Raw genomic sequence first — 115343 nt, 5'->3', positions numbered from 1 at the left:
CCTTATTAACCAGGTCGATAGTAGTGGTGATATGACTTAATACACAGGATTGTGTGGGGATATCAAATTGCTGCCGCAAAGCATCTATCAGGTTCAACAGGTTTAAAACTGCAGCCGGGCTGTCTGTAGCCGGGTTAATACCTATGCACGCATCACCGCTGCCATAAAGCAAACCATCAATAATGCTGGCGGCAACACCTTTTGGGTCGTCAGTGGGGTGATTAGGCTGCAAACGGGTTGAAAAACAACCCTTTTGCCCAATAGTGTTACGGAATTTTGTAATAACCTCGCATTTTTTGGCCACTGCTATCAAATCCTGGTTCCGCATCAGCTTTGACACTGCTGCCGCCATCTCCGGCGTAATACCACCTTCAATAGCCTTTAAAATAGCTGTGTCTGTTTCATTGCTGAGTAACCAATCTCTGAACTCTCCTACCGTAAAGCTGCTTATCGCGCTAAACGATTCAGCATCATGATTGTCAATGATCAATCTTGTTATCTCATCCGCTTCATACGCTATGATCGCCTCGTTTAAAAATACTTTTAAAGGGACATCGGCAAGGGCTATTTGCGCGGCAACCCGCTCCTCGTAACTATCAGCACATACACCAGCCAGTACATCGCCGGTGCGGTATGGCGAAGCTTTGGCAAGTAAAATTTTCAGGTTATCAAACCTGTAAACTTTGTTTCTTATGGTGAAATGATAGGACACGCTTTATAATTTAATTTAGATTTGAAGGGTTAACACTATTACAAGTGCCTGCGTTATTTATTTGGCAGGCGAGATCATAAATTCCTCCACCAGCTTTAACTTATGTTTTCCCATTAATATGAATATCAAAACTGCTATAGCCAGCCCTCCAAAAAATATCAGGCTTAGCTTTGCATAAAACCAAATCATGGTAACCAATACAATTGCCGAGATAGCAAGAGCAATTGCCGGAAAAACAGGAAAAAATGGTGCTACAAAAGGCCGCTCCAGTTTGGGTTCCTTTTTGCGCAGTATAAACAGGCTTATCATACTCATCATATACATTACAATTGCACCCATTACCGAAATTATTACCACATCACCGGTGGTGCCGGTGTAAAGGGCTATAAAGCTGATAAAGCCCCCTGCTATGATAGCCCGGTGAGGCGTTTTAAATTTATGATTTATTGCCGATAGCCAGCCGGGCAAATATCCACTTCGGGCCATTGCAAATACCTGCCTTGACGAAGCAAGTATAGTTCCGTGAAAAGAAGCTATAAGGCCAAACAACCCAATACTTGCAAATATTTTGGTGAGGCTGCTTGCTTTACCCAGTACAATACTGATGGCTTCGGGTAAAGGGTAGTCAAGTTCACTCAGCTTACGCCAATCGGTAATACCGCCTGTGAATATCATTACTCCGAAGGCTAAAAATATTAAAGTTGCCAAACCGGAGATATAACCCCTCGGTATATTCCGTTTAGGATCTTTTACTTCCTCAGCAACCATTGCAACCCCCTCAATGGCAAGATAAAACCAAACGGCGTAGGGCAATGCCGGAAAAATACCCGTCCAGCCTGACGGCATTGGGTGATTTAAAAAGTTGGCGGCCTTAAAATGGGGAGCAACTATACCCAGGTAAATCAATAACTCGGCCACTGCAAGCAGGGTAATGATCAACGAAAACATCGCCGACTCCTTAACGCCTAAAATATTTATGATGATAAAAACCACGTTAAAAAAAAGTGCCGAATATAACACCGGGATCTCCGGATTCAAAAAATGAAGATATGCGCCAAGACCAAATGCTATTGCGGGCGTGGCAAACAGAAAATCTATCAGCGTAGCATAACCCGCCACAAGCCCGCCAAAAGGGCCCAATGCCCTATATGCATAAGCAAATGCGCCGCCTGCATGCGGAATGGATGTGGTTAATTCTGTGTAGCTAAAAATAAAGGTTATGTACATAACCGTAACAACCACCGAAGCGATAAAAAAACCAATTGTGCCTGCATATTTCCAGCCCAGGTTCCATCCAAAATATTCTCCCGAAATAACTAAACTTACGGCAATGGCCCAAAGGTGAATTGGTTTTAATACTCTTTTTAATTGTTCTTTTTGGGTAGCTGTCATTTAAATAAGGGAGTGTTTTTATGCCGCCTTAAAATAGTAAATGCCTGTGTTATTTCAAAATGACTAATGTTATGTGTTTGTTAGGTAAATATGGCAGAAAAGGCAGTAAACTTAACAGTAACTAAATGTAAAATTATTAAAACACCTTTACCTTTATAGTGTTGAGTTATTAGAAAATAACACGTAATTTTACAACAACACTATGCTACTTATTAATATTTCAGCCAACAGCAGTTCAAACCTCAATTTCTCCAGCTTTGAGGAATTTGGTTTACCGGCACCTCCTAACGGAGTTGAAGCTGAGATAAATAATGATGTTATATTAAAGTTTGATGATGAAGAACAGGCTATAATTTATGCAGCGCAGTTGGAAAACTTATCTAACGATTTGCATGATAAACAGTCGCCACAATATATTGCTTTGAGCGATATTATTATGGCAATCCGAAATGATGACTTTATACAGAGTTACGAACGATAAACCAGGCACTAAAACAAACATTATGCTACGTATCAAATTTTCCACCGCCCCTAACAAATTAACCTCTGCTGATTTTAAATATTATCATCTGCCCATTCCATCAAAAGGGATTAAGGAAAAAAGAAATAGCGAGACCGAATTAATATTTGATAATGAATTTGAAGCTGTTGTATATGCTGATCAGCTTGAAGAAATTGTGACAACAGTAAGCAAAACATCCCCGTTACGAAATACGCTGAGAGATTTGGCTACCACTATCCGTAATGATGATTCGATCAGGAATTACCTGGAGTACTCAACCATTTATCAGTGGCTTAAAAACAAAGTAAGCAGCATCAGGTCTGTTATAAAACCGTCACCTATTTCATAGTACAGCAACAAAACAAACTGATTGCGACAATGATATTAACTATAAAAGCCGCCGGGAATTCCCCGGCGGCTTTTACTTTATTACCGGTTTATGCCTTCAGCGTACCGGAAATATAGCCATAGCTGCTTTTTATGCTTGCAAAAGCATCTTTAGGATTGTCGTGCTCCACAAAAAAGTGCTGCATTCCTGATGATGCGCTATTGGCAAAAATCCTTTTAAAATCAATGGTGCCACTGCCAACAGGTAATATATTAGTATGGGTAGCATCAAGGTCCTTAACATGCCATAAAGGGAACCGGCCCGGGTGGTCTTTAAACAATTTAACCGGATCCTGTCCACCTTTTACTGCCCAGGCCAGGTCAAGCTCCATTTTTACATTTTGGGCATCGGTTTCTGTAAGCAATAAATGATAAGGCACTTTTCCGTCAATTGCCTTAAATTCCATGTCATGATTGTGATAAGCAAAATGCAATCCTGCCTTTTTCGCAGCTTCGCCGGTTTTGTTCAATATTTCAATAGACGACTTTATTTCTTCAAGGGTGCTTGTTGGCGCGTTAGCACAAACAAGATATTGTACGCCACCTTCGGCAGCTTCATCAACCAGTTGCTGCATATTATCCCTGAGGTTCATCATCGGCGGTATCACCATAGGCTTACCATCCGCACCTAACGGCATTTTATATCCCTTTGGCAATTTAAATGGCGCACCTAAAACATGGTGTGATTTCCACGACATACCAAGGTCATTAACCATTGCCTTAAATCCTGCCGGTTTCATACCGTAATAGCCGCCTTTTTTACTAAAAGCCGATTCCATTTCCTTATAGCCTACTGAAGCTATTTTGGTTAATGTTCCTTTTACATCTTCATCAATTATTCCGAAAAAAGTAAAAAGCTGTAAGCCCACCGGATGCGGGGCCATATTTGATAAAAAAGAGCTGGCTTTTCCGGATAAAGCCATGCCGCCAAGTATCAGCGTGCCTGTACTTTGCAAAAACTTGCGCCTGTTGTAGTTCATGTTTAATTGGTAATTTAGTTTACGTGGTTTAAGTAAAACTAATTTAATAAAATTGAATAAAAAAATTATTGTGTCAGTTTAACACATTAAAATTTAGTTTTCTTTAGCTATCGGCTATAATTTACTTTTCCTGCCCCGCACTTCGTTAAAAACGGCTATATTCCGGCCTTAAAATTTAAACTTTTGCACTTGATACAAATGCGTAATAGTCGCTTACTTAAAAACCTCTTAGCCTTTTTTATATTAACAGCAATTGGCTGTAAGCAGCATGAACCACAGCAAACCGATGATAATAATATGGCGCTGGGCAACCCAAGTAATGCCAGCAGGAGCCTGTTGAACCCGGACAATTACCTGATTGACCATAAATATTATATTGAAAGCTATAACAGGGATAAAGGCGAACCAAACTGGGTAAGCTGGCACTTATGCAGCAAAGATATCGGCACCACAGACCGACTGGACAATTTCAGGCCTGACGAAACGCTGCCTGATGGCTGGTATGAAGCTGATAACACAAGTTACCGTAAATCGGGGTTTGACAAGGGCCATAATTGCCCAAGCGGCGACCGTACGAGCAGCGTAGATGCAAATTCCGCTACGTTTTTAATGGACAACATTGTTCCGCAGGCCCCCAATAATAACCAGCACACCTGGGAACACTTAGAAAGCTATTGCAGGAACAAGGTAAAAAGAGGCAATGAAGTGTACATTATTATGGGATGTTACGGCACCGGCGGCACCGGCCGAAAAGGCTTTGCTACCGCCATTGATCGCGGGCGCATAAACGTACCCGCGCACATCTGGAAAGTTGTTGTGGTTTTGCCCGACGGGAATGATGACTTAGGCCGGATTGATGAAAACACCCAGGTGATAGCCATTGATACCCCTAATGATAATAACCTCTCGAACAACTGGATGAACTATACCTGCACCGTTAAAAGTATAGAAGCAGCTACCGGTTATAATTTGTTAGCAGCCTTGCCACAAAATATCCAGGATGTTTTGGAAAATAAAAAGTTTACAGGAGGCAACTAACCATTCTTAAAAAATGGTTTATTCACTACATACAAACCGCTATTAACCCCGTCCACCCGGTTTGATGGGAAGCTCCGAGTCCGCGGCCTGTGTCGCCATCAAAATATTCATGAAATAAAATATAATCTTTAAATTCAGGATCATGCTGCATTTTGTTGCAATCGCCAAATACAGGTCTTTTCCCTTCTTCATTTCTTAAAAACAAGCCCGATACCCTGCTGTAAAGTTCATTTGCTACCTGTTGCAGGTTCATAAAATTCCCCGAATTGGTTGGGCACTCTATTTTAAAATCATCGCCGTAGTAAAGGAAGAATTTGTGAAGGGCCTCTATCAGCAAATAATTTATGGGCACCCAGATAGGGCCACGCCAGTTACTGTTACCCCCAAACAGCCCGCTATCACTTTCGGCAGGCGTGTATTTTATACTGAATTCCATACCATCTATCATAACCTGGTAAGGATGATCCAAATGATACCTTGATACCGACCTGATACCGTATTTACTTAAGAACTCATTTTCATCCAATAAATATTTAAGTAACGATTTCATACGATAGCCACGCAGTAAACTCACCAAGTGCTTTCCGGGGGCTTTAGTTTCGTTCCAGCGTGAAACCAGCGATGCCAGATCAGGCCGGTTTTCAGAAAACCACTTCATCCGGTTGCTGAATATGGGGTTGTTGGTGATGTCGTTCTCGTCCAGCAGTTCGGCAGCTATTAAGGGTATTAAGCCAACAATGCTCCGGATTTTCATTTTTTGCGTATTGTTATCGGGCAAGCGCAACTGATCGTAAAAAAAGCCATCCGTATCGTCCCAAAGACCCTCGTTATTATCGCCGATATTTGAAATAGCGCCCGCTATGTATATAAAATGCTCAAAAAACTTACTGGCAATATCATTGTACGCTTTATTGCTTTCGGCAAGCTCGGCTGCAATACGCAATAAGTTTAATGAATATATCGCCATCCAGCTTGTTCCGTCAGCCTGCTCGAGGTGTTCGCCCATTGGCAGGGTTGCATTCCTGTCAAAAACACCAATATTATCCAGCCCTAAAAATCCTCCCTCAAAAATATTATTTCCTGATTCGTCCTTCCTGTTTACCCACCACGTAAAGTTCAGCATCAACTTGTGGAAGATTCTCTCTAAAAAGAACGCATCCCCCTTGCCATCGTTTGCCGCTTTGTCCTGCTGGTATATTTTCCAGGTAACCATTGCATGCACGGGCGGGTTAGCATCGTTAAAATCCCATTCGTAAGCAGGCAGCTGGCCGTTCGGATGCATGTACCAGTCTTTTATAAGCAAACTGAGCTGATTCTTCGCAAACACCATATCTACTTTTGCAAGCGGAATACAGTGAAAAGCCAAATCCCAGGCCGCAAACCATGGGTATTCCCATTTGTCGGGCATCGAAATAATATCCCTGGTATTAAAATGGGTCCACTTGCTATTTCGTGAATTTATGCGCCTGGCGGGTGGTTTGGGTTCTGCCGGATCGCCGTGCAGCCAGTGATTGATATCGTAGTAGTAAAACTGTTTGTTCCAGAGCATTCCGGCAAGCGCCTGCCGCTGCACCATCATTTTATCAATATCAGTTTGACCCTTACTCAAGTCCGCATAGAAAGCATCGGCTTCCTGTTTCCTGGCAGCAAATAGCTTATCAAAATCACCAAACCCGTTACTTGCGTTTTGCGATAACCTTAAACGCAGCGTAACACTTTGTTTTGCAGGAACATTTATATCAAAATTTACCGCTGCTTTTGTACCAATATTTTTAGGGTTTACGGTGTCGGCCCCATGAATAAGATGGTCATTTATGCCGTCCTTATGAAACTGCTTATCATCGCCGGTATTATATAATACCTGGTTATTGGTTTCATTATTGCAAAATAGCAAACCGGATGGCCCCTCTGCATTTAACCACATTTGCCCCAGGCTTTTATGGTAGATCTCTATAACGCCATGCGAATCGGCAGAAAGCTGTGGCTGATAATCATCATAACCCCAAGCCCATGTATTTCGAAACCAGATAGTTGGCAGTACATTTAAAGCGGCATCAGCGTTACCCCTGTTATGAACAGTTATTTTAATCAGCAGGTCTTGCTGCGTATTTTTGGCATACTCAATAAAAACATCAAAATAAGCATCCTGGTCAAACACACCTGTATCAATCAACTCAAACTCACGGTCGTTTCGGGTTCTCCGCTTATTTTCATCCACAAGCAGGTTATAGGGGTATTCCTGTTGCGGATATTTGTAAAGCATTTTTTGGTACGAATGGGTTGGTGTATTATCAAGGTAGTAATACAACTCCTTCACATCTTCGCCATGATTTCCTTCAGGATTACTTAACCCAAAATAGCGTTCCTTAATAATCGGATCTTTTTTATTCCATAAAGCTACAGCAAAGCAAAATAATTGTTCATTATCACAAATCCCCCCAATTCCCTCTTCTCCCCATCTATAGGTTTTGCTGCGGGCCATATCATGTGTAATATAGTTCCAGGCATCGCCATTGGCGCTATAATCCTCGCGTACCGTACCCCACTGCCGGTCGCTTACATACGGCCCCCATTTTTTCCATGACGCGTCTTTTAATCTCGCTTGTTCTGCATTCATATTGATGGGATAATTAAACCTATTATTTGATGTTATACCCAGGCGTTCCTTAAAAACCTGAGCCAATTGCCGTGCATCATATTTTCTACGTCGGCTTCGCTGTAGCCACGCTTTCTCAACAAATCCGGCACTTTTTGAAGATCTGCAATAGTTTCCAGGTCATACGGACACTGCTCGCGGCCAAATGCACCGTCAAGATCTGATCCGATCCCGACATGCAACGCGTTACCGGCAAGCTGGCAGATGTGATCAATATGATCCACCATCACCTCCAATCCGCAATTCATTTCTTTGGGGTATGATTTACCTTTTACCCAGCCCGGCACCATCATCCAGGCATCTAGCGCCGCTCCAATTACAGCACCGCGTTTTACCAGTTCTGTGATCTGTTCATCGCTATATTGCCTGTTATGGTTTACCAGGGCACGGCAATTGTTGTGGCTTGCCCAAACATGCCCGTTAAAATTATCCAGTGCTTCCCAAAAACTATCGTCGCATAAATGGGTGGCATCTAAAATTATATTCAGGCGGTCCATCTCCTTTAACAATTCATGCCCGGCCTGTCCCATAAAGCCGGTTGCATCTGTTCCCTGCGCATAGCGGCCGGGACCATAATGTGCAGGGCCCACAGCTCTAAGTCCGTAATCATAGGCTTTTTCCAGGTGTTTTAGGGTTACAATGGAGTCCGCACCCTCCAGGCTTAAAATATATCCTATGGGCTTAGCTTCATTGGGCTGGCCATTTTTCCACAGCGCAATATGGTTTTCAAGGCTTTCGAAATTATTTACCTGAACCATTTCACCGGCATCTTCCATCGCTTTGTACCAGGCCACTTGTCCCTGGGTTTGCGCCCATGCCTGTTCGGGCGAATGCCAGCCCGGTAAAGGATTACCGGGTGCAACATAACGGGCTATCTGCGTGCCCACTACCAGGCCAATATTACCCTTCCGCAATTCGGGCAGAGACACTACAGCATTCGCACGATCAGGCTTATCGGTCATTCCGGTTTCACGTTCATTAATTTCAGCAACAGGTTTTTGAAGGTCCCGGTTCCATTCAAGCGCGTTCATGCTTAAGTCTAAATGAGCATCAATGGTAAACATAAGTGTAGGTTGATGGTGTTATATTAATTTAATGAACGGTTATTTTTATGTAATTATTTTTCTGTCGCGGGCGATATTTTTCCATTCGCCGCTTACCTGGTTATCCTCAATGGTTATGGCTCTTTCATACAGAGCAACGGTTGGGCAAATATGATAGGGCATGCCGTAAATTACATCCCCAACTTTATAGTTGTGATGCGCAGCCACCTGAACCACCAAATGCTCCTCACTTTGGCTTAACACCTCCAATTCGGGAGCGTTTATTAAATAAACGCGACTTTTCAGTTCGCGCTCGGCAGCTATAGATTTGTGACCGAGATCCAAACAGAGGGTAGTCTCGTCGGGCAACGATATTACCCTGGTAATAACTAATGCAGCCGGTAAAAATTGCTGTTCCTTAAAAGCAGTTTGGTACCCCTTGTCCCAATATACAAAAGTACCGGGGCTGCATTCTACATCAGTACATTTGGCATGAATCGGAAAAGTTGGCGAGCCACCGGCAATAATTATGGGTTTAGCATATCCTTTTTTTTGCAGCCCGGCCTGTACCTTAAGTACAGGTTCAAAACTTGCATTGCATTGTACCATACGCGTGTTAAAGTCTGCATCATGGATATGCCCGTCATAGGCGTGCAGTCCCTTCATTTCTATTCCGCTTAACTTAGTGCAATCCATATAAAGCTGCAATGCTTCATTACCGGGTTTTATGCCCGTGCGGTTCTGCCCTACGTTTAAGTCAAGATATACCGCAATCGAAATGTTTGAATTTGTAGCTGCTTCGGATATTTCCCTCACGGCATTTAAATTATCAGCCAGGCAGGAGAATTTTGTTCCCGGGTATTCCTTTATAAGTGCTACAAAGCGTTTCAGTTTTGGTCCCACTGGTTGATAGGCAAGTAAAACATCGGGGGCATTGCACATGCCCAGCATTTCGGCCTCTGCAATTGTGGCACATTTAAACTTACCAATGCCCGCTTCAAGCATCAGCTTAGTTACCTCTTCGCTTTTATGAGTTTTTACGTGCGGCCTAAGCCTGTCGGTATTATCCAACATGCCTTTGAGGATATTGATATTTTCTTTTACCCTGTCAGGATAGACCACCAAGGCAGGCGTATCCAAATTTTCAATATCTTTTATAAAATACCAATCGAGTTCGTTCATTGGTTATTCTTTTATCGTTCCAAATTTGCATGCAGGTGCATTCACCTAAAACAGCTCAAATAAAGCTTCAATTTCTACCGGGATATTATCCGGCAGTGATCCCATTCCAACAGCGCTGCGCACTCCTATCCCGTTTTCATCACCCCAAACCTTTGCAAATAATTCGCTGCAACCATTTATAATGAAAGGATGTTTTTCAAAGTCAGGCTTGCAATTAACCATCCCCAATACTTTAATTACCCTTTTAACTTTATTTAAAGTGCCCAGGTTGGCTGTAATGGTAGCCAATATAGCTAACCCAACCTGTCTTGCGGCTAGTTTACCTTCTTCCGGGCTCAGGGCTTCTCCAATCCGCCCAATAATCAGGCTTCCATCGTCCTGCACTGTACCATGGCCTGATACATATAAGTATTTACCATCAATTAAACAGGGCTTATAAACCCCAAGTGGTTTTGGAGCCGGCGGAAGATTAAGACCCAGCGCGGCAAAATTCTGATCAGCTGTATTCATTTCTTAAAGGCGATTATTATAAAAACAAACATAAAAGAAAAAGCCGGGTATCTCACGCCCGGCTTTGATAAATCAAATAATCAACTAACTCTTAAAATTTGAATGTTATTCCAACATTAACAACGTAATCTGCAAACGCAGCATCCCCGTGTGTAAAAGTACCTGTTAACTGTGTTGCTCTTATATCTGGTACGCTTTGCGTACGATCCCGAATTATTGCTATAGGCGCATACCCGTATAGTGATACGCTTTTTCCGATCCTGTAAGTTACACCGGGCTCGGCGGCAATTATATAACCGGGCCTTCTGAAACCATCATTGCCACCAACTAAATCCTTAACAGGCAAACAATCATCACGTACTCCTAATGAAAAATCAAATTTATTTACTACTAAACTTGCACCAAACCTTATTAAAAACTGATCTGGTACACTAAGAACGTCTCCGGTTGTTGCAATAGCTGTTGCACTTGCCGGGTTTACGGATCTTGGAACACCGTTAACGTCTTTTGGACTAGCCAGGTAATACACATTCCCGTAGAAGCCAAAACGATGCGTAACATTGTAATAGGCATTTATTTCAGCAGTAATACCTGTACCACCATCGCCTAATTGTATAGACTGATCAACTGCACCGAGTGTTCTTACCCCGGTTGCTGCATTCAAAAAATAATCCTGGTAATTGTAGTTTCCGGTAGCAAATTTAATTCCTAAACCGGCCTGCACATTCCAATTTTTAGCTTTAGCCGGGTTAAACAACCAAACATAACCCGCCAAATGAATATCGCCGATACCAAACGAGTGCGTGCTGAAACGGGTTCCGCTGTTTACCTGCGAACGGCTATTATCCGCAACGGGTAATACTACTGATAATGACCAACGGTTATTTAGTACCCGGGTAAGTGTCAGATCCTGTGTATAGACTTTATTTATAACGTTGTTATGTAGGGTGATACGCTGAAATTGTTCCTGCTTACCTACAAAATGCCTAAAAGACTTGTAATAGCGGCTGTTGCTGTTAAACAACCAGTAGCCATTTGCATTGGTACTATCGGGGTGTTCATCCATGGTACAGATCCCGCCGGTGCTCCTGATGGCCACACAACCTTGTGCAAATGTGTTTGACCTTATAAAAAGTAAAAATATAGTGATTGTTAAAATAATTCTGACTGTAAATTTCATAATCTGGTATTTCGAACGTGGTTTTAATTGGTTAATAGTTTTTAATAAAATCGGTTAGTTTCCTGCGCCATCTGTCTTTCCACGCTGAACAGCGTATTGCCCAACTTTGGTTCCTGTAACCATCCCTGCATCAATGTCAGACCGGTAATGGATTGCTCCGTATAACCTGGAAATAGATGCCTGACTTGCCAAATCGTTAAATTTATTGCCCCGATCCGGAAGCAGGTAAGTTAATACCGTGGCTGCTGCCGAACTAAAATTGGAGTGGCCGGATGTGTAAGCAGGAAAATTGGGAATTCCGGTTAAGGTTTTGATTTTAGGATTAGCCTGTGTTGGCCGCTGGTTAAAGTAAAAATACTTGGTATCCCAGCACACAATTGCGGCATCCATTTCGGCCATATTTAATAGCGCAAAATTCCGTGCCCAGCGTACTTCGCTGTAATTTTGTTTTACAAATTCATCTGCCGCAATAGCATTCCAGTGTCCCGGCGGGGTGTAGGTTCCAACACCATCGGCCCAAAATTCAACTATCGCCTGGTGTTCGCGGGTGGGGTTTTGACTATAGTTAAGCACTTCTGCAACTTCTTTCTTAAATGCATCGGAGTTTGTTGGGTTGGGCGGCCCAGGCCTTAACGTTACTACTGTTGTGGTGTCAAACAAAAACGGGATCACTTTACCAAACAGCGGCAACATTGGCGGCCTTAGCGGCGATTCCTGGCTAATCCAGTACTGCTCGCCCTTGGCAGCAGTTTGTGTTTGCAATTGAGTCCATAATGCCTGTGTGCCAATTGCTTTTCCGGCGCGGTCAGTTTTGGCGCGGGCAACAAACACATCGGCAACTTTAACACCTAAAGCCTCGCCTGCGGTAACCTCACCCCGTACGTTGGCGCCGGCCATTATGCGGTACAGTTTTTCATCAGCCGCTTTCTGTGTAATGTAGTCAACGTCGGCCGGGAACAATAATTTCATTATCTCCACGGTGGCTCCGGCTACTACAGCATCTTCACTTGGATACGATGGCAATGCTGATTTGGGGATAAGCGGCGTTATGGTGGCGTCAAAATTATATGGCGCCGTCCGGTTATACATATTTTTGTAATGGTAAGCAGTTACCAGTGCGTCATATTGTGCGGCGCTCACATAAGCATAAGCACGTGCTGCATACGGCGGGTTTGAAAAAGGAAACTGCGGATAGGCAAAAGGATTAGCGGCACTCGGAAAAGGATAAGTACCATCAGCATTTTGATATGGAGGTAAATTGTGCTTTGCAACGAGGTCGCGCAAAATTTCGTTCCAGCGCAACACGGCTCCGGCACTCCAGTATTTAACTATCGCTTTTTGATCATCAGTTAATTTGCCCTGGTACGATTTTATTTCGCTGATATCTGCAGTATAAGCTGCCGAATTGGTCGCGTCCGGCGCAGGCACGTTAAACGCTGACGGATCTTTTGCAAGTATAGGTTTCCAGGTGTCTGCATTCAGGTCAATATTCACGGGCGCTAGCGCAGGGTATTGCGTAGTACGATCTGTTACTTCCTTTTTACACGAACCTAAAAAAACTATTGCTGTTAAAAATAACAGCTGCATTATATTTAGTACTTGTTTTTTCATGGCTTAGTTTTTTGTTTTTTTATTAAAATCAAGGATATAATATACTGCAGCAAACAGGCTAGTGCTCTGACCCACATTCCGGCCCCTTACAACGTAATTACCGCCAACGGTAAGTTCAAACCCTGTTAAATCCTGGAAGCTGTATTTTGCCAGCCCGCCAACTGTGGTCATGTTCATTTTATTGCCTGGGAAAGGCATATCGTTTTTTCGGATATCAAATCCGCCCTGCGTGGTGGTTTGGGAAACAATACCTTCGATATTTAGTTGCAGGCTGCGATACCCTGCACTAAACAAAAGATTAGATACATTGGGCATATTCACCTCGTTACTATAAATCAAATGATCTGTGTAATAAGAATTCCTGTCGATGGTTATATTGCTGCGTAAAACGTACTGACCTGCACCCGCAACAAAAAAGCGCCCTGTTTGATAGTTCAAAAGGCCGCGAAGCGATACCGACTTACTGTGTAAACCAATTGATACCGGTAAAAAATCAGGCTCATAATTGGTTAACGGAACGGACCCTTCGGCAATGGCATGGATACTGAAAATCCCCTTGCCAATTTCACTGGTAAAAGCCAGGTACTTTAAAGCCACGGTAAGATCCTGTACGCCACTTTGCCCCTTAAGCGTTCCCTGCGAAGCATTAGTTTTAACATAAGGCGCCATTGCCAGGATGTCAAGTTTGTTAGTCAGTCCATAATTACCTACAACCATAAATGAATTGGTTGATAAGGTGCCTATGTTGGCGTTGTCGCGTTTAAAAGTTCCCTCCCAATAGTTTTTCCAGTCGCTGTGGGTGTAAACAACACCTGTACAGAAGTAATTTTTGGGGATCATTAGTGCATCGGCATCTGTTTGTGCTTGAGCTGTTTCCGAAAGAAAAAACAAGCCGCAAGCCACCAAACAATACCTGTAAAAATACAGAGGTAAAGATTTAATCATGGTTATAGTTAAAGAATAAAGGTTGAAAATGTTAAAAGTGCCCTGACGGGTTAATTGCCTTAAAATATTAACATTAGAATGGCGAAAACCGCTGCAAACTCTGGTTCAAAAAGCTGTAGAAAATCATACGGTATGCCAAAGCACACGCAATGTTATTACCTATAAACAAATTGAATTAAAGGCCTTACTTTCAAAGACCGCACAAAGAATTATTATAAGCAGTTTTTTAACTGATAAAATTGGGTGGTTTACCCGGAGAGTCAATAAAGGGACTGTTTAATTGAACAGATACAGATTTGTCATTAGGTTTAAGTTGCGTTTCAAATTCATCGTAATGATATTTAAACGCCTGGATATTATAATCACTCAGGGTGTTAACTTTTTTGAAAGATGCATCGTGCCCTTTCTTTGTTAGCGGCACATCATTGATCTGGTTAGCAGTAATAACATTTGCTTTCACAAGATGCGTTTTAACAGTATTGGGGATACACACAAAATACATGGTATCGTGGGTCATTTTTAGCCTTACATAGTTATAGTAGGCATCCTTTAGCTGGATCTGGCCCTGGATTACTTCATATTCTGTCCAGTCCTGTACGGTAGGCATATTAACCGGGATCTTGATCTCAATAAGCTTTGCGTTGTTTATCTTATTATCAAAAATCTCTTTCACCATCTGTACATCTGATTTGTGAATATAATATTGAAACAGCAGCGAATATCCCCCTATGGTAAACAGGTGAACGCACAATAATGCTATGGCAACTATCCGTTTCAATTAATCAGGTATAATTATGGTTTATAATTCGCTACTAATGTATATAATTTTTTCTTTAAGAATGCAATATTTTTTTCAGGATATTACTATTATGGTTAATATTTAGAAATATTCTATTTAGCAATCATTTTTTTACAAGATAACGGTTGGTTTTAGTTATCGGTATATTTGCACAACACCCTTTTGTAATTAATAAATGGACTTTTTAAAACAGCCCTGGCCCTGGTATGTTTCAGGCCCTTTAATAGGCCTAATGGTGCCTGCCTTATTATTTGCAGGAAATAAGCCGTTTGGCATATCATCTTCACTAAAACACATTTGTGCTATTTGCTTTCCTGCTGATATCTCCTTTTTTAAGTACGACTGGAAGGCCAGCTTGTGGAATTTATTTTTTGTGGCGGGTATAGTAACAGGAGGCTTTATAGCCGTGCAGTTTATGGGAGGGCAACATCCTGTTAAAATCAACCCGGAAACCGAAACCTTATTGAAACAACAGGGGATAAAAGATTTTAAAGGACTGCTGCCACAGGATGTGTTTAGCTTTCAGCAATTACTAACAACAAGGGGGATTATTTTTATGGTTGCCGGCGGTTTCCTGGTTGGCTTTGGAACGCGTTACGCCGATGGCTGTACTTCAGGACACTCCATAATGGGGATCTCGACATTTCAATGGCCTTCTCTGGTTGCCACCTGCTGCTTTATGATAGGCGGCTTTGTGATGACATGGTTTATTTTACCCTGGTTAATTACGTTATGATGCGCAACCTAAAATATTTAGTAACCGGGCTATTGTTTGGTATTGTATTGGTTAAATCTGAAGTGATCTCCTGGTTCCGCATTCAGGAAATGTTCAGGTTCCAGGCCTTTCACATGTACGGAATTATTGGGAGCGCTATTGTGGTGGGATGTATTTCCGTTTTAACTATCAGGTACTTCAAACTCAAAACCATAAGCGGAGAAACTATAGTTATTCCAACAAAAAAATTCCAGTGGGGCAACGTGTATGGCGGGCTGATATTTGGATTAGGCTGGGCGATTACGGGTGCCTGCCCCGGCCCGCTTTTTGCCCAAATTGGCAGCGGTTACCTGGTAACCATTATTACGTTATTAAGTGCGGTGGCGGGCACCTGGGTTTATGGTTTGCTTCACGAAAAGCTGCCTCATTAATTATTGAAATACTATGGACGATTTTATAGCTGCACGGTCGCAAATGGCCATATCATTGGGCTTTCATATCATATACTCCTGTATCGGTATGGTGATGCCGGTGTTTATGGCTATATCGCATTATAAATGGATAAAAACCGGGGAACCGGTTTATAAAAACATAACCCAGGCATGGAGTAAGGGCGTTGCAATATTTTTCGCCACCGGGGCTGTTTCGGGTACTATTCTGTCTTTCGAACTGGGTTTATTGTGGCCTAAGTTTATGGAACATGCAGGGCCCATATTCGGGATGCCTTTTTCGTTGGAGGGGGTGGCATTTTTTATAGAAGCTATTGCACTGGGATTTTTTCTTTACGGGTGGAACAAATTTAATAAGTGGTTCCATTGGGGTACCGGCGTAATGGTTGGTATAAGCGGGATAGCGTCAGGAATTTTAGTGGTATCTGCAAATTCATGGATGAACAGCCCCTCGGGTTTTGATTATATCAACGGGCAATATCTTAATATCGACCCCATAAAAGCGATGTTTAATGGCTCATGGTTTTCTGAATCTTTACACATGACCATCGCTGCATTTTCAGCAACAGGATTTGCTGTAGCCGGAATTCATGCTTTAATGATAGGAAAAAAACAAAATGTTAATTTTCATACCAAAGCCTTTAAAATCGCCATCGTATTTGGCGCTGTGGCGGCTATATTGCAACCGTTCAGCGGCGACTTATCAGCAAAAAATGCAGCAGAAAAGCAACCGGCTAAACTGGCAGCTATGGAGGCTTATTTTCATACGCAGGACTATTCGCCACTAACCATAGGTGGTATTCCGGATACGGCAAATAAAAAAGTCAACTATGGCATAGAGATCCCGGGGCTGCTTAGTTTCCTGGTTTATGACAACTTTAAACAACCTGTAAAGGCGCTGGATACCATCCCCGTAAAAGATCAGCCACCTGTTACCGTTACGCATATAGCTTTTGAGATAATGATAGCTATCGGCTCGGCGATGATGCTTATCGGCATCCTATATTTTGTGGCCTTATGGAAAAAGCGCAGCTGGTTTTCAAAAAAATGGTTTTTGGCCCTCTTTATCCTTTATACCCCATTTGGGTTTATTGCTGTTGAAGCAGGCTGGACAGTTACAGAAGTAGGCAGGCAACCCTGGATAATTCAGGGCGTAATGCGCACCAGCGAAGCGGTTACCCCTATGCCGGGCATTCATTATTCGTTTTACTTATTTACGGTAGTTTATCTGATATTAAGTATTGCCGTTATAATGCTGTTAAAACGCCAGATTAAAATGGTTCCTGAATTGTACGACCGCTAATTTAAAGCTTATGCTATACGTTGTAATAACCTTCCTGTTTTTAGCCATTGTACTGTATTTCCTGCTCGGCGGTGCCGATTTCGGTGCGGGAATAATTGAACTTTTTACATCTGAAAAAAACAGGTCGCGCACCCGAAAAACAAGCTATCAGGCCATCGGCCCGATTTGGGAAGCCAACCACATGTGGCTCATTATAGCCGTGGTAATAATGTTTGTGGCTTTCCCTACCATTTATAGCACCATGTGCACTTACCTGCATATTCCTATATTGATAATGTTGCTGGGGATCACCGCAAGAGGAACGGCTTTTGCGTTCAGAAATTATGATGCTATTAAAGGCGAAAACACGCAAAAGATTTATAACAAGGTATTCGTTAATTCCAGCTTCATCACCCCTTTGTTCCTTGGCATAATAGCAGGCAGCGTAATCTCCCGCAAAATTGATCTTCATGCAACTGATTTCTCATCTGCATATATTTTTAGCTGGCTAAATTGGTTCTCGGTAACTGTTGGCCTTTTTACCGTAGCACTTAGCGGGTATCTTGCGGCAATTTATTTAATTGGCGAAGCTGATAACGAAAAAGATGTAAGGCGCTTTATCGTGAAAGCACGAATGATGAATATAGCAGCGGTAATTTTTGGCGGCATGGTGTTTTTAGCTGCCGAATTGGAGCATATTGGCATGGCCCATTGGATCTTTAATAATCCTGTTAGTTTAACCGCTGTAATTGCCGCATCTCTTTCTTTAATTGCATCATGGATATTGATCAATAAAGGGAAACGAAAAATAATCCGGATTGGTGCCGGCTTCCAGGTCACCATGATCCTTTTGGCTGTAGGATACATGCACTTCCCCTACATGGTAATGATTAAAGGCGGACAAAACCTGTCCATTTTTGCTTATCACGCAACAGAAAAAACCATACAGGTTTTGGGCCTGGCACTTTTACTTGGCAGCCTGGTGATCCTGCCTTCGCTATTTTATTTATATTATAGTTTTCAAAAGAAAAGCGAAATTGTCTGAACCCGGTTAAACCCGGGCTCAGACAATAACCTACAGCCGTTTTACTTTTATACTTCTAAAAAACACCTCGTTGCCGTGATCCTGCAACAGCAAATGTCCTTCTTTAGCTTCTCCAAAATTTTTCCATACCACGTATTTACTGATAGCAACCAGTTTGCGAAATTCATCTGATCCTCTATCGTATTCAAGCACTTTTACCCCGTTTAGATAATGTTCAACATGGTTATTGGGATACACAACTACACGGCCGGTATTCCATGCACCAATGGGATGCACAAACCTTTCTTGTTTTTTGGCGGGAATAAGATCATATAATGATGATAAGGTACGGTCGCCGTCGCGCCCAAGTTTGGCATCAGGGTGCAGCTTATCATCTAATACCTGGTACTCCAAACCAATTGCCGAGCCTTTGGTTTGTTCAGACAGGGTTACAAAATATTTTACCCCGCTGTTTGCTCCCGGCGTGAGTTTAAATTCAAACGACAGGTCAAAAGCACCGTAAAGATCATCTGTAACCACATCGCCGCCGCCTGATTCTTCTTTTCCGGCCGATGGTAAAACATGCATCACACCATTGCTGTATTCCCAGCCATGGGCGGGAAAAGCAGTAAGCGTTGCCCCGCGCCATCCATTGGCGGTGTGCCCGTCATATAACAGTTTCCATCCACCCGCCTTTTCACTTGCAGAAAGTGAGTTAGGAAATAAATTCACTGTGTAAATATCTTTTGGAAAAAGCGCCCGCTTCAGGTTTTTCGTTTGGATCCGGAGGTTTTTAAAGTAAACCTTTTTACCAGCCTGCTCTTCTTTACTTACTGCATGCACCTGGAGCCCTATAAAGCCCTTGCTGTCCACCGTGTCAACTACATCAGCTATTGCAACGCCGTTTATCCAGGTGCGCATTTCATTCCCTATACATTCAATTCTGACATGATTATACTCGCCTACTTTAAAAACATCCTTAGCTTTTGCATGCAGATCAAGCGGGTACAGCCAATCCCGGCGGCCTTCGTCGTAAATCCCGCCAGACCATTTGCGATCCGACGGATCAATTTCGAATTGCCTGCCGTAAACTTTACCCTTTCCATTATTACCGGCAGGGTCGTAATGGCTTCGGGTTTGAACGCCCGAATTACTTAATGTGCTTTCAATTTTGGTATCCAGCTCCAAAATAAAATCGCCGTATTCTTTTTCAGTTACCAGAAATGTATTCCCGGAGTTCAACACCGTTGTGCCAACAATTGCCCCGTTTTCAACTTTATAATCGGCTGTTCCGGCCATGCGTTTCCAGCCTTTCAGTGTTTTACCGTCAAATAAACCTGGCGTGCTTTGCGCTGCCGCTATTACCGGGGCTGTTAAAATGTAAGCTATAATTATTGCAGCAAAAATTGAAATTGATTTTTTCATTCTATTACAGATATTACTTGTTATTTGTATGTTTTTGGTTCTTATACTTTCGGCTCCCAGCCTTTTTGATATTCTCTGCTCCAAAGCTTCATCGCTTCAAGATCATTCATTATATGCCCGTTCTCCGGGTTAATATGCAGAACCCTATCCATCCGGTATGAAATATTCCCAAGCTGCGGCAACAAGGTTGATTTAAACCCGGTTTCAATAGGGCAGTTTAGTTTTGCCTTCCCCTGCACAGATTCAATAAAATTCTTCATGTGCATGCCGTCCAGCGCTTCCGTTGGGCTCACCTTATTGGTTGCATCCACCGGAACATCGTCCTTTACCTCGCGAACAAGCTTATTATCGCCGTCATAAATCTTGTAGCCATTCCCGCCGGTATAAAACAGCGTTCCTTTATCACCATAAAATATGACACCTCGCCCTAAGCCCTCCATATTATAACCATTGCAGCTTCTCCCCTCCCATTCGGCAGCCGTATTATTGGGGAAATTATATAATATATTTTGCGTATCGGGCGTTTGCCAATCATCCTTAAAATGAAAACGGCCACCCGTTGAAACAACTTTATCAGGAAAATCAACACCTAATCCCCATCGGATCACGTCCAATTCATGGGTGCCGTTATTCAGGGCCTCGCCGGTCCCCCAGTTCCAGAACCAGTGCCAGTTATAATGGATCAGGTTATCCTGGTAAGCCCTTCGCGGTGCCGGCCCCTGCCATAGCTCATAGTTTAAGTTTGAAGGTACGGCAACCTGCTTACCAATGCCGATACTTTCCCGGTGGTTGGTGTACCATCCTTTTGCATAATAAGCACGGCCAATTACGCCACTATGCAATTCCTTGATCATTTGCTGCACATTATTGAAAGAGCGGCGCTGACTGCCCATTTGTACAAGCCGATTATACTTTTTTGAAGCAGCTACCAGCAATTCACCTTCATGCGGATTATGGCTGCATGGCTTTTCAACATAAACATCTTTGCCGGCCTGGCAAGCCATTATGGCGGCAGGCGCATGCCAATGATCAGGTGCCGCTATTACAATGGCATCTACGTCCTTCTTCTCCAGTAACTTTCGGATATCGGTAAACCCTTCCGGCTTTTTGCCTGTGCGTTTATAAATATCAGCTATGGTACTTTCAACAACTTTTGAATCAACATCACAAACAAAACCGATCTCGGTATTTGGAATTTTAGCGAAGTTTTGCGCCAGGTAAAGGCCGCGGCTATGGGTACCCATCATACCTAACACCACCTTTTCATTTGGCGATCCTTTAAAAAAACCGGCTGCTTTGCCCAGTTGCGGTGCCAACAAAAAAGTGGTCCCGGCAATTGAGGTTGTTTTAATAAATGTTCTTCTGTTAAGCATATTATAATTGATATAGTTAGATGCTCGGAGCAGGTTTAAATTATTCCAGCGCCGAATAAACCAGCACCTTAAATTTATCTGATAATTCGCCATGAGGGTAAGGCCATTCCTGTACATACAGCAGGCACACCATTCGCTCCTTCGGATCGGCCCAGTAAACAGTACCGTAAAAACCTCCCCAGCTAAATGAGCCTTCGGTTTGACCCAGCTTAGCCTGCCCGTCTTTAGTAGCCAGTTCAAAGCCAAGGCCAAACTTATTTCTATCCAAATTCAAGTTCCCAATCTGATTCATCGTCATTATTTCGACGGTGTGCCTTGCCAATAATCTGTGTCCATTATAAACACCTCCGTTGAGCATCATTTGCAAAAAAGCAGCATAATCCTTTGTTGTTGAACTAAGCCCCGCACCACCTGCATAATAGGTACCGGCAGTTTTGGGATAATCCCAGTTAACGCCAGGAAAAGTATTGCCATCCGCTTTAACAAGGCGATTCAACTTGCCGGTGGTATAAACCGGCACCAGCCTTGAATATTTTTCCGGCGGTAAGTAAAAGTAGGTATCATTCATCCCCAGGGGATTGAAGATCCTTTCTTTAAAAAACTGGTCAAGACTTTTGCCTGATAATTTTTCAACCAGGTATCCCAGCACATCAATATTTAAACCGTATGTAAAACGCTCGCCGGGTTGGTGTACCAGCGGTAAAGTACCTAATTTGTTAATTGCATCCGCCAGCAACCGTTTATCATAAACAAAACCGGCATAAATGCCGTTCTTAGCATATATGGCTCTCATATTAGCCGACCCTATCTGTGCGTAATCAATACCCGAAGTATGGGTCAGCAAATCGCGGATAGTAATCTCACGCCGGGCGGCAACAGTTGTATAGCTTGAATCTTTAGGGTTGAAGGCGGCCAATACTTTTGGGTGGGCAAATGAAGGGATATATTTTGAAATAGGGTCGTCAAGCAGGAACTTGCCTTCCTCATAAAGCATCATTACCGCAACGCTGGTAATAGCCTTGGTTTGTGAAGCTATCCGAAAAATATGATCGGTCTGCATCGGGACCTTTTTTTCCGCGTCAGCCATCCCGAAGGATTTGTTGTAAATTATCTTTCCGTTCCGGGCTATAAATGCATCGGCACCAACAACCCAGCCCGAGTCTACATATTGTTTGATCAGCCGGTCTAACCGCTGTAATCGTTCGGCTGATACCTTTTCGGCTGCGGGGTTACCAAGCAGCAATATGTTTCCCTGGGAAAAGGCGTTAAGATTAAAAAACAAAACCGGCAATAATAAAAAACGCCATTTGTTCATCATAGTGCTTCGCTATAGTGGTTACAAGTTGTATAGGTCGCCAGGGTTCACATTCTGCGAAAACCTGTCATTGGTACACTAATGTATGCATATTTGATTATAAGTTAACCAAGTTACCATAGGTTTGTTACAATAACGCTCATTAAACAACAATCCTGCCCCCACTCAAAACAGCTTTGAGAACGCTTTAAAATGACAATTACACGCCGCCAAAAATAGAAAACCCACCATCCACACAGATCATTGAACCGGTCACAAAAGCAGATGCATCACTTAGCAGCCAAACTATCGCGCCTATCAGTTCATCCGGATGCCCGAACCTTTTAAAAGGTGTATTTCTTATTACTTTACTTCCCCTGTCGGTATAACCTCCTTCGGGCAAGGTTAGTAAATTGCGGTTTTGTTCGGTCAGGAAAAAACCTGGCGCCAGGGCATTCATCCTGATGGCATCACCATAACGGTTAGCCAGCTCAACAGCAAACCATTGATTATAACAATCAACCGCCGCTTTGCCCATATTATAACCCAATACCTTAGTGATGGCCCGCTTTGAATTCATGGAAGATATATTAACGATACTTCCCTTGCCGGTTTTGGCAATTGCATCTCCAAAAACCTGTGTAGGATTTATAGTACCCCAAAGGTTTAAATCAAGCACTTCTTTCATCCCCTGCAGGTTCATGCTAAAAATATCTTCCTCGGGCTGCAAAACCCCCTGTGGCATATTGCCGCCTGCACCGTTCACCAGGCCATCAATCCTGCCATAGGTATCTATAATTTTGGTTTTCGCTGCTACCAGTTCATCAATCTTCATTACATCGGCAACTAAAGCAATGGCTTTGCCCCCGTTTGCGTTAATGGTTGCAGCACGCTCTTCTGCTACTGCCTGGTTACGGCCTAATATCCCTACCGTTCCGCCGGCCTCAACAATACCGTTAACAAATGCATTGCCCAAAATACCTGTACCGCCGGTTACAACAATTACTTTTCCGCTTAATGAAAATTTATCTGACATATCTGTAAGCGCCATGAACCTTGAGTAAAGATTCAAGACTTATTTTTAAGTTATTATTTATGTTTAATTTTTAGTTTTATTTTAATAGCCAGTGATCTCCTGCTACCTTAAATCGCTTATTGAAATTGCATCCATGTCTGTATAATCCAGATTTTCTCCGGCCATACCCCATATAAAATTGTAATTGCTGGTACCGCTGCCGGCATGAATGCTCCATGGCGGCGACACAACGGCGTCGTAATTATTTACCATAATATGGCGGGTTTCTTTTCCTTCCCCCATGTAATGCACAATTTTTTGGCCTTCCGGTAAATCAAAATAAAAATAAGCCTCCATCCGCCGGTCATGCGTATGAGGGGGCATAGTATTCCAAACGCTGCCGGGTTTTAAAATAGTAAGCCCCATTACCAGCTGGCAACTTTTAATGCCATCTGCATGGATATACTTATTGATGGTACGCAGGTTAGCAGTCGCAACATCACCTGCTTCAACTTTCGCAGCATCACTTATTGCCATAAAGGTAGTGGGGTAAGCCTTATGCGCCGGTGCCGAAAGCATATAAAAAACAGCGGGATGCATGCTGCTTTTGCTCGAAAACAAAACCTGTTTTACCCCTTTGCCAATATATAAACAATCAAACTTTTTAAGCTCATAAGCCTGCCCGTCAGCAATAATGGTTCCGTCACCCGCAACATTAATTATCCCTATTTCCCTGCGCTCTAAAAAACAATCAGCCTTCAGGTTTGAGTAGTTTTCTAACATAAGCTCCCCGTTAACCGGGTTTGCCGTACCAACAATCATGCGGTCATAATGGGTGTAAACACAATTAATAACATCTGTTTGCACGGTGCCATCAATTAAAAAACGTTCTCTTATTAAAGCGGTATCATAAGTTTTAAAATCTTCGGGATGTACGCTATGTAAAACTTTCAAGGCTATTTATGGGTTAGATGTTTGTAAATATTTAAAAAAGGGTGATTAGCAAATAAGGGTTAACAACTCAAAGTTACTATTTGCCTGTTCAAAAAAGCTAAAATAGTTTCTGCAAATTAAACTAAATTACATTGCCAAATTAAAACCTTTTACGCCATGAAACCAGCTATGAATTTTAGAATCCTGCTATTAGTTTCCTTTTTTTCTTTCTCATCTTTTCGTTCTTTTGCACAGGAACAGGCAAAAAACAGCTGGACTGAAAAGAGCGCTATGGAATGGATAAATAAAAATGAGTGGAAAAATGGATTTAAACCTGACCTGAATCCATCGGTCAACAAGGTGGCATTTGCAGAACAGTACCATAAAAACCAACCGCTTTGGGAAAAAGCTTTTGCATTTTTAAGAGACAGCGACCTTACCACCTTAAAGCCGGGCAAATACCCGATAGACGGAACCAATGTATTCGCAACGGTAACTGAAGCACCGTCAAAGGAATTTGAGCATTCTGCGTGGGAGTCGCACAGAAATTATATTGACCTTCAATATGTAATAAAGGGACAGGAAACTATTGGGGTTGCAACGCTGGCTAAGGCAACGGTTACCAAACCATACAGCGAAGAAAAGGATAGTGCAAATTATAATGCGGAAGGCCAGTACTATATAGCAACACCTGCTGCGTTTTTCCTGTTTTTTCCGTCAGACGTGCATCGCCCCAACATAAAAGTTGCCGGGTTTGACCTGGTTAAAAAGATAGTTATCAAAATAAAAATGGCGAATTGAGCTTCGCCCCCCAATTTTATCTTTTAGTCTTCAAAAACGCTGATCTCAATTGAAAGTGATTTAACAATTTGCAATATTTTGAAACATTCCACAGGGTGGTCATTACTTTGTACCCGCAAAATGCGGTCGCAATCGTCAAGATCAAAATTGAAATAGAGGGCCGGCAAATGCAATTTTAAGGCCTTGATTACCTTAACGGCTAATTTTTTATTTTTCACGTTAGTTCTGAATATTTCTACCATAATAAGTGAATTTATTTTATCATTTAAACACGCTTAAACCTTTACAGTTTTCCAGCTTCCTTTTTTAAACAAAAAATAGCTTAAAGCCGCAGCTACCACCTGTGATACCAGGATTGCATAAAAAACCCCTTTAGGTTCTTTGATATAATATTTACTTAAAAAAAAGGCCAGCGGAATCTGGAAAAGCCAGAAGGCTATCAGGTTAACATAGGTTGGCGTCCGGGTATCTCCTGCCCCGTTAAAGGCGTTCATCATCACCATTTCAATACCGAAGAAAACATATCCCAGGCTTATAATCCGTAACGACTGGATGGCATAGTGCCTGGCCAGCGGATCGCTGTTCATGAAATTAACCACAGGCGTACCGAACAGGAAAAAGAACAGGCTCACACACACCATAAATATCATGGTATATCCTGCGGTTGTCCAAACACTTTGCTCTGCGCGTTCCGGTTTGCCGGCCCCAAGATTTTGACCCGTTAGCGTTGCGGCCGCATTACTCATACCCCATGCCGGGAGCAGGAAAAATATAAGCAGGCGGATTGATACCTGGTACCCGGCCATAGCGGCTTCATGAAAATCGGCCATTAAGCGCGCAAGGAAGATCCAGCTTGCTGAACTGACCAGGAACTGGATGGTACCGGTGCTCCCTATTTTTACAATTTGCAGCAATAACACGCGACTTGGCCGTAACTGATGCGCATAAAAATTCAGCAACCCTTTACGGATGAAAAGGCGATAAAGCTGGTACAAAACGCCTATTCCCCGCCCAAATGTGGTGGCAATGGCCGCTCCCTTTAAACCTAAAGCAGGAACTGGCCCCCACCCGTAAATAAGCAAAGGGCAAAGGATAATATTGCAAATATTTGCTATCCAGAGGCTGCGCATGGCAATACTGGCATCGCCCGCTCCCCTAAAAATACCGTTAATGAGAAACAGCAGCATGATCACAATGTTGCCGCCGAACATGATGCGGGTGTAAACAATATTGTCAGCAATCATTTTCTTATTTGCCCCCATCAGGCGCAAGATGTCTTCTGCGGCATAAACGCCTGTAGCGGCAATAATAACCGAGAGACCGATGGCAAATACAATTGTCTGCATGCCTGCGTGTGCAGCTTCCGAAAGATTTTTTTCGCCCACCCTGCGGGCAACCAGCGCAGTTGCCGCCATGCTTAAACCAATTGCCACTGAATAAACCAGGCTAAGGACCGACTCCGTTAGCCCAACCGTGGCTACGGCCTCATTGCCAAGTTTGCCTACAAAAAAAATATCAACCACCGCAAAAACAGACTCCATCATCATTTCCATAATCATGGGGATGGCCAGCAGAAATACTGCCTTGCGGATGCTGCCTGTTGTGTAATCCTGTTCGCTCCCTGCTATCGCCTGTTTTAATAAAGAGAAAAAACGTTTTATTTTATGGGTAGATGTATATTCGTTCATAGGAGAATTCAGGAAATGCCGGCAGCCTTCGCCGTTATGCGTTTGCGGTAATAAGTATAAGAAATTATAAATAATGCAAAAAAGACAATAAATGGTGCCCAGCCTTTAAACGGATCACCCACTGGAATAAATGAAGATAAAGCGAACATCAGGTCAAAAGCAAAGCCGGCGTATGCCCACTCTTTTATTGTTGGATAGCCCGGAATAATTAAAGCGATAACCCCTAAAATTTTTGCTGCGCCCAACAGCGCTCCAAAATAAGTTGGATAATGCAAATGTGTAACAACAAATGCCTGCGAGTCGGCAGTACCCATAACGCCCGGGATTGCTGAACTCAGCATCAGCGCCATCAATAAGCCGTTTGAGATCCAGTAGATAATATTAATCTTTTTCATCGTGATGTATTTTAAGGTAATCCTAATTTAGAACAATTAGTTTAATAAATAACCAGGCTTTGAGCATTTAATAAATATTTTTTAGCGTTCGGGATAAGGATCAGGTATGATGATCTTAAAATTAATGAAGTTATAACAACACGCTGCCGTCGGTTGCGCTATTTCTTTATTCTGTATCTTTACAGCAAATGATAAAGCAAGCGTTAGAAAAGTTAAAGATCTCCGAATTAAACAAAATGCAGTATGCTGCACTTGATGCCGCGAAGAAAGGGGATGTGATTTTACTTTCTCCAACCGGATCGGGAAAAACACTTGGCTTTTTACTGCCTTTACTATCATTGCTTGATGAAAATATCTCAACCGTGCAGGCATTGATCCTTGTACCGTCAAGAGAACTGGCTTTACAAATAGAGCAGGTTTTTAAGGCGATAGGCAGCGGCTTTAAGGTAAACGTTTGTTATGGCGGGCATCCCGTAAAAATTGAGCGGAATAACCTTTCGCAGCCACCTGCGGTATTAGTTGGCACGCCGGGTAGAATTGGCCATCACCTGCGCCGCGAGAGCTTTACTACAAGCACCATAAAAACATTGATTTTGGATGAGTTTGATAAAGCGCTTGAGTTTGGTTTCCAGGAAGACATGACTTATATCATCAGGCAACTTGGTAATTTAAACAAACGCATCCTTACATCAGCCACCAAAATGGATGAGATCCCTTCATTCACCGGGATTAAGAACCCTACTGAAGTTGATTTCCTTCAAAATGAAACAAATGTTCCTGATCTTAAATTAAAAGCGGTCATATCACCCGCTGCTGATAAGCTTGATACGTTATTTTCTTTGCTTTGTCTGATCGGGGATAAAGCTACCCTGGTATTTTGCAATCACCGCGACGCCGTTGAGCGCATAAGCGAGCTTTTATGGGAACGGGGGCTGGTGCATGATATTTTTCACGGTAAAATGGAGCAGGAAGACCGGGAGCGCGCCTTGTTGAAATTCAGGAACGGAAGCCACCGGCTGCTGATAACTACCGACCTTGCTTCAAGAGGGCTGGACATTCCTGAAATTGAATATGTTGTACACTATCAGCTTCCGCATAATGAAGAGGCCTTTTTGCACCGCAATGGCCGCACAGCCAGGATGCATGCCAAAGGAACAGCCTATTTGATATTAACAGAAGACGAAAAACTGAAGTACCTGGAACAGGAGCCTGAAATTGAGGTATTGCCGGCCGACCTGCCGGTACCAAAACCAGCACCCTGGGTAACCATATATATAGGCGCGGGAAAGAAAGACAAAATCAACAAGGTTGATATTGTTGGTTTACTGTTACAGAAAGGCGAACTGGCAAAAGAAGACCTGGGCCTGATAGAAGTGCTGGATCATTCATCCTATGCTGCAGTTAAGCGAAACCGCGCCAAACGAACCGTTGAACTGCTGAAAGCCGAAAAAATAAAAAATAAAAAAGTTAAAATCGAAATTTCAATATAACCATAACAAAACAGATATGAGCAATAATGATATCATGAAAAAGCTAAGGGTAGCCATGCATTTTACCGATGATGATATTATAGAGGTTTTAAACCTGGCTAACTTCAGGATCACCAAAACTGAACTGGGCGCTATCTTTCGCAAGGAAGATCATCCCAATTTTAAACCCTGCGGCGACCAGATCCTGCGTAACTTTTTAAACGGGCTGATTATTTACAAACGCGGCCCAAAAGAAAAGGCAGAGTAAATTATTATTTACGGCATCTGGCTTTTAGGGAGGGCACCTTTACCCGGAGGGTGTGCCCTCCCTCCTAATACCTACAGCAATTTAACTTGCCAGCCATTCAGCATACGAACTTTTTGTTTCATACAGTTTTAACCGCTGCAGGGTAAGCGTTGGCGGAAGCATTTCGCTAATGGCTTGTTTTGAATAGAGCAGCAGGTTCTCTACGGATGGCTCTGCTTCCAGAATTTCCAGGTTTTCAAGCGTCTTTAATGCCGGAAATTTGGATAGATACCCACGGGATAGCACCAGTTTATGGTCAAACTTTTCAATTACCGCCCGGTTTACCAACTGCTTTAATTCTTTAAAATCAATTATAAAGCCGGGGGCCGGAAAGCAGGTATCGTCAGCCTTAACTGAGCTGATTGTTACGTGCAACTCATAAGAATGTCCGTGTATGTTACGGCAGGCCCCATCATAGCCGTCAAGGGCGTGTGCCATTTCAAAATTGAAAATTTTTGTGATAACGATCATTGTATATAAGAATGAAATATAAATTAGGATATATGTAACATATTTTAGCGCTGATAAGGTGCGGCGGATAAGCGACGCCGACCATTACTGCAGATGCGTGGACGATTAAAGTGCGGTCAGATAAACAGGTTGGATAGTTCTTCCCAAAAGCTATCTGTTTCATCTGTTGCCTGATCAAATAATTCATCTATCTGGTCAGAAAAATCCATTAGTTCGCTGCTCATGATCAACTGTATTATAAGGCCAAACTTATAGAAACATCCGGGCCAAAAAAGTGAGCAGGCTCACGTTGACAGCTGCTTTTCATCATTTTTGCCAGCACACAGGGTATTAACTTTGATTCACCTTAAAAAACAAAAAAATGGAACCAAAAGTTAAAACATCCCCCATTAAAACCGTCAACCCCTTCAATAACGAACTTGTTAAATCTTTCGACGTAATGACTGCAGCGCAAATTGAGTCGAAGATTGCCCTTGCTGACAAAGCTTTTCAAAGCTGGCGTAAAACACCAAAAGCGAAAAGAGCGCAGCTCCTGCACCGCGTGGCGCACCTGCTGCGGGTAAAGGCCGCCCAGCTGGCAGAGCTGGCCACGCTGGAAATGGGAAAACTGTTTAAGGAAAGCCAGGGAGAAGTAGCGTTATGCGCGGATATTTTTGAATATTATGCAACCAATGGTGAAAAGTTTTTGGCCGACCAGCCGCTGGAGACACCTCACGGTTCAGCCTTCCTCAGTTACGAGCCGCTGGGTGTGATACTGAGTATCCAGCCCTGGAACTTTCCCTTCTATCAAATCACCCGTTCTGCTGCACCACATTTAATGGCAGGCAATACCATGCTGCTTAAACATGCCTCAAACATACCGCAGTGCGCCCAGATCATGGAAGACATTTTCCTGGAAGCCGGTTTTCCGGAAGGCGTTTACCAGAATTTATTTATCCCCGGCAGTGAAACCGATGTATTGGTAGCTGATGAAAGGATCAAAGCAGTAACATTTACCGGCAGCGAACCCGCAGGTTCTTCTATCGCGGCGGCAGCAGGAAAATATATTAAGAAATCTACCTTAGAGCTGGGTGGCAGCGATGCCTTTGTCGTGCTGGATGATGCAGATGTGGAGCAAGCCGCCGAGGCTGCTGTGCGTGGCCGGATCTGGAATGCAGGACAGGTTTGCGTATCGCCAAAAAGGATCATCGTAGAGGAAGGCATCGCCGACTTATTCCTGGAAAAAGTAAAAGCAAAATTTGCAGCGCTAAAAGTGGGTGACCCGATGGATGAAAAAACCGACCTCGCTCCTTTAAGCAGCGAAAAAGCGGTAAATGACGTTATCAAGCAGGTTCAAACGGCAGTGGAACAGGGTGCAACGGTAATTACTGGTGGCCACCGTATCAATCGCCCGGGAGCCTTTATGGAGCCCACCATTCTTGCTGACATCAGGCCCGGCACAGCCGCCTACCAGGAAGAGATCTTCGGCCCGGTATTCATGTTTTACAAAGTAAAGGATGAGCAGGCAGCCATTGACCTGGCAAACGCAACCGAATTCGGCCTGGGTGGAAGTGTATTCAGCTCCAATAACGAAAGGGCTGTTAACGTGGCCAGGCAGATGGTAACGGGTATGGTTTATATCAACCATGTTACCGGCATAGCGCCTGAACTGCCATTTGGCGGCACCAAACATTCAGGTTACGGAAGGGAACAATCCCCGGCGGCAATCTATGAATTTGTGAACGCAAAACTTATCCGCGTTACCACGGCTGACAGTGCCTATTAATTCAATTGCGCCCCTAATTTATCCAACAATAAATGAAAAAGCCATTCAGCAGCAGCGAATGGCTTTTTTTTGAACTCAGGACTGCTTTCGCATGCTTTGCTTAATTTTTTCTCTATGCTGTTCACCCCAGGCATTTAGTTCGCCCAGCACATTTTTTAAAGTACGGCTATAGGGGGTCGCTTCGTAAATGATGCTTACAGGATTGGTTGGGTATACGGTCCGGGTAATAAAATCATTCAGCTCCAGGTCTTTTAGTTCATTTGCTAATACTTTGGCAGAGATCCCGGTGATCTGATGCTGAATTTCATTAAAACGTTTGGGTGATTGCACCAGGCAAAGGATCACCGCCAGCTTCCATTTCCCGTTAATAACGTATAAAGCATCAATAACATTTTTGAGCGAGTCCGCGCATTCCATCTTGTTCGGAAGGGCCTCATTTTTAATGATTTTCATAACTGCAAAGGTAATCACTTACCTCAATGTAACCGCTTACCTTTGGGTAACTACTAACTTTTTACCACCCGGTAACCCTAGTTTTGCCCTTAATTATCCGGGGCAGAAACCTTTGATGTAAACAAAAAGGAGGTACAACAATCCCGGATTTTTTAACAGAATTATTATCAAATAAGTAAATTGTTATGAAACACATCCTTCATTTAAAATCAAGCTTGCAGGGCGCTGCATCTTATAGTATTAAACTGGGTAACACCATTGTTGAAAAGATCCGGGAGAAATATCCGGACAGTACGCTAGAGGAGCTGAACCTGGTAGATACCGGGATCCCGCACCTTAGCCCCGCTGTGCTGCGCGCATTTTTTATTCCCAAAGATCAGCTCACCGCAGCCGATAAAGAATCGGTTCGCCTCTCTGATGAGCTGGTTAAACAGTTATTTGCTGCAGACATCGTTGTGATTGGCGCGCCGCTGATAAACTTTACCATCCACTCTGCACTAAAGGCCTGGATCGATCACATCACCAGGGCCGGGATAACTTTTGGCTACGGAGCAAATGGCCCTATTGGCATGGTGACCGGAAAAAAGGTTTATGTAGCCATGTCGTCTGGTGGCGTTTTTTCAGAAGGACCCGGTGAAGCCAACGACTTTGTTGCCCCTTATTTAAAAGCCTTCCTAGGCTTTTTGGGCATGACAGACCTTACTGTATTCCGCGCCGAAGGGTTAAAAGTGCCGGGCGTAAAGGAAAACGCCATGAAGAAAGCCGTTGACAGTATAATAATTGATTAACTAACGTGCGTTAGAAATAAGCAAAATGTGGCCTAACACCTAAACCGCTCTATAGCCGCGTGCAGCCGTAGTTTCAGCTGCGGCAAGTTGCGTATTCAAGCCGTAGCGTGTTCCATTTTGCACACGGAACACCCGGAACAAAGTAGAACAACCTGATTATCAGCACATTTGCTTTTTATCAGGGAATAAACTGGCGTAAGTATCTGATAATAAGCATGTTTCATCAATAGCAATATTGAATTCACGGTATCTAACTTTATCTAAAAACAAAAAACCGCCTCTAATTTGCGTTAGAGGCGGTTTTTGATTTTTTGTGACCTGGGAGAGGATCGAACTCTCGACCCACTGATTAAGAGTCAGTTGCTCTACCGGCTGAGCTACCAAGTCATTATTTTTTTCCGGGCTGCAAATAAACGAAAAAAACCGCACAAAAGCGCAACCTGCCGCCTTTTTTATATGTAGCTAAACCGAATAATTGAAATTCATAAGCAGATAAGCCCCAAATCATGGCCAATTTTGAGAGAAATTTAATTTATAATTTATTAGTTTATTATTTAGTTAAACGTTGCAAACAATAACGTGTTTCAGGTGTTTTGTTCTAGATAAATAATAATGGCTGAAGGACCGATGGGCTCCCATTGGCTACGCCACTTATATAACCTACCAACCATGAAACGAAACCCTTCAGAAAATATTAAGCTGTTAATTGTTGACGATAAAATTGACAACGTAGAAATACTGGAAGCAGCATTAGAGCAGGAAGGGTTAGATATAATTACTACCAGCACACCCAAACAGGTGATAGATTTGTGCATCAGAAATAATATAGGCATCGCTTTAATCGATGTAAAAATGCCAGGGCTGGACGGTTTCGAATTACTTGATTTGATAAAACAAAACCCACTGACCAAAGATATTATTGTTGTATTAATAACCGGCTACTCTACCAAATCAGGCGATGTTGTTAAAGGGCTAAATAATGGAGCAGCAGACTATTTATTTAAGCCACTCGACTTATATCACTTTAGCAAAAGTAAAATCGCTGATTACTTTAATCAGGCATAAGCGGGAAATAGTAAATCAAAATATTGCATTAGAAAATTATCAAAAAAAATTATTTAAAGCGATTGAAGAAAAACAGAAGAGCAAGGTGTTTAAAGAAAATTTTCTGGCGAATATGAGTCATGAGATCCGCACTCCCCTGAATGGGATCATTGGTTTGACGGCGCTGTTGAAGGAGACTTCACCTAACTCGGACCAACTCGAAATAATTGAACTGATGCAATTCTCTTCTAAATCATTAATTGGAATTGTAAATGATATTTTGGAAAGTGCGCAGCTTGATGCCGATAAAATAAAAATCGAGCGTTCAGAAGTGAATATTATCAACCTGATAAGAAAAGTTTGTAAAACTACAGAGCCTTTAGCCGTGGATAAAGGATTAACGCTTATTTGCGATGTGGGCACGGATGTACCAAAAATGATACTGGCTGATGAACTGAGGCTAAATCAGATTTTAGTTAACCTGATCAATAACGCTATCAAGTTTACACATTATGGGTCCGTATGCATTTCTCTAAAAACAATCAAAAAAAACGATAGCAGCGCAGTACTCCAGTTTATGATAAAAGACACTGGTATCGGGATCCCAAAATCTGAGACCAGCGAGATCTTTAACCGGTTTGAACAGATTGGAAACAGATCCTGGCAAAAATTTGGGGGCACAGGCTTGGGGTTATCCATTGTAAAAAGGCTGGTTGAACTAAAAGGCGGCGAATTATCAGTTGAAAGCATAATTGGTGTTGGCACAACATTCACTTTTACCAATACATTTTCGTTAGCCGCTGAAGGATCAAACCATATTGAAGCAAACAATTCATTATCTGATTTACCCAAATTTTATGACACCTTAGTCTTATTGGCAGACGATAACTTAACAACCCACTATATTATCAAAAAAATGCTTAAAAATTGGAGTATTGAAGTAGATGCTGTAACAAATGGGCTGGAAGCGTTTGAAAAATTAAAGTCAAAAAATTATGATTTGATATTAATGGATACGCATATGCCAATTATGGACGGTATTGAAGCCACAAGAAAAATTCGTGAAGAATCAAATACGTCTAAAAATATCCCTATAATCTCATTTTCTGCCTCGGTGCTGCCAACTGAAAAGGCCGCTGCAAAACTTGCCGGTGTTGACGATTTTATAGCGAAACCGTTTGACCCCTGTATATTGAATTCCAAAATCCGCAATTTAATAAACAAGAAAAAAAGCATTATTAGCTAACTTTAATTTAGCTTCCAGCCTGCTTTACGGATAAGTTAAAAACAAGCCCCCGAAGCTGCGCTATTATATTGTTAGCTATTTAATACCCAATTGAATTAGTTACGCCATTGCATAAAACTCCTCGCGCTGCTTCTGCACTACGTCGCTGTTAATGTATTCATCGTAGGTCATCAGCTTATCAATCACGCCGCCCGGGGTTAATTCAATTATCCGGTTAGCTACCGTTTCTACCAGCTCATGGTCACGGGTGGTAAACAACATCGTGCCCCTGAAGTCCTTCATGCCATTATTTAATGCGGTGATAGATTCCAGGTCAAGGTGATTGGTAGGTTCGTCAAACATCAGCAAATTGGCTGATTGCAGCATCATGCGGCTGAACATACAGCGCATTTTTTCGCCGCCTGACAATACGTTACTTTTCTTTAACACTTCCTCGCCCGAGAACAGCATCCGGCCTAAAAAGCCACGGATAAACTGGTCGTCCTTTTCACCGGGTGAGTATTCCCGCAGCCAGTCGATCAGGTTATCGTCTTTCCCCTTAAAGTATTCCGTGTTATCAATCGGAATATCCGCGGGGTTTATGGTTACCCCCCATTTAAACTCGCCTTTGTAATCCTTATCGCGGCCTGTTAAAATATTATAAAATGCAGTTGTGGCCAGGCTGTTTTGCGAAAGCACCGCTATTTTATCACCTTTATTTACCATCAGGCGCACATTGGCAAACAATACCTCGCCGTTTAATGATTTGCCGAGGTTTTCTATCTGCAGGATCTGGTCGCCGGCTTCGCGTCCCTGGTTGTTGAATATAATACCCGGATATTTACGGTTAGAGGGTTGGATCTCATCAATATTGATCTTATCCAAAGCTTTTTTCCTGCTGGTAGCCTGTTTTGATTTAGAAGCATTTGCACTAAACCTGCGAATAAACTCCTGCAATTCCTTCACCCGGTCTTCGGTCTTCTTGTTCTGATCCGAGCGCTGTTTTAAAGCCAGCTGGCTCGATTCGTACCAGAAAGAGTAGTTACCGGTATAGATGCTCATTTTTGCAAAGTCAATATCTACCACGTGGGTACAAACGGTATCTAAAAAGTGCCTGTCGTGCGATACCACCAATACTATTGCTTCATACCCGGCTAAAAAATCTTCCAGCCAGCTTACGGTGTGGATGTCCAAATCGTTGGTAGGCTCATCCAGTAATAAAATATCAGGTTTGCCAAAAAGTGCCTGTGCCAATAACACACGTACCTTTTGCGTATTGTCAAGGTCTTTTACCAGCTGGTAATGAAATTCTTCTTTAATACCAAGGTTACTTAGTAAAGTAGCCGCGTTGCTTTCTGCGTTCCAGCCATCCATTTCGGCAAAAAGGTTTTCCAGCTCGCCGGCACGTTCGCCATCAGCATCGGTAAAATCTTCTTTTAAATAAATAGCATCTTTTTCTTTCATTACGGCATACATTTCCTTATGCCCCATCATTACGGTTTCTATAACAGTAAAATCATCAAAAGCATAGTGGTTTTGGCTTAGTACCGCCATGCGTTCGCCGGGGGTAAAACTTACCGAGCCGCTGCTTGGGTCAATCTCGCCAGAAAGGATCTTTAAAAAAGTAGATTTACCTGCGCCATTGGCACCAATAATGCCATAGCAATTGCCTTGTGTAAACTTAAGATTTACATCTTCAAATAGTGTACGCTTGCCATAGCGTAAAGATAAATTAGATACTGTGATCATTCTGGTCCTTTAATTTGCTGCAAAAGTACGGTAAATACCCATACTTGTTAACAATGCTTAGTCTTATGATTTTTAAAAATACTTACCAATTGTAACAAATGTGTTGAAATTGACGTTTAACAGGTGTTTTATGGAATATTTTTTTAAGAGTCCGGTCGAAATAATATGTTGATAAGTAAAAAAAATTATTTTGTTGCGAACTTTGAAATTATATATTGCTTAATTATATTGTACCCGTTTTTAATCCCTAATTAATTAACTATCATGGTAATTGTAGTAGCGCTGTTGTTAATTATCAACGTACTTACTGTAATACTTCATTTACGGGCCGAAAAAGAATATTAATTCTTTTTATCCGTAAGAGTTGTATCACCGGCACGTTTTAACTAAACAGCAAATTTAAACTATTGGTTTCGTGTTCGGCAAGTTTTTTTAACTGGCCGGACACAACCATTTTCATCATCATGTTTAAATCAGCCGATATGGTAAACACAACCTCCGTATGATCGTTAACCGGTAACAGTGTCCAGATCAATTGCAGGTCAAAAGGCGGCTTCTCTGCCGGAACAATTTTTATCTCCCTGTTTTGATCCCTGCCTTCAATTTTCAAGCTAAGGTTTATCGTATTTTTTATGTTGAAGCTGGCTTCATCATAGCTTGATTTCCAATGCTGGATATCATCACCCGGCATTAATTTTTGGTGATTGTTCATATCAGCCAAAAAATCAAAAATTTTATTTACCGGTTGCGGTATGGTTACTTTACTTTCAAAAGTTGTCATTGGTAGTGATTAGAGATTAGTTTGTGCTTTCAAAACAAATGGCCTGTTGGTTCGCCGCTATAAAACTGCGAACTGTCAACTTAAAACTGCCAACTTCTTCACTTTCCCCAAACAGCAGGGTCTTCGCGCCATTTTTTCAATACTTCAACGTCGCTGTCTGAGATGTATTGATTGTCGCCGGCATATTTAATCAATGCACCATAATTTGATAAGGTATAGAACGGGCAGTTAGCCTGTTTAAAATTATCCGCAGCCACATCAAACCCATAGCTAAAAATGGCAGCAAGGCCCGCCACATCGTAACCGGCATCACGCAGTGCGTGAACAGCCTGCAGGCTGCTTTTCCCGGTTGAGATCAGGTCCTCAATAACTACAACGCGTTTCCCGGTTAATGACAGGTCACCTTCAATAAGGCTGCCGGTGCCATGTTCTTTTGCTTTGGCACGTACATATATAAACGGCAAACCAAGTTCCTGCGCAACCAGCACTCCCTGGGGGATGCCCGCTGTAGCTACACCGGCAATACAGCCAACGGAACCAAATTTTTCCTGGATCATAGAGGTTAATTGCTGCCTGATGTAGGTGCGGATAGCAGGATGTGACAAAGTAATGCGGTTATCACAATAAATTGGTGATTTCCAACCGCTGGCCCATGTAAAAGGTTTGGCAGGTTGTAATTTAATTGCTTTAATTTGCAGCAGGAATTCAGCAACCTGCTGCTCTATTTCACTTTTATTAAACATGGCGCAAAAATACAGAATTTATATTAACGACAAGGTTCTTCTGTTAACAGAATCACTACCTAAAAACATTGAAAATTACAAGCAGATTGATGCTGAAGCATTTGATATGAAAATACTTTACACCTGGATTGTAAAACAGAAAAGTAAATTATTTTATGTTTTATGCGCAGATGCCAAACTGTTTTTAAAGACCATTGTAAAAAGTGTTGTGTTGGTAAGAGCTGCAGGCGGGCTGGTAAAAAATGAGAACAATGCGTTTTTGTTTATCTACCGCAATAATAAATGGGACCTGCCAAAAGGCAAAATTGAAAAACGGGAGGGCACAAAGGAAGCCGCCGTGCGCGAGGTAGAAGAAGAATGCGGGATAAAAGTGAGCAAACTTGACGACAGGATTTGTAAAACTTACCACTCCTATATTTTTAAAGGCGAGCTGGTGCTGAAAAAAACTTATTGGTTTAATATGCGCTGCAAGGGCCAGAACAATTTAAAACCGCAGAAGGAAGAAGGAATAACCGATGTACGCTGGTTTAAAAAAGATGATATAGGCCCTATAATAGCGAATACCTACCCGCTGATTATGGATGTGCTGGTAAAGGAAAAACTGATTGAAACGGTTAAACAAAAAAAGAAAAAAGAGCTCGACGCTTAAGAAAAGCCGCTTAAAGGACCTGTTTTAAGCGATTTTTTAAATATTCACCTTTTATCGTTAAAACAAAAAAACTGCCTGAAATATTACTTTTCAGGCAGCTTTTTTTGTGCTTGTACTAATATCTAGGTAGTATAACCCAGGATCTTTAACACCTGCTTGCTGTTCTGTTCTTCGCCAAAAACCTCGAAATTGAAAGTTTCATCCCGGTTGCGGCGGATGATAACGTGTTTGGGCGATGGAAGCAGGCAATGATGAATGCCCCCGTAACCGCTTAACACTTCCTGGTACGCCCCGGTATTAAAAAAGCCCAGGTATTGCACCTTACGGGTTTTAGGCATAAATACGCTGTTCATGTGTGCTTCCTGGTTATAATAATCCTGCCCGTCGCAGGTTATGCCACCAAGGTTAACGCGTTCATATTCGCTATCCCAGTTATTTACCGGCAGCAGGATATATTTTTGGTTAAGTGCCCAAACATCAGGCAGGTTGGTAATAAATGATCCGTCAAGCATCAGCCATCTTTCACGGTCATTCTGTTGCTTGCGCCCCAAAACCTTGTACAGTATCCCTGATGCTTCGGCCACGGTATATTTACCAAATTCAGTAATAATATCAGGCTCTACCGTATCGTTCTCGGCGCAAATTTCCTTAATCCGGCTTACAATTTCATTGATCATGTACTCATAATCAAAATCAAATACCAGCGAATCTTTAAAAGGCATTCCGCCGCCAATATCAAGCGTATCCAGGTCGGGGTTTATCTTTTTAAATTTGCAGTAAAGCGTAACATACTTTTCCAGTTCGTTCCAGTAGTATGGTGTATCAGAAATACCGGAGTTGATGAAGAAATGCAGCAACTTCACTTTAAAGTTAGGGTTACCCTCTATTTTATTGTAATAAAAGTCAATAATATCTTCCATCCTAACCCCAAGGCGCGATGTATAGAACTGCGAATCAGGTTGTTCTTCCGCCGCTATCCTGATACCCAGGTTGCAGGGGGTATCCATCTCAATCTCGTCGTCGTAGAGGTTGAATTCTTCCTTGTTATCCAATACCGGGATGATGTTTTTAAATCCATCATGCAGCATATCAACAATATAGGTTTTATATTGAAATGTTTTAAACCCATTGCATATCACCGTGATATCCTTGCTAACAGCACCTTTTTTCTCCAGCGCATCAATCATCGGCATGTCAAAAGCAGATGATGTTTCCAGGTGGATCTCGTTCTTAAGCGCTTCTTCAACAATATGCTTAAAATGCGAACTTTTGGTACAATAGCAATATTTATAGCTTCCGCGATAATTATTTTTAATGATCGCCTGCTGAAACAGCAGTTTTGCCTGCTGGATCTTTTTTGAAATTATAGGTAAATAAGTGAAGCGTAAGGGGGTGCCGTACGTTTCTATCATCTCCATTAAATTAAGGTCATGAAAGTATAATTCATCCTCAATTATTTCAAAACCATCCTGTGGGAAACCTACACTCAGGTCAAGAAATTCCTCGTAACTCTGCATCTGTTAAAATTTTGGCAAATGTAATTTTTAAACGCAATAATTGGCGTATTGTTGATGTAATTTTTTAGTACTTAAATCATTGCCAAAGGCATTAATAAAAGTCTGCCAGTAATTACGTTTGCAAAGGTGCTCATATTTACATTGATATAGCTGTTCAAAATAGTTTACGCAGTTATTTTGTTTAATGCGCCAGCACATGCCGCTTAATCAATCCGCCTTTAACCTCTGATACCGAATGCGTAATAATAAATGCGGTCGGATCAACCTGCTGAACAGTTGTTACCAGCCGTGACACGTCCAGGCGCGTTATCACAACATAGAGGATGTCGATATTTTTATCCTCAATTGTGTTCTTCCCAAATCCCCTTTCCCCTTTATATACGGTAACGCCCCTGTGCAACTGGCGAATGATAACATTTTTTATCAGTTCACTTTTAGGGGATATAATGGTTACCGCTGTATATTCATCAAAACCCAAGATAATATAGTTGATAGTTTGCGATGCGGAAAGATAAGTTAAGATGGAATACAACGACGCCTGGATCCCCAGGAAAAAAGCAGCCACACCAAATATTGCTATATTAATGACCAAAATGATTTGCCCTACCGACAAAAATGATTTTGGGTTGATGTAAACAGCAAGTAGCTCCGTGCCATCTATAACACAACCGCCGCGCATGGCCAAACCTATTCCGGTGCCCAGGAAAAAACCACCAAATACAGCGGTTAACAGTTTATCATTGGTAACATGCGGAAAATTAACGAGGAATAACACCAGCGACAGGATCAATATGGCGACCAATGTTTTAAGCGCGTAAAGTTTATTTATGCGTTTGTAGCCCAGCCATATAAAAGGCACATTGATCACTATTATCAAAATTGAAATGGGCCAATGGGTAATGGAACTGATCAGCAGCGAAATTCCGGTTACCCCGCCATCAATAAATTCATTGGGGATCAAAAAACCTTTAAGCCCAAATGCAGCGCTAAATATTCCGGTTAGGATTAGTAATATATTGATTATTTCTTTTCGAAAATTAAATCTTCTTTTTTTCATAGTTTGAGATTAACAACGTTTTTAAAATTATTTTTTGCGGAGCGTGGTTATTATTACGTCCGGTTGCCTGGATATTTGGTTGCCGGCTTAGTTAGCCATCAGTTCAAATACCTCGCATCCCCCAGCCTTTTATTGCTTTACAGCAAAATCAAAAAGAGCGGAGCCCTCCTCCTGCACGGGAGGAATGATCTCGTCATTATATTTTCAGGGCGCTAAGGGTTGTTTCGCAGGGTAGCAATTTAATTACTGGGGGTTAACTAAATGGCTATAATTTAGTAAAACCACGCGATTTACGCGTCGTTTACCTCAAAATAAAACCAGGTAGCAGTGTTTAAAATTAAAGCCGTTATATACTTCCTGGCCGGTTTGCCAAAATCTAACTTAAGGACTTTTGTTTGCTTTAAATTAGCTATCCGAAAGAGCGGCATTCCACCACGACATGCATAAACTTGCGATATCCCCAGGTGCTGAGGTATTGGTATTACAGAAATCCGCCCAATAAAAAGAACAGTCCGATGGCTGCAAATCCCATACTTCCCAACCAAAGTGCTTTTCGCTTGGTTATGATAGATATGGCGCCAATAGCAATAGCAACCTGGAACAAGGTTACACTTTTTGCGAGCGTTGAGTGTTTGGCTGTATGTTCATCACTTTCCTGTTGAAAAGTTTTCGCTTCAGCCATTATTGCAGCCTGTTCTGCTTTATTTTCCTTTACCTTGTTTAAATCTTCGGTAACAGGCGGCTTCCCCATAGCTACCAGGATTTTATTTGAGGAAATAAGTATTTCAGATTTAACACCCTTTGCCTGGTAAAAAGCCCACTGATCTGATGCACGCATTTGCGACAACATGGCTTCATCAGCGTGTGCACCAGCCATAAGGCCCGCTATTGCCGCTAACACTGCAAACACAGCAGTTGTTAGCGCCACATATAACACCCACTTTTCTTTACCCTCACTTAACATGTGGTGTGCATGTTCGTTACTTTGCTCGTGTATCTTATCCGAAAAGTTTTCTATTTCTTCCATACCGGGGGTATTTAGTTCAATAACTATGCAAAATTACGGTTTTTCCGGTTAGGTTAGCTGCACTCGCCGTTAATGTTATAGCACCCGCTTTACCAGTGGTTTTAATAATTACCATGCATTTGCCGCGCCAGGCTTTGCGCCGGGGCAACTGATTGCTCTCCACGCTCCGTGGGTTAGCATTGCCAACCCCAACTATTGTACCGGCACCACTAACCTTAAAATCCACCTGGTTAACAGCACGCGGATTTAAGTTACCTTTTGCGTCAGCAAGTTCAACTGTAATATAACTCAGGTCCTGGTTATCTGCTTTTAATTTCGTTCTGTCTGCCGATAATTGAATTTTTGCGGGTGCATCAGCAGTACAAAGTACCGAGGTGTTAACTTTTTTGCCTCCGCTATATCCTATCGCCGTTAATGTACCGGCCTGGTAAGGCACTGCCCATGAAGCCATAAACCGGGTAGCCCTGTTGGTTTCCTTTTTTCCCAGCGATTTATTATTTAAAAACAACTCTACCTGCTCACATGATGAATTTACATTTACCGTTAGCGGTTTATTTTCATAGCCCTTCCAATTCCAGTCTGCAACAACGTCGGTCCAGTTCCACTTTGACCATGAAGCAGTTTTGGGATTGAGCGCAAAAGAAGGTTTGGGCGATGTCACAAAAATGGACAACTGATTTTCTTTCCACAGCGCATCACGGTAATAGGATTGTGCGCGCTTCCAGCCGCAGATATCAAGATCACCACAGTAAGCCAGGTTCCAGGGATAAAAGCTGGTACCCTGCGGATAACCCAGCCATCCTATACTTGCCTCGCCAATATAGTCAAATGATGTCCACACAAAGTCCCCTATAACATAAGGATGATCCAATACTTCCATCCAGTTCCCAAAGGCTTCTAACGGGAACGATTCGGTACCCATCATAACCCTGCCGGGGATTCGCTTATGATCAGCCTCATAGGTACTGGATTCGTAACCGTAACTGTTTACAGCGTAGTTATATCCACTTATATCCAAAGCTGCAAAGTAAGGGTCCTTATCCGGTCTCAGATCATTAACTGCTGAAGTTACCGGCCTTGCAGGATCAAGTCCCCTGGTATAAGCAGCCAAAATCTTCGCGGTTTCTGCGCCTTCGGGTGTTCCTTTTTCCTGGATCTCGTTTCCTATGCTCCACATAATCACACTCGGATGGTTCCGGTCGCGCATCACCATGCTTGTAATATCCTTTTTCCACCAGTCATTAAAATACAGGTGATAATCATACGGATTTTTGCCGTATTTCCAGCAGTCAAACGCTTCATCAATCACCAGCATCCCCAGGCGGTCACAGGCTTCCAATAAGGCCGGAGCTGGCGGATTATGAGCACAGCGTATGGCGTTAAAACCGCTGGCTTTTAATAGTTCAACTTTTCGCTCTTCCGCCCTGTCATACGTTTTAGACCCCAGCGGCCCGTTGTCATTATGCACACAGCCACCTTTTAACTTAACAGTTTTCCCATTTAACTGAAATCCATTCTCCGTATCGAATGTTATTTTACGGATGCCAAAGGTGTTTTTTTGCTGATCGGTTAATTTTCCTTCAGCATAAACTTCAGTAACAGCGGTATATAACGCAGGCGATTCACACGACCATAGATCAGGATTATCAATATTAACAGTCTTGGTAAATTGATAAGCTGCTCCGGTTTTAACTAACTCTTCTTCTTCACATCGCGCCACTTCATGGTTTTTCCCGTCTGTTATTTTCGTGATAACCTTAATCTTTTCATCGGTTGCGCTTTCATTCAATACATTGGTTTTAATGGCAATCCCGGCATTTTTTTCGGTTACTTCGGGTGTGGTTATTGCTGTTCCCCATTGGGCTATATGCACAGGATCAGTCACTTTTAGCCAAACATGCCTGTAAATTCCCGAACCGGAATACCATCGGGTATTTTGTCCTTCATTTTTTATTTCTACAGCAATAATATTCTTGCCGCCAATATTTAACTTATCGGTAATATCGTACCAAAAACTGGTATAACCATATGGATGTGTACCTAAATCGTGCCCGTTTATAAAAACGCTGGCATTCATGTAAATCCCATCAAAAAGAATCACCACACGCTTCCCCTTTTGAGCTGCAGGGATGATAAAAGTTTTACGATACCATGCGGTTCCGCCAACGGTAAAACCACCGCCAACCTGGCTAATAGCATTTTGAGTGAAGGGTGACGACGTGCCTGGCAGGTCCTCGATGCTCCAGTCGTGCGGAAGGTCAACTTTTCGCCATTTGGAATCGTCGTAGCTTTCATTTTCGGCGCTCAGGGCACCGCCACGGTAAAACAACCAGTTATCGTCAAATAACGTAGTCCCTGTGTTTTGAGCTGATACCCCGATCCGAAGCAGCATCAATAATCCAATGAAAATGATCTTTTTGAACATAGTAATCTTTAGGTTAGCGATAATTGGTGGCTAAATTTAATCACCTAAACCATTAAATCCTACTATGTTTAACATTATTATTGTTAAAATAACAATTATTACTAAGATTGAAGCGCATCAGGATCGGCCCCGGCAGGATCTTTGTAGTTTTTTATGAATGCGGCAACTTCGGCAGCTTCTTCCCAATTCAGTTCATCTATACCGTCGTAGGTCCATTCATTCCTGTTTTCGTCAAACGCTATTTCGCCCATTCCTGTAACACCATCTGTTAGTTTATACACGCCGGTTTCGTAAAAATCGCCGGTGGGCAGTTTCGAAATTATCGGCGTTATGGTGAGGTGCAACTCCCCTTTTGTGGTATTTATTATGTAAATAGTTTGATTAATCATGGCTAATTTATCTGGTCATCACGAAAATAAATTAATTATCTTAAAAACTTATTAAATCATTATTACTTATGTAAAAACTTTAAACCGGGCATCATTTCTGCATAAAATGTTACAACATTAATAATAAGTTTGCATTTGGTTTATTGGTTTATTACTTTGTTGACATCTTAACTGTTTAAGATGCTACAAAACCATAAAGTAATAGCGCCAGCAAACGATTGAACTGACACGATGAAATTAACTATACACGGGGCTGCGCAACAGGTAACAGGCAGCATGCATTTGCTTGAGGTGGGACAGTTTAAAATATTGATAGATTGCGGCCTTGACTACGAAAAAGACAGAAATATACAGGCTAATGAAAACTTTCTTTTTAAACCTGAAGAAATAGACGTTGTAATACTCACCCATGCCCACATTGACCATTCAGGTAATTTACCGACGCTGGTACGCCTGGGATTTGAAGGGCAAATTTTGTGCACGCCGCCTACTGCTGATCTGACCGAACTGTTACTGCTCGATTCTGTAAATATATTTATGCGCAAGGCAGACAAGGGGCGCAAACACCGGAAAGGAAAATTCAACACTGCCGCACAACCATTATATCTCCAAAAACATGTGATGGATACCGTGGAACGCTTTGTAACCATCGGTTTTAATAAACCGTTTCGTATAAATGGCAGTATTGAGCTAACGTTTATACCTGTAGGACATTTATTGGGAGCCGCCGCTGCTGTATTTAAAGTAATTGAAGACGGGGTAGAAAAGTCGATTGCATTTACCGGTGATATTGGCCGAAAAAACTACCCGGTGCTGGATGATCCGCAAACATTGCCGCCTGTTGACTACCTGGTAACTGAATCCACCTATGGCGGCAGGCTGCATACCAAAGATAAAACAGTTGAACAAGCACTTGTTGAAACCATTGAAAAAGCCTGTGTTAAAGAGCAGGGCCGCCTGATAATCCCTGCGTTTAGCATAGGGCGTACCCAATCATTGGTTTACTCGCTCAATAAGATCTTCAGCAGCGGTTTGCTGCCACCGGTAAAGGTGTTTGTTGACAGCCCGCTGGCTACCCGCTCAACCGGGGTATTTCGCAAATACCATTACCTGGTGAACCAGGAAGCGCAGGACTTTTACAGTAAACGGGGCGATGAGTTTGAATTTGACAACCTGGAATATGTTGAATCGCTTAAAGACAGCCGCCAGGTTTCTAATTACTTCGAGCCGTGTATCATCATTTCATCAGCCGGAATGCTGGAGGGCGGGCGAATCCAGGATCACCTTTTTTATAACATCCAGAATTACTACTGTACCATATTATTTATCGGTTACTGCGCAAAAGGCACACTTGGGCATCGTTTGCTACGCGGAGACCCCATTGTACACATTAAAGACCGCGAGCTTGCCGTTTACGCTACCATTAAGCAAACCGATGTGCTAAGCGCTCACGGCGATCATGATGACCTTGTTAATACCGTTAAACAGCAGGACAAGGCAAAACTAAAAAATGTTTTTTTGGTACACGGAGAAACATCCAGCATGCAGGCCTTGGCAGATGCTTTAACGGGAGAAGGTTATGCGGTAACCATACCGGCAAAGGGCGTTTCTTATTTGCTTTCGTAAGTTTTCCCTAAACAAAAAAGGCATGAATTGATCAAGTTCAATTCATGCCTTTATATGAAATTCGCGCTTCAAAAAGTTGTAAAATTCAAACTAATTCACCGCGACATTGTATCAATTATTTATTAAAGTGCCCAATAATCAAGCTCGCCAATTCAACACCAATCCGTTCCTGGGCCTCATTGGTTGCAGCGCCGATGTGCGGTGTTAAAGAAATCTTCGGATGTTTGATTATTTCTTCACGGGGCGTTGGCTCGTTGTCAAACACATCCAATGCTGCGAAAGAAACCTGGCCGCTGTTTAAAGCATCAACCAAAGCCAACTCATCAATTAAACCGCCACGGGAGATATTCACCAGGCCCACGCCTTTTTTCATTTGAGCCAACTCTGCCGCACCAATTAACGCTTTGTCAACAAAGGGGGTGTGCAGTGTAATAAAATCAGCCGTTTTAATTATTTCATCAAGTGTTGCTGATTTAACAGCTACTTTAACTTTTGTACCACCGCCCAGGGTAAGCTCCAGCTCGGGGCTAAACGGATAAAGGTCATACGCCAATACATTCATACCAACACCAATAGCAATCTTAGCCACCTCGCGGCCAATGCGCCCAAAACCTACTATACCTAAAGTTTTATCGCGCAGCTCAATACCTTTAGCGTAAGCTTTTTTAAGGTCGTTAAATTTAGTGTTGCCTTCAACAGGCATCTTACGGTTGCTGTCAGGTAAAAAACGCACACAACCGAATAGTTGTGCAAATACCAGTTCGGCTACCGACAATGATGATGAAGCAGGCGTGTTATATACGCCCAGGCCTTTTTCTTTGGCATAATCAACATCAATATTATCAACACCTACACCACCCCTGCCAATCAGCTTCAGATTAGGACAGGCATCTATTAATGCTTTTCGAACTTTAGTGGCGCTACGTACAGTTATCGCATCGTAACCCTGTAATTTTACAGGAAGCTCTTCCTGCGGAATGTTATTTGTATCTACAAAAAAACCGGCATCCTCCAGCATTTTTTTGCCTATCGGATCGATGCCATCATTGGCTAATATTTTTATCATTTTGTATTAGAGATTAGTGATTGGAGATCAGTGATTAGGTAGCTGCAGATATTAACTAATCTCCAGTCGCTAACCGCTAATCACTTATTTATTTTTTTCAGCAAATTCCTGCATTGCGTCAATCAGCACGTACACGCTGGTTATAGGCAGCGCATTGTAAATTGAAGCGCGGAAACCGCCAACACTCCTGTGGCCTTTAATTCCCACTATGCCTTTGTCGTCGCAAAGCTTTAAAAAAGGCTTTTCAAGTTCCGGATTTTCCATCACAAAGCAAACATTCATGTGCGACCTGTCTTCAACCTCGCAAACGGGCTTGAATAATGGGTTACGGTCAATTTCTTCGTATAAAACGCGGGCTTTGGCTATGTTCTCTTTTTCAATGGCTTCAACACCCCCTTTTGATTTTAACCAGTTAAGGGTTAGCATAGAAACATAGATTGCAAATACCGGCGGGGTATTGTACATAGAGCCGCCTTCAACCTGAACCTGATAATTGAACATTGCCGGGATCTTTCTGCCGGTTTTACCTAAAAGCGAATCTTTAACAATCACCAGCGTTACACCCGCCGGACCCATATTTTTTTGAGCACCTGCATATATTAAACCAAAATCAGCAACATCAATTTTACGGCTGAATATATCTGATGACATATCACAAACCATTGGCACCGGCGATTTAGGAAACTGCTGTAACTGTGTTCCGTAAATGGTGTTGTTTGAAGTGATGTGGAAGTATGCTGCGTCAGCCGGGATCTTATAATCTTTAGGTATATAAGTAAAGTTTTTATCTTTTGAAGAGGCAACAATCTCAACATCACCAAAAAATTTAGCTTCCTTTAATGCTTTGTTAGCCCATACGCCTGTTTCCAGATATGCCGCTTTACCTCCTTCGGGCAACAGGTTGTACGGTGCTAAAGCGAACTGCGTGCTGGCACCACCCTGTAAAAATAAAACAGAATAACCTTCAGGTACACTGAATAATTCCTTTACCAGTTTTACAGCCTCGTCTAAAACAGATTCAAATTCAGGCGAACGATGTGAAATTTCCAATATAGAAAGTCCGATTCCTCCAAAATCAACAACTGCCGCTGCTGCCTGTTTTAAAACTTCGTGCGGTAAAATGCCTGGTCCGGCGCCAAAATTATGTTTCATTTTATTTAATTTTTTCAATGATTAATGAAAGCTATCGTAAGCATGCTTTGAGTTGAGCTATAGCCTGCAATGGTTTCATTTAGTTTATAAATTGGTTTGTTCAATTACGATTAATTAACAAATCGGTATAAAGATGGGCCGAAGTTAATTAATTTGACAATATTTATAGAGATTATTTGCTTTTTTTGAAAAATGATACAATTGCATTACAATTGAACCTCAGAATTTTAAATATTAAAAAAATCTGGGGCCTTTATTATCAGCCTTACATCACGATCGGGCGGCGCTGCCCAAATTTTTCAAGTTTGCGATAGCCACCGTTGGATCAGGTGCCGAAAAAACTGAGTTACCGGCAACCAACACATTAGCACCAGCTTCAACTAATTTTTCAGCGTTACTACTGTCAACTCCACCATCTACTTCAATGTAAAGTTCCGGGTTGTATCTCCTGGCAAGCGCTTTGATATCCCTAAGCTTTTTGTAAGTGTTTTCGATAAATTTTTGCCCTCCAAACCCAGGGTTTACTGACATTATCAGAACCATATCCAGGCTGCTTATTATGTCTTCCAGTAAAGCAACGGGGGTATGCGGGTTAAGTGCCACCGCTGCCCTGCAACCCAGTTCTTTAATATATTGAACAGTGCGGTGTAAATTAGGGCAGGCTTCAATATGAACTGTCATTCCTGCGGCGCCGGCATCCTTAAAATTTTTCAGGTAACGGTCAGGATCAACAATCATCAAGTGAACATCCAGCGGCTTGGTTGCATGCTTATTTACAGCACTAACAACCGGGAAACCAAATGAAATATTGGGCACAAACATCCCATCCATAATATCAACATGGATCCAGTCTGCATCACTTTTATTTATCAGTTCAATATCGCGTTGCAGGTTGGCAAAATCGGCGGCTAAAATTGAGGGCGCTATCAGGTGGTTCATGTGTACAAAGGTAGTGATTAGAGATTAGAGATTAGCGCTTGGAAATTGGAGATTAGTGATTTTGTCGATATTTTATATCAGCATTTTTCCTAACCTCCACTTCCTAATCTCTAACCAACTCACTCTGTCTTCAAACTCTTTACAGGGTTCATCAGCGCAGCTTTTATTGCACGGAAGCTTACGGTTGTAATGGTTATTACAACCGCAAGCAGGCCCGCTATTGCAAATACCCACCAACTGATGCTGGTACGATAAGCAAAATCCTGCAGCCAGCGGCTCATGGCCCACCAGGCAACCGGGAAAGCGATGATGGCCGATATACCGACAAGCTTTAAAAAATCGTTAGACAGCATACTTACAATATTAACTACAGAAGCGCCTAATACCTTTCGGATTCCGATCTCCTTTGTACGCTGTTCGGCAGCGTAAGTAACGAGGCCAAATAAACCCAGACAAGCTATCAGAATAGCAAAAAATGCAAAAGACATAAAGATCTTGCCTGTATTTTGTTCGGATTGATAGAGGTGATTAAAATCATCATCCATAAACGAATAGGTAAATGGCTGGGTCTGCATGTTTGCGTCAGCGCCGCGGTAAAGTGCCTCTACTTGTGCTATAAGCGCAGGGATATTTTTCGTTTCTATCCGGAAAGCCATTGCACCCTTATCTTCGCCCAATCGCATTACAAGTGGTGCAATTTTGGTTCGCAGGGAGCCCGCATTGAAATCTTTTACTACACCAACAATATTAAACCGGTGTCCACCCTGGTAGAGCACTTTATTTAAAGGACTTTTTAAGCCCAACATACCAACGGCTGTTTCATTGATGATTATAGCAGTAGAATCTGTTAGCATTTCTCTCGAAAAATTTCGGCCCGCAGCCATTTGCATCCCAAGTGTCGGGATATAATCTTCGTCAACGTCCCATGTTGAAAGTGCAGTTGCCTGGCCGGGGCTCATGGATGCATCTTTGCCGTAAACCTCAGTGTCGTCGTTTATTGATGTAGGTAAATAGCCCGACATTGTAACAGATTTTACACCTGCCAGTTTCAGCACATCCTGCTTAAAGGATTTAGAGTGGGTACCAAGCGAATAGATATTTTGCAAAACAAACACCTGCTCGCGGTTATAGCCTAATTTTTTGTTACGGATATAGTTAAGCTGACTATATATAACCAGTGTGCCAACAATTAAAACAATAACCGTAACAAACTGAAACACCACAAGACCATTGCGCAAAAAGCTATTTTTAAAGCCAGATGCCAACTTGCCCTTTAATACCTGAACGGGTTGAAATGCCGACATGAAAAACGCTGGATAAGCGCCTGCCATTAAGCCTATAATTAAGGTTGCAAACAACAACGCAGGCAAAATCCACGGCTCGGCAAATAAGTTAAGGCTTATTTGTTTGGCTGCCAGCTGGTTAAAATAATGCAGCAGTAATAATGCAATAAACCAGGCAATAATCAAAGCAATAAAACTTGTGATAATTGATTCGACCAGGAACTGATTGATTAGCGAACCACGATTTGATCCCAGCACCTTTCTTATGCCAACCTCTTTTGACCGGCCTGCGGAACGGGCTGTTGAGAGGTTCATGAAATTTACGCAGGCAATCAGCAATATTAAAACAGCAATCACAATTGACATGTACACGTATTGAATACTACCTGTGGGTTCCAGTTCCCGGGCTACATCCGAGTATAAGTGGATCCGGGTAACGGGTATGGTCACAAATCTGAAGTGGTCACCTTTCTGATCCAGGTCCGCAATTGATGTATGTATAAACTGCTTTAATTCAGGTTCAGCATATTTTTTGCAAGCTTCTTTAAGGTAGTTGTTTAGGTCATTTTGCGTGGTGCCGTTACGCGCTAGTAAATAGGTAGTATAATTTTCACTTGTCCATTGCGTATTGTTCCTATCCGTACGCTCGGCCATTGCTTTAATAAAGCTAAAATGGATATGCGATTGCGCAGGTGTGTTTTTTATTACCCCGGTTATTTTGTAATCGGTGGTGTTGTCTAAACGCATTGTTTTTCCAATTACATCGGTGGTGTTAAAATACTTTTTGGCAATTCGCTCGCTTATCACCAGCGAGTGTGGCTCATTTAACGCCGTACCCGGATCGCCTGCAATCATTGGCAGGGTAAAAACCTTAAACAGGTTCGCGTCCGCAAAAAAACTATTATCCTCAGTTATTGTCTGTTCGCCCTTCTTTACCAGGGTCTTACCATTATCTTTAATACGCGCAGCCCGCTCAATATTAGGATACTCCTTTACCATAATTGCAGCCATTGGTGCAGGTGAAGTCCTATCATAAAAAAGGCTGCCGTTTACTTTAAAATCAGCGTTTACCCTGTAGATACGATCGGCGTTGAGGTTATATTTATCATAGCTTAGTTCATCAACTACAAACAAGGTAATCAGCAAACAAACAGCTAACCCTATAGCTAGTCCGAATATATTTATAGCCGAAAAACTTTTATTCCGCCAAAGGTTTCTGAAGGCTATTTTAAAATTATTTTTGAACATACTGCAATGTATTTATAAGTTCCAGAATTATCTTAACTGTAAATAACCAATGCGATGCCATTTTTTCATTTATTTGATTATCAGCAAAATAATTTAAAAGCTTTAAACAAACCGTTCGGTTTTGATGCAACCAGGTGTTCGTTTGCGGAGAGTAGGTGGGTTACGAAAGGGTTGTAAGAGTTGTAGTTGTTGTAAAGGTTATGAAAGCAAATTTCTTTTCAAGCTTTCATAAACTAATAGCTGATCTTTGGCCTCTAATCACTGCGAAGCATCAATCACAGTTGAGCAACAGATCATAATACTTCTGCATTAAAATAGTATCGTAGTTTACAAGGGAATTATAAGCTTCAGAAACGAGCTCATTAAGGATGGATGAGCCGAGCTGCCCACCTCCGTTCGGAATGGAATCGTAATAAGTAATTAATTCTTTTACCCTGATAATTTCATACAACAACAACTGCACTAAATCTGCCTGTGAGCCAGATTGGATACCCGGTGAATTATTGATAAAATCTAAAGGATCGTTATTAGTAGAAGCCATTTTTTATGTAAAGGATCGGACTTAACGGTTTTATCAGTTAACTACAAACTTAATGAAGTTGAAAAAGTTATATTTTGTTTTAAAAAAATAAAAATAATTTACTTAAACATTAAAACCCTCAAAATGAGGGCTTTAATGTTTAAAATGGCATATAAAAAATAGTTAACCGGGTTAAAATCAATAAGTTATCAACACCCCCGGTCACTAATTATTAGTTTTTAGGTGCTTCAGGGCGGGGCAGTAAAACCTTACGTGAAAGTTTTAATTTACCTTGCTTATCAACGTCGAGCAATTTAACACGCACTTCGTCGCCAATCTCAAAAATGCCATCCATTGTTTCAATCCTGCGATGATCAATTTCAGAGATATGCAGCAAGCCGTCTTTACCCGGCATAATTTCAACAAATGCACCAAAAGGCATTATTGATTTTACCTTACCTTCGTATATTTCACCAACTTCAGGTTTTGACGCGATAGCTTTAATACGGGAAACTGCTTTATCAATTGCTTCCTTATTATCGGCAAAGATCTGAACAACACCCTGGTTTCCAACTTCCTCAATAGAGATAGTGGCACCGGTTTCGCGTTGCATTTCCTGGATAATTTTTCCACCGGGTCCGATAACCGCACCAATAAATTCCTTATCAATCCGGATGGTAACAATACGCGGAGCATGTGGTTTGTAGTCTTCACGCGGGGCAGTAATGGTTTTAGCCATTTCGCCTAAAATGTGTAAACGGCCATCTTTAGCCTGGTTTAACGCATTGGTTAAAACCTCGTATGATAAACCGTTAATTTTAAGGTCCATTTGCACGGCAACAATACCTTTTTCGGTACCTGTTACTTTAAAGTCCATATCACCCAGGTGATCTTCATCACCCAAAATATCAGAAAGGATAGCATATTTTGTACCCATTTCATTGGTGATCAAACCCATTGCTATGCCTGATACCGGTGATTTAATTTTAATACCAGCGTCCATTAGCGCCAATGTACCTGCACAAACTGTAGCCATTGATGACGAACCATTTGATTCTAAAATATCAGAAACGATACGGATAGTGTATGGATTTTCGTCATCAGCAGGCAATACCTGTTTTAACGAACGCATAGCTAAGTTACCATGGCCAATTTCGCGACGGCCGGCTCCCCTGTTAGGACGAACCTCGCCTGTTGAGAAACCAGGGAAATTATAGTGTAATAAGAATTTTGAATAGCCGTTGATAAACGCACCGTCAATCATTTGCTCATCATCCTTAGCACCTAAAGTAACACTGGTTAATGATTGTGTTTCACCACGGGTAAATACAGCAGAACCGTGAGCAGCAGGTAAATAACCAATTTCACTCCATATAGGGCGAATCTGGGTAGTGGTACGGCCGTCTAAACGTTTACCTTCGTCTAATACAAGGTTACGGATAGCATCATATTCTACATCATGGTAATATTTTTTGGCTAAGAATTTAGTAACGTCATCTATCTCACCTAGTGTAGCGATATAAGCGTCACGTACTTCTTTAAATTTAGCTGAACGCTCGTCTTTTGCTGATGCAGATGAAGCGATAGCATAAACCTGGTCGTAAGTGGCAGCATAGATGGCTTTTTTCAAATCCTCGTTGCTGTTCTCATGGCTGTAAACACGTTTTTCAGTTTTGCCAACTTCAATGGTTAATTCCTTTTGAGCTAAACACTGGATTTTGATAGCGGTGTGTGCAAACTTAATCGCCTCAACCAACTCAGCTTCCTGGATCTCTTTCGATTCACCTTCCACCATGTTGATGTCATGCTCACTACCCGCTACAATAAATTCTAAAGTAGCATTAGCCAATTGGCTTAATGTTGGGTTGATAATTAACTGACCATCAACTTTAGCAACACGTACTTCAGAAATAGGGCCGTTAAAAGGAATGTTTGAAACTGATAAAGCTGCTGATGCTGCCAGGCCGGCAAGGCAATCAGGCATAATATCTTTATCGGCAGAAATTAAGGAGATCATCACTTGTGTATCAGCGTGATAATCTTCAGGGAACATCGGGCGTAAAGCGCGGTCAACCAAACGCGAGATCAAAACCTCGTAGTCTGACAAACGTGCCTCACGGCGTAAAAACCCACCCGGGATACGGCCGGTGGCAGCATATTTTTCCTGGTAGTCAACAGAAAGCGGTAAAAAATCCACCCCTTCTTTTGCTTCGGGCGATGATACTACGGTAGCAAGTAACATGGTATCACCCATTTTAATTACTACAGAGCCATCGGCTTGTTTGGCCAATTTACCGGTTTCGATCTCAATGGTGCGGCCGTCACCTAAATCAATAACCTTTTTAATTACGTTTAAACTCATCTTTTTTTTGTTGTGATGCACTTTTCATCTTTCGGAGCGCATCGGTTTTTATGTGTGTGTATAATTTGTTTTTCAGCGGATAAATGCTTTTTCAAGGCATTGAGGCTATTAAAGCCTGCTTATTTTTGCGTGTAAGTTTATTATGGTTAAAAGTAAAAAAGCCATCCAGATAAATCGGACGGCTTTTTATAAAAAAATAAGAAAAGTTATTTGATGATATCCCTTAGCTGTAGGGCTTTGATGATAGCACGATATCTTTCAATGTCTTTTTTGAACAGGTATGCAAGTAATGCACGACGTTTACCTACTAATTTTTGCAGTGATAACTGGGTTGAAAAATCATGTTTGTTTTTTTTCAAGTGACCGGTTAAATGTGCAATGCGGTAAGTGAACAATGCCACCTGACCTTCGGCTGTACCTGTATCTGCAGCGCTTTTACCATGTTTTGCAAAGATCTCTGCCTTTGCTTCTGAACTTAAATACATTACGTGAATAATATTAAAGCGTAAATAACTCTATTAATTGTGGGTGCAAAGGTAAGTTTTGTTTATGAAATATACAAGTGTAAGGGTGAATAAGTTGATTGAGTTTGATTGGGTTGATTAGGTTTTAAATATTGAAATGGTTGTAAGGGTTTAGTAGTTATAATTGATGTAGAGGTTGGTTGTTTTTAAGTGGATTGCAGACCGATGTAAAGCATCGCGCCTGTCAGCGTTTTTGCCTGAACCTACATTTATTAAGGATTAAAGGACGCATGATGGATTCGCATTTCCAGTTAAGATAATCTTTTAATCCTTTCATCATTGTTCGAATAAATATGGGCGTTTCCCGCTGATTGAAGCGGGCCTCGCTATCCGCTCATACGCCACAGGCCTTAGGCGCAAGGCCGGTATCTGCTGCTATCGCTAACGCAAATTTCATCCAAACTTAATCAACCCAATCAAACTCAATCAACCTAATCAACTAACTCACTATCTTTGCCCTATGGAAACACCTCCCACCCTCTCCACTTTCGAAACCGAATTCCGTGTCCGGCCTGACGATATTGATATGTTCCATCATGTGCACAACAGCAAGTACTTTGATTACGTACTGGCTGCCCGGTATGACCAAATGGAGCGCTGTTACGGTATGGCCATGGAGAAATTTTTGGAGCGCGGCTTTGGCTGGGTGGTGCGCACCGCGTATGTAGATTATAAACGCGCCTTAACCATGGGCGATTACTTTATTGTAAAAACCGGCATCGAAAGCATAAACGATAAAGGCTGTCGCGTAAAATTCAGTATCACCAATAAAGCAACCGGTAAAATTTGCTGCGACGGCTATTTTGATTATGTGATGATTGATATGGCAACCGGCCGGGGCTTAAAGATCCCGGAGGATGTTATAGAGCAATATTTGATATAAAGGTGAAACTTTATACCAAAAGTAACTCCGGCATAATGTAATAAGCAAACGCGTTAGCTTAATTCCCCTGATCAGCCACAATACGCGGCCTGTAATACCATCGCCAAAACACACCAAACGACACCACAAAATCAACAATCACCAATATCCAAAGCAACTTAAAGAGTATCAGCCAAAAAAATATCACAAATAAAAAGAAGATCCAAAGCATATATCTTTCCATATCGAGCCCGATATAATATAAAATGCAATGGAACAGCAGCGCCATACTGATACCCGTTAGCAACAAACCAACAGCGGCTAATGGATTAAACCGGCCAAATAGCCAGATAGCTTCGGGCAGCATAATAATTAAGTAAACACCGGCCAGCCCGGCGAACAGCTTTGCACGGCTGTAAGGCAGGTTACGGCTAAAACCCAACCATTTTTCTTCAAAGCTGCGTTCTTCAAATATCAGTTTCACGTGGGCTATCACTACCGCCAGCAAAGCAATGCCCGCAACACGGATATCATGTGCAACATCGGCAAACAATAAAAAAAATCCGCTTATTAACAGGTATGAAAGCCCTTTGGTAATGAGCCAGGTAATTTTATGCTGATCAAACACATGATAAATAAATAGGCTAAACCAGGGCTTATGCCATTTACTGCTAAATGTTAACATCCATGATTGGGTATTGCCATCTACCAATTTGTTTATCGTGCCACGGTATAGCATTGCGCTTAAGGCGGAGAGCATAAACAGGTAGCCGATAATTGCCAAAGGGATAGTGTAATAATGATGCGTAAGCCCCACCCCCGCTGCCAAAACACCGTAAACCGATATGGGCAACAGTAAAACCAACTGCAAATAAAACCAACTGTTAAATTGCCTGCTGTTTGTAAAGGCATTGCTGCTGTAAAACAAAAAATGCTGGTTAACAGCCGCTATTTGCCCCACCACATAGTGCCATGTTTTAATACTGTAAATAAGCCACGCCGTAAACACGGCAAACATCATCAGCGGGCTGCTAACCAGGGTTAACATCAGCGTTTTATGATAATTAAACAGCTGCCCCGGCTCAACCATGCCGAAAAGCACAAAAAAGCCCACTGCCAATATGCCCGCATGAGCCCGGTAAAAGCCGCTTGCAAAAATCTTAAAAAGAATGTTGGTTAGTGGTGATTGTTTCACGTTATATTTAATATACTGCCTGTTAACAAAATGACAGTGTTTGCCCCTCAACTAAAAGCTTGACTGCTTCGAGTCGCTCATCGGTATCCAGGTCCTGGTGCAAAGACAACATAAAACTAACGCTCTTATTGTGATATTCCCGAATCCAACTGTACAAGATTTTTAAGGATTCGGTATCGATAGTTATTAAAGGCTCATCAAGCAAGATGAGCATTGGGTTACCCAAAAATGCCAGCACCAGCGAAAGTTTTTTTAACATCCCGCTGCTATAAGTACCAACCGGGCGATCAATATAGCTTTGCATTTTCATGCTCTCAATAAAGTACTGCTCCTGCCCTACCTGCGCATCTTTGGCGGATGCAAAAAGCTTTACCATTTCCATCCCGGTCAAAAATTCAGGAAACAGCGGTTCAGCCTCGGCAAAGTTTACCAGACGGCGATAGGCCACCGGTTCCTTTTTTATGCTGATGTCGCCGTCCAAAACAATATCACCATCAAATGCCAGGATGCCGGCAATTGATTTTAACAGCGTGCTTTTACCAGAGCCATTAACCCCTTTTATCCAATAAATGCCTGCATCGATATTAAAGTCGGAAATTGTTAAAGCAGGATAGTTCCCATAATTTTTTTTGAATTCTACAAAATGCAGCATGCTGGGAGGTTTTATGTTAGATGAGATGAGGCCGGAGATTGTTACAGGGGTGAATTGCTTTTTAATTACCGGTAAATTTACCCCGGGCCACATGAAATTTATACGAGACTTAAAGTGCTCCATTGTAACAGATGTGTTGCCATTACGAAATAATTTTATTTTTGATTAATAATTACCCATATTTAAATGAAATTAATTAACCTAAAATTACACGTATGAAAAAATCAAATTTAATGAGTTTAGCTGCTCAAGACGTCCTTTCAAGGGAGCAAATGAAAAATATTAAAGGAGGGGGCATTCCCCCGGGATGTGTTTGTAAAACAGAAACAGACGATCCGCATATTCCGCCTCCACCGCCTATCGGGTGTACTACTTATCAACCGGCCAGCGGTGCGTGCTCAACCGCATATCATTATCTTCTTTGTTGTTAGTAGCAACCTGTTAAAAAAGGCGCTACCTAAATACACCGCCCTCAAAACGTAAGGCACTGTTTTGGGGGCATTTTTTTGTCGGAACTATCACCGGTAAATTATCTTACCTGAAGCATCATTTACTTTAAAACATTCATTTAATTTACACGTTGAAACATTAAATCAACTTAAACAGATGAAAGCTATCCAATTTGAAACATATGGCGATTCCGGTGTACTTCAGTTAAAAGAGGTTAACAAACCCCAGCCCGGTGAAAATGAAATATTAATTAAAGTAGCGGCAACAACGGTAAATCCTTTTGATATGAAGATCCGCTCGGGATCGATGCAAAAAATGATCCCGCTGAATTTACCGTGGATCCCCGGTTCTGATGCCGCCGGTACTATTGAAGCTGCTGGAAGCGGGGTTAGCCGTTTAAAAGTGGGCGATCAGGTATTTGCCAGCACATTTGGCGGTACTTATGCCGAGTACGTAGTAGTTAAAGAAGAACAGGCAGCACCGATACCTAACAATGTTAGTTTATCCGAAGCAGCGGCATTGGCTATTCCGCTGGTTACCTCCTATTCATTTTTGGTGCAGGGCGGTGAAGTTAAGGCCGGCCAAAAAGTATTGATCCACGCTGCAGCTGGAGCCGTTGGGGGTGTAATGGTTCAAATGGCTAAAGCGTTAGGCGCTTACGTTATAGGAACTGCGTCCGGCAAAGGCATTGAACTGGCAAAATCATTTGGGGCAGATGAGGTAATTGACTATAAAAACCAGGATTTCACGCAGCTGGTAAAAGAGGCCGACCTGGTAATTGACCTGGTAGGCGGCGAAACATTGACAAAATCATTCGGCGTAGTTAAAAAAGGCGGCAGGTTATTGAGTGCTGTTATGCCCCCTTCACAGGAACTGGCACAACAGTACGGCATTAGCGCGGAATTTATCTCGTCGGAAGCCTCTTATAAAAAATTAGTATTTGGTACAAAGCTGGTGGAAGAAGGCAAAATAAAAAACCAGATTGCCAAAATACTGAAACTGGAAGATGCAGCAGAGGCGCAAGACCTTGTATCAGCGGGAGGGCTTAATGGTAAAGTAGTGTTGACCGTTAGCGCTTAGGCAACCGCAATTTTGCCGGCATACAATGCCCGTGGCAGGCTTTCTGTAAGATGCCCCCCACGGGCTTTTTACTGCTTTAACAACAGTATCGGCAAGGGTGAAAAACAAAGAATCTTGAAAAATTCGGAAATTTTCCCCTATGTTTGATTGCAAATTGAATACAAAGATCCTTAGATAAAAGATGCGCAAATTTTGGGCTTATTTAAAAACCGTACAATTCCGGACTAACCTTTTACTGGCCGTAGGTTCCGTTGTTGTTATTTTTATGATAGTATTCTTTAGCTTAAGCTTTTACACGAGGCATGGCACCGGCGTACCTGTACCGCAGCTAAAAGGGCTGCAGATAGAGAAAGCAATGGACCTGTTAAAAGAACAGGGTTTTGAATATAAAATTGACTCCGTTTACGTGCTTGACCAGGCGCCTGGTTCAGTTATTGAGCAAGACCCTGATCCGGGAACCAGCGTTAAAGAAAACCGGACAATTTACCTTACAGTAGTTACCCGCCTTGCCCCAAATGTCTCCCTGCCCGACCTTGAACCCTACACCTACCGCGAAGCTATTGCAACGCTGGCTAATTATGGTTTGAAAGTTGGTGACACCACCTATAAGTCAGACATCGCACGCGACAGGATCCTGGAGATGCGTTTTGGCGGGCAGCCTATAAAAGCCGGAACAAAGATCCCAAAAGGGTCAAGAATTGACCTGGTATTAGGAAATGGCGAAGGTGCCAGTGAAGTTGATATTCCTGACCTGGTAAACCAGGACCTGGATGCTGCCAAATTTGTAATTAAAAACGGTGGTTTAACCTTAGGTACCATAACCTACCAGGGAGCCATAACAGATTCTACCAGCCTGGTGGTTGTGGCGCAATCGCCTATGAAAACCGACTCATTAAGTAAAGCAAGCAACGGTACGCGGATCAACCTTACCGTTTCGCAGGGTAAAAAAGATGTCCCCAATAACCAATAAGGAATTATTTGACCGCATGCAAAAGGGCGAAAGTTTAAATTTGCTGGATGTTAGGGAACCGGTAGAATACCATACCTATAACATTGGCGGTAAAAACGTGCCATTGTCCCGGTTAAATGATACCATAAATCAATTAGGATATAACAAAACGGACGAAATTATAGTTATTTGTAAAGTTGGTTTACGAAGCGAAACGGCAAGAACAATATTAGTTGACAAGGGTTACCAGCGGGTGCGGAACTTAACAGGCGGGCTCATTGGTCTCCAAAAATTAAAACAATAAAGTATTTCAAAATGACAACAGCAAAGGCATCATCCGGCGGGACTTTAAGAAAGTTTATAATAGCTATGGTGATCATATTTATTATAGCTATAGGGTTTACCGGGTTAAACTATTACCTGAAGTATTTCAGCCCTAACGTAACCGATAACCAGGAATACCTTTATATCCATACAGGTAGCGGGTTTAAAGACGTTTATAAAACCATTCAGCAACAGGGAATAGTTAAAGATACAGCCAGCTTTTTTAAGGCCGCCGAAAACATGAATTATGTTAGCCGCGTTAAACCAGGCCGCTACCGCCTGCATAAAGGCATGAGTAACCGCCGGCTCATAAACATGCTTGCCTCCGGCACACAGGAACCGGTTACGCTCAATTTTCATAACCTAAGGCTAAAAGAAGAGTTTGCAGGATTTGTTGCAAAAAAGATAGAGCCGGATTCAACCGCCATTATCCATTTACTGGATTCATCGGGCTATGTTCAGCAATATGGTTTTACAACGGATAACGTTTATACCATGTTTTTACCAAACAGCTATCAGCTGTATTGGAACACATCACCCGAGAAGTTTTTTAAACGGATGCACGCCAATTATGAAAAATTCTGGACACCGGAACGAAAGCAAAAAGCCGCTGCTATAAACCTCACTCCTATTGAAGTTTCAGTTTTAGCATCTATTGTTGACGCCGAGGCGCTACATGATGATGAAATGCCGGCAGTAGCAGGTTTATACTTAAACCGGCTAAAAAAAGGAATGACGCTGGACGCTGACCCAACCGTTATTTTTGCACAAAACGATTTCACCATTAAACGGGTGCTTACCAGGTACCTATCCATAAATTCGCCATATAACACTTATTTGCACAAAGGTTTGCCTCCCGGTCCTATCATGATGCCATCGGTTAACGCTGTAAATTCGGTGCTTGATTATCAAAAAAACGATTATATTTATATGTGTGCCAAGGCAGATTTTTCAGGTTATCATGCTTTTGCCACCAACGTTGCGGACCACCTTGTAAATGCACATAAATTTCACGAGGCGCTCAATGAAAGAAACATCAAAAAATAATGTTTGAGCATTCTACCAAATTAAGGGTGCGATATGGCGAAACCGACCAAATGGGCTATATGTATTATGGCAATTATGCAGAGTTTTACGAAGTTGGTCGTGTAGAAATGTTGCGCAGCATGGGCCTTACTTACAGCGGCATGGAAGCATCGGGCGTAATGATGCCTGTAATAGAACTTAACTGTAAATACCTTAAACCGGCTTTATACGACGAAGAAATAACTATAAAAGTTATTATGAATGAAATGCCTCGGATAAAAATCCACTTTAGATATGAGCTTTTTAACGAAAAACAAGAGCTGATAAATATTGGTGAAACCACCCTGGTATTCATTAACATGAAAACAAATCGCCCCTGCCTGGCGCCGCAGGATTTTCGGGATAAATTAAAGACGTTTTTTTGAGTAACTTTGACTTAAATGAAGTGGACGCATCGTCTTTTACTCCGATTTAAGTTTTACCAGGCATTTGTGAAGTGGTCAAAGTCTTATATTTTGCCCGGCTTTGATCCCCTGCCCCTGTATAATGTTATTGCATTTTTTGCACATGAAATACAAGAGAGCACTTTATTAAATAAAGCCTCGGCACTGGCATTTAATTTCATGCTGGCATTTTTCCCGGCCACTATCTTCTTATTTACGCTTATCCCCTACATTCCTATCAAGAATTTTCAGGGGCAGCTGCTCAGCATATTATCAACTGTGCTGCCCTACAACGCCTATATGGCATTCCAGGCTACTATTGAAGATATTGTAAAGATCCATAATGGAAAGTTATTATCTGTGGGCTTTTTATCAGCGCTATACTTTGCAACAAATGGCATCAGCAATTTAATGCAGGCATTTAACCGGTCGTCGCTTATTATTGAAAAACGAAGCTGGCTGAAACGACGCCGGATAGCGCTCTCGCTTACTATAGTGATCAGCATAGCACTTTTAGCTGCCATAACGCTCATGACTGCAGGCGAAGCCTTTATAACGCTTTTAAAGAGCCATATCAGGGAGAAAAGCCATTTCTGGATTTACCTGCTTGCCCTGTCCCGCTGGGTTTTCGTAATTGTTATTTTTTTCGTCACCATCTCTTTGTTGTACCGTTATGGCCCGGCCAATAAGCAGAAATGGAAATTTTTAAGCACAGGATCTATAATGGCCACCATACTGGCTATATTAACTTCGTTGGGGTTCACTTACTATATCAACAATTTTTCGTCATACAATAAGGTATATGGCTCCCTGGGTGGCCTGATTATACTTATGCTCTGGCTCTACCTTAATTCACTCATCCTTTTAATAGGCTTTGAACTCAACGCAAGTATTGAATACTCCAAGCGGAATATAAAAGTGATTAAGCCAATGTTTAACAGCTTTCGTAAAAAGCCATCCGAATAAGCAAATTCATGCGTTGCAACAGCTTTTTTAAGCGCTTTTTAACAGGTGTTCATAACATATTTTTTTTCGCAGACCTTAAAATCAGGTCAAAAAACTGCCGCAAGATTCACCTAATCAGCAACTTATAGGTAAATAAAAAAAGTTCACATCAAATTTGCCAATTCGCCCCGGTTTTGTACTTTTGACCCCGGAGAGCTGGCAGAGTGGTCGATTGCGGCAGTCTTGAAAACTGTTGAACTGTGAAAGGTTCCTGGGGTTCGAATCCCTAGCTCTCCGCTTTGAAAATCAGAAATAAGCCTTTAGCGTATCGTTAAAGGCTTTTTTTATGCTACATAAGAATTAGGGTGCAAAAAGGGGTGCAAAATCATACAGAAATGAACGAAGTATATGCCTTAGTAAATGCTTACGGATCAGTCGGAAAAGTTGTGGGATAAATAAAAAAGTATTTGATTTGGGATAGAATAACAAATACGAATACCCGTTGTCTGCTACTTAAGAAACCCTTGTCCGCCTTATTTTACCTAAAGTCAATTCAATAGTGAGATACGGAACTGAACCCTACCTCCTATTGCCTTGCCCATCAACTATCACTTGTATTCAATTACAAATTCGTCAACTGGGTTACGCACTTTTTTCATAGATGCCAACCAATCTCCGGTTTCATCACGGTATCCCAAGTATAATAATATTACACTTTTTAGCCCTAATGATTTGAGGTCAAGCAGTTCATCAACCAGGGCGTTGTTGAACCCTTCTGCAGGCGTACTATCTATCTTAAGTTCGGCAGCTTCGGCAATGGCCATTGCAAACCCGATGTACGACTGGCGGGCCGTATGTACAAAGTTTTCTTCCGGTGTTTCATTCAAATAGATGTTTTTGATCTTATCTGTATAACTATCAAATCTTCCGCGCGGCAGGTTTCTTTCATCGGTAATGCGATTATAGGTGGTATCTATCCGTTCGGCGGTATACTTATCCCAAGCGGCAAACACTAACACATGGGAGCAGTCTACCATTACCTCAGAGTTAAGCGAGCTTGGCGCAAGCTTCTCCTTAATTTCCTGATTGGAAACCACCAACACACGGAACTGCTGCAAGCCAGAAGAAGTAGGGGCCAAACGTGCGGCTTCTACAATTTTATCAATATCTTCCTGACTTACTTTTTTAGTTGGATCGTATTTTTTAGTGGCATATCTCCACTTTAAAGATTCTAATAATGACATATAATAACAGTTTAATAAACAGCGGGCTTAAATGGCTTAAGCCCGCTGTTAAATATTCAATTATTGGTAACGGCCAATTTAACTTCAACATTACCACGGGTAGCGTTAGAATACGGACATACCTGGTGCGCTTTGGCTACCAGGTCATTAGCCTTATCCAGATCTATTTCCTTGATGTTTACATCCAATTCTATAGCTAGGCCAAAACCTCCTGCATCGTTTTGCCCAATGCTTACCTTTGCTGTTACTGTGGTATCGCCGGTTGAAATTTTTTCCTGTTTAATAACCAAATTAAGGGCGCTATCAAAACATGCTGCGTAACCTGCCGCAAATAATTGTTCGGGGTTAGTATGATCGTCATTGGCACCACCAAGTGCTTTCGGCATTCTAACCTGCAAGTCTAATACGCCATTATCGCTCTTTACATGGCCGTTGCGCCCCCCGGTCGCAGTTGCGTCTGCGGTATATAAGATTTTCATCTATTTATAGTTTATAGTGAATAATTATTTTAAACGGGAGATCATTGTTTCGGCAACACTTTCAGACGATGCGGGATTTTGGCCGGTGATCAATAAACCGTCTTCTACCACGTGTATGCCCCAGTCTTCCACCTTGCTGTAGTTAGCACCTAAGTTTTTCATTTCAGTTTCTACTAAAAAAGGAACGACGTCTGTTAGCTTCACGGCGGCTTCTTCTGTGTTTGAAAACCCGGTTACATTTTTACCTTTCACAAAAGATTCTCCATTTTGAAGCTTTACATTTTTAAAGGCACCCGGCGCATGGCAAACCGCGCCAACCAATTTGCCATTATTGTAAAAATCTAAAATCAGTTTTGCCGAATACGGGTCGCTAGCTAAATCCCAAAGCGGACCATGGCCACCCGGATAAAATACGGCATCAAAATTTGATGCTTGCATTTCGGCAAGCTTGTGGGTGTGGGCGATAACTTCCTGTACTTTGGCATCGTTGTAATACCGTTGGGTAGCTTCGGTTTGTGCCGAAGGCGCTTCGCTGCTGGGATCTATAGGTGCCTGGCCGCCTTTAGGGGTAGCTACCACTACTTCATAACCCGCATCAACAAACTTATAATATGGGGCGGCAAATTCTTCTACCCAAAAACCTGTCTTTTTGCCTGAATCGCCTAATTGATCATGTGATGTTACTACAAATAAAATTTTCATTCTTTAATTTTCTTAATTATATGATTGTTAATTTCTCTTAGTGAGCACATTGGTACTCCATAGTGCCCATATGATAAGGATCGGTTGAAAGAAGAGACGTATTAACCTTGCATTGTCTGTATTAAGACCGAAGGCATTTACTTTATTGACATACTGTGCAACATTCCCCGGGAAGACCAGCACAAAGAAAACTGCTGCGGTAATGCCAACCCATTTTTTGTATCTAACCGCGAAAATGAGCGCTAAACCCAAGCTGATCTCAACTATTCCTGATAATATTACTGTTACATCCGGATCAACAGGTAGCCACTGAGGTACCTGTGCTAAAAACACTGAACGGTTAAAAGTAAGATGACTAATACCTGCAAAGGTTAAAAAGGCCCCTAAAATGATCCGGGCAGCGTTTTGTGTTTTGGATGTGTGCATTTACTTATTTAAAATTTTGTTTAACAATCCTTTTAGTTGAAGAAGCTCCTCTATAGAAATATCCAGGCATTTTACCAACTCCACAGGGATGTGTTCTGCCCTTTCTTTCAGTTGAACACCGGATGTTGTTAAAGAAATCACTACTACACGTTCATCTTCCTTACTCCGGGTTCTGTTTACCATTCCTTTTTGTTCCAGCCTTTTTAACAATGGCGTGAGCGTTCCGGTATCCAGGTACAGCTTTTCACCCAACTGATTTACGGTCTGCTGTTCATGCTCCCACAATATCATCAACACTAAATATTGGGGATAAGTAATGTCGAGTTCGGCAAGCAATGGCCTATAGAGGTTAGTGAGATTTCTTGAGAACGCATATGCCGGGAAACATATCTGTTTCTCGAGCCTAAGTAAATCTTCCATACAATATGAACATTGCAAATAAAGAAATGTTTTGCACAATATAATTTTACACGACGTTTGTGTACCAAAGAACTCACATTCCCACTGCATACCTGACTATTCCGAAAGGCTGACCATCGGTTACCTGCTATCTTAACTACACATCCTGCAATTTCGGCTACATGAAGGCCTATTGGTTTCCTGAACTTCGCTTTAAATAAGATCCTTATGAAAAAAGGAATTCAGAATAAAGTAATTGCGATAACGGGTGCCAGCAACGCTCCAACAGCTTTATTGTCCGCATTAAATTGTTTCGGGACTCAGCTTTGTTTCAAATATCTCCAAATGGTTTTTCATCAGTCCGGGGTCCTACGCCATAAATTTCAATAGTTTTAATATGGTTTCATGCATATCCAAACCTTCAATTTCTTCTTGATTTTCTTTAAACTGACGCTTGATCGATGAGGTAAGTCTGGCTAGATCATCGACATTTATAGAAAGTCGTGTCTGTACTTTCGTTACGGCTGCGGTCAGCAAAACCATATTCGATTAGTAAAGCGAACGTATCGTAAACCTGGCTGCGCTCGATCGTCCAATCGGATTTTCTCAATTTTAAGATAAAGGTTTCCGGATCTATCGGGTCCTCCAGAACGAAAAAAGCACGCCATATGTGGCGCCTGGCCTGTAATTCCCTGGCCTGATCTTTACTGGGTTGTCTGTAAGTCATCTGTTGCAAATAAGGGATTAGGCACCTCTTTAAAAAGCAGTATCGATAGAAAGGCGATATGTTCCTATAGAAACCCTACGATAGCAATTAGTGATACTTTGGTTTTGAAAATAAAAGGCGGTAATTTGTGACGTGTTATCTCTGGTTAAAATTACGCGTTTGCGTTCTCTTATTTTCTCAGTGCACTTTGCGGTGTTAATGGGCTTGCTGGTTTTTACCTGTATCCCCCTAACCATTACATCTTCACTCCCAATACAGATCTGGGTCAAGCAATTAGCCTTGTACGCCGCCCTGGTAGGTATATTTTACCTCCATCTCCGGGTTCTCATACCCAGGCTGCTTTATAATAACCATGGAGGTGCCTTTGCGCTGCTCGTTTTACTGATCTGTATCACCGCAGCGTTATTAAACCACCAGGCTGATAAATTAATGAACCTGCCTGGATTGATCCGCAAATTTGCTCCCAAAGGACATGCGGATGGCCGAAATACACCTGTTGGCGACCTCAGTATCATGATTATTACGATGATCGTCATTGGGATTGCTATTATTATATCGGTTACCCGAAAAGTACAGGACGATCTGTTAAAAGAGAAAGCGCTGGAGAATGACCGCATCGCAGGTGAACTCGCGGTTCTGCGGTCGCAGATCAACCCGCATTTTTTTTTCAATGTATTACATACCATTTACGGGCTGACCGAGATCGATACGGACCGGGCGCGGGAAGCTATTTACACCTTGTCGCATATGATGCGCTATGTTTTATATGAAACCCGGCAGCCTTCAACCACCCTCGAGAAAGAGTTACGACTGATCGACAGCTATAGGCAGTTGATGCAATTACGCCTGCCGGAACATGTAACCGTTGTTTTTAACAGGCCTGAAGGCCCGGTTACCGCACCGCTTTCGCCGATGTTATTGCTGCCGTTTGTGGAAAATGCCTTTAAGCATGGCATCAGTACGGTACAGCCGAGCCACATTTATATATCAGCGCAATTATGCCAGGGATTGTTACGCTTTGAGGTGCGCAATACGTTATTTCCCGAACCGTCTAAGGAAACAGACGAGGGCAGCGGGATCGGCCTGGCCAATACCCGCCGACGTCTGGACCTCATCTACCCGAACAAATACAAACTTACTGTTAAAGAAGACCACGAACTTCAGGAATTCAGGATCGAACTTCAAATATCACTCGCATGACCATTCACTGTATCGCTGTTGATGATGAGCCGGTTGCTTTAGAAATGATCGCCGCTTACGTAGCTAAAACCCCATTTTTAAAGCTGGTCATGAAATGTGCCAGTGCATTGAAAGCACTTACCATTCTGGATGAACACCCCGAAATACAGCTAGTTTTTTTAGACATTAAGATGGCGGACCTGAACGGACTGCAGCTTGCCGAAATCCTTAACAAAGATGACAACCGGCGTTCGGTCCGAATTGTTTTCACGACCGCGTTTGATCAATACGCATTAGAAGGGCACAAGCTAGCTGCATTGGATTACCTGTTAAAGCCTTTCAGCTTTGGCGATTTTACCCGCGCCGCCGAGCGGGCGTTGGAATATTTTACTTTGCTGGAGCACGATCCCGAGCCACAGTACCTTTATGTGTACGCTAATTACCAGCTGATCCGGATCGATATGGCACAGATTCTGTACGTGGAAAGCATGGCTGACTATATCAAGCTCTTTTTGGAAGACCAGTCAAAACCAGTGCTCACGCTAATGACTTTAAAAACAGCGGAACAAAAACTACCAGCCAGCCATTTTATACGGCTGCACCGTTCGTTCATCGTGGCCATCAATAAAGTGACCGCCGTAACAAAAGCATCCGTGCAGGTTGGCCGGGCTGCCATCCCGGTAACAGAACCTTACCGGGAGGCATTTGGCAATTTTATGAAAATCTGGCATCAGCGTGGTTCCTGAATCATTTTGCTTTTTTGATCACATAACTCATATCACCCATAGGCCCGCCTTTCATATACAACACGATCTGGTCAGCACTTTTTACCTTGCCGGTCATTTTAACCTGCTGATCCATGATGGGCAGTGTAAATGCTAAGCTGTCATCTTTAAACCATCCATCTGTTAACTGAATAGTGTTGCCGTCCGGTCCTTTGGTACTCCCGCTCAGCTTTTGTCCGTCTACTTTGAAATCATAGGCGACCTCAATTTGATCATTGATGGAACCTTTCCAATGGCCGCTGATATCAGTTGCAGCATAAACGACAGTTACAATGACTAACGCCATCAGGGTGGGGATCAGTTTTTTAATTTTCATGGTTTTTAGGTTTATTGGTAATTATTTGATTTATTTATTCATATCGCAAAGCCTCTATCGGGTCAAGCCGGGAAGCTTTCAGTGCCGGGTAGTAGCCAAAGAAAACCCCGATCAGCGTACAGAAGCCAAATGCTTCGATGATTGATGCTTTATCAATAATAGGCTCCCATTTCAGCGCATTGGCGATGACAAAAGCCAGCGTCTCGCCGATCAGGATACCGATGAGACCGCCGGTAACGCTGATGATAATAGCCTCCGTTAAAAACTGGCTAAGGATATCCCTGCCGCGCGCCCCAATTGCCATGCGCAGTCCGATCTCTTTGGTACGTTCCGTTACAGAAACGTACATAATATTCATAATACCAATCCCCCCGATGACCAGCGATATGGCTGCTATGGCGGTCAATAACGCAGTAAGTAATGTGGTGATCGAGCTGAGGGTTTGGATCAGCTCGGCCTGTGTTCGCACTGTAAAATCATTGTCCTGGCTTGGGCGAAGGCGATGCGTTTTACGGAGTATCTTTCCCATTTCATCGGCAGCGGCCTGTGAGAGGTTTTCAGATTTGGCCGAGGCATTAAAACTACCGAAATAGATGGATGCGATGATCCGTTTCTGAACGGTGGTATAAGGAGCCAGGATGATATCATCCTGGTCCTGTCCGAATGTATTTTGCCCTTTTTTGTTTAGTATGCCGATAACCTGGAATGGAATTTTATTAAAGCGAATGATCTTGCCGACCGGATCGACTCCTTTTGGAAATACGTTATCTACCACGGTTTGACCCAGCAGGCAAACTTTTCCGTAAGTATGTACGTCCCGGTCTGAGAACATTTTACCGTCTTTGAGCGATATATTTTTGATGGCTAGATACTCCCCGCTCACACCTTCAATGGTGGTCGGCCAGTTAAGCGAACCGTTTATCGCCTGCCCTTTTGATTGGGATGAAGGCGATATGGCATTAATATAAGTGGATTCCTTTTTTAAGGCGACAAAATCTTTTTCGGTCAGCGTTTCTACGTTAGCCCCCTGTAAACGCGCGCCGCCGGGTGCGTTGCTATTAGGCATCACCATAACTAAGTTAGACCCCATGCTGGACAGCGAACTATGTATACTTGCGGTTGAGCCCGCGCCTATAGCACCGATAGTAATTACAGCGGCTACACCAATAATGATACCGAGCATGGTTAGTACGGCCCTGAGCTTATTGCGTTGCAGAGCCAGTAGCGCGAGCCTGATCAGATTTAAAACTTTCATACGTGGTAATCTTCGGTTTCTGGTAAGGCAGCCAGCATCTCTTTGGCTGAACGTACCTGCTGGTTAACTTGATCTTTCACTACGCGGCCATCCCTTAGCGTGATCGTACGGCTGCTGAAAGCTGCGATATCTGGTTCGTGGGTCACAAAAACGATGGTTTTGCCCTGGCTTTGATTCAAGTCCTGCATCAAAGCCATAATTTCATAAGATGTGCGCGTATCCAGGTTACCGGTAGCCTCATCGGCCAGGATCATCACCGGCTCGTTCACCAACGCACGGGCAATGGCCACACGCTGCTGTTGGCCGCCCGACATTTCATTGGGCATGTGATTTATCCGGTCGCCCAGTTTTACAGCTTGCAGAGCAGCTGCGGCCCGCTCCCGGCGTTCTGCTGCTGTTACGGTAGGGTTATAAAACAGCGGCAACTCCACATTTTCCAGGGCAGTGGTACGCGGCAGCAAGTTATAGGCCTGAAATACAAAACCGATTTTTTGATTCCGAAGTTTGGCCAGTTGATCCCGGCTCTGTTCGCGCACCGATACGCCATCAAGCAGGTAAGTTCCGCTGGTTGGTTTATCAAGGCAGCCCAGGGTATTCAATAAGGTTGTTTTGCCCGAGCCGCTGCTGCCCATGATGGTCACAAACTCGCCGGCAAATACATCAAAGCTTACACCCTTCAGCGCCCGCACAATTTCCGATCCCATCTGGAATTCCCGCATTATATCATGTAACTCTAAGATCTTTTTCATTACGGCTTTTTGTTTTTATCAGCGCCGCCCGGGCTTGGCAGGATAGATGTGCCGGCTTCGGCCTGCACCGGTACAGGCAGCGAGGATACGACCGTATCTTTTACAGATAACCCCGACAGTATCTCGGCGTGGGTATTATCATCAAGCCCGTAGCGAACCGGTGTTTGTATCAGGTCCTTTCCTTTTTTGAGCCATACGCTTCCCGGTTTACCCGGCCCTTTGGCAGCACTACTGCCATCAGCCTGCGGCATTGGTTTTAAAGTAAATTGTTTCTTTAACGAAGAATCAGGTGCAAAATTCAGCGACTTGGAGCTAACCATCAGCGCGTTTTTGACCTCTTTGGTATAAACATTGATATTAGCGGTCATCCCTGGTTTAAGCATCAGGCTGTCGTTTGGAGCATAGATGATGGTTGTGTAGGTAACCACATTTGAGGTGGTCTTCGGGTGCAGGCGAACATCATATACTGTTCCTTTAAAAACATCATCTATATAGGCGTCAACCGTAAAGCTGACGCGGTTACCGATTTTCACATTGCCGATATCAGCCTCATCCACATCTGCCTGTACCTGCATTTTTGAAATATCTTTAGCGATAACAAAAAGCGTTGGTGTACTGAATGCTGCCGCAACGGTTTGGCCTAGGCTGACACTGCGCGAAAGCACCACACCATCTACCGGCGAATAAATATCTGTATAGGACAGGTTTTTTTCAGCTGAGCGGAGCGCAGCCGAAGCATTATCGACCGCTGCTTTTGATGAATTAAAATTGTTCAGAGCCGATTCATAGTCCTGCTTACTGATAGAGCCGCTGCTGTACAACAGTTTCTGCCTGTTATAGAAATTCTGGTTATAAACCAGCTGGCTTTGCTGAGTGCGCAAGGTAGCGCTGGCCTGATCGACCGTTGCCTGCAAAAGCGATTTATCCAGCTGCGCCAATAACTGGCCTTTTTTTACTTTGGAGTTAAAATCGGCATTGATCACTTTAACGATGCCCGACACCTGGGTACCTACCGCTACAGTATCTACCGGTTGAATAGTTCCGGTCGCTGTGACAGTTTGAGCAATATAACCATAAGCAGGCACCTCTGTGGGCAATACTACCGGTTTTTCTTTCTTTTTAGTCGTAATGAACCAAACACCGCCAATCACTATAATAATGGCTGCGATAATGAGCGTTCTTTTTGTATTTTTTTTCATAATGCTTGTGCGCGGTTAAAGTTTAACAGGAGTGCCTTTGTAGAATTCGTAGATCTCTATCGTAAGCGCTGCATTGTACTTGGCCTGGATATATTGCTGTAAGGCCTGCGTATACAGGGATTTTTGCTGTAAAAAGTCAACCATATTTACAATACCCACTTTCAATTGCTCATTGGCGACCCGGTAAGTTTCCTGATTGTATTTAAAGGCCTCTGCCGCCGCGTCATATTGATTTTGCGAATTAACCACATTGATGTAAGCCTTTTCGATAGTAAGTGTAAGGGTCGTTTTGGTATCTCTTAGCGAAAGCTTCGCCTGATCAATATTAATTTTAGCTTCGGCCCGGTTCACCTGGTTCACCTTGCGGGTAAAAATGGGTATCGACAGGCTAAGGCCAACCTGTTGGTTGAAGCCGTTGTTCAACTGGGTAAAATAACCACTCCCCGCGCCCTGGTAGCTGCTGCCGGCAAAGCCCGAAGCGGTAAGCGTTGGCAGGTAACCGGAATTGGCCTTTTGCAGGCCGAACTCTGCTGATTTCACATACAGTTCGCCGTTCCTTACCTCTGGCCGGTCCATAAGCGCGGTTTGTTGTACGTTTAAGAGGTTATCCACCGCTTTTTTTGAAATGATGGTATCCGGTGTAATCACATCGAAAGTTGTAGCGCTCAACTGGAGGAGCTGTTTCAGGCTGATCAGATCCTGGCGTTGCGCGTTTTCGGCGGTAACCAATGTGTATTTGTCGTTTGCCAGTTGTGCCAGTAGCTGGGCAACATCTTTTTGTGCTATACTGCCGGCGTCCAGTCGTTTTTTTGCCTGTTCTACCTGTGCTTTTGAAGTAGCGACCACATTTTGCTGGTAAACAATGGTTTCTTTATCCAGTAAAATATTCAGGTAATATTGGGTGATCTGCAGGGTCAGGTCGTTGACCTGCTGCAGGATGCTCAGATTGACACGCTCCACTTCCACGTTCTTTTGCTGGATATCGCTTTTGATGTAACCGCCCTGGTAAAGGGTCCAGGAGGAAGTCAGCCCGTAGTTGCCGGAGCCATAAACCGCTTCATTATGGTAGTGGTTGACATATTGGGTGGCTGAACCATACAAATTGGGTAAAGCAGAGCCCTTCGACAGAATTAGTTCCTGCTGGCTTGTTTGCTGGCTTAGCCGGGCGCTGTTGACTTGAATATTATTTTTTTTTGCGTAGTCCAGGCAGGTCTGCAGGTCCCATTTAACAACGCTCAGGCTGTCCTGGGAAAACGCTGTCATCCCGCTGATCAGGCAGCTTAAAAATAAAAAAAATGTCTTTTTGGTCATGTATGATGATACTCCTCTGAGTGCAAAAGAATGAAGTATAATCAGTTAAAAAGACGAGTGCCGATACTAACCCGATTTGTATCGACGGTTTTTGCATTTAACATTTGAGATAAACTTGGTTTACCATTTACTCCCACTTTTATAGAAAAGAAAAAGGTTAATAAAATCCTTTGAGGATTGGGAATCTTTTATCAATGGTATCTGGATACAAGACCACAGTGAACATAATATAGTAGAGACCACCAGCAACCTTTTGTTTCATCTTTTTGTACTCTTTTTTTTCTAGTCCTCTTGTCCGCCACAACGTAGCCTTTTCAATTCAATGTAATTAAACTAATTCAACTTCGTCAGAGTGTATAATTCCAGGAAATGGCATTTATGCACGCTTAAAAAGACCCCTCGTAAATTTTATCATTTGTTGACCTATATCAACATAAATTATAAAAAACCTGGGTAGTTTTGTTTTTAAGTATTATCATAAAATTCCTTGACGAAACAGGGATTTGTTAAACAGATTTAATATGGACATCAAACTATTTACCGAACTGCAAAACATACATGTAATCGCGTGGAATGAAAAAGATCCGGCAAAACGAAACGAGCTGCTGGAAGTGATCTATGCAGAGGATATTAAAATGTACGACAAGGATTTTATTCTGGATGGGTTAAAATCAGTTTCCGATTTTATAGGAAAGCTTATAGCTGAAGATCCAGCATATCATTTCGCTGCAGCCAAACCTATTGAACCGCTTCAAGATAGCGCAAGATTTTATGGCCTTATTAACACCAGTGGCGGACCGCTGAATAGCATGGACTTTTTCCTTCTCGAGGATGGTAAGGTTAAGCATTTGTATGCATTCCTGGAACCCGCCCAATAAATCACTTCGCTGAATAATATAAAAAGGGGGGCCAAGACAATTGAAAACCATTTTTCAGTTAAAGAAGTAGCTTTACCGAAATAGTAACAACTATCACCCTATAAATATTTAGTTATATGCGGATAATCTGTATAGCCTTTTTCGTTACCGTCAAAAAATGTGGTACTGTCGGGTTTATTCAGTTCTGTTCCTAAGCAAACCTTTCCGGCAGATCCGGATTTGCAATAAACGGTCTGCCAAATGATATAAGCTTAGCTAGCCCCTGATGCAGCGCAGTCTTTCCACTCTCCCTGGTATATCCGGTATTGGCAATCAATTTGTGCTTACACATACTTCTGAACAGTGCAATTTTTAGTTCTATCAGTTGGGAATAGTCCTGAAAACGGCGTGTACTGCTTTTATAATCAAAAATAACTGGATAGTTGCAGCAAACCGGTGATATAGATCAACAATGTCTAAGAAGCCATCCAGAACACCCTTCATTGCATAGGAATGTATTTGTTATAAATTTGCGATACATGTTTACAAGGCTTTTAAATTATCTGTCGAAACAGTCGACAATACCGCTTTCACCAGAAGATATCAGGTTGATCGAAAAAGCTTTTGTACCAAAAAAATTCAAAAAAAAGCAGTTCTTGTTAAAAGCTGGCGATGTCTGCAAGTATATTTGTTTCATTGAAAAGGGTGCGACACGTCAATATACCATAGATGAAAAAGGGAACGAACATGTACTAAATTTGTCGATAGAGAACTGGTGGACATCTGATAGGGAGAGCTTTCACAAGTTTATACCTTCTATTTATAATATAGATGCCTGGGAAGAAACTGATGTACTCATGCTGCCAAAAGTTAACGGATGGTATGATAAAGTAAATGCCATTCCAGCATTCGGTGAAATGCGCAAAAGGCTTGATGATGCACATCACATAGCAATGCAACGCAGGTTACTTACTTCAATTAACTATGCAGCCGAGTACCGCTATGAAGAACTGATGATTAAATACCCTGAATTTATAAAGCGTTTTCCTCAACATATCATTGCATCTTATTTGGGAATCAGCAAAGAAACGTTAAGCCGGATTCGCAATAAGGCGTTAAAAAACAGGGCTTTATAAGACTGATAGCCTATTTGCTTCATCGGTAGAGTAAGGAAACTTTTTATAATATAAATTACTGATAATCAACACAATAGCGATGGTTCTGAACCCCAGCTCTCCACAAAATTCAATAAAAATAGACAAAGCCTGCAAATCAAATAATTGCAGGCTTTTTTTCGACTAAAATCCAAGAGAGTCGCCAAATCGCTATAAAGGAGGGCGTAATTCGGTGAGTAATTTTTACAATACTTTTGCTCATTAATAACTATTTAATATTCAATTAGTTAAATTTTTAAACATCTTGTAAAGTTCTAATCGCAAGCTTGTTTTTGTTTCACTTTTTAACAAATATTACCCGCTCACTTTATAAAAATAACGACCGGCATATCAATAATTAAATAAGCATGCGAGCTAGTGAACAGCCTGAATATTAAAAACATACCGCCAACCAGTTGTGCGCCTGCCCCTAAAAAGCCATAAAAGACGCAGAAAAATGGAGATCGTTCATCCAGGTACTATTTCCGCCCATCCTTTGTTCATGGAGTACCTATCAGTAACAGGCGATCATAATGCCTGTGACAATGCTAATTAGATAAACATTTAATGGAATATTTTTTGAACTTAATTAGCATTTAAATCGCGTTTTATTGTTGAAATTCAAAGTTATCGTCATTGACGATCTGGGATTATTATTTTTTTTCATTAGTATATTAAATCTATAGATTTAATATACTATAATTGTAGACACGAATTAAATAAGTATAATTCCAGATCATCAAAATGGCAGATCCAAAATCAAATCAAACAGCCTTAGGCGACGCAGCCGCAAGGCAACTGGCCATCGCTACGCGTACGGTCCCCCAATTATCAAGAATCACCCCCCGCTGGCTTCCGCAGCTATTAAATTGGGTGCCTGTAGAATCCGGCGTTTACCGGTTAAACAAAGTTAAAGATGCAGAAAACGTGGAAGTAGATTGCTCTTCGCGGGATGAAAGGGAACTTCCTTCAACCTTTGTTGACTACATCGAGAACCCACGCGAGTATAATCTGAGCGCTGTTAACACGGTGCTGGACGTACATACCCGCGTATCTGATCTTTACAGCAAACCTTATAACCAGATCAGCGAACAGCTCCGCCTTACTATAGAGATTATTAAAGAACGGCAGGAAAGCGAACTCATCAACAATGAGGAATATGGTTTATTGCATAGCGTTGTAGCAGGTCAAAAGATAAAAACAAGACTCGGCCCGCCCACCCCCGATGATTTGGACGAACTGATTACGAAAGTTTGGAAAGAGCCCGGGTTTTTCCTTTTGCATCCGCTAGCCATTGCCGCTTTTGGCCGCGAGTGCACCCGCAGGGGCGTACCGCCGCCAACCGTATCGCTGTTCGGTTCACAATTTATTACCTGGAGGGGTATCCCGCTTATCCCTTCAGATAAACTACCGATCGAAAATAATAAGTCTAAGATTATTTTGCTGCGAACGGGCGAAAGCCGGCAGGGTGTTGTGGGCTTGTTTCAGCCGGGCCTGCCAGGTGAGCAATCGCCGGGCTTATCGGTGCGCTTTATGGGAATCAATAACAAGGCTATCGCCTCGTACCTGGTTTCGCTTTACTGCTCACTGGCAGTATTGGTTGATGATGCGATTGCTGTTTTGGAAGATGTGGATTTAGGTAATTACCATGAGTACAAATACTAAGGCCGAGGGCCTTTTAGATATCCGGGAGCTTGAAAAACTGGCCAACCAATTTTTCAAATCATCCGGCGGGGATCAGCCGGTAAACGCTGGAGGGAATCCGGCGCAGCTGAATGATTATCAACCTTCTATTGAGCAACTGGATAGTATCCCTGGTGCTAATGGATTGCCATTAAATTTGTACGGCAGTGCGCCCCAATCGAGCCCGGTTTCAGGTGTTGGGGCCTCCTCTTCCGGGATTACGCAGGGCAACGTGATAGACCTTAAAGATCCGCAAACCAGTTTTGATGATCCGGCATTGAATACTGCCCGGCCATCAGCTACGGAAAATGTAACTGGCTTTAGCCTTTCTGGTAAAGAATTATCAAGTGATAACTTTAAACAACTTCCATATCAGCAGGAGCAGTCTTTTGAAAAAGATCTGCAGGTCGCACTAAACCAAATCATCACTTATCCGCATGTGCCGCAAATTCCATTTAAGCCGGATGGACAAGCGCCTGAACCTTCCTATTACTTTCTGAAGAAAGTTCCGGCCGTATTTTCAGCTGAACGACCGAAGGGTGCAAGCGGAATTATTACTGCACCATTTGATGTAAACATCATCAGGCGCGACTTTCCAATCCTGGGCGAAACGGTGAACAGGAAGCCTTTAGTTTGGCTGGATAATGCAGCTACCACACAAAAGCCCAGACAGGTCATTGACAGGATCAGTTATTTTTATGAGCATGAAAACTCGAACATCCATCGCGCAGCTCATGAGCTGGCGGCAAGGGCGACCGACGCTTATGAAGGGGCACGTAAAAAGGTACAGCAATTTCTGAATGCCTCCTCAACAAACGAGATCATTTTTGTACGGGGAGCTACAGAAGCCATCAATCTTGTAGCTAAAAGCTGGGGCGAGCAAAATCTGCAGCCAGGCGATGAGATTATCGTTAGCCACCTGGAGCATCATGCAAATATTGTCCCATGGCAACAGCTAGCCGGCAAGAAAAACCTGAAGATAAAAGTAATACCGGTTGACGATGACGGGCAGATTATAATAGATGAGTATATTAAACTGCTCGGCCCGAAAACAAAATTGGTGGCATTTACCCAGGTATCAAATGCGTTGGGTACGGTTACCCCTGCCGCCCAAATTGTAAAACTTGGTCATTTAGCCGGTGCAAAAGTTTTGGTAGATGGCGCGCAATCCGTTTCGCACATGCCAGTTGATGTGCAGGCGCTGGATGCGGATTGGTTTGTTTTTTCGGGGCATAAAGTTTTTGCCCCAACAGGCATCGGTGTTTTATATGGCAAGGAAGACCTTTTGAACGAAACACAGCCCTGGCAGGGTGGCGGCAACATGATTGTTGACGTAACCTTCGAACAAACAAAATACCACAACGCCCCCGGCAGGTTTGAAGCCGGGACCGGGAATATTGCCGACGCAGTTGGTTTAGGCGCTGCCATTGATTATGTAACCCGCATAGGCATGCCCGCTATCTCGCAGTATGAACACTACCTGCTGGTATATGCTACGGAACTTTTAAAAGAAGTTAAAGGATTGCAGCTAATCGGGACCGCGCCGGATAAAGCCAGTGTATTGTCTTTTGTTCTTGATGGTTATAAAACCGAAGAAGTTGGAGCTGAATTGAACAAACAGGGCATCGCCGTACGCTCGGGGCACCATTGCGCGCAGCCAATCTTACGACGCTTTGGGCTGGAAAGTACAGTGAGGCCGTCGCTCGCATTTTATAATACCTGTGCCGAGGTAGATTTATTGGTTGACACACTTCATCGCCTTAAAAAATAAATGGAACAGGACCAGATCAGTAAGTTTATTGAACACCTGTACCAGGTGCATAAAGCTGAATGGGAAGCTACCCCATCATACAGGCAGGCAGTGGATTGGCTGTCTGACCTGTATGAATTCCTCTTCCCGAACAACCGGCTAAACCGGCAATCGATCTATGAAGGACAGTTAAAGAAGAATCAGATCGACCTGGAAAATATCTTGCTGAGCTACCTTGATCCGGCTGACATCAATATCGATGAGGTGATCTATAAATTTTATGCATCGCTGGAAGATATTTATCAAAGCCTGAGGCTGGATGCAACAAAAACCTTTGAAGATGACCCGGCGGCGGGCAGTATCCACGAAGTGATCGTCTCTTATCCCGGCTTTTACGCGGTAGCCGTTTATAGGATAGCCAATAAACTTTCACAATTGGGTGTGCCGATCCTGCCGCGAATCCTTAGCGAGCATGCTCATGGTAAAACCGGTGTGGATATTCACCCAAACGCACAAATTGGTGTGCCGGTTTTCTTTGATCACGGCACCGGGATAGTTATTGGCGCCACCAGCATTATCGGTAAAAATGTATCTATTTATCAGGGCGTAACTTTAGGGGCTTCGCAGGTGAGCAAAATCCTTTCTGACGTTAAACGGCATCCTACGGTAGAAGACAACGTAATTATTTATGCGCGCAGCACCATTTTAGGAGGACGAACCGTTATTGGCCACGACAGCATAATTGGGGGAAGCGTATTTTTAACAAAGAGCGTTGCGCCATATTCAAGCGTTTTCAATACCCATCAATTGAGGATAGAAGTTAAAGAAGACGCATAAACTAATACTTTTAAAACCGCAGGTATTATGCAGACTTACGTTTGTGACCAGGAGATTCTTCTGCCCGCAATGCTTCCAACAACCCGGGTGACGAAACAGGGCCTTTCAGGTCTTTATCAACATAATCAAAAATAATTTGATTATCAGAATTCACTACATAAACGGCTAATAAGGGAACATTTACATCAATTCCGGGATACTTGTCCCAGGCCGGGGCTTCATCCGAGTAAATGCCGAATTTTTGTGCAATACTGTTTTCCGGATCGTAATAAAAATTCAGGTACAGGCTATTATCCCATATAGTTTGCTCCAATAGCTGCCCTCCCTCATCAGGGCTTACTACCAGCAGGTTGGCTCCAATCCTCGTAATTTCCCGGTTAATAACATTCCACTGCTTTAAGTAATGAAGTCCGTGGTGCTGCCAGGCTGAACTATAAAAACAGATCACCAATGGCTTCCCTGAAAACTGTTTTAGTAAAACAGAGCTGTTTAACACAGCGCCTTTCACAAACCGCTGTTTGTTTATATTATTCTTAACCAGCGTTAAATCATATACATTGTTGCCTGATTTTAAAGGCTTAAGTGGTTGTGTTTTTCTTACGGGGAGTTCCAGCTCTGCTATTATTTCAGCGAGTTCAAAATCGATTGTTGTGTTGTAAGATGCCATATTTTTATGCTCTAAGTCGTTTCGTTTCCATCATTTATCAGGTTAAACCTGCATTTTGGATGAACAAAAATAATATTTTTCATTTAATCTATATAATGTCTATAGAATTTATATACATTTGTCGGGAGTAATTGATTATTAGTTTTTACTGATCCCGGAAAGATGGATGATTTCATCTTTCCGGTTTGGTATTAAATAACGAAGCCGTATGAAGATATACCTCGATAACGCCGCAAGCACGCCACTTGATAAAGAAGTATATAATGCCATGACCCCTTATTTATTGGACCAGTACGGCATTCCATCTGCCCATCACGGTTATGGACGGGATGCAAAAGCTGCTATAGAAACCAGCAGGGCAAATGTTGCGAAGCTGCTAAATGCGCTGCCCGAAGAAATTATTTTTACTTCCGGGGGCACCGAAGCAAATACGATAGCCATTATTTCGGCAGTAAACTGCGCCTTTATTGATCATATCATTACTTCCCCGTTTGAACATCCTTCAGTCCTCAACACCTTGAACGCACTGAAGCGAAAACACGATATTCGCATCAGCTATCTGAAGCACGATGAGCGGGGAAATCTTGACCTGGATCACCTGCAGTATTTGCTGCGTACCAATACCCGCAACCTGGTATCGGTAATGAACGCTAATAACGAGGTGGGGAATTTGAATGATATAGAAACTATCGGGCTGCTTTGTAAAAAATACAAGGCGCTTTTCCATACAGATGCTGCACAAACAACAGGCCGTTATCGCCATGACGTTAACAACTTAAACGTTAATTTTCTGGCAGCATCAGGCCACAAATTTCATGGACCAAAAGGCATTGGTTTTTTGTATTGCCGTAAGGGGACAAGGCTTAGCCCAGCGCTGTACGGTTCAAAAACTGAAAACATTCCCGGTATTATTGGCTTAAGCAGGGCCCTGGCTATTGCTCACAGCGAAATGGAAGCGCAGGAGAAGTATATCCGTGGTTTAAAAAAAAGGATGATCCAACAGCTGGCAGAACGCCTGCCATCATTGACTTTCAACGGAAATTCGGAATTTTCAGCAAAAAGCATTTATACTATATTAAACATCAACCTGCCGCCTGCAAATACAAACCGGAGCCTGGTGCAATATCTTGATGACAACCAGGTAGCGGTAACGGGTGGAAACAGTTCATCATCCATTGTATTGAAAGCGCTGGGAATTGAAAGCCATACGGATAATATCCGTTTTTCCTTCAGCAAGTATAATACCGTAGAGGAGATAGACCATGTGGCGGCCGTAATAGCGGCAGTTTACCAAACCGTAGCTGCATAGGTTAAGCTAAATAACAAAAACTATTAAATATGAAAACAATCAAATATGGCGCGCTGGCCCTGTTGCAGCTTTTATTAATAAACACTTCAAAGGCCCAGCCATCACAAAAAGATGATGACAGGGGTTATATTGTTAAGGTAGGCGACCGGGCCCCGGATGATTTTGAACTGGTTTTAAATAACGGTACTAAAACCTCGTTGAAAAAACTCCGCGGCAAAATCGTTATCCTGCAGTTTACGGCAAGCTGGTGCAGCGTTTGCCGCGAAGAAATGCCGCACCTGGAAAGCGACGTGTGGAAAGCCTACCAAAACAAAAACGTTGTTTTAATAGGCGTTGACCGGGATGAACCTTTAGCCAAAGTTCAGAAATTTCATGAGGATATGCAGATCTCGTATCCTTTAGCGCTGGATCCCGGTGCGGATATTTTTGGGCGGTTTGCCAATAAAAAAAGCGGGGTTACCCGTAACGTTATAATTGACCCTGCCGGTAAAATAGTTTACCTCACCAGGTTATATGATAAACAGGAATTTGGCCAGATGCTGAAAGTAATAAAATCGCTGGCCGACAGCCCGGCTGCCGGCACTAACTGATTGCAGCAGGCGGAGTGGCCGAGTGGTTAGGCGGGAGTCTGCAAAACTCCTTACGGCGGTTCGAACCCGCTCTCACGCCTCCTATTTCAATTTACTAATTGATTTTTAATGCGGATTTTAATTTTTCTTCTTTTTATTTTCTTGCTGCCGGGTGCTTGCTTAAAAGCGCAAAACGCCGCCGAAGGCCCGCGCGTGCTGGTGGTAATGGCGCACCCGGATGATGAAAGCACTTTCTCCGTTACGCTGTATAAAATTGTGAAAGAACAACACGGCGCAGTTGACCTTTTTGTGATTACAAACGGCGAGGCTGGGTTTAAATATTGCACACTTGCCGAACAGTATTACGGCGTTGCACTGACGGATGAAAAAGCGGGCCGGACCAACCTCCCACGCATCCGGAAAAAAGAGTTATTAAATGCCGGTAAAATTCTTGGAGTTTCCCAATATTACTTCCAGGACCAGGCGGATGCCCATTACGGCCTGGATGAAAAAGGGCCTTTAGATTCCACCTGGAACACCGCGCTTGTTCAAAAACATTTGACACAGCTATTAAAGAAAAAACATTACGACTTTATTTTTACGCTGTTACCCGAGCCCGGCACCCATGGCGAACACAAAGCAGCAGCCATTTTAGCTTTAAATACCCTTGCCACGCTGCCAATTGCTGACAGGCCCCTGATTTTAGGGGCTACAACCCAAAATAAAGCCGATTCCACATTGGGGTTCAGCCAATATGCAAACTACCAGGGAACAGAAACGATAACTAAAACGCCTTCATTTGAGGTGGACCGCACCGCAAGTTTCAGCTATAAAAACCGGGTGAATTACAAAGTAATAGCCAACTGGGAAATTGCCGAGCATAAAAGCCAGGGCTTTACCCAAATGACCATGAACGACGGCGACCTGGAAGAATTCTGGTATTTTAAATCTAACGGGTTGGAAGGTGTTGCTAAATGCGAAAATTTATTCAGGCTGTTGAGGCAGGTGCCTTACTTATCGAAGGTTTATTGAGGGACAGCGGCCGATGTTGCTAATTTCCCTTTTCGCTCCTTATATTCCCTTGACCGCACCGCGTTTCCGCATACCAGCGGATTGCACCAGCGCCGGCTTTTGTTTTTGGTGGTATCCAGGTAAAATTTACCGCAATAACACTTCTTAATGTCCCTGAATTGGGCCGACTGCAACAAAACAGCGGCCTGTTTAACAATTATCCAAAGCGGCACCGCCAGTTCTTCGTGCGTATTAAACCACATCACCTGTAGGCTATTGCCAATCAGCTCAAAACGGAGATGGGCGTTGGCTTCGTTAACTTCTTCATTAAAATAAGCTACTGCATGTTCATGGATCTGCTTGTCGCGCAGGGTACTGTTGATGAACTCATAAATTATTTCCCGCAGCCTGATGGCCCGGTGCCAAACCAGATTGGCATCGTGCGGGTTGCAATAGCCCTCAAAGTTCAGGCAGTTATAATCCTCCAGGTCCACTATTTTAAATTCATTGCACCAGTTCAAAAATTCCTCATAATTTCCAAGGTAATCTTTACGGCGGATGCCGCCGCGGTCGCGGTAGGTATTGATAAATTGCAACACGGGAATGTCGCCCTCCATTGGAAATGGATCGGCCGAATTGGCGGGCCATGATCGCTCCGGTTTATACCGGTCTTTTAGTGATTTGTACATAATTTTTAAGTTGGTCTATGAAAAAAAGAGGTTTAGGTCGTGTCTCAAAACATCCCAAAAACGGGCAAAACACATTTAGGTTGTGTTTGAAAATGCCTCAAAAACGGGCAAAAGGAGTTTAGGGTATGCCTTAAAAAGGCAAAAAACGGGCAAAAACGGTCTAGGTCATTTCAGGTAAAATGGCATAAAAACGGCTATTGCTGCCTGTAAATAAAGATTTTTAAAGAACGCAGCTCCCAAAAAGTTCGTTTTGGGGCTCAAAAAAACGATGGGGCTTTATATTTTATAAAAAAAATCGTGGTTGGGGCTTTTGAAAATTCAACTGCGATATGCAGGGAAAGCCGGCTAAAAGTAACATTCAGCACTGAGCAAACGCAATAAAAATAACTAATATAATTAGCATTTATATTGCGTTTATTATCGCATTCATTGCCTTCCCAACTTAATTATCAAATTTTCCGCTCCGCAAGCTTTTACGCGGTCAGTTAACGGCTTTCTCAGCTATTTCGAAAAGTTCACCATCGTACTTTTTATCCAAAGCTACCTCAAATCCTTTATCGTTAAGGTAGCGCCCGGTTTGCGTAATTACGGCAGTTCCATCCATTTTTTTTACCTGGTATGTTTTTAACGGGTCAAGATTAAATACGGTAACCATCCGTTTTACCTCTGCCGAACCCTGCCTGAATACGCCGACTATTCCGCCCGTTTTTGTTTGTGTATTTATCCGCTGAAATCCATCCCAAAAGCCTTCCATCGGTTCTCCAAAACCGGGCAGATCCTGCCTGAAACTCATGATCTGGTAGCGACGGTCCATCAGTTGCAGCCAGTCGGCAAATACCCTGTATTTTGTTATATCGGCTGCCGTTAACTTCCTGGGGTCGCCCAACATAATTGGCAGGGCACCTGCCAGCGATTTAATGTGCAAATCCCATCCGGTGTCCTGCATTTCGGGGTTGCCGATAACCAGCGCTGTTGCCGGGATAGCCGGCGACCGCCACCAGGCCATATTGCGGATGCTTAAATCAATTTGTTCGGCGTGGCCGGTAAAGTTAGAGAGCCAGTTACCCTCGGCATGTTTAAGCATCGCGTAGTCAATCAGCTGCAAGCCGCCCATGGTTTCAAAAGTACAATCAATAAACAGCCCTGGTTTAGCGGCATGCAGCTCGTCGAACAATTTCCAAACCTGTTCATAATTAGCATACAGCGATTCGTTATGGTCTGAATGCCCCGGATGGTCTGTAGCATAGCAGCCTGAGGCAGTGGGATCATACCGGTAAGGACTGGTCACTACCGCAAAATCAAGTTTCATGTATTCCAGTCCATAATCCGTAGCTAATTTTAATAAAACACCTTTAATATAACCATACCAGCCGGTGCTAAAACAAGCGGTGTACCTGTCGGCATCCGCATCAAGGTGAAGCGAAGTTAATTTGCCGTTTTTATCTTTTACAAACCATTCGGGGTGCGCCTTAAATACTTTACTATCCGGCGTGGCACTCCCCACACTGATCCATAAGCCCGGCTTCATCCCCAACGATTTAATGTAATCAAACACCGGCTTAAGCCCACGAGGGAACTTCTTTTTGTCGATCCCCCAATCGCCATAACTATCCTGCCAGCCATCGTCAATTACAAATTCTTTCATACCTGCCTTCGCAGCAGCCCTGGCAAGCTCCATCACCAGTTTTTCGTTGATATTGCTGCCAAAGGGTTCCCAGGTATTATATACAAACGTGGGTTTCTGTTTTAACAGCGATAACCGGGAACCCAGGTATTTTCTTACAAAATCGGCCACTTCAGTATTTAATATGTAGCCGGCATCTTTCTGATTGTTGTAAACCATGGTAAACACCTGCGCGGTAGTAAATAACTCGCCCGGCAAAATATACTTTCTGAAAGGGTACCGGGCATCTTTATGCGTAAACCCGCTACAGATGTCCATTCCTCCCCAAAAAAACGAAGTGTGTTTAATTACCCCGGCTGCTTCGTTACCAATTACTATGCCTTGCTCCCATTGGCTATTATGTACCGTAATAAGCGCATCCTGCATATTACCGTCATAGGGGCCTAATGAGCGCCTTCTTCCATAATCATGCATTACCTGGCTAAACGTGGGGCCATCGGCGTTTAATTCAAGCTTCTCTACGTCAACAGATTCCAATTTAACGGTAGTGTGTGAAAGATTTTTAACCGTAAGATTTTTACGGATAGCAGCTGAGCCTGGATAAAGCAGGTATTGAACAGTAAGCTCAATCTTTTTGTCATCGCTTAACAGCGTTACTGCTGCACCGCTGCCTGATGTGGCGTCCGAACAGTTTTTTATACCGATTAGCTGCCAAACGGTTTTGCTGCCCGAATACACCCGGTCATTTACTTCGAACTGAAAATCGGTGCTAACCGTGTCAAAAAACTCAAACTTACCGGATATGGGCTTATACAATGTAGTTACAAACCGGCCGGTTGAAGCGGGCAGTTTGATAACACGCTTAACAATGCCATTATTGAGCGTTAACTCGTTATTATCCCATGATGCAAAATGCTGTGCATTTACAGATGTGCCGGTGAGTATCCAGAAAAATAGCAAACAGGTTGTTAGTTTCATTAACAAGTGATTTTATCAGCAAAAAATTTAAGCGATATTGCTTTTACCGTTTGCCCATTGATTTTTAAAAATAGCAATCTGTTGCAGAAATTAAATCAAAGTTTCTTTATTTAAAAAACGCAGCTATTTCTACGCTGTTTAGGTGAGGCGAAATTACGAAGGTAAACTTAAATAATAGCATAGGATGCGCTCCCGACGGCTCCCTAAGCCTCCTTCCGGATCAAATTATTTCATAACTTAAATAAATTAAATTAATTCTACTAATTCTATAGACATTATATATTTATTTATATATTTGCAGCCGGAAATACTTAACAAGTATCATGCGTCGCCTCATTGAGGCTGATTTATCAACTTTTTAATACTTTCTCCCTGCGGTAAAACGCAGCATAATAATTTATTAATATGAATACTAAACATTTACTTTTCGCTTATTCATTACCGGTTACCAGCCTTGCTTTTAGCACACAGTTTGGTAAACAGTCCGGTGAAGCATCCTTTACTCCGGTTGCTGCTTTAAACATTGGCAACGGTGCCAGCTACACGCCCATGTCAATGTGCAACATGCATTGTTGCTGTTAATCCCTCTTTTTAAGGTTATTCGCCGCGCTGTAGTCTGCAGCTAACAACGTTCCGGTTACCTTTTCAACAATCAATTCTTTACGGCTATTAAGTTACCGATGGGTGCTTCGCATTCAAACCCGGTATCCCCTGCTTTAATACACGTAAAGGCATTAAACAATTATTTCACATTTTAATTATGCTTAAAATTTACAAGCTACTGGCAATACTATTGCCTTTTATTATCGTCCAAACGGTTGCTGCGCAATCCGTTAAAATAAGCGGGTTGGTAACCGCCAAAGCCGATGGACTGCCCCTGCCGGGCGTTAGTGTCTCCGTCAAAGGCACCACAACAGGAGCACTTACCGGTGCCGATGGCAAGTTCACTATCGGTGCCAATGTTAACGATGTACTAAAACTAACTTACATAGGTTACGTTACCCGCGAAATTACCGTTAAGCAGGATGAGCCCAACTTACAGATAGTACTGGCCGAAGCAGCCAATTCGCTGAACGAGGTAGTGATAACGGCCCTTAACATCTCCAAAGACAAAAAATCACTGGGTTACTCGGTGCAGGGGCTAAAATCAAAAGACATCTCTGAGGCAAAGGAAACCAACCTTGTAAATGCGCTGGCGGGCAAAATTGCCGGTGTACAGGTTACCAACAGCCAGGGAGACATGGGCTCGTCGCGCATCATCATCCGGGGCGAAACCTCTATAGCCGGCAATAACCAGCCGCTGTTTGTTGTTGATGGTACTATTGTGGATAACTCCCAGTTTTTAGGCACAAACGGCTCAAGGGATTTTGCCAACGCCATAGCCGATCTGAACCCCGAAGATATCGAATCCCTAAGCGTCCTTAAAGGCCCTAATGCCGCCGCACTGTATGGCTACCGGGCAGCGGCAGGGGTTATCCTTATTAAAACAAAAACAGGCAAAGGCGCCAAAGGCCTGGGTGTCAATATCAATTCAAACACCAGCTTTTCAACCGTACAGCTATTGCCCAAATACCAAAACCAGTACGGACAGGGTTCAAATGGCAAGTTTAGCTATGTTGACGGCAAGGGCGGTGGCGTTAATGACGGGGTTGATGAAAGCTGGGGACCCGCACTTGACGGATCGCTCATCCCGCAATTTAACTCGAACGGGCAACCCGTGCCATTTGTGGCGCATCCCAATAATGTACGCGATTTCTTTAAAACCGGTGTTACTTTAAATAACAGCGTGGCATTGTCAGGCAGTACCGAAAAGGCCGACTACCGCCTGTCCTACAACAACCTGCACCAAACCGGAATTATTCCGAATACGTCGCAGGGCCGGAACTCATTTTCATTAAATTCTACCTTCAGGCTTAGCCCCAAGCTGACCGTAACTACCATAGCCAACTATATTAAAGACGATGCGGATAACCTGCCGGGTGCAGGTGGCAAACGGGCAACCAGCACTATGCTGCAGTTTACGTGGTTTGGCCGACAGGTTGATATAAGCCAGCTAAAAAACTACAAGGATGCCAATGGCAACACTTTTAACTGGAATAACAGCTATTACAGCAACCCTTACTGGCTGGCGTATGAAAATACGGTGGGGCAGCACAAAAACCGCATAATAGGCAGCGTGGAACTAAATTATAAAATTATTGACGGCCTTACCGCCAACTTCCGCACGGGTACCGATTATTATAACGACAAGCGCAAGATAAAAGTAGCTTATGGTACCAACGGTACGCCATTCGGATCGTACGAAGAGGATGCCTACACGGTAAACGAAACCAATACCGAAGGCAGGTTGCAATACACCAAAAAGCTGAATAATGATTTCTCATTAGATGTTTTAGGGGGCGGCAATATCAGTACTATTTTAAATGAAGAAAACGACCAGGTAGCGCCAAAGCTGGCGGTGGCAGGTTTGTACACTTTAAGCAACTCGCGGGATCCGCTGGTGTCATCCAACAGCTATGGTAAATATAAAACCTACAGCTATTTTACTTCAGCACAAATCGGGTTCAGGAATTACGCATTCATCAACTTAACCGGCCGCAATGATTGGTCTTCTACCCTGCCGGCGGCTAACCTTTCCTACTTTTATCCATCGGTAAACGGCAGCCTGGTGCTTTCAGAGGCACTTGGAATTAAGAGCGATATATTAACTTACGCCAAGCTGCGGGGCGGCTGGTCTAAAGTGGGTAAAGCAGCGCTGCCTTACCAGCTTAATAATATCTACAATTTCACCGCACCTTTCGGTGCCAACCCACAGCAAAGCGCCGCAAGTATCGACTTAAACCCTAATTTAAAACCAGAAACAACCACATCTGCCGAGGCAGGTTTTGAACTTGGTTTTTTCCAGGACAGGCTGCACCTGGATGTAAGCGCTTACAACACCAACAGTATTAACCAGATCCTGAGTGTGGATGTAAGCCCTGCTACAGGCTATAGCCAAAAGCTCATCAACGGGGGCCGCATTAACAATAAAGGCCTCGAAATACAGTTGGGTGGTACGCCAATAAAAGCAAATGGCTTTACCTGGGATATTACCACCAATTATTCACTTAACCGAAGTAAAGTGGTTTCGCTGGATGCCGAAGGAAGGCTTAAAAGCTACATACTTGGCAGCGACCGTACCGTACAGGTTTTGGCCGCAGTTGGGCAGCCTTACGGTACTCTATTTGGTAATGCCTACCAACGCAATGCTAACGGGCAAATTATTGTTGCCGCCAATGGCACCCCGGTTATTAACCCCACCAAACAATACCTGGGCAAGTTTACACCCAAATGGCAGGGCAGCATAAACAACAGCTTTACCTACAAAGGCGTTAACCTCAGCTTCCTGATAGATGCCCGGATTGGCGGCTCAATTTATTCAAACACCAACCGTACCGGCACCTATACCGGCGTACTTGCTTCAACCTTACCGGGGCGCGGCGCGGCCAACGGCGGTTTAAGTTATTACTACCCCGGCAATAATACATCAGCTGCTGCGGTACAGGTTACCGGTAGTGCACCGGGCGGGGTAACGGTTTACAATGATGGTGTTATTTTTAATGGCGTTAAGGCCGATGGTTCAAAAAACACCACAATATTGCCTGCTCAAAGCTATTATAAAGGCTTTACAAACGTTGACGAGGCTTTTGTTTACGATGCCTCGTACATTAAGCTGCGCGAAGTTAAGCTCGGATACACACTACCATCTAAATGGGTAAAAGGTGCCGGGTTACAGTCTGCAACCATATCAGTGGTTGGCCGCAACCTGTGGATCATCCATAAAAACGCACCTAATATTGACCCTGAAACGGCCTTTAACAACGGCAACGGGCAGGGCCTGGAAGACCTGACTTTACCAACCGTGCGCAACATTGGCTTTAACGTTAATCTTAAATTCTAGAAATCATGAAAAATAAATATATAACACTCTTACTCTCGGGAACCCTCGTGCTTTCCGCAGTATCGTGCAAAAAAGACCTGGTGAAAATTAACCAGAACCCAAATGCCGCGCAAAATGCGCAGCCGGATTATTTGCTTACCGCTGCCACAAAAACAACTGCCGATACCTACTGGGGTGTTGCCAATACCATGGAGTCGAGCCTGTTGTTTGTGCAATACTGGGCAAAAATTCAATATACAGACCCCGACAGGTATATCTATTCCAACAGCGCTTTCCAGGAATTATGGACAGTTGGCTATTCAAAAAGCATAGTGAACCTTAACCAGATTATTAAGCTTGGCGACGCACAGGCAAACAGCAATTATAAAGGCGTTGCCCTGGTGCTGCGCTCGTGGGTATTCACCCTGCTGACAGATGCCTATGGCGATATCCCTTACAAGCAAGCTACCACTATTGACCAATACCTTACCCCGGCTTATGACACCCAAAAGGATGTTTATTACGCCCTGCTTGATGATTTAAAAACAGCACAGGCAGCGCTTGATCCGGCGGGCAAGGCTATTGCAGGTGATATTATTTATGGCAACAATATCGCGCTCTGGAAAAAGTTTGCCAATTCATTACGACTGAGGATTGCCCTGCGCATTGCCGACCGTGATGCAACTAAAGCTAAACAGGTTTTGGCAGATATTCAAAGCGAAGGCGGATCATACATCAGCGCCAATGCTGAAATTGCCCAGCTGGTTTACCTGGATTCGCCAAACCAAAACCCGGTAAGCAATTTGTTTGATACCCGCGATGATTACCGCATCAGTAAAACCATAGTAGATAAATTGTTTGCCCTTAACGATCCGCGCTTGCCTGTATATGCAAGCAAAACCAAAGATGCTACGCCGCAAACTTATGTTGGCATCCCGAATGGTTTGCTGGTAGGCGATGCAAGCGGCCTGGGCTTTACCAAAACGTCAAAGCCGGGAACATACTTTTTAGCACCGCATGCACCCGCAGTGATTATAAGCTATGCCGAAGTGCTGTTTGACAGGGCCGAAGCTGCCGCACGCGGTTTAACTACAGAAGATGCGGCCGGCTTATATAAACAGGCAATTACCGCGTCACTTAACCAATACGGCATCCAGGGCAGCACTGCTGACAGCTATACAGCCCTGCCTGCGGTGCAATACGATGCAGCGAATTTTAAGAAATCCATTGGCGAACAAAAATGGATCGCCCTGTTTGGACAAGGACTTGAGGCTTTTGCCGAATGGCGCAGGCTCGACTATCCGCAACTGCAACCTGCCGTGGCCGGCACACTTAACGGCAAAATACCCACCCGGTTTATTTACCCGGGTACGGAGCAGTCACTAAACGGCACCAGCTACAAAGCTGCTGTGGCCGACCAGGGCCCCGACGTGCTTACCACCAGGCTTTGGTTTGATGTAAATTAAAGTGCTCACAAATTTTTCTCTTCATAGTTTAGGTTTATAATTGGTTGAAAAGAGTTCCCGCCTGTCGGGAGCTCTTTCTTTTTTATTAGCGAATACCTATATTGTACGATGAAAAATAAATTACTGTTAACTTGTTCAATTATAGTTTGGGCTACGCTTGGCGCCTTCTCGCAAAACCAGGCGGCATTGCTAAAAGACAAGGATCAGGGGTTGGCGAAGAACAAAAAGCTGATATACGATTTTTGGCGGGAGGTTTTTGAAGGTGGCCACATGGAACTTGCCCCTAAATACATGGCCGAAGGATACATTCAGCACAATCCGAACGTGCCTACAGGAAGACAAGCCTTTGTTGACTTCTTTTCGAAATTCGCGGTTTCAAAACCTGTTGTGGACACCATGAAGTCGCCGGTTATTGCCATAACAGCTGATGGTGACCTGGTTACGCTGGTTTTTAAACAGGAGAACCCTGACCCAAAAGATCCCACAAAAAAATACGTTACAACCTGGTTTGATATGTTCCGCATTGAAGGCGGAAAAATTGCAGAACACTGGGACCCGGCACTAAAAAATTAAATACTTAACGCATGGGCTGCGTACTCATTTTCAATCATGCCGGCTATGCTTGTTCCTGATAAAACTTCGAGTTCCTGCTCCCTGATCTTTAGGTAAACCTGTTTGATACTGCAGGTAGCTTCATCAAGGCACTCTTCGCAGCTGCGATAGTGGAACGCACTGGCACACGATACCCTGGCTATAGGCCCGTCCATTAACCTCACTATCCCCACCAAAAATATTTCTTCGGGCGGTTTGCTTAACACATAGCCGCCGGTTACACCCTTTTTACTGAAGATATAACCGGCATTCCTTAATTCCAGGAAAACTACTTCCAAATACTTCCTGGGGATTTTTTCAAACTCGGATATTTTTGAAACAGGCAATGGCGGTTTATCTATATTTTTCGCGAGAAAAATAAGAGCTTTTATAGCGTATTTTGCTTTTTTTGACAGCATATTACATCATTTTACCTGTTATAAAATATCTAAATCCACACTCGTTAATATGAATTAACAGTATTTACCAGCCCTTAATAGCACCGCCTTTAAAAGCCACTTCCGCAGCCTGCGCTACTTCGGGCGACTGGTAAGCTTTTACAAACCGGGCCACATTATCCTGGCTTTTGTTGTCGTCCCTTGATACAATTATATTTACATACGGCGATTTCTCATCCTCAACAAATATGCCGTCTCGTTTCGCAACCAACCCCGCCGGGCCGGCAAATGTATTATTAATAATAGCGATGGTAACGTTCTGATCATCAAGCGACCGTGGCAGCTGCGGAGCTTCAAGTTCCAGGATCTTCAGGTTTTTAGGGTTGTTTACAATATCATTCACTGTAGGTAATAAGCCTACGCCATCTTTCAATTTCAACAGACCTGCCTTTTGTAAAAGCAGTAAAGAACGGCCGCTGTTGGTAGGATCGTTTGGAATAATAATGGTACTGCCGTCCTTTAACTGATCGATGGTTTTTATCTTTCGTGAATATCCGGCCAGGGGGTAAACAAAAGTATTGCCTAAAATAGCAAATTTGTAGCCGCGCTGTTTGGTTTGCACATCCAGGTAAGGTTTGTTTTGAAAAACGTTCAGATCAATATCACCCTGGCTTAAGGCTGCATTCGGCATTACGTAATCATTAAACTGTACCAGCTCCACATCAAGGCCAAATCTTTCTTTGGCAACTTTTTGGGCTGCTTCCGCAACTTTAAATTCCGGACCCGATTCTACACCCACCTTAATGTGGTTGGTATTATTTGTTTGCGGTTTTCTGCCGCAGGCAGCCAGTATTATTGAAAATAGCGCAATACTGCTTAACGTTTTTATGTTCATGTTTTTAATTTGAATTTATTTGCGGTGATCCACCTTTTTTGCGATGAACTCACCCGAAATTTGAATAAGAAATACCAGTGCCACCAATAAAACCAGTACCGTATTCATTACCACTATATCATAACCCACGTAGCCATACTGGTAACCAATTTGGCCCAGTCCGCCGGCGCCAACTGCGCCACCCATGGCAGAATAACCAACAAGTGTGATCAGCGTAATTGATGCAGCCCCAATAATTGATGGCAGCGCTTCCGGCAAAAGTACTTTCAGCACAATTTGCAGGGGCCTGGCGCCCATTGCCCGCGCCGCCTCTATCAAACCATTGGGAATCTCTACCAGGCTGTTCTCTACCATGCGCGCAATAAACGGCGCCGCACCAATACTAAGCGGAACCAGGGCCGCCTGTACTCCGATTGACGTCCCAACAAGCGCCTTGGTAAACGGAATCATCCATACAATAAGGATAATGAATGGAATTGACCTGAATATATTTACCAGCACAGAAATTACGCCATTCACTATCCGGTTTTCAGAAACCTGCCCTTCGCGGGTCATAAATAACATTACGCCGGTAGGCAGGCCAATAACAAACCCAAAAAAACCAGATACAAAGGTCATTACTATAGTTTCAAGCAAACCCCGTAAAATCATCCACACCATCGGTTCAGACATAACCCAATACCTCCACTTCTATCAGTTTGCTTTTATAAAATTCCAATGATTTCTTTGTATTCTCCGGCGTACCGCTTACCTCAATCAGCATGATGCCGTACTTTACCCCGCCTGTATAATCCATTTGCGCACTGATGATATTGTTATCAACTTCAAACAGCCTGCTGGCTTCTGAAAGTATAGTTGCCTCTGCCGATCGCCCCGTAAATTCAAGCTTCACCACCGGGTGGTTTTTGCCTGAAGGTTCCGCCGTTAACCTTAGCTCGTACTCAACCGGTAATGCGGCATGTAATGACGATGCGATAAACTGCTTTGCCAAACCGGTTTCAGGATACGAAAATACTTCACTAACAGACCCGCGTTCAATAAGCCTGCCCTCGCTGATCACCGCAACCTCATTACAGATGGCTTTAACCACGTTCATTTCATGCGTGATCAGCAATATGGTGATATTAAAACGCTGGTTAATGTCTTTCAGCAAAGCAAGGATCGACCTTGTTGTAGCCGGATCAAGCGCGCTGGTGGCCTCATCGCAGAGCAACACTTTCGGGTTACCGGCCAACGTTCTGGCAATGGCTACTCTTTGCTTTTGCCCGCCCGACAGGTTCGCAGGATATTCATTCGACTTTTCTTCAAGGCCAACTAATTTTAATAATTCATCTACGCGATTTTTGATTTCCGACTTTGAAGTGCCGTCCAGTTCAAGCGGGAACGCTATATTCTGAAAAACCGTTCTTGATGACAACAGATTAAAATGCTGAAAGATCATGCCTATATGCCGCCTGGCCTTTGCCAGTTCAGCAGGCGAAAGACTGGTTAGGTTTTGTCCGTTAACAATAACCTCACCTTTTGTTGGTTTTTCCAGTAAATTAACACAGCGGATCAGTGTGCTCTTGCCCGCGCCCGAAGCGCCGATAACACCGAGGATCCTGCCCTGCGGCACAATGAGCGAAACGTTTGATAAAGCTGTTACCTGGCTGCGCTTTTTGATAAACGTTTTAGTAATATTTCTTAGTTCTATCATTTAATATTTGCTGCAAATATATCCTGTAATTCCTATAGAATTAATAAGCATATATTAAACTTACACTGAAATTAAAAAGGCGGAATTTGTTTATACGCTTCACCGGCAAATTTCTTATGAACCGTTTTAACCTGGCCAACCCTATCTTAACTCGCCGGCTGCCCGAGCAGTTTGTCCACTTCTCCGTTAAATTCCTTGATAAACGTTGTGTAATATTGCCCGGTTGCGGGGCCGGTAAAGCCGGTGTAAATCTTATCCACATTACCTTTTTTATCAATGAATAAGATGGTCGGGAAAGACAAAAATGTATTTAAAGCCGGAAAAGACTCGGCTACCGCCTTCTTATCTGCCAGGCCGCCAAACACCTCTGTATATTCAATACCGAAACGCTTTTTAAAATTCTCCATCGCATTTTTTACATAAGCAGGGTCGGCTTTCCGTTCAAATTGTACACCTATCACCTCTACGCCGCGGTTTTTGTTCTTTTTGTACCAGGGGGCCATAAATCCGGCTTCGTCCATACAATTGGGGCACCACGTGCCGCCGATAGTTACAATAACGACTTTGTTTTTATACTTGTCATCTTTCAGGGATACCTTTTCACCATCAACGCCGGGCAAAGAAAAATCGAACGTTTTATAACCTTCCTTTAAATAAGTAAGCGCATAAGGATCGGGCAAAGCTGCTTCCGGATTTTTTACCCCTGTAAAATTCTTACCGGTTAACTGCCCGGTATTATCAAAAGTCCCGGTATGATAAGCTACACCGCCGCCAATAAATGCCGACAGAAAAAACTGGTTGCCGGTAACTACGCCCTCCAAAAACCTCGAGTCGCCGGTTACTCTCATAAACGTTGCATAAAGTTTATTCCCTTTCTGGTTAAAAAGGCCCACTGCTTTATCTTCCTTTCCATTTTCAGACTTGAAGGTAAAATCGTATTTTCCAGAGATGTCTCCCGCTGGTTTTTCTCCTTTTTCGTCAAAACGGTATAATTGGCCAAAAGTGGCATCCACAGGGATCGTTCTGCCCGTATGGTCTTTTTTTCTAAAAAAACCGCTTAGTTGCTTATCCCCTGCTTTAAACGCCAGTTCTGTATCAAACTGATCAAAGGGAATAAACAGAGAATCTGCTTTCTGAACAGGCTGGCCTGTTTCAAAACGTTCTTCGCCGTTGAGTAAATAAATTTTTGCAGCGGCTGCTGATTTACCATGAACTTCAAAATTAAATGGTACATCCGTTCCGTTGGGTTGGTGGAAAACACCACGCCACTTACCTTCAGTAATAAAAGATTGAGCAGAAACCAGGGTTACATTTATGGTGATAATACCTGATAGTAAAGCGTATCGGAGTATGGAAAAGTGGTTCATATATTTGCTTTTTAAAGCAAATATAATAATAGTCTATAAATTCTATAGTTTATATAGTTATTTATCTTTGTTTGCTGATGGTCAATTCTCCAATTTTCAATGTGTATAAAAAAAAGCTGCCAACCCTTGTCTAAAAATTATCGCCCCCGTGAAAAATAGGGAGTACTTTTAGAGCATGGTCAAAAATTTATTACGAAACAATGTCGCAAAGACTAGAATGAAGGGTATTTTTAGTCTTTTTATGAAAAAATGAAAAATTGTATCACCAAATAATTAAAAAAATTAATTAATTTGCCGATTAGAAACAATTTCGCTTTTAAACTATTATAAAAAAATTACATGCCAAATATAGGTTATAACCTAATTCATGGTATTTTTGACAAAAATTTAGCCGGGTTATTAGATGATTAAAAAACTACACGGGAAGATCGCTGAGTTCCAAGTTGCAAATATGCTTAGGGAACAAGGATTATATCCCTATTTCAGGCCTATCGAGTCTGCACAGGACACTGAAGTAATAATTGATAACAAAAAGGTATTGATGTTTGGTTCTAATTCATATTTAGGATTAACAAATCATCCCCAAATTAAAGAAGCCTCGAAAAAGGCAATTGATAAATATGGTACCGGCTGTGCTGGTTCACGTTTCCTGAATGGTACACTTGACATTCATATTGAATTAGAGAACAGGCTTGCCAATTATGTTGGCAAAGAAGCAACTGTATTATTTAGCACTGGTTACCAGGTTAACCTGGGCGTGTTATCATGCATAACCGGGCGTAATGATTATTTGATTCTTGATGAATATGACCACGCATGTATTATTGATGGCAGCAGGCTTTCATTTTCGAAAGTTATAAAGTACTCCCACAATGACATGGAAGACCTTCAGCGGAAATTAAATATTCTGCCTGAAGATGCTGTCAAGATAATTGCTGTTGATGGGATCTTCAGTATGGAAGGTGATATTGTAAAACTTCCTGAAATTGCTAAGCTGGCTGAACAGTATGGGGCTAACATCATGATTGATGATGCCCATAGCTTAGGCGTTATTGGCCATAATGGAGCGGGTACAGCGTCACATTTTGGCTTAACTAACGAGGTTGATTTGATCATGGGTACCTTCAGCAAGTCATTGGCTTCATTAGGCGGTTTCATTGCCAGTGATAAAGACACCATTGATTATATCAAGCATCGCGCCCGTTCATTAATGTTTAGTGCAAGTATGCCTCCCGGTTCAGTAGCCAGCGTTATTGCAGCGCTTGATATTATTGAATCAGAGCCTGAGCGTATTACCAAACTTTGGGATAATACCAATTATGCCACGAAACTGCTTCTTGAAGAAGGGTTTGACCTGGGGCCTACCGAAAGTCCTATTCTGCCGATATATGTGCGGGATAACGAAAAAACGTTCCTTGTAACAAAATACCTGCAGGATGCCGGAATATTTGTTAACCCGGTTGTTTCTCCGGCAGTTCCTTCCGACTCATCGTTACTACGTTTCTCATTAATGGCTACCCATACTTTTGACCAAATTGATGAGGCTATTGAAAAAATAGCCAAAGCGTTTAAAGAAGTTGGCGTTACATCAATTAAAGAAAAGATATAAACCCGGCTTAAGCCGATTATAACAATAACTTAGCGCAATAAAACAAGCATCGCAGATATTAATTTATCTGCGATGCTTATTGCGTTTAAAGTAAACTATATTACTGAAATCACTGATGAAGAAAATAGTACCGGTTAATTCTAAAAAAGAACTTGGAGCATTTATTGATTTTCCGCACGACCTTTACAAGAACGACCCCAACTATGTACCGGAGTTATTTATTGCCCAGCGCGACTTATTAACCATACATCCTTTTCACAAACATAATTCGCTCCAGGCTTTTTTGGCTTACGACGGTGATAAAATTGTGGGTAGGATTGCCGCCATTTTAAACAACAGCCACAATGAGCACAATCATAGCAATGATGGTTTCTGGGGCTTTTTTGATTGCATAAATGACCAGGAAACAGCCGACCTGCTTTTTCAAACCGCCGCAAAATGGCTTAAGGAAAAAGGCATCACCAAAAAGTTTGTTGGTCCGGTTAATTTTTCAACAAACGAAGCTTGCGGACTGCTTATTAAAGGATTTGACAGCCCGCCGGTATTGATGATGACCTACAATTATCCTTACTACATTGATCTGATTGAAAATGCAAATTTCGAAAAGCAGATTGACCTGATTGCCTGGCACTGGGACGGCGACGGGTATGACGATAAATCGGTAAGACTATTAACAGCTTTACAGGAAAGACTGAAACGCAACAACATTGTTATCCGTAAAGTTGACCTTAAGAATTTCAAATCGGAAGTTGCAAAAGTGCGCCAGGTTTACAATTCTGCCTGGGATCAAAACAGCGGGTTTGTACCCTTCACCGACGAAGAATTTGATTACCTGGCTAAAGATCTGAAACTGATTCTTGACGAGGATTTTGTTTACGTTGCTGAACAAAACGATAAAATTGTAGGCTTTGGTTTGGCGTTACCCAATTATAACGAGATTTTTCAAAAAATAAAAAGAGGCCGTTTACTTCCAACCGGCATTTTTAAGCTGTTGCTGAACAGAAAAAAAATTAAGAGTATCCGCATTTACGCATTGGGCGTTATAGATGGGTATAGAAAGATGGGAATTGAAGCTTGTTTATACGGTTCAATAATAAGAGAGTATAAAAGAAAAGGCCTTCAGCATGCTGAAGCCGGCTGGACATTGGAAAACAATGTGCTTATTAACGAAGCTATAATTGCCATTAAAGGGGATCCTTATAAAACTTACCGCATCTACGAAAAAGATATATGAAGGAGCGGGTTTTAATAACCGGAGCAAGTGGTTTTGTTGGATTTCACCTTATTGAAGAAGCCCTGGCTAATAACCTTGAAGTTTTTGCGGCGGTTAGAAAAAGCAGCAAAATTGATCATTTAAAAGGCTTGGATATAAAATATACCTATCCTGATTTCACCAGTTTGCAGGCCTTAAAGGACAATATAAATGAAAATAAATACGATTATATCATTCATGCAGCGGGGGTTACAAAAGCCCGTTCGTCAAAAGAATACGACGATATAAACGCAGGTTACACTTATAACCTGGCCCTGGCTGCTGTTGAAAGTAATGTCAGTTTAAAGAAATTTGTACTTGTAGGCAGTCTTGCTGCTGTTGGCCCTTTAAATACCATAAATGGCATTTTAACCAGCGCAACCATACCCAACCCGGTTACGGCTTACGGCAGGAGTAAATTACTTGCCGAAGAAAAATTAAAAAGTTTGCCCGCTTTAAATTATACCATATTACGGCCCACCGGCGTTTATGGACCACGTGATCGTGATATCTTTATTTTTTTTAAACAGGTATGCAATCACCTGGAGCCATATATCGGCAATATGGAGCAAAATTTAAGCTTGATTTATGTTGAAGACCTGGCTAAAGCGGCAATAAAAGCGTTGAGTAAAGGCGATAGAAAAACTTATATGCTTAGTGACGGTAATGTTTATGACCGGTATGCGTTAGGTAATATTACAAAGGATGTGTTAAATTTAAAAACCCTTAAGTTTCATTTGCCTGTAATCTTTGTAAAATTAATTGCTAACATATCTGAAAAAGTTTGTTCTTTGAGCAATAAAGCATCTGTATTGAATGTTGAGAAGCTAAACGAGCTTATGGCTGTTAACTGGAACTGCGATATCTCACCGGCTAAGGCCGATCTTGAATTTTCTCCCCTGCATGATTTAAGATCAGGTGTAACAGAAACGCTGAAATGGTATAAAGCCAATAAATGGCTATAAATTGCACACACTATTAATAAATAAATATGAAAACTAATATTAAGCCAGCTAATGGCAAATTAGGTATTTTAATTCCGGGTTTGGGAGCCGTTGCCACTACAATGATTGCCGGCGTTGAGGCCGTTAAGAAAGGGATATCGCAACCTATTGGGTCTTTAACCCAAATGGGCAGCATTAGACTGGGAAAAAGAACAGAAAACAGGTACCCGAAAGTAAAAGACTTTGTTCCGTTAGCAAAATTGGACGATATAGTATTTGGCGGATGGGATGTATATTCAGATAATGTTTTCGAAGCTGCTACAAAAGCTAAAGTTCTTGAAGCGGAGTTATTGAACGCTGTAAAAGCTGAGTTGGAAGTTGTGGTACCCATGAAGGCTGCATTTGACAAAAACTATGCAAAAAACCTTATAGGCACGCACGTTAAAACCGGTACCCGTTATGAAATGGCCCAGGAGGTGATGAATGACATCACAACCTTTAAAGAAAAAAATGGTTGTGACAGGATCGTGTTGATCTGGTGCGGATCAACCGAAATATATTACGAGGCAACAGAAATCCACCAAACACTGGCTAAATTTGAGCAGGCTTTGCTTGATGATGATAAGCGCATTTCGCCCAGCATGATTTACGCCTACGCAGCTTTAAAAATGGGTATTCCATTTGCAAATGGTGCTCCAAATTTAACCGTTGATATCCCTGCCATGATAGAGTTGGCTAAATTGACTGAAACCCCAATTGCCGGTAAGGATTTTAAAACGGGCCAAACTTTAATGAAAACTATCCTGGCACCAGGATTGGCTGCACGTTCATTAGGCGTTAGGGGTTGGTTCTCAACCAATATTTTAGGAAATCGCGATGGTTTAGTATTGGATGACCCCGATAACTTTAAAACCAAAGAAGTTTCAAAACTTGGTGTATTGGAAGACATTTTAAGGCCTGAAGATAATCCTGAACTTTACGGCGATCTTTACCACAAAATCCGTATTGACTATTATCCGCCACATGGTGATAACAAAGAAAGCTGGGACAACATCGATATTTTTGGCTGGTTAGGTTATAAAATGCAAATTAAGATCAATTTCCTTTGCCGCGACTCTATTTTAGCTGCTCCTATTGCTTTGGATCTTGCTTTGTTTAGCGACCTTGCTAAAAGATCAGGAATGAGCGGCATCCAGGAATGGTTGTCATTCTACCTTAAGTCACCACAAACTGCTGAAGGTTTACCTCCGGAAAACGATATTTTCAAACAGTTGATTAAATTACAAAACACCCTGCGCCACTTAATGGGCGAAGATTTAATTACCCACCTGGGCCTTGACTATTACCAGGAACTGGTTGATGTATTATAACAATTAAGAAAAATAGAACGGGCTGTAATGGAAAAGCTGATGCTTTACCATTACAGCCTTTTTTTGTAATAACAATTATACAATCGGCGCCATACTACTCTGCCATTTTAGCCGTTTTAGCGTTTATTTATAATAATGCAATTGTAAAGTTTCAAAACTCGCGCTAACAGCAAATCATATTTGACTTTTTGACCACAATAGTCTGTAAGGTTTTTTTTTACCTTTGGCACTTAATAAATAATTAATAATATACTACCCTGAAGCGGATTTATTTTAGAGTGGAGTATTTATTGTTAAGCGAAACTGGTTAAATATTGTTAAAAATAATTTCCACAGATACATATTATATACCTTACGATCTCGTATGTCTATAAAATTCGTATTGGAATAATGGTTGAAACTACATGAATTATACATACTTATATAAGAGGTTACTACTATCCGGTATCTTCTTGCTTTTTTCTTCAATATTGTTTGCGCAAACCACGGTGGTTAGCGGCACCGTTACTGATGCCAGCAACAAACAGCCCATGCCCTTTGTAACGGTAGCCTTTGCGGGCACCACAATTGGCGCTCCTACCAATAACGACGGTAAATTTAATATCAGCACTGATGGGGTTGTTAAACAGATCAAAGTTTCGTTCCTTGGTTATAAAGACGTTTTTCTTCCGGTTAAACAGGGTGTTACTCAAGAAATAAATGTACGGCTGGTGCCGGTTGCAAATCAATTGAACGAGGTTGTAGTTACTTCAGGTAAAAAACCGAAGTACCGCAATAAAGATAACCCAGCGGTAGAATTGATCCGTAAGGTTATTGAAAACAAAGAAAAGAACCGCCCCGAAAGCTATCCATATGTGGAGTATAAAGAGTACGATAAAATGCAGTTTTCATTAAGCAATGTTTCACCAACTTTAGCTGATAAAAAGTTTTTTCGTAAGTATGCATTTGTTATAAACAATCGCGACAGCACAACGGTACCGGGTAAGTCATTGTTGCCTATTTTTTTGAATGAAAAAGTTTCGCAGTACTACTACCGTAAAAGTCCTGAGAAGGAAAAAACGGTTATTTTAGGGGAGAAAAACGTAAATTTTGGCGGATCGGTTGATAGTGAGGGTTTAGGTGCCTATTTTAAGCACATGTACTATAAGGTTGATATTTATGACAATACAGTCTTCCTGATGACCAATAACTTTTTAAGCCCTATTGCTAACTCATCACCTACGTTTTACAAGTTTTTTATAACAGATACTGTTGCGTTTAAAAACACCAAGCTTATTGAGTTGAGTTTTACCCCGCGTAATACCGCCGATATGCTTTTTGTTGGAAAGCTTTATATCACACTTGATGGTAACTATGCAGTAGAAAAGGTTGAGCTTAATATCAATAAAAATATCAACCTTAACTTTGTTAATTCAATGAAAGTGAACCAGGAGTTTGAACAAAATCCTGATGGTCGCTTTCACCTGAGCAAAAGTACTACGCTTGCTGACTTTGGTTTTACCAAGAACAAAAAGGGCGGCTTATTTGGGATAAGAACCATTACTTATGGCAATTACGAGGTGAATAAACAACGTCCCGATACTACTTACCAAAACCAGGAACTTGCAGAGTCTGATGAAGTAAAACATAGAAGCGAGCAATTCTGGGAGCAAAACCGTTTGGATACGCTTAGCATTGCTGAATCTAAAGTTTATAAAAATGTAGATAGCCTGCGTAACATGCCTTCATTTAGGCGTACCATGGATATCGCCACATTGGTATTAGCCGGCTATAAAGGCTTTGGCGGATTTGAATTAGGCCCTGCAAATACGTTTTATAGCTTTAACCCCGTTGAAGGTTTTAAACTCCGCCTCGGCGGCCGTACAACGCCAGAATTGAGTAAACGTTATTACTTTGAAACATACGGAGCTTATGGCTTTAAAGATGAACGTTTTAAATATTTCTTAAGTGCAACCTACTCGCTTAATAATAAATCTATCTACAAATTCCCGCAGGATTACATCAGGGTAAGCACGCAATATGACACGCATATCCCCGGCGCAAACCTGCAGTTTGTACAGGAAGACAACTTCTTACTTTCGTTTAAACGTGGCCAAAATGATAAGTACCTGTATGACAGGAATTACAACTTTGATTATGTACATGAATTTGAAAGTCACTTCTCCTATCACCTGAGCTTGAAAAGACTTACCCAGGCCCCCGCCGGTTCCCTTTACTTTTTAAATACAGTTGGCGACAATACCTCAAACGTGGTTAAGGACCTTACAACAACTGAAGTGGGTTTATCCTTAAGATATGCCCCTAAGGAGCAGTTTTACCAGGGCAAAATATACCGCACGCCAATACCAAGTAAGTACCCTGTATTTTCGCTTGACTACACCGCGGGTTTAAAGAATGTTTTAGGCAGTGCTTATGGCTATCAAAACCTTCATTTGCAGATGGATAAGCGTTTTTATCTTTCGTATTTAGGTTATGCCGACGTTACAGTTGAGGGTGCAAAAACCTTTGGGCAGGTTCCGTATCCCCTGCTGGATATATTCCGGGCCAACCAGACATATGCGTACGATATTTACTCCTACAACTTAATGAACTTCCTGGAATTTGTTGGCGATCATTATGCCAGTATCAATATCGATCAGCATTTTGTTGGGTTCTTCTTTAATAAAATTCCTTTATTAAAAAAATTAAAATGGCGTGAAGTTGCCTCATTCAAAGCAATTTACGGTGGATTATCTGACCAGAATAACCCGGCGCTGCATCCTTCTCTATATCAATTCCCGGTATCAGCAACCGGTCAGCCTATAACCTATGCATTAGGAAACACACCTTATGTAGAAGGTAGTGTTGGCATAGAAAATATATTTAAATTTGTGAGGATTGATTTGGTTAGAAGATTTACGTATTTAGATCATCCTGATGTTTCAAAAATGGGGATCCGGGCGCGGGTAAAATTTGATTTTTAAAATAAAAGACATAAAAAATGGAACAGCAAACATCTGTACGTACTAATCTCCAGTTGGGCATCTATAAGGTTATAGATCCTGTTGTGAAAGTTTTTATAAAACTTGGTCTTACGCCTAATGCCGTTACATCAATTGGATTTGTGCTAAACGTAGGTGTGGCTGTGATATTTATAATTGGTGCGGAAGAAGGAAACCGAGGCGATCTTACTTACGTGGGATGGGCCGGCGGCCTTATACTTTTTGCCGGATTGTTTGACATGCTTGACGGACAGGTAGCCAGGCTTGGAAACATGAAATCAACCTTCGGGGCACTATACGACTCGGTATTAGACCGCTACAGCGAATTAATTATGTTTTTAGGAATTTGCTACTACCTGGTTGGTCATCATTATTTTTTAAGCTCCATATTTGCATTTATTGCACTTATAGGGTCAATGATGGTGAGTTATGTAAGGGCACGTGCAGAGGGCCTTGGTATTGAATGCAAAGGCGGTTTAATGCAGCGGCCTGAGCGCGTGGTTACTATTGGTTTATGTGCAATGCTTTGCGGCTTAACTTCCCTGTACATTGGCGGCGATTACAAGCTTTATATCCCGGGAGTTAAATTTCACATTTTTGAAACCATGTCGATATTTACCATTCCAATTGCAGCGGTGGCAATACTTACAAACATTACCGCTTTTAAAAGATTGATAGACGCCAAAAAATCGCTGCTGGAACAACAATAACCTATCTGCGTTGATTGTTTGATGGAAGTATTATGCAATAGATAAACAGCGTAGGCTTAAAATATCATATCTTCGTAACAATTAAATAAAATGGGCTACAATTCACCAAAATTTGCTAAAATTGGTGTTCAAAATAATTACTAAACAGAATAACAGGCAGAGAAATTTTAAAACATTTTAAACCCTGAGCAACGATGAAAAAGAAATTTGTTTCCAATTCACAGGAATCTGTGAGAATGTTTAAAAGTGACCTTTTAGAGAAATTATCTAAAGTTCACTATACCGTGCCGTTGTATATTTTTATACCCGTTGTTGCTTTTTGTATTTACAAATACACGCAAACGGGTTTAGGCTTGCTTCTTTTTATTGAATTATTTGTTTCCGGTTTAATTATATGGACACTGGTTGAATATATAATGCACCGCTTTGTATTTCATTATGAGCCTGCAGACAAACCGTGGGCGCAAAGAATGCATTTTATTTTTCACGGCGTACATCACGACTATCCCAGCGACGCAAAACGCCTGGTGTTACCTCCGTCAATGAGTATCCCGCTGGCAACAGGCTTTTACTTTTTATTTAATGCTATTTTACCGGTTAACTATGTTTTTGGTTTTTTTCCGGCATTTATACTAGGTTACCTTTTTTATGATATATCGCATTATGCTATACATCACTTTAATTTTAAAGGTAATATCTGGAAAAAAATAAAGCAACACCACATGCTGCACCACTACCAGGACCCTGCCAAAGGATATGGTGTAAGCTCACCGCTTTGGGATAAAATTTTCGGTTCAGATTTTATAAAAAAGTAGCATGACCGATGCTGTTGACGAAAGCATAAAGATCAATACCCGGTCTGTAATTACTGTTTTGGCAATAACTATTTTTTATTTATTGCTGTCTGCCTTTTTAGTTGGTTTCAAAACTGATCAGTTATTTCTTGCAGTTATTTTTAACGCCGCTTTCTTCCTTTCTGCTGTAAGCCGAAAATTCATTTTGGGGTTTTCTATATTTATAGTTTACTGGATCATTTTTGATTACATGAAGGCCTTTCCAAACTATAATTATAACCCGGTACATATAGAAGACCTTTACAATTTAGAAAAACACCTGTTCGGAGTTCATTTTAACGGCAAACTTATAACCGCAAATGAATACTGGCGCATTAACGGAAAAACCTGGATTGATGTAGCTGCGGGCATATTTTATCTTTGCTGGATTCCGGTTCCTTTAGCTTTTGCAGGTTTTTTGTTCTTTAAAAACAGGCGGCAGTTTTTATACTTTTCCATAACCTTTGTACTGATCAACTTAATAGGTTTTGTAATTTATTATCTTTACCCTGCTGCCCCACCCTGGTATGTTCAATACAATGGCTTTGTTTTTCATGCTAAAACGCCGGGAAATACTGCAGGGCTTGTAAAATTCGACAATTATTTCCATGCGGGCATATTTAAATCTATTTATGCTAAAGGCTCAAATGTTTTTGCTGCCATGCCATCGTTACATTCCTCCTACCCGGTGGTTGTATTATATTATGGGATAAAAAACAAACTCGGCCTCATTAATCTGTTTTTTGGGATAGTAATGCTTGGTATCTGGTTTACGGCTGTGTACGCAAGCCATCATTACATCTTGGATGTTTTGGCCGGCATTATTTCTGCAGTTCTTGGTATTTCCATTTTCCAGGTGCTTTTAACCTACTTTAGCCCATTCAGGGCATTTATCACCAAATACGAAAATTACATCCGCTAAATTCAAAAATTAAGGTATTACTATTGTTTATGGTGTACTAATTACTTGTCAGTTTTGCATACTATGCAGTATTTATGTATAATTCACAATGGCCTAAATTTTACCGCATTTTTTATTAAATGCTCCGTTCACTTTCATTCAGGAATAAATAATTTATTAAGAGTAAAATATAATGCGGAATGGTGTCATAAAACAAATTACAGGCACATTTTTTGACTATGTTGAGTATATTTATAACCCCTGCAAAGGAATAGCTCATGAAAAACACGGTTACGCTATTTATTTTAATCTTCATTTGCCTGAAAGTATCGGCATCAGGTTACCGCGCAGATACTAATAAAGTAACGGCGTCTGAAGCTGCTAAAGATAGCATCAGGGCAGCTGAGCAGCCAGCACAAAATCTTAAATTACTATCACTTTCTGATTTTTCAATAGCAAGCCAATCAAAAAATAATTTCGGTTTAGCAGCCATTTCACGCAGTGCAGCGGCATCAGATTATTCTATTCCTGCTCCACATCTTGGTGATGCAAGCTTGCTTGCAATTACTTATCCTGATAGCCTAAGTTTTTTAACCCTGGCCAATCACTCAGGGAGTTTAAGTATTACCGACTCGCATCTTGCAGAAAATCCAAACAACCAATTAAGAATAAGAAATGCTGACAGTTTAAGACTATTGGCCGCTTTAGTAAGAGAGGACAGCATAAAATCGGTCATCTACAGGGCTAATAAAGACAGCATAAAACAGCACCTCGCTACCATGAGCCTTGACAGCCTGAAACAACAATTGAAGTTACCTGCTGCTGAATTATTTAAAGGTCAGATCTATAATGAGATTGCAACGCGCTACCTGGATTACGACACGATAAGCAACAGGATGACCCGCGTAAGCTACCAGGCCAAAGCGCTGAATTTTACCATGCTTGCTTTGCATCAGTATTCACACTTTAACGATACCGTTGGTTTACGGCTTTCCTTTGATCACCTTGTAAAGGTTTATCTCGCGCAAAAAAAATACAGCCAGGCAAAATGGTTCACACTTCAATCTAATTCACTTTCAAGAGCTAGGAAAGATGCTCCAAATATTATAGCTTCTTTGGTTACCCTGGCCACTATTAAAAGCGAGTTGAAAGATTATACCCTCGCCATGGGCGATTTAAACGAGGCATTGCAGATTTCGAAAGCAAATCATTATCAGCAGCAGGAATTAGATGTGTTAAAAAATTATGCCCTGCTATACAGCCGGCTTAAAAACTACCCGAAAGAAGAAGCGGTTTTAAAACAACGCGACTCGCTTGCTGAAAGCATCCGTAAAGAGGAAGAAGCAAAACTTACTGCTGCCTTAGTGGTAAAAAACGCTGTTGAAAAAAAGAAGGCTGATTCAGTACAGTCGAAAAAAAAAGTATTTACCTCAAATACCAGGAAGCTTTACAAAAGCAGCTCCGCCAGGAAAATAGCTACATTATAATCCTGATTATAATAGTTTCATTAATTGTTTTTGCGGTCTTCGTTTTTTACAAAAGAAAGAATGGCAACTGGCGTGCAATTAGGCGGCGAAGAAAATAAGTTTTATTTATTTCGTACATAAACCCCGGCCTATAATTTTGGTCAAACAAACATGAAAGTTTTAACAAAGGGATTACTAACCGCATTCGTCCTCTTATGTTTCCAGTCTGCTTTTGCACAGCCAACCGCTGGTTCTGCTGAGTTTCGAAGCAAATTCCTCGAAAATATAAATCATGTAAGGGAAACAGGCTGTAATTGCGGCACCACTTTTATGCCCCCTGCACCTGCTTTAGTTTGGAACAACGAACTGGAAACCGCTGCAATGGGCCATGCAAAAGATATGGCTCATAAAAATTATTTCAGTCATACCAGTAAGGATGGCCGCACTATGGATAAACGAATTATTGCTGCCGGTTTTGGTTATAAAGGATATAAAAGCTTCGCGATAGGCGAAAATATTGCCCAGGGCCAAATGAGCATAACAGAGGTTATGGATGGTTGGTTTAACAGCCCCGGCCATTGTAAAAACCTGATGAACCCGGCTTTTAAAGAAATTGGGGTGGCGCTTTACAACACCTACTGGGTACAGGATTTCGGCGGCAGGGAGTCATTTACCGCCGAACAACAGCAAATGCTAAAAAGCGGCAAGGCTAAGTTGATAGAAAATTAAACAGTAATTTAACGTGAGTCCGACATAAGCAAAAAGAGCCCTAACACCTAAACCTCTCTACAACGGCTTGCAGCCGTAGTTTTAGATGAAGTAAGTTTGTGTATTTACGCTGCTAAAGCGTTCCATTTTTGCAGTGGAACACCCGGAAAACAGGTGAAACATGCTGATTATCAGCGCTTTTTATTTTTATCAAGGGAATAAACCGATGTAAGATACCGATAATAAACATGTTACATTAATATCATATCGAATCCACGTTAATTTAAGAGAAACTGCAAAACCGTTTAATGATGTATGTCCAAATACACAGTTTATCGCTTTAAACAACAACACTCCTTTTTTTCCACCCGTATTCCTTCCATTTCTTAAGGAACTGGCAAGGGACTAAAAGTTGGCGGCGTTAACGGTGGCGGCGACCATTGAAATGGCGCACGCGGTATGCCGCGGCCTGCAAGATATGGCGATGGACTAAAGCGCCGTGATACCCTCCCCTGGAACAGGCCTTCAAGAATTTGTTGTAGCATTGCCAGTGTTTGCTGATCAATTGCAGTAAGCCCCGCACGGTCACCAGGCAAAAAAACGCGACTCAAATCAAAAATATAATGGGACAGCATGGTAGAATTGATTTGCCAGTTTGAGCCGGTACCAATAATTATTGATGGCCCGCGGCTGGTGATAGCCTGTTGTGTACTTTGTACCAGGCGAAAAACCTCTGTTTCTATTCTAACATTAACTTCGTCAAATAGCCAATGTGTTATGGTATCCACATTTGCAGGGCTTATTTGGGCCGTGGCACCACGCCTTGTATTTACACTTGTTGCCAAAGTATCTAGCCATAGGTGTATGGTGGCAAGTGCCTGCGGCCAGCGTGACTGATCAAGTGTGCCCACTCCTCCTGCCTGCCCTATGCCCCTGGCTGTTGATCGTAAAGCAATTGCTGGGGGTATCCTGTTAATCAACCAGCCTACCAAATGCATCGCTTCATGATACATTGTTTCAGCAATTTCGCTATCTGTAGCATTATTTAGGATAAAGATTTCCATTTCACCGTCAGTTAACCCGCGATGCGTAAACTCGCCTGCCAGCAGTGAACCCGGCGCATCATTCAGTATCAGCTGCAGGTTCAAAGTAACTCCACCGGGAAGGGCATAATGGGTAACACCTCCTCCGGATATGGCTCCGGCGGCATCTTTCCAGGCAACATTGGTAAGCATTGCCTGCAGAATTGGCAATATCACAGGTGCCAGCGTTTCGCTGTTAACAAGGTTACCGGTCATTTGTCCCAACGCCCGGTTCACCAAACCCAGGTATGTTGCCTGGTTTACTGAGAACGCGGGTGCCTGCGGAGTTTGCTGCCTTTGTATGTGCGTTTTTCTTTGCAGATTATCGCCCTCCGGCCCGTTCTGTTGGATAACGTGGGTTAATTCATGCGCCAGCAAATGTTTGCCCGAATCGGTTTCCGGCTGATACTGGCCGCTGTTGAAATATATGTTGTTACTAACGGTAAACGCCTTCGCGTTTAATGATCTGTTTAATTGCGCAGCTTCATCATTATTATGGATCTTGACATTACCAAAATCAGCCCCGAAGCGGCTTTCCATAAAACTCCTGGTGTCGGCTTGCATCTGCCCGCCCCCTCCCATGCTTGATTTTATCTTACCCGAAACGGCGTCGCTCACAGTACCCGCACCTTCTCCTTTTGCTTGTATAAATGGTGTTACATCGCTGGCCAGCGGTTTAAGGTGTACACGTTCATCATCAACACCACCGCATGAACATCCGGCTTTGCGCTGGATAAAAGAGGTATCAGGCATCCGCATTACTTTTTCGGCTATGGCGTCGGCCTCGTGCTCCAAAGGATCATTGGCAGCGCCAACAGAAAGTTTCAGCTGAACAGCGAACCGGTTATTCAACACATGTTCACGTTCCTGTTGTACAGGGGTTGAATTGCCAGCCAGAGCAGCCGCGCTGCCCTGAGGCTTATTAGCTATTAATGTACCCTCATGCATATGCTTAAATATTATCGTATAATTTATGCTACCCGTTTATTGTATCATGGCGCAGGCGCTACATTAGTTTGAAAATCACGCAGGCCAATCTGTTTTAAAACCCGCTCCATAGTGGCCGCGCTAACACCGCTTCCCGTGGCAATTTTTATAGCAGTATCCGTAATTAACGCGTCAAGCGCGGTTGGGGCGGCTGCATTTATGCCTTGCGCCTGGAACGTCCGGGCCCATTCGGCCTGCAACACATTTGCAATAGGAAAGTAAGAAATATGCCATGGTTCTTCTTCATAATGCCTTTGAGTTGGATCAGGGAATCCACTTTGCCCGCTAAAACCGGTGGTATAGGGATTAAAAAAACCAAATTGCTGCGAATGCTGCTGCAAAAACGGAATCATCTTAACGAACCTGCCGTTGCCTGTCCAATCCGTGCGGGTGGCCGATACAACGTCAATTTCGGTACCCCAATGATGGCGCGAAAAACCCGGCATTGAACGTGTTTGCATTATCCGAAGCACTTCTGTTTCAATATCGCTATCGCTGCTTTTTCCTGTTAAACCGTGCATTTCGCGCCCTACTATCCCTCCCTGTGTAGTGAAGTTCCTTTCAAAGCTGGCTTTAGATAAATTAGAAGGAAGCACGCTTTTTACATCGGTCGGCTGAGCAGGCAGCCAAACACTTTTGTAAAATACATTCATGTCGGCAAACCGGCTGTTAACTATTCTTTTTATTGCGGCCAGCAGTTCCAGGTCAGCTGCGGTATGTCTTCCGGTTAAGAATGTTGGGGTCACTTTTGCTTGCAGTAAAGCACTGGCTTGTGATGGGTTTTTCTGCCGATCCAATAAAAAAGGCCGGAGCCCTGTCATCAAAGCATCCCGCGTTCTTCCATCTCCTGAAGTTGCAAGCGGAACCCGTTTACCGTTCACCAGCGGATCGGCAATTTCATGTGTTACAACAGGGATATTACCGCCGCCGCCCGCTGAGGCCGGCGCCGAAGCCCACGACCCAAGACTGCTTTGACCTGTAGTAACAGAAACCTCCGCTCCTCCGGGATAACGCGCACCGCAAACTCCATGTGCAATTTCATTTCCTCTTACATTGATTTCATTCGCCGGGCTGGCATTCAACACTGATATGGCCATTTCACAAGCTATTTCCCGTGCTTCCCCTTCTACCGGATCGGCATAAAAACCACCTTCGTTTTGATTTTTAACTGTATGTAACGATAAAATCCTGGCAGGATGTAATACCGATATAATATTCTTTATAGCCTTAACTTCCGGTTGCTCCGGCGGAAATTTTTTTCCGGCCGGAACCGGGGCGGCATTGGACAGGCCAGGAAAATTCCGGTTAAGGTCAACATCCCTCCGATTGTTCCTTGTATTGTCTTTAGTCCCGCCCGGGTTAACCATAGGGACCATTATCACGTCAAAATCTCTTTTAAGTTGCCCGCCCAATTCTGTTTTAAGTTGCTCGCCTAAAACCGATGAACCGCTTTTTCCGCCTTCATCGCCGTGAATACTGCCTATTATTAAAGCTCTTTCTATTGGTTTTGCAGGTGGCTGCACTACGGCAGCCTGCTGAGCCGGGGCTCCCGGTTTAGGAGTGCCGCTTATGTCCTCAGCACCAGCATCTTTGATCTCACCTGTTGGAGGCGCCACCGCAGGTGGCGAAGTAGCAGGCGGCGCAGCAGCGGGCGGCGTGTTATTTTCAAGGAAAAAGAACGCATCAATAGGCAAATCCTGATCTTCTGTGGGCGGTTCCATTGTTTTTCCCCGCGTTGCTCCAAATCCTGCAACACCAGAAGAAGTTGTTAACTTCCTATTTTTGAAATCCCTGTCTACATCATTTAAATTAATAACCTGTCTGGCTATAAAATTCTCTGTCTTATTTTGCTGCACCACATGGGTCAGTTCGTGCGCTAACAGGTGTTTACCTGAGTCTGTTTCCGGCTGATACTGCCCGCTGTTAAAAAAAATATTATTGCTTACGGTAAAGGCCTTTGCATTTAACGCCCTATTGAGCTGGGCAGGCCCAATCCCCGTATGAATTTTAACGTTACCAAAATCAGCCCCGAAGCGGCTTTCCATAAAGCTCCTGGTATCACTTTGAATCGGACTTCCGCCCCCCATGCTTGATTTTATCTTGCCCGAAACAGCGTTGCTAACAGTACCGGCACCGTATCCTTTTGCTTGTATAAATGGTGTGATCTGGCTAACTAATGGTTTAAGGTGTACACGTTCATCATCAACACCACCGCATGAACATTCGGATTTACGCTGGATAAAAGAGGTCTCGGGCGTACGCATTACCTTATCAGCCATGGCGTCGGCCTCATGCTCCAGCGGATCATTGGCAGCGCCAACAGTAAGCTTTAACTGGATGGGTAAGCGGTCATTAAACCCGCTATCTTGTTCAAGCACTTGCAGCGCAGGGGTAGCTTTGCCAGCGGAAGCAGCGGGGCTGTTTGGGGATTTA

At 42.6% G+C, this 115343-nt stretch carries 106 protein-coding genes and 3 tRNA genes (2 of these 109 cut by a window edge); 49 read left to right on the top strand and 60 right to left on the bottom strand.

Features of this window, described 5'->3' with window-relative positions; translation table 11 throughout:
- Together MuYL_RS10000 and eat are read right to left on the bottom strand one after the other, a co-directional pair.
- Positions 1-712, bottom strand: the 5' portion of a protein-coding gene (locus MuYL_RS10000) for an ethanolamine ammonia-lyase subunit EutB (protein WP_094570427.1). Its footprint begins 665 nt before the window's first position; the window shows 712 of its 1377 coding nt (coding positions 1-712); the start codon lies at positions 710-712; its stop codon lies beyond the left edge, outside the window.
- Positions 713-769: 57 nt separating this feature from the next.
- The gene (gene eat, locus MuYL_RS09995; protein ID WP_094570426.1) at positions 770-2104 is read right to left on the bottom strand and encodes an ethanolamine permease; all 1335 of its coding nucleotides are present in this window, start codon (positions 2102-2104) and stop codon (positions 770-772) included.
- A gap of 202 nt (positions 2105-2306) precedes the next feature.
- Between eat and MuYL_RS09990 the strand changes: the two genes are divergently transcribed.
- Both MuYL_RS09990 and MuYL_RS09985 read left to right on the top strand, forming a co-directional pair.
- On the top strand, positions 2307-2585 hold the full coding sequence (locus MuYL_RS09990) for a hypothetical protein (RefSeq protein WP_094570425.1): 279 nt from the start codon (positions 2307-2309) through the stop codon (positions 2583-2585).
- 22 nt (positions 2586-2607) lie between these two features.
- Positions 2608-2955 carry a hypothetical protein gene (locus tag MuYL_RS09985; RefSeq protein ID WP_157740737.1) on the top strand — a complete coding sequence of 116 codons (348 nt, stop codon included), beginning with the start codon at positions 2608-2610 and terminating at the stop codon, positions 2953-2955.
- 88 nt (positions 2956-3043) lie between these two features.
- On the opposite strand, the gene MuYL_RS09980 is transcribed toward MuYL_RS09985, so the two are convergent.
- Positions 3044-3973, bottom strand: a complete 930-nt coding sequence (locus MuYL_RS09980) for a sugar phosphate isomerase/epimerase family protein (protein WP_094570423.1) — start codon at positions 3971-3973, stop codon at positions 3044-3046.
- Between the two features lie 198 nt (positions 3974-4171).
- Between MuYL_RS09980 and MuYL_RS09975 the strand changes: the two genes are divergently transcribed.
- Complete coding sequence (locus MuYL_RS09975) at positions 4172-5011, top strand: DNA/RNA non-specific endonuclease (RefSeq protein WP_094570422.1); 840 nt, start codon at positions 4172-4174, stop codon at positions 5009-5011.
- Between the two features lie 25 nt (positions 5012-5036).
- Here MuYL_RS09975 and MuYL_RS09970 read toward each other — a convergent pair whose 3' ends face one another.
- The 8 genes from MuYL_RS09970 to MuYL_RS09935 form a co-directional block, all read right to left on the bottom strand.
- Positions 5037-7628 carry an MGH1-like glycoside hydrolase domain-containing protein gene (locus MuYL_RS09970; RefSeq protein WP_094570421.1) on the bottom strand — a complete coding sequence of 864 codons (2592 nt, stop codon included), beginning with the start codon at positions 7626-7628 and terminating at the stop codon, positions 5037-5039.
- A 32-nt stretch (positions 7629-7660) separates the two neighbouring features.
- Entirely contained in the window at positions 7661-8731 is a 1071-nt protein-coding gene (locus MuYL_RS09965) for a dipeptidase (protein WP_094570420.1), read from the bottom strand.
- Between the two features lie 45 nt (positions 8732-8776).
- A complete protein-coding gene (locus MuYL_RS09960) occupies positions 8777-9892 on the bottom strand; it encodes a D-TA family PLP-dependent enzyme (protein ID WP_094570419.1) in 1116 nt (371 codons plus the stop codon).
- A gap of 45 nt (positions 9893-9937) precedes the next feature.
- A complete protein-coding gene (locus tag MuYL_RS09955) occupies positions 9938-10402 on the bottom strand; it encodes a RidA family protein (protein WP_094570418.1) in 465 nt (154 codons plus the stop codon).
- Positions 10403-10493: 91 nt separating this feature from the next.
- A complete protein-coding gene (locus tag MuYL_RS09950) occupies positions 10494-11582 on the bottom strand; it encodes a transporter family protein (protein ID WP_211710262.1) in 1089 nt (362 codons plus the stop codon).
- A gap of 54 nt (positions 11583-11636) precedes the next feature.
- Complete coding sequence (locus MuYL_RS09945) at positions 11637-13193, bottom strand: phosphatase PAP2 family protein (protein ID WP_094570417.1); 1557 nt, start codon at positions 13191-13193, stop codon at positions 11637-11639.
- A 3-nt stretch (positions 13194-13196) separates the two neighbouring features.
- On the bottom strand, positions 13197-14138 hold the full coding sequence (locus tag MuYL_RS09940) for a transporter (protein WP_094570416.1): 942 nt from the start codon (positions 14136-14138) through the stop codon (positions 13197-13199).
- A 226-nt stretch (positions 14139-14364) separates the two neighbouring features.
- Positions 14365-14916 carry a hypothetical protein gene (locus MuYL_RS09935; protein WP_094570415.1) on the bottom strand — a complete coding sequence of 184 codons (552 nt, stop codon included), beginning with the start codon at positions 14914-14916 and terminating at the stop codon, positions 14365-14367.
- Between the two features lie 196 nt (positions 14917-15112).
- On the opposite strand from MuYL_RS09935, the gene MuYL_RS09930 reads away from it, so the two are divergent.
- The 4 genes from MuYL_RS09930 to MuYL_RS09915 are packed head-to-tail and all read left to right on the top strand — an operon-like array spanning position 15113 to position 18428.
- A complete protein-coding gene (locus MuYL_RS09930; RefSeq protein ID WP_094570414.1) occupies positions 15113-15673 on the top strand; it encodes a YeeE/YedE family protein in 561 nt (186 codons plus the stop codon).
- Entirely contained in the window at positions 15670-16083 is a 414-nt protein-coding gene (locus MuYL_RS09925) for a DUF6691 family protein (RefSeq protein WP_211710260.1), read from the top strand. Before MuYL_RS09930 ends, MuYL_RS09925 begins: the two co-directional genes overlap by 4 nt.
- 13 nt (positions 16084-16096) lie before the next feature.
- Complete coding sequence (locus MuYL_RS09920; RefSeq protein WP_094570412.1) at positions 16097-17404, top strand: cytochrome ubiquinol oxidase subunit I; 1308 nt, start codon at positions 16097-16099, stop codon at positions 17402-17404.
- Between the two features lie 10 nt (positions 17405-17414).
- On the top strand, positions 17415-18428 hold the full coding sequence (locus tag MuYL_RS09915; protein ID WP_094570411.1) for a cytochrome d ubiquinol oxidase subunit II: 1014 nt from the start codon (positions 17415-17417) through the stop codon (positions 18426-18428).
- A gap of 30 nt (positions 18429-18458) precedes the next feature.
- Here the strand turns inward: MuYL_RS09915 and MuYL_RS09910 are convergent, their stop codons facing one another.
- From MuYL_RS09910 to kduI, 5 genes are all read right to left on the bottom strand, one after another.
- Positions 18459-19832, bottom strand: coding sequence for a 3-keto-disaccharide hydrolase (locus MuYL_RS09910; RefSeq protein WP_094570410.1), 1374 nt, complete (start codon positions 19830-19832; stop codon positions 18459-18461).
- Positions 19833-19873: 41 nt separating this feature from the next.
- Positions 19874-21205, bottom strand: coding sequence for a Gfo/Idh/MocA family protein (locus MuYL_RS09905; RefSeq protein ID WP_094570409.1), 1332 nt, complete (start codon positions 21203-21205; stop codon positions 19874-19876).
- 40 nt (positions 21206-21245) lie between these two features.
- Complete coding sequence (locus tag MuYL_RS09900) at positions 21246-22523, bottom strand: serine hydrolase domain-containing protein (protein ID WP_094570408.1); 1278 nt, start codon at positions 22521-22523, stop codon at positions 21246-21248.
- Positions 22524-22719: 196 nt separating this feature from the next.
- Positions 22720-23535 (bottom strand): SDR family oxidoreductase, encoded by an 816-nt coding sequence (locus MuYL_RS09895; RefSeq protein ID WP_094572905.1) that lies wholly within the window; start codon positions 23533-23535, stop codon positions 22720-22722.
- A gap of 102 nt (positions 23536-23637) precedes the next feature.
- Positions 23638-24468, bottom strand: coding sequence for a 5-dehydro-4-deoxy-D-glucuronate isomerase (kduI, locus tag MuYL_RS09890; protein ID WP_094570407.1), 831 nt, complete (start codon positions 24466-24468; stop codon positions 23638-23640).
- 168 nt (positions 24469-24636) lie between these two features.
- On the opposite strand from kduI, the gene MuYL_RS09885 reads away from it, so the two are divergent.
- A complete protein-coding gene (locus MuYL_RS09885) occupies positions 24637-25248 on the top strand; it encodes a YhcH/YjgK/YiaL family protein (protein WP_157740735.1) in 612 nt (203 codons plus the stop codon).
- A 23-nt stretch (positions 25249-25271) separates the two neighbouring features.
- On the opposite strand, the gene MuYL_RS09880 is transcribed toward MuYL_RS09885, so the two are convergent.
- From MuYL_RS09880 to MuYL_RS09870, 3 genes are read right to left on the bottom strand one after another with little or no spacing between them, the layout of a single operon-like run.
- A complete protein-coding gene (locus tag MuYL_RS09880) occupies positions 25272-25490 on the bottom strand; it encodes a hypothetical protein (RefSeq protein WP_094570405.1) in 219 nt (72 codons plus the stop codon).
- Between the two features lie 33 nt (positions 25491-25523).
- Positions 25524-26936, bottom strand: a complete 1413-nt coding sequence (locus MuYL_RS09875; RefSeq protein WP_094570404.1) for an MATE family efflux transporter — start codon at positions 26934-26936, stop codon at positions 25524-25526.
- An 8-nt stretch (positions 26937-26944) separates the two neighbouring features.
- Positions 26945-27331 carry a DoxX family protein gene (locus MuYL_RS09870; protein ID WP_094570403.1) on the bottom strand — a complete coding sequence of 129 codons (387 nt, stop codon included), beginning with the start codon at positions 27329-27331 and terminating at the stop codon, positions 26945-26947.
- Between the two features lie 188 nt (positions 27332-27519).
- On the opposite strand from MuYL_RS09870, the gene MuYL_RS09865 reads away from it, so the two are divergent.
- Both MuYL_RS09865 and MuYL_RS09860 read left to right on the top strand, forming a co-directional pair.
- Complete coding sequence (locus tag MuYL_RS09865) at positions 27520-28821, top strand: DEAD/DEAH box helicase (protein WP_094570402.1); 1302 nt, start codon at positions 27520-27522, stop codon at positions 28819-28821.
- 16 nt (positions 28822-28837) lie between these two features.
- The gene (locus MuYL_RS09860; RefSeq protein ID WP_094570401.1) at positions 28838-29068 is read left to right on the top strand and encodes a DUF1456 family protein; all 231 of its coding nucleotides are present in this window, start codon (positions 28838-28840) and stop codon (positions 29066-29068) included.
- Between the two features lie 81 nt (positions 29069-29149).
- Here the strand turns inward: MuYL_RS09860 and MuYL_RS09855 are convergent, their stop codons facing one another.
- Positions 29150-29578 carry a 6-pyruvoyl trahydropterin synthase family protein gene (locus MuYL_RS09855; protein ID WP_094570400.1) on the bottom strand — a complete coding sequence of 143 codons (429 nt, stop codon included), beginning with the start codon at positions 29576-29578 and terminating at the stop codon, positions 29150-29152.
- 361 nt (positions 29579-29939) lie between these two features.
- Here MuYL_RS09855 and MuYL_RS09850 point away from each other — a divergent pair, with 361 nt between their 5' ends.
- A complete protein-coding gene (locus MuYL_RS09850; protein WP_094570399.1) occupies positions 29940-31343 on the top strand; it encodes an NAD-dependent succinate-semialdehyde dehydrogenase in 1404 nt (467 codons plus the stop codon).
- Between the two features lie 75 nt (positions 31344-31418).
- Here the strand turns inward: MuYL_RS09850 and MuYL_RS09845 are convergent, their stop codons facing one another.
- The gene (locus tag MuYL_RS09845; protein WP_094570398.1) at positions 31419-31796 is read right to left on the bottom strand and encodes a winged helix-turn-helix transcriptional regulator; all 378 of its coding nucleotides are present in this window, start codon (positions 31794-31796) and stop codon (positions 31419-31421) included.
- Between the two features lie 185 nt (positions 31797-31981).
- Between MuYL_RS09845 and MuYL_RS09840 the strand changes: the two genes are divergently transcribed.
- Positions 31982-32584: an FMN-dependent NADH-azoreductase gene (locus MuYL_RS09840; protein WP_094570397.1), complete on the top strand. Its 603-nt coding sequence runs from the start codon at positions 31982-31984 to the stop codon at positions 32582-32584.
- A gap of 314 nt (positions 32585-32898) precedes the next feature.
- On the opposite strand, the gene MuYL_RS09835 is transcribed toward MuYL_RS09840, so the two are convergent.
- Positions 32899-32971 (bottom strand) — tRNA-Lys (locus MuYL_RS09835).
- Between the two features lie 282 nt (positions 32972-33253).
- Here MuYL_RS09835 and MuYL_RS09830 point away from each other — a divergent pair.
- Complete coding sequence (locus tag MuYL_RS09830; RefSeq protein WP_157740731.1) at positions 33254-33649, top strand: response regulator; 396 nt, start codon at positions 33254-33256, stop codon at positions 33647-33649.
- The gene (locus MuYL_RS09825; RefSeq protein WP_094570395.1) at positions 33564-34874 is read left to right on the top strand and encodes an ATP-binding protein; all 1311 of its coding nucleotides are present in this window, start codon (positions 33564-33566) and stop codon (positions 34872-34874) included. Before MuYL_RS09830 ends, MuYL_RS09825 begins: the two co-directional genes overlap by 86 nt.
- Positions 34875-34973: 99 nt before the next feature.
- Here the strand turns inward: MuYL_RS09825 and MuYL_RS09820 are convergent, their stop codons facing one another.
- The 3 genes from MuYL_RS09820 to pyrE form a co-directional block, all read right to left on the bottom strand.
- Positions 34974-36602, bottom strand: coding sequence for an ABC-F family ATP-binding cassette domain-containing protein (locus MuYL_RS09820; RefSeq protein WP_094570394.1), 1629 nt, complete (start codon positions 36600-36602; stop codon positions 34974-34976).
- A gap of 382 nt (positions 36603-36984) precedes the next feature.
- Entirely contained in the window at positions 36985-37383 is a 399-nt protein-coding gene (locus tag MuYL_RS09815) for an SRPBCC family protein (protein ID WP_094570393.1), read from the bottom strand.
- Between the two features lie 98 nt (positions 37384-37481).
- Positions 37482-38126, bottom strand: coding sequence for an orotate phosphoribosyltransferase (pyrE, locus tag MuYL_RS09810; protein WP_094570392.1), 645 nt, complete (start codon positions 38124-38126; stop codon positions 37482-37484).
- On the opposite strand from pyrE, the gene MuYL_RS09805 reads away from it, so the two are divergent.
- A complete protein-coding gene (locus tag MuYL_RS09805; RefSeq protein WP_094570391.1) occupies positions 38125-38775 on the top strand; it encodes an NUDIX hydrolase in 651 nt (216 codons plus the stop codon). The genes pyrE and MuYL_RS09805 overlap by 2 nt on opposite strands.
- Before the next feature lie 122 nt (positions 38776-38897).
- Here the strand turns inward: MuYL_RS09805 and MuYL_RS09800 are convergent, their stop codons facing one another.
- The 5 genes from MuYL_RS09800 to MuYL_RS09780 form a co-directional block, all read right to left on the bottom strand.
- Positions 38898-40292 carry an arginine decarboxylase gene (locus MuYL_RS09800; protein WP_094570390.1) on the bottom strand — a complete coding sequence of 465 codons (1395 nt, stop codon included), beginning with the start codon at positions 40290-40292 and terminating at the stop codon, positions 38898-38900.
- A 181-nt stretch (positions 40293-40473) separates the two neighbouring features.
- Positions 40474-41349, bottom strand: coding sequence for a YitT family protein (locus MuYL_RS09795; RefSeq protein WP_094570389.1), 876 nt, complete (start codon positions 41347-41349; stop codon positions 40474-40476).
- Between the two features lie 481 nt (positions 41350-41830).
- Positions 41831-42376 carry a DUF4337 family protein gene (locus MuYL_RS09790; protein WP_094570388.1) on the bottom strand — a complete coding sequence of 182 codons (546 nt, stop codon included), beginning with the start codon at positions 42374-42376 and terminating at the stop codon, positions 41831-41833.
- Between the two features lie 16 nt (positions 42377-42392).
- Positions 42393-44801 (bottom strand): glycoside hydrolase family 2 TIM barrel-domain containing protein, encoded by a 2409-nt coding sequence (locus MuYL_RS09785; protein ID WP_094570387.1) that lies wholly within the window; start codon positions 44799-44801, stop codon positions 42393-42395.
- 101 nt (positions 44802-44902) lie between these two features.
- Positions 44903-45190: a hypothetical protein gene (locus tag MuYL_RS09780; RefSeq protein WP_094570386.1), complete on the bottom strand. Its 288-nt coding sequence runs from the start codon at positions 45188-45190 to the stop codon at positions 44903-44905.
- 231 nt (positions 45191-45421) lie between these two features.
- On the opposite strand from MuYL_RS09780, the gene MuYL_RS09775 reads away from it, so the two are divergent.
- A complete protein-coding gene (locus MuYL_RS09775) occupies positions 45422-46816 on the top strand; it encodes an MBL fold metallo-hydrolase (protein WP_094570385.1) in 1395 nt (464 codons plus the stop codon).
- A gap of 115 nt (positions 46817-46931) precedes the next feature.
- On the opposite strand, the gene MuYL_RS09770 is transcribed toward MuYL_RS09775, so the two are convergent.
- From MuYL_RS09770 to rpsO, 7 genes are all read right to left on the bottom strand, one after another.
- Positions 46932-47882, bottom strand: a complete 951-nt coding sequence (locus MuYL_RS09770) for a D-2-hydroxyacid dehydrogenase (protein WP_170309740.1) — start codon at positions 47880-47882, stop codon at positions 46932-46934.
- Positions 47883-47966: 84 nt separating this feature from the next.
- Complete coding sequence (gene serC / locus MuYL_RS09765; RefSeq protein WP_094570384.1) at positions 47967-49034, bottom strand: 3-phosphoserine/phosphohydroxythreonine transaminase; 1068 nt, start codon at positions 49032-49034, stop codon at positions 47967-47969.
- 270 nt (positions 49035-49304) lie between these two features.
- On the bottom strand, positions 49305-49973 hold the full coding sequence (rpe, locus tag MuYL_RS09760; RefSeq protein WP_094570383.1) for a ribulose-phosphate 3-epimerase: 669 nt from the start codon (positions 49971-49973) through the stop codon (positions 49305-49307).
- A 119-nt stretch (positions 49974-50092) separates the two neighbouring features.
- Positions 50093-52504, bottom strand: a complete 2412-nt coding sequence (locus MuYL_RS09755; protein WP_094570382.1) for an ABC transporter permease — start codon at positions 52502-52504, stop codon at positions 50093-50095.
- Positions 52505-52775: 271 nt separating this feature from the next.
- The gene (locus MuYL_RS09750; RefSeq protein ID WP_094570381.1) at positions 52776-53045 is read right to left on the bottom strand and encodes a hypothetical protein; all 270 of its coding nucleotides are present in this window, start codon (positions 53043-53045) and stop codon (positions 52776-52778) included.
- A gap of 211 nt (positions 53046-53256) precedes the next feature.
- The gene (gene pnp / locus MuYL_RS09745; RefSeq protein WP_094570380.1) at positions 53257-55386 is read right to left on the bottom strand and encodes a polyribonucleotide nucleotidyltransferase; all 2130 of its coding nucleotides are present in this window, start codon (positions 55384-55386) and stop codon (positions 53257-53259) included.
- Between the two features lie 206 nt (positions 55387-55592).
- Positions 55593-55871 carry a 30S ribosomal protein S15 gene (gene rpsO / locus MuYL_RS09740; protein ID WP_073400969.1) on the bottom strand — a complete coding sequence of 93 codons (279 nt, stop codon included), beginning with the start codon at positions 55869-55871 and terminating at the stop codon, positions 55593-55595.
- 499 nt (positions 55872-56370) lie between these two features.
- Between rpsO and MuYL_RS09735 the strand changes: the two genes are divergently transcribed.
- Entirely contained in the window at positions 56371-56793 is a 423-nt protein-coding gene (locus MuYL_RS09735) for an acyl-CoA thioesterase (RefSeq protein ID WP_094570379.1), read from the top strand.
- Positions 56794-56851: 58 nt separating this feature from the next.
- Here MuYL_RS09735 and MuYL_RS09730 read toward each other — a convergent pair whose 3' ends face one another.
- Together MuYL_RS09730 and MuYL_RS09725 are read right to left on the bottom strand one after the other, a co-directional pair.
- Complete coding sequence (locus MuYL_RS09730) at positions 56852-57967, bottom strand: hypothetical protein (protein ID WP_094570378.1); 1116 nt, start codon at positions 57965-57967, stop codon at positions 56852-56854.
- Positions 57968-57989: 22 nt separating this feature from the next.
- Entirely contained in the window at positions 57990-58619 is a 630-nt protein-coding gene (locus MuYL_RS09725; RefSeq protein WP_094572903.1) for an ABC transporter ATP-binding protein, read from the bottom strand.
- Positions 58620-59225: 606 nt separating this feature from the next.
- Here MuYL_RS09725 and MuYL_RS09720 point away from each other — a divergent pair.
- The 7 genes from MuYL_RS09720 to MuYL_RS23165 all read left to right on the top strand — a co-directional run bounded on the left by MuYL_RS09720 (position 59226) and on the right by MuYL_RS23165 (position 64133).
- Positions 59226-60149, top strand: a complete 924-nt coding sequence (locus MuYL_RS09720; RefSeq protein ID WP_094570377.1) for an NADP-dependent oxidoreductase — start codon at positions 59226-59228, stop codon at positions 60147-60149.
- A 181-nt stretch (positions 60150-60330) separates the two neighbouring features.
- Entirely contained in the window at positions 60331-61119 is a 789-nt protein-coding gene (locus tag MuYL_RS09715; protein ID WP_094570376.1) for a PASTA domain-containing protein, read from the top strand.
- Complete coding sequence (locus MuYL_RS09710; protein WP_094570375.1) at positions 61100-61402, top strand: rhodanese-like domain-containing protein; 303 nt, start codon at positions 61100-61102, stop codon at positions 61400-61402. The genes MuYL_RS09715 and MuYL_RS09710 overlap by 20 nt, the downstream gene beginning before the upstream one ends.
- A gap of 11 nt (positions 61403-61413) precedes the next feature.
- Positions 61414-62469, top strand: a complete 1056-nt coding sequence (mltG, locus tag MuYL_RS09705; protein ID WP_094570374.1) for an endolytic transglycosylase MltG — start codon at positions 61414-61416, stop codon at positions 62467-62469.
- Positions 62469-62873 (top strand): acyl-CoA thioesterase, encoded by a 405-nt coding sequence (locus tag MuYL_RS09700; RefSeq protein ID WP_094570373.1) that lies wholly within the window; start codon positions 62469-62471, stop codon positions 62871-62873. The genes mltG and MuYL_RS09700 overlap by 1 nt, the downstream gene beginning before the upstream one ends.
- 15 nt (positions 62874-62888) lie before the next feature.
- On the top strand, positions 62889-63857 hold the full coding sequence (locus tag MuYL_RS09695; protein ID WP_094570372.1) for a YihY/virulence factor BrkB family protein: 969 nt from the start codon (positions 62889-62891) through the stop codon (positions 63855-63857).
- 189 nt (positions 63858-64046) lie between these two features.
- Positions 64047-64133, top strand: a tRNA-Ser gene (locus tag MuYL_RS23165).
- A gap of 311 nt (positions 64134-64444) precedes the next feature.
- Here MuYL_RS23165 and MuYL_RS09690 read toward each other — a convergent pair.
- The 5 genes from MuYL_RS09690 to MuYL_RS09670 are packed head-to-tail and all read right to left on the bottom strand — an operon-like array spanning position 64445 to position 67107.
- Positions 64445-65080, bottom strand: a complete 636-nt coding sequence (locus tag MuYL_RS09690) for an NAD(P)H-dependent oxidoreductase (RefSeq protein ID WP_094570371.1) — start codon at positions 65078-65080, stop codon at positions 64445-64447.
- A gap of 56 nt (positions 65081-65136) precedes the next feature.
- Complete coding sequence (locus tag MuYL_RS09685; protein WP_094570370.1) at positions 65137-65559, bottom strand: organic hydroperoxide resistance protein; 423 nt, start codon at positions 65557-65559, stop codon at positions 65137-65139.
- 24 nt (positions 65560-65583) lie between these two features.
- Positions 65584-66261 (bottom strand): type 1 glutamine amidotransferase domain-containing protein, encoded by a 678-nt coding sequence (locus tag MuYL_RS09680; RefSeq protein WP_094570369.1) that lies wholly within the window; start codon positions 66259-66261, stop codon positions 65584-65586.
- Positions 66262-66288: 27 nt separating this feature from the next.
- A complete protein-coding gene (locus MuYL_RS09675) occupies positions 66289-66687 on the bottom strand; it encodes a DoxX family protein (protein WP_094570368.1) in 399 nt (132 codons plus the stop codon).
- The gene (locus MuYL_RS09670; RefSeq protein ID WP_094570367.1) at positions 66688-67107 is read right to left on the bottom strand and encodes a MarR family winged helix-turn-helix transcriptional regulator; all 420 of its coding nucleotides are present in this window, start codon (positions 67105-67107) and stop codon (positions 66688-66690) included. It lies immediately after the preceding gene.
- An 865-nt stretch (positions 67108-67972) separates the two neighbouring features.
- Here MuYL_RS09670 and MuYL_RS09660 point away from each other — a divergent pair.
- On the top strand, positions 67973-69013 hold the full coding sequence (locus MuYL_RS09660; protein WP_157740727.1) for a sensor histidine kinase: 1041 nt from the start codon (positions 67973-67975) through the stop codon (positions 69011-69013).
- A complete protein-coding gene (locus tag MuYL_RS09655; RefSeq protein WP_094570365.1) occupies positions 69010-69738 on the top strand; it encodes a LytR/AlgR family response regulator transcription factor in 729 nt (242 codons plus the stop codon). Before MuYL_RS09660 ends, MuYL_RS09655 begins: the two co-directional genes overlap by 4 nt.
- 1 nt (position 69739) lies before the next feature.
- Here the strand turns inward: MuYL_RS09655 and MuYL_RS09650 are convergent, their stop codons facing one another.
- From MuYL_RS09650 to MuYL_RS09630, 5 genes are read right to left on the bottom strand one after another with little or no spacing between them, the layout of a single operon-like run.
- Positions 69740-70093 carry a hypothetical protein gene (locus MuYL_RS09650; protein ID WP_094570364.1) on the bottom strand — a complete coding sequence of 118 codons (354 nt, stop codon included), beginning with the start codon at positions 70091-70093 and terminating at the stop codon, positions 69740-69742.
- Between the two features lie 34 nt (positions 70094-70127).
- Positions 70128-71348, bottom strand: a complete 1221-nt coding sequence (locus MuYL_RS09645) for an ABC transporter permease (RefSeq protein WP_094570363.1) — start codon at positions 71346-71348, stop codon at positions 70128-70130.
- Positions 71345-72097, bottom strand: a complete 753-nt coding sequence (locus MuYL_RS09640) for an ABC transporter ATP-binding protein (RefSeq protein ID WP_317043873.1) — start codon at positions 72095-72097, stop codon at positions 71345-71347. Before MuYL_RS09640 ends, MuYL_RS09645 begins: the two co-directional genes overlap by 4 nt.
- Complete coding sequence (locus MuYL_RS09635) at positions 72097-73296, bottom strand: efflux RND transporter periplasmic adaptor subunit (RefSeq protein WP_094570362.1); 1200 nt, start codon at positions 73294-73296, stop codon at positions 72097-72099. Before MuYL_RS09635 ends, MuYL_RS09640 begins: the two co-directional genes overlap by 1 nt.
- A gap of 15 nt (positions 73297-73311) precedes the next feature.
- Positions 73312-74607 carry a TolC family protein gene (locus MuYL_RS09630; protein WP_094570361.1) on the bottom strand — a complete coding sequence of 432 codons (1296 nt, stop codon included), beginning with the start codon at positions 74605-74607 and terminating at the stop codon, positions 73312-73314.
- Between the two features lie 521 nt (positions 74608-75128).
- Between MuYL_RS09630 and MuYL_RS09625 the strand changes: the two genes are divergently transcribed.
- Entirely contained in the window at positions 75129-75485 is a 357-nt protein-coding gene (locus tag MuYL_RS09625; protein ID WP_094570360.1) for a glyoxalase, read from the top strand.
- 190 nt (positions 75486-75675) lie between these two features.
- Here MuYL_RS09625 and MuYL_RS23515 read toward each other — a convergent pair whose 3' ends face one another.
- The gene (locus MuYL_RS23515; RefSeq protein ID WP_394338999.1) at positions 75676-75828 is read right to left on the bottom strand and encodes an oxidoreductase; all 153 of its coding nucleotides are present in this window, start codon (positions 75826-75828) and stop codon (positions 75676-75678) included.
- A gap of 175 nt (positions 75829-76003) precedes the next feature.
- Between MuYL_RS23515 and MuYL_RS09620 the strand changes: the two genes are divergently transcribed.
- The 4 genes from MuYL_RS09620 (at position 76004) to MuYL_RS09605 (ending at position 80888) form a co-directional block, all read left to right on the top strand.
- Positions 76004-76600, top strand: a complete 597-nt coding sequence (locus tag MuYL_RS09620; RefSeq protein ID WP_094570359.1) for a Crp/Fnr family transcriptional regulator — start codon at positions 76004-76006, stop codon at positions 76598-76600.
- 762 nt (positions 76601-77362) lie between these two features.
- Positions 77363-78283, top strand: a complete 921-nt coding sequence (locus MuYL_RS09615) for a family 2A encapsulin nanocompartment shell protein (RefSeq protein ID WP_094570358.1) — start codon at positions 77363-77365, stop codon at positions 78281-78283.
- On the top strand, positions 78267-80072 hold the full coding sequence (locus MuYL_RS09610; protein ID WP_094570357.1) for a family 2A encapsulin nanocompartment cargo protein cysteine desulfurase: 1806 nt from the start codon (positions 78267-78269) through the stop codon (positions 80070-80072). Before MuYL_RS09615 ends, MuYL_RS09610 begins: the two co-directional genes overlap by 17 nt.
- Positions 80073-80888, top strand: a complete 816-nt coding sequence (locus MuYL_RS09605; RefSeq protein ID WP_094570356.1) for a serine O-acetyltransferase — start codon at positions 80073-80075, stop codon at positions 80886-80888.
- A gap of 25 nt (positions 80889-80913) precedes the next feature.
- Here the strand turns inward: MuYL_RS09605 and MuYL_RS09600 are convergent, their stop codons facing one another.
- Positions 80914-81555: a redoxin domain-containing protein gene (locus MuYL_RS09600; RefSeq protein WP_094570355.1), complete on the bottom strand. Its 642-nt coding sequence runs from the start codon at positions 81553-81555 to the stop codon at positions 80914-80916.
- Positions 81556-81763: 208 nt separating this feature from the next.
- Between MuYL_RS09600 and MuYL_RS09595 the strand changes: the two genes are divergently transcribed.
- The 4 genes from MuYL_RS09595 (at position 81764) to MuYL_RS09580 (ending at position 84465) form a co-directional block, all read left to right on the top strand.
- Positions 81764-82864 carry a cysteine desulfurase family protein gene (locus MuYL_RS09595; RefSeq protein WP_094570354.1) on the top strand — a complete coding sequence of 367 codons (1101 nt, stop codon included), beginning with the start codon at positions 81764-81766 and terminating at the stop codon, positions 82862-82864.
- Positions 82865-82893: 29 nt separating this feature from the next.
- Positions 82894-83454 carry a TlpA family protein disulfide reductase gene (locus tag MuYL_RS09590; protein WP_094570353.1) on the top strand — a complete coding sequence of 187 codons (561 nt, stop codon included), beginning with the start codon at positions 82894-82896 and terminating at the stop codon, positions 83452-83454.
- A gap of 8 nt (positions 83455-83462) precedes the next feature.
- Positions 83463-83534, top strand: a tRNA-Cys gene (locus tag MuYL_RS09585).
- Positions 83535-83562: 28 nt separating this feature from the next.
- The gene (locus MuYL_RS09580) at positions 83563-84465 is read left to right on the top strand and encodes a PIG-L family deacetylase (protein WP_094570352.1); all 903 of its coding nucleotides are present in this window, start codon (positions 83563-83565) and stop codon (positions 84463-84465) included.
- Here MuYL_RS09580 and MuYL_RS09575 read toward each other — a convergent pair.
- Both MuYL_RS09575 and MuYL_RS09570 read right to left on the bottom strand, forming a co-directional pair.
- The gene (locus tag MuYL_RS09575; protein WP_094570351.1) at positions 84459-85133 is read right to left on the bottom strand and encodes a CGNR zinc finger domain-containing protein; all 675 of its coding nucleotides are present in this window, start codon (positions 85131-85133) and stop codon (positions 84459-84461) included. The two genes, MuYL_RS09580 and MuYL_RS09575, sit on opposite strands and share 7 nt — an antisense overlap.
- Positions 85134-85614: 481 nt before the next feature.
- Positions 85615-87735 carry a glycoside hydrolase family 36 protein gene (locus MuYL_RS09570; protein WP_094570350.1) on the bottom strand — a complete coding sequence of 707 codons (2121 nt, stop codon included), beginning with the start codon at positions 87733-87735 and terminating at the stop codon, positions 85615-85617.
- Between the two features lie 405 nt (positions 87736-88140).
- On the opposite strand from MuYL_RS09570, the gene MuYL_RS23155 reads away from it, so the two are divergent.
- The 4 genes from MuYL_RS23155 (at position 88141) to MuYL_RS09555 (ending at position 93693) form a co-directional block, all read left to right on the top strand.
- Positions 88141-88317, top strand: a complete 177-nt coding sequence (locus tag MuYL_RS23155) for a hypothetical protein (protein WP_157740725.1) — start codon at positions 88141-88143, stop codon at positions 88315-88317.
- Between the two features lie 178 nt (positions 88318-88495).
- The gene (locus tag MuYL_RS09565) at positions 88496-91675 is read left to right on the top strand and encodes a SusC/RagA family TonB-linked outer membrane protein (RefSeq protein ID WP_094570349.1); all 3180 of its coding nucleotides are present in this window, start codon (positions 88496-88498) and stop codon (positions 91673-91675) included.
- 5 nt (positions 91676-91680) lie between these two features.
- On the top strand, positions 91681-93120 hold the full coding sequence (locus MuYL_RS09560) for a SusD/RagB family nutrient-binding outer membrane lipoprotein (RefSeq protein WP_094570348.1): 1440 nt from the start codon (positions 91681-91683) through the stop codon (positions 93118-93120).
- Between the two features lie 108 nt (positions 93121-93228).
- Positions 93229-93693: a nuclear transport factor 2 family protein gene (locus MuYL_RS09555; protein ID WP_094570347.1), complete on the top strand. Its 465-nt coding sequence runs from the start codon at positions 93229-93231 to the stop codon at positions 93691-93693.
- Here MuYL_RS09555 and MuYL_RS09550 read toward each other — a convergent pair.
- From MuYL_RS09550 to MuYL_RS09530, 5 genes are all read right to left on the bottom strand, one after another.
- Positions 93690-94130, bottom strand: a complete 441-nt coding sequence (locus MuYL_RS09550) for an RrF2 family transcriptional regulator (RefSeq protein WP_094570346.1) — start codon at positions 94128-94130, stop codon at positions 93690-93692. The genes MuYL_RS09555 and MuYL_RS09550 overlap by 4 nt on opposite strands.
- A gap of 64 nt (positions 94131-94194) precedes the next feature.
- Positions 94195-95004, bottom strand: coding sequence for a methionine ABC transporter substrate-binding lipoprotein MetQ (metQ, locus tag MuYL_RS09545; protein ID WP_094570345.1), 810 nt, complete (start codon positions 95002-95004; stop codon positions 94195-94197).
- 15 nt (positions 95005-95019) lie between these two features.
- Positions 95020-95622 (bottom strand): methionine ABC transporter permease MetI, encoded by a 603-nt coding sequence (gene metI / locus MuYL_RS09540; protein ID WP_394338993.1) that lies wholly within the window; start codon positions 95620-95622, stop codon positions 95020-95022.
- Between the two features lie 46 nt (positions 95623-95668).
- Positions 95669-96700, bottom strand: a complete 1032-nt coding sequence (metN, locus tag MuYL_RS09535; protein ID WP_094570343.1) for a methionine ABC transporter ATP-binding protein MetN — start codon at positions 96698-96700, stop codon at positions 95669-95671.
- Positions 96701-96846: 146 nt separating this feature from the next.
- Entirely contained in the window at positions 96847-98067 is a 1221-nt protein-coding gene (locus tag MuYL_RS09530; RefSeq protein WP_094570342.1) for a peroxiredoxin family protein, read from the bottom strand.
- 403 nt (positions 98068-98470) lie between these two features.
- On the opposite strand from MuYL_RS09530, the gene spt reads away from it, so the two are divergent.
- The 10 genes from spt to MuYL_RS09480 all read left to right on the top strand — a co-directional run bounded on the left by spt (position 98471) and on the right by MuYL_RS09480 (position 110862).
- Positions 98471-99676, top strand: coding sequence for a serine palmitoyltransferase (gene spt / locus MuYL_RS09525; protein WP_094570341.1), 1206 nt, complete (start codon positions 98471-98473; stop codon positions 99674-99676).
- Positions 99677-99791: 115 nt separating this feature from the next.
- Positions 99792-100910, top strand: coding sequence for a GNAT family N-acetyltransferase (locus MuYL_RS09520; protein WP_094570340.1), 1119 nt, complete (start codon positions 99792-99794; stop codon positions 100908-100910).
- A complete protein-coding gene (locus MuYL_RS09515) occupies positions 100907-101893 on the top strand; it encodes an NAD-dependent epimerase/dehydratase family protein (RefSeq protein ID WP_094570339.1) in 987 nt (328 codons plus the stop codon). Before MuYL_RS09520 ends, MuYL_RS09515 begins: the two co-directional genes overlap by 4 nt.
- A 26-nt stretch (positions 101894-101919) precedes the next feature.
- Positions 101920-103242: an inositol-3-phosphate synthase gene (locus MuYL_RS09510; protein WP_094570338.1), complete on the top strand. Its 1323-nt coding sequence runs from the start codon at positions 101920-101922 to the stop codon at positions 103240-103242.
- Between the two features lie 404 nt (positions 103243-103646).
- The gene (locus MuYL_RS09505; protein WP_094570337.1) at positions 103647-106205 is read left to right on the top strand and encodes a DUF5686 and carboxypeptidase-like regulatory domain-containing protein; all 2559 of its coding nucleotides are present in this window, start codon (positions 103647-103649) and stop codon (positions 106203-106205) included.
- Between the two features lie 17 nt (positions 106206-106222).
- Positions 106223-106933 carry a CDP-alcohol phosphatidyltransferase family protein gene (locus MuYL_RS09500; RefSeq protein ID WP_094570336.1) on the top strand — a complete coding sequence of 237 codons (711 nt, stop codon included), beginning with the start codon at positions 106223-106225 and terminating at the stop codon, positions 106931-106933.
- 194 nt (positions 106934-107127) lie between these two features.
- The gene (locus tag MuYL_RS09495) at positions 107128-107748 is read left to right on the top strand and encodes a sterol desaturase family protein (RefSeq protein WP_094570335.1); all 621 of its coding nucleotides are present in this window, start codon (positions 107128-107130) and stop codon (positions 107746-107748) included.
- A 1-nt stretch (position 107749) separates the two neighbouring features.
- A complete protein-coding gene (locus tag MuYL_RS09490) occupies positions 107750-108688 on the top strand; it encodes a phosphatase PAP2 family protein (protein WP_094570334.1) in 939 nt (312 codons plus the stop codon).
- A 257-nt stretch (positions 108689-108945) separates the two neighbouring features.
- On the top strand, positions 108946-110154 hold the full coding sequence (locus MuYL_RS09485) for a hypothetical protein (protein WP_094570333.1): 1209 nt from the start codon (positions 108946-108948) through the stop codon (positions 110152-110154).
- A 150-nt stretch (positions 110155-110304) separates the two neighbouring features.
- The gene (locus tag MuYL_RS09480; protein WP_094570332.1) at positions 110305-110862 is read left to right on the top strand and encodes a CAP domain-containing protein; all 558 of its coding nucleotides are present in this window, start codon (positions 110305-110307) and stop codon (positions 110860-110862) included.
- 365 nt (positions 110863-111227) lie between these two features.
- Here the strand turns inward: MuYL_RS09480 and MuYL_RS09475 are convergent, their stop codons facing one another.
- Both MuYL_RS09475 and MuYL_RS09470 read right to left on the bottom strand, forming a co-directional pair.
- Positions 111228-112871, bottom strand: coding sequence for an eCIS core domain-containing protein (locus MuYL_RS09475; RefSeq protein WP_094570331.1), 1644 nt, complete (start codon positions 112869-112871; stop codon positions 111228-111230).
- Positions 112872-112915: 44 nt separating this feature from the next.
- Positions 112916-115343, bottom strand: the 3' portion of a protein-coding gene (locus tag MuYL_RS09470; protein WP_094570330.1) for a DUF2817 domain-containing protein. It continues 26 nt past the right edge of the window; the window shows 2428 of its 2454 coding nt (coding positions 27-2454); its start codon lies beyond the right edge, outside the window — the gene reads right to left on this strand; the stop codon is at positions 112916-112918.

It is taken from the genome of Mucilaginibacter xinganensis (assembly GCF_002257585.1).
In the GTDB taxonomy this organism is placed as follows: domain Bacteria; phylum Bacteroidota; class Bacteroidia; order Sphingobacteriales; family Sphingobacteriaceae; genus Mucilaginibacter; species Mucilaginibacter xinganensis.
This window is presented reverse-complemented; position numbering and strand designations above follow the sequence as displayed.

What these genes read in the sequence shown, in the direction of transcription:
- MuYL_RS09485 (WP_094570333.1), top strand. Translation starts at nt 108,946, where the DNA reads ATGAAAAACACGGTTACGCTATTTATTTTAATCTTCATTTGCCTGAAA.
- MuYL_RS09840 (WP_094570397.1), top strand. Translation starts at nt 31,982, where the DNA reads ATGAAACACATCCTTCATTTAAAATCAAGCTTGCAGGGCGCTGCATCT.
- MuYL_RS09530 (WP_094570342.1), bottom strand. Translation starts at nt 98,067, where the DNA reads ATGAACCACTTTTCCATACTCCGATACGCTTTACTATCAGGTATTATC.
- MuYL_RS09630 (WP_094570361.1), bottom strand. Translation starts at nt 74,607, where the DNA reads ATGACCAAAAAGACATTTTTTTTATTTTTAAGCTGCCTGATCAGCGGG.
- MuYL_RS09625 (WP_094570360.1), top strand. Translation starts at nt 75,129, where the DNA reads ATGGACATCAAACTATTTACCGAACTGCAAAACATACATGTAATCGCG.
- MuYL_RS09820 (WP_094570394.1), bottom strand. Translation starts at nt 36,602, where the DNA reads ATGATCACAGTATCTAATTTATCTTTACGCTATGGCAAGCGTACACTA.
- MuYL_RS09875 (WP_094570404.1), bottom strand. Translation starts at nt 26,936, where the DNA reads ATGAACGAATATACATCTACCCATAAAATAAAACGTTTTTTCTCTTTA.
- MuYL_RS09870 (WP_094570403.1), bottom strand. Translation starts at nt 27,331, where the DNA reads ATGAAAAAGATTAATATTATCTACTGGATCTCAAACGGCTTATTGATG.
- MuYL_RS09780 (WP_094570386.1), bottom strand. Translation starts at nt 45,190, where the DNA reads ATGATTAATCAAACTATTTACATAATAAATACCACAAAAGGGGAGTTG.
- MuYL_RS09895 (WP_094572905.1), bottom strand. Translation starts at nt 23,535, where the DNA reads ATGTCAGATAAATTTTCATTAAGCGGAAAAGTAATTGTTGTAACCGGC.
- MuYL_RS09920 (WP_094570412.1), top strand. Translation starts at nt 16,097, where the DNA reads ATGGACGATTTTATAGCTGCACGGTCGCAAATGGCCATATCATTGGGC.
- MuYL_RS09785 (WP_094570387.1), bottom strand. Translation starts at nt 44,801, where the DNA reads ATGTTCAAAAAGATCATTTTCATTGGATTATTGATGCTGCTTCGGATC.
- pnp (WP_094570380.1), bottom strand. Translation starts at nt 55,386, where the DNA reads ATGAGTTTAAACGTAATTAAAAAGGTTATTGATTTAGGTGACGGCCGC.
- MuYL_RS09675 (WP_094570368.1), bottom strand. Translation starts at nt 66,687, where the DNA reads ATGCACACATCCAAAACACAAAACGCTGCCCGGATCATTTTAGGGGCC.
- MuYL_RS09830 (WP_157740731.1), top strand. Translation starts at nt 33,254, where the DNA reads ATGAAACGAAACCCTTCAGAAAATATTAAGCTGTTAATTGTTGACGAT.
- MuYL_RS09570 (WP_094570350.1), bottom strand. Translation starts at nt 87,735, where the DNA reads ATGAAACTAACAACCTGTTTGCTATTTTTCTGGATACTCACCGGCACA.
- MuYL_RS09755 (WP_094570382.1), bottom strand. Translation starts at nt 52,504, where the DNA reads ATGTTCAAAAATAATTTTAAAATAGCCTTCAGAAACCTTTGGCGGAAT.
- MuYL_RS09515 (WP_094570339.1), top strand. Translation starts at nt 100,907, where the DNA reads ATGAAGGAGCGGGTTTTAATAACCGGAGCAAGTGGTTTTGTTGGATTT.
- serC (WP_094570384.1), bottom strand. Translation starts at nt 49,034, where the DNA reads ATGAAACATAATTTTGGCGCCGGACCAGGCATTTTACCGCACGAAGTT.
- MuYL_RS09725 (WP_094572903.1), bottom strand. Translation starts at nt 58,619, where the DNA reads ATGCTGCATTTTGTAGAATTCAAAAAAAATTATGGGAACTATCCTGCT.
- MuYL_RS09710 (WP_094570375.1), top strand. Translation starts at nt 61,100, where the DNA reads ATGTCCCCAATAACCAATAAGGAATTATTTGACCGCATGCAAAAGGGC.
- MuYL_RS09645 (WP_094570363.1), bottom strand. Translation starts at nt 71,348, where the DNA reads ATGAAAGTTTTAAATCTGATCAGGCTCGCGCTACTGGCTCTGCAACGC.
- MuYL_RS09680 (WP_094570369.1), bottom strand. Translation starts at nt 66,261, where the DNA reads ATGAAAATTTTATTTGTAGTAACATCACATGATCAATTAGGCGATTCA.
- metN (WP_094570343.1), bottom strand. Translation starts at nt 96,700, where the DNA reads ATGATAGAACTAAGAAATATTACTAAAACGTTTATCAAAAAGCGCAGC.
- MuYL_RS09580 (WP_094570352.1), top strand. Translation starts at nt 83,563, where the DNA reads ATGCGGATTTTAATTTTTCTTCTTTTTATTTTCTTGCTGCCGGGTGCT.
- MuYL_RS09715 (WP_094570376.1), top strand. Translation starts at nt 60,331, where the DNA reads ATGCGCAAATTTTGGGCTTATTTAAAAACCGTACAATTCCGGACTAAC.
- MuYL_RS09700 (WP_094570373.1), top strand. Translation starts at nt 62,469, where the DNA reads ATGTTTGAGCATTCTACCAAATTAAGGGTGCGATATGGCGAAACCGAC.
- MuYL_RS09825 (WP_094570395.1), top strand. Translation starts at nt 33,564, where the DNA reads ATGGAGCAGCAGACTATTTATTTAAGCCACTCGACTTATATCACTTTA.
- MuYL_RS09790 (WP_094570388.1), bottom strand. Translation starts at nt 42,376, where the DNA reads ATGGAAGAAATAGAAAACTTTTCGGATAAGATACACGAGCAAAGTAAC.
- MuYL_RS09550 (WP_094570346.1), bottom strand. Translation starts at nt 94,130, where the DNA reads ATGCTGTCAAAAAAAGCAAAATACGCTATAAAAGCTCTTATTTTTCTC.
- MuYL_RS09850 (WP_094570399.1), top strand. Translation starts at nt 29,940, where the DNA reads ATGGAACCAAAAGTTAAAACATCCCCCATTAAAACCGTCAACCCCTTC.
- MuYL_RS09965 (WP_094570420.1), bottom strand. Translation starts at nt 8,731, where the DNA reads ATGTTTACCATTGATGCTCATTTAGACTTAAGCATGAACGCGCTTGAA.
- MuYL_RS09770 (WP_170309740.1), bottom strand. Translation starts at nt 47,882, where the DNA reads ATGATAAAAATATTAGCCAATGATGGCATCGATCCGATAGGCAAAAAA.
- eat (WP_094570426.1), bottom strand. Translation starts at nt 2,104, where the DNA reads ATGACAGCTACCCAAAAAGAACAATTAAAAAGAGTATTAAAACCAATT.
- spt (WP_094570341.1), top strand. Translation starts at nt 98,471, where the DNA reads ATGATTAAAAAACTACACGGGAAGATCGCTGAGTTCCAAGTTGCAAAT.
- mltG (WP_094570374.1), top strand. Translation starts at nt 61,414, where the DNA reads ATGACAACAGCAAAGGCATCATCCGGCGGGACTTTAAGAAAGTTTATA.
- MuYL_RS09980 (WP_094570423.1), bottom strand. Translation starts at nt 3,973, where the DNA reads ATGAACTACAACAGGCGCAAGTTTTTGCAAAGTACAGGCACGCTGATA.
- MuYL_RS09610 (WP_094570357.1), top strand. Translation starts at nt 78,267, where the DNA reads ATGAGTACAAATACTAAGGCCGAGGGCCTTTTAGATATCCGGGAGCTT.
- rpe (WP_094570383.1), bottom strand. Translation starts at nt 49,973, where the DNA reads ATGAACCACCTGATAGCGCCCTCAATTTTAGCCGCCGATTTTGCCAAC.
- MuYL_RS09720 (WP_094570377.1), top strand. Translation starts at nt 59,226, where the DNA reads ATGAAAGCTATCCAATTTGAAACATATGGCGATTCCGGTGTACTTCAG.
- MuYL_RS09735 (WP_094570379.1), top strand. Translation starts at nt 56,371, where the DNA reads ATGGAAACACCTCCCACCCTCTCCACTTTCGAAACCGAATTCCGTGTC.
- MuYL_RS09860 (WP_094570401.1), top strand. Translation starts at nt 28,838, where the DNA reads ATGAGCAATAATGATATCATGAAAAAGCTAAGGGTAGCCATGCATTTT.
- MuYL_RS09565 (WP_094570349.1), top strand. Translation starts at nt 88,496, where the DNA reads ATGCTTAAAATTTACAAGCTACTGGCAATACTATTGCCTTTTATTATC.
- MuYL_RS09910 (WP_094570410.1), bottom strand. Translation starts at nt 19,832, where the DNA reads ATGAAAAAATCAATTTCAATTTTTGCTGCAATAATTATAGCTTACATT.
- pyrE (WP_094570392.1), bottom strand. Translation starts at nt 38,126, where the DNA reads ATGTTTAATAAAAGTGAAATAGAGCAGCAGGTTGCTGAATTCCTGCTG.
- MuYL_RS09805 (WP_094570391.1), top strand. Translation starts at nt 38,125, where the DNA reads ATGGCGCAAAAATACAGAATTTATATTAACGACAAGGTTCTTCTGTTA.
- MuYL_RS09520 (WP_094570340.1), top strand. Translation starts at nt 99,792, where the DNA reads ATGAAGAAAATAGTACCGGTTAATTCTAAAAAAGAACTTGGAGCATTT.
- MuYL_RS09865 (WP_094570402.1), top strand. Translation starts at nt 27,520, where the DNA reads ATGATAAAGCAAGCGTTAGAAAAGTTAAAGATCTCCGAATTAAACAAA.
- metI (WP_394338993.1), bottom strand. Translation starts at nt 95,622, where the DNA reads ATGACCTTTGTATCTGGTTTTTTTGGGTTTGTTATTGGCCTGCCTACC.
- MuYL_RS09930 (WP_094570414.1), top strand. Translation starts at nt 15,113, where the DNA reads ATGGACTTTTTAAAACAGCCCTGGCCCTGGTATGTTTCAGGCCCTTTA.
- MuYL_RS09495 (WP_094570335.1), top strand. Translation starts at nt 107,128, where the DNA reads ATGAAAAAGAAATTTGTTTCCAATTCACAGGAATCTGTGAGAATGTTT.
- MuYL_RS09985 (WP_157740737.1), top strand. Translation starts at nt 2,608, where the DNA reads ATGCTACGTATCAAATTTTCCACCGCCCCTAACAAATTAACCTCTGCT.
- MuYL_RS09510 (WP_094570338.1), top strand. Translation starts at nt 101,920, where the DNA reads ATGAAAACTAATATTAAGCCAGCTAATGGCAAATTAGGTATTTTAATT.
- MuYL_RS09640 (WP_317043873.1), bottom strand. Translation starts at nt 72,097, where the DNA reads ATGAAAAAGATCTTAGAGTTACATGATATAATGCGGGAATTCCAGATG.
- MuYL_RS09990 (WP_094570425.1), top strand. Translation starts at nt 2,307, where the DNA reads ATGCTACTTATTAATATTTCAGCCAACAGCAGTTCAAACCTCAATTTC.
- MuYL_RS09480 (WP_094570332.1), top strand. Translation starts at nt 110,305, where the DNA reads ATGAAAGTTTTAACAAAGGGATTACTAACCGCATTCGTCCTCTTATGT.
- MuYL_RS09695 (WP_094570372.1), top strand. Translation starts at nt 62,889, where the DNA reads ATGAAGTGGACGCATCGTCTTTTACTCCGATTTAAGTTTTACCAGGCA.
- MuYL_RS09505 (WP_094570337.1), top strand. Translation starts at nt 103,647, where the DNA reads ATGAATTATACATACTTATATAAGAGGTTACTACTATCCGGTATCTTC.
- MuYL_RS09670 (WP_094570367.1), bottom strand. Translation starts at nt 67,107, where the DNA reads ATGGAAGATTTACTTAGGCTCGAGAAACAGATATGTTTCCCGGCATAT.
- MuYL_RS09880 (WP_094570405.1), bottom strand. Translation starts at nt 25,490, where the DNA reads ATGGTAGAAATATTCAGAACTAACGTGAAAAATAAAAAATTAGCCGTT.
- MuYL_RS09855 (WP_094570400.1), bottom strand. Translation starts at nt 29,578, where the DNA reads ATGATCGTTATCACAAAAATTTTCAATTTTGAAATGGCACACGCCCTT.
- MuYL_RS09555 (WP_094570347.1), top strand. Translation starts at nt 93,229, where the DNA reads ATGAAAAATAAATTACTGTTAACTTGTTCAATTATAGTTTGGGCTACG.
- rpsO (WP_073400969.1), bottom strand. Translation starts at nt 55,871, where the DNA reads ATGTATTTAAGTTCAGAAGCAAAGGCAGAGATCTTTGCAAAACATGGT.
- MuYL_RS09560 (WP_094570348.1), top strand. Translation starts at nt 91,681, where the DNA reads ATGAAAAATAAATATATAACACTCTTACTCTCGGGAACCCTCGTGCTT.
- MuYL_RS09750 (WP_094570381.1), bottom strand. Translation starts at nt 53,045, where the DNA reads ATGGCTTCTACTAATAACGATCCTTTAGATTTTATCAATAATTCACCG.
- MuYL_RS09620 (WP_094570359.1), top strand. Translation starts at nt 76,004, where the DNA reads ATGTTTACAAGGCTTTTAAATTATCTGTCGAAACAGTCGACAATACCG.
- MuYL_RS09590 (WP_094570353.1), top strand. Translation starts at nt 82,894, where the DNA reads ATGAAAACAATCAAATATGGCGCGCTGGCCCTGTTGCAGCTTTTATTA.
- MuYL_RS09885 (WP_157740735.1), top strand. Translation starts at nt 24,637, where the DNA reads ATGAATTTTAGAATCCTGCTATTAGTTTCCTTTTTTTCTTTCTCATCT.
- MuYL_RS09975 (WP_094570422.1), top strand. Translation starts at nt 4,172, where the DNA reads ATGCGTAATAGTCGCTTACTTAAAAACCTCTTAGCCTTTTTTATATTA.
- MuYL_RS09970 (WP_094570421.1), bottom strand. Translation starts at nt 7,628, where the DNA reads ATGAATGCAGAACAAGCGAGATTAAAAGACGCGTCATGGAAAAAATGG.
- MuYL_RS09655 (WP_094570365.1), top strand. Translation starts at nt 69,010, where the DNA reads ATGACCATTCACTGTATCGCTGTTGATGATGAGCCGGTTGCTTTAGAA.
- MuYL_RS09685 (WP_094570370.1), bottom strand. Translation starts at nt 65,559, where the DNA reads ATGAAAATCTTATATACCGCAGACGCAACTGCGACCGGGGGGCGCAAC.
- MuYL_RS09945 (WP_094570417.1), bottom strand. Translation starts at nt 13,193, where the DNA reads ATGAAAAAACAAGTACTAAATATAATGCAGCTGTTATTTTTAACAGCA.
- MuYL_RS09795 (WP_094570389.1), bottom strand. Translation starts at nt 41,349, where the DNA reads ATGAAAAAAAGAAGATTTAATTTTCGAAAAGAAATAATCAATATATTA.
- MuYL_RS09595 (WP_094570354.1), top strand. Translation starts at nt 81,764, where the DNA reads ATGAAGATATACCTCGATAACGCCGCAAGCACGCCACTTGATAAAGAA.
- MuYL_RS09650 (WP_094570364.1), bottom strand. Translation starts at nt 70,093, where the DNA reads ATGAAAATTAAAAAACTGATCCCCACCCTGATGGCGTTAGTCATTGTA.
- MuYL_RS09955 (WP_094570418.1), bottom strand. Translation starts at nt 10,402, where the DNA reads ATGAATACAGCTGATCAGAATTTTGCCGCGCTGGGTCTTAATCTTCCG.
- MuYL_RS09940 (WP_094570416.1), bottom strand. Translation starts at nt 14,138, where the DNA reads ATGATTAAATCTTTACCTCTGTATTTTTACAGGTATTGTTTGGTGGCT.
- metQ (WP_094570345.1), bottom strand. Translation starts at nt 95,004, where the DNA reads ATGAACATAAAAACGTTAAGCAGTATTGCGCTATTTTCAATAATACTG.
- MuYL_RS09845 (WP_094570398.1), bottom strand. Translation starts at nt 31,796, where the DNA reads ATGAAAATCATTAAAAATGAGGCCCTTCCGAACAAGATGGAATGCGCG.
- MuYL_RS09575 (WP_094570351.1), bottom strand. Translation starts at nt 85,133, where the DNA reads ATGTACAAATCACTAAAAGACCGGTATAAACCGGAGCGATCATGGCCC.
- MuYL_RS09800 (WP_094570390.1), bottom strand. Translation starts at nt 40,292, where the DNA reads ATGCAGAGTTACGAGGAATTTCTTGACCTGAGTGTAGGTTTCCCACAG.
- MuYL_RS09815 (WP_094570393.1), bottom strand. Translation starts at nt 37,383, where the DNA reads ATGACAACTTTTGAAAGTAAAGTAACCATACCGCAACCGGTAAATAAA.
- MuYL_RS09925 (WP_211710260.1), top strand. Translation starts at nt 15,670, where the DNA reads ATGATGCGCAACCTAAAATATTTAGTAACCGGGCTATTGTTTGGTATT.
- MuYL_RS09915 (WP_094570411.1), top strand. Translation starts at nt 17,415, where the DNA reads ATGCTATACGTTGTAATAACCTTCCTGTTTTTAGCCATTGTACTGTAT.
- MuYL_RS09605 (WP_094570356.1), top strand. Translation starts at nt 80,073, where the DNA reads ATGGAACAGGACCAGATCAGTAAGTTTATTGAACACCTGTACCAGGTG.
- MuYL_RS09490 (WP_094570334.1), top strand. Translation starts at nt 107,750, where the DNA reads ATGACCGATGCTGTTGACGAAAGCATAAAGATCAATACCCGGTCTGTA.
- MuYL_RS09475 (WP_094570331.1), bottom strand. Translation starts at nt 112,871, where the DNA reads ATGCATGAGGGTACATTAATAGCTAATAAGCCTCAGGGCAGCGCGGCT.
- MuYL_RS09600 (WP_094570355.1), bottom strand. Translation starts at nt 81,555, where the DNA reads ATGGCATCTTACAACACAACAATCGATTTTGAACTCGCTGAAATAATA.
- MuYL_RS09615 (WP_094570358.1), top strand. Translation starts at nt 77,363, where the DNA reads ATGGCAGATCCAAAATCAAATCAAACAGCCTTAGGCGACGCAGCCGCA.
- MuYL_RS09635 (WP_094570362.1), bottom strand. Translation starts at nt 73,296, where the DNA reads ATGAAAAAAAATACAAAAAGAACGCTCATTATCGCAGCCATTATTATA.
- MuYL_RS09950 (WP_211710262.1), bottom strand. Translation starts at nt 11,582, where the DNA reads ATGAAATTTACAGTCAGAATTATTTTAACAATCACTATATTTTTACTT.
- MuYL_RS09905 (WP_094570409.1), bottom strand. Translation starts at nt 21,205, where the DNA reads ATGCTTAACAGAAGAACATTTATTAAAACAACCTCAATTGCCGGGACC.
- MuYL_RS23155 (WP_157740725.1), top strand. Translation starts at nt 88,141, where the DNA reads ATGAATACTAAACATTTACTTTTCGCTTATTCATTACCGGTTACCAGC.
- MuYL_RS09900 (WP_094570408.1), bottom strand. Translation starts at nt 22,523, where the DNA reads ATGATGAACAAATGGCGTTTTTTATTATTGCCGGTTTTGTTTTTTAAT.
- MuYL_RS09690 (WP_094570371.1), bottom strand. Translation starts at nt 65,080, where the DNA reads ATGTCATTATTAGAATCTTTAAAGTGGAGATATGCCACTAAAAAATAC.
- MuYL_RS09500 (WP_094570336.1), top strand. Translation starts at nt 106,223, where the DNA reads ATGGAACAGCAAACATCTGTACGTACTAATCTCCAGTTGGGCATCTAT.
- MuYL_RS09775 (WP_094570385.1), top strand. Translation starts at nt 45,422, where the DNA reads ATGAAATTAACTATACACGGGGCTGCGCAACAGGTAACAGGCAGCATG.
- MuYL_RS09960 (WP_094570419.1), bottom strand. Translation starts at nt 9,892, where the DNA reads ATGAACGAACTCGATTGGTATTTTATAAAAGATATTGAAAATTTGGAT.